Below are 113,097 nucleotides of genomic sequence, written 5' to 3'. Positions count from 1 at the left end.
TCGAGATCCAACGCCAGTAAACGATAGGCCATAACGACAGGCAACCTTTCGTAAGAGCGGAAATCCGCCCTATTGTATCCAAAAAACGAAAAAGCCTCCGGGAGGGGGCCGGGGGCTTTTTCGAGAGGGTCGCCATCATCTCGAGTCTTCTATTCAAGCGAATCGCATCCGGCGTGATCTGGTCACAGATCAGGGTGGCTTGCGAAAAACCGATTCCCTAAAGACGGTTGGCTAGTGGAGGGAAGGCTCAAGGGCGCTCTGCTGAATCACTGTCTCAGCAAGAGTGGGAGAAATTCTAGCAGAGAGTGCCTTGTAAAGCAAATCTTTGGCTTTTTTTGCTGAAACATGACTTTAGAAAGCAGGTCGCGATCTTTGCGTTCAAAAAACGCTCCAAATAAAAAACCTCTTCATCACTGCAACGTGACCAAGAGGGAGAATCTGTACGATTCGAGGAGAGAGAGAAGAGCGTGTGATTGTCGTGTGAAGTCTGTGATTTCTTCGACTGGGCGAATGAAATCTTGTACAGGCATAAAAACAACAAATTGCGCGATGAGAACCGTTTGTGAAGTTTTTAAATATAAAAAAATAATAAACTCCGTGGACTTGACCCCCAGAGCGTTGGTTTTGCGTATAATCGGGCTCTGATGACATTGCCTGAGATTGACAGTGACGCCGTTCTGCGGACGTTTTTATCGCTGGCGCGCCTCGACAGTCCCAGCGGTGCGGAAGGGCCTGTCAGGGACTATCTGGCTCAGCGTCTCGACGCGCTCGGCGTTTGCCATCGTACGGACGCAACGGGCAACCTCATTGCGGAAATTCCGCCCAGTCGATGCCCGCACCCTGTTGTACTGGTGGTGTGCGCTCATATGGATGTAGTGCCTCCATGTCTGGGGGTTCAGCCTCAGGTGTGCGGCGAGGGAGATGCCCGCTGGATACAAAGCGACGGAACGACCGTGCTGGGGGCGGACGATAAAGCGGCTTTGGCGCCGATTCTGGAGGCGCTGGAGTGCTCTCTTGCTTGCGCAGCGCCGCGTCCGGCGGTTCGCCTGATATTTACCGTGGAAGAAGAAACCCATCTGAAAGGCGCGCGCCAACTGGATGACGATGCCCTGCGCGCCGGGTTTGCAATCACGTTCGATCACACGGGCCCGCCGGGGACGCTGATTCAGCGGGCGCCGTTTTTAACCACGTTTGAAATTACGGTGCGAGGACGCGCCGCCCATGCGGGAATCGCCCCTGAAGAAGGCCTCAATGCTATTGTGCTGGCGGCGCGGGTCGTTACGCGCCTGCGTCAAGGCCGCCTGGAAGGCGAAACCACCGCCAATATCGGGCGAATTGAGGGCGGCAAGGCTACTAATATTGTGCCGGACTGTGTGCTGATTAGTGGGGAGATTCGCAGTTATCGTCCCGAGGCGATTCAAGACGAACTTGATTGTATCGAGCGCGTCTTGCGCGAAGAGACCGCCTCGATGCCGGGGACTTCGTTTCTGCTGACGCGTGAGCGCGCTTTTGACGGCTATGCCCATGCGCCTGACTCTCCGGCTATACAGCGGCTTACCCATATTATCGAGTCTCAAGGACTAACGCCTGCCGTGATTGCCAGCCATGGCGGCAGCGATAACAACGTCTTTATGACGCGCGGACTGGCCGGGGTGGTTCTGTCGGCGGCCATGGAAGCGCCACATACGGTAAACGAGCGCGCGCATCTGACGGATATGATGCAAACGGCTCGCCTGTTATTGGCCATTTGGGAGGATTTTGCCCGTGAACCCTTCTGAGTTGCGACAGATAGCCATTCGACCCCATTCGATGGCGGACGTTCGCAAGCTGTTAGAGCAAGGACCGACGGAAACGCGCGTTTCTTCCACCGTTCGTTGTCGGGGGCGGGTCGTGACCATGCGTGAAGATCAGGCGCGCTTGCCCGATGGCGCTATTCGCCCGCGCGATGTGCTGGAACATCCCGGCGGGATGGTGATGCTGCCGATTCTCGACGACGGTTGCGTCGTGATGATTCGCCAGTTTCGTTACGCCTTGGGTCACGCGCTAATCGAATTGCCCGCTGGCAAACTGGATCCGGGAGAGACGCCCCTGGAAGGCGCATATCGCGAATTGGCGGAAGAAACCGGCTATTGCGCCGAAAAAATGGATGAAATCACGTTTATCTATACGTCTCCCGGCTTCTGTAACGAGCGCCTGTGGCTATTTCGTGCGACCGGTCTTAAACCGCTCGATCACGTTGCAACCGGCGACGATGAAGAATACCTCCGCCCTCTGATTCTCACGCCAGCACAGGTCCGCGAGGCCATTGACCAGCGCCTGATCGTGGACGCTAAATCGATTTGCCTGTTGAGCCTGGGCTTATGAGTCGATGGCCGTCGACCAACGGCCTAGACGCGTAAAAGGCTTTTTGGATAAGATACCGGTATTCGGCACATTTACGCGAAGGAGGCCCGATGGCCACGATTGCCGCCCCGTCTGATGTTCGCGACGCTTACATGCGTCGTTCGGGCAGCGCATTAGCTGCTATTTATGACAAGGTTCTGCACGGCGAGCGTCTCACCGGAGAAGACGGCATGCGCGTCTACGATGACGCCGATTTGATTGCCATTGGTATTCTGGCCGATACCGCCCGGGCGCTGCGAACCCCGGAAAACACCCGCGATTACGTCTACTGGGCCCATAACTTCCATATCAACCCAACCAATATTTGCGAGGCGCACTGTCGCTTCTGCTCCTTCAAAAAAGGGCCGGGTTCGCCGCATGCCTATGTCCTCAGCGTCGATGACATCGTGGCCTCTGTCGAGGCCTATCCTGAACGCGAGCATCTGGCGGAGTTTCATATTGTGTCCGGCCTTTACGAGAAACAAGGTCTGGATTACTACGTGTCGCTGTTTCGCGCATTGTCACAGCGTTTTCCGCATGTTCATATCAAGGGGCTGACGGCCGTTGAAATTCATTACCTGTCGCAACTGGCGGGCGTGTCGCATGAAACGGCGCTACGCGAGTTGCAGGCGGTTGGTTTAAAGTCGATGCCCGGCGGCGGCGCGGAAGTGTTCGCCGAGCGCGTGCGCAAAGACGTATGCGCCGATAAAATCACGGCGGAGGAATGGTTGTCAGTACACGAAACCGCTCATGGGCTGGGAATTCGCACCAATGCAACGCTTTTGGCGGGACTGGGTGAAACGCCCCAGGAGCGGGTTGAGCACATGCTCAGTATTCGCGCTCAGCAGGATCGCTCCGGCGGGTTTATGTCCTTTATCCCGCTCAACTGCTATTACGACAATAACCAGATTGACCCGCGCCATGCGCTTACCGGGGTCGAAAATCTCAAAAACTTCGCCGTGAGCCGTCTGCTGTTGGATAACGTCCCGCATATCAAGTCGTTCTGGATTCATATCGGCGAAAAGCTCTCACAAGTGAGTTTGAGTTTTGGGGTGGATGATTTGGACGGCACCGTCTCGCAAGAGAAAATTGCCCACGCCGCCGGTTCCGATGCGCCCCAGGCCCTGACGCGCGAAGCCCTGATGACGCTGATCTGGCGCGCTGGCAAGATTCCCGTTGAGCGCGACAGTCTTTACGGCGTTAAACAGGTTTTTCCTGCCCCTGAACCGGCGCTCCCTTAAGGCTTTATAACGCTTCTGCTTTTGCGGCGCTATGAACCGGCTCTATCACGACGGCGGCTAAATCGTCCGGGCCAATATCCAATGAAGCCCCCATATGCGCCTGCGCTGCGCGGACCAACGCCATGGCGTCGAGGCCGTAGGCGGCCATTAAGTAGGATTTGGATCCCCCATGGGCGAACGTATCGCGTAATCCAAGCCGCGTCAATTTACGAGATAATCCGGCTTCCGCCAGCGTTTCTGCGATTCTTGATCCCAGGCCGCCGACGATGCTGTGATTTTCCAGGCTGATTACGCCTAAACGCGCGCGCGCGGCCAGCTCTAAAATAGGTTGCGATGGAAAAGGCTTCAGCGTACTGACGTGCGCATGAATCAGGCTGACGCCGCTGCGGCGCAACGCGGGCGCGGCGCGCAGGGCTTCTTCCACGCATGCTCCGCTGGAGACAATCAGCAGATCTGCCTGCGTATCTTCGCAAGATAGGCGACATTCGCCTAAGCGCATGGGGGTCGAGAACAATCGCGGCAGCTCTCCGCGCAGCATTCGAATATAGACGGGGCCATCCACGCTATCGGCGGCATCGAGCGCAGATTCCACGTCGCTGGCGTCAGCGCATTCCAGAATGGTCATATTGGGGAGGGCAGACAGAATTGCAACATCCTCAATCGCCTGATGCGTCGCTCCGCCCGGCGTGGTGATGCCAGGAAGGAAGCCAAATAGCTTTACGTTGAGATGCGGATACGCGATCGACATCGCGAGCTGGTCGTAAGCCCGCCGATACAGAAACACGGCAAACGTGTGAACGAGCGGCGTAAATCCTTCCCGCGCAAGCCCGCCTGCAAAGCTCATCATGTTCTGTTCGGCGACGCCGAAGGAGAGAAAACGATCGGGATAGGCCTGTGCGAAGGCGTCGGCTTCGCAAGAACTGGTGAGATCGGCGGACAAAACAAGGGCGTCCGGCCTGTTTTCAGCCCATGCGACCAAATTACGCGCATGAACGCGCGACAGGCGCTCGGTCATGACGCCGCCTCCCATTGCGCCAGAATCTGTGCGTAGCGCTGACGTTCAGCGTCATCTGAGAAGCGAATGTAATGCAGCTTCGGCGCGCGCGCTTCCAGTAAAGGCAAATCACGCGTGGGATCCGTCCGCGCAACAATCACCAACGGCTTTCCGTCGCAGGGAGACAGAGCGGCTTCAGCCAATGCGTCGAGATCATGGCCGTCGACTTCGGCCACTTGCGCGCCAAATGCGCTGAGACGCTCGGCAAGAGGCTCGATTGGCATAACCGTTTGCACTCGTCCGTCACACTGCTGGCCATTGGCGTCAATAATCACCCGCATGGCGTCCAGCTTTAAAAATGCCATGGTCTGAAGCGCTTCCCATGTCTGGCCGCATTGCAGTTCACCGTCAGACAATAGCGTCCAGACGCGCCCTGTTTCGCCTTTTCGCTGGCGAGCGAAGGCGACGCCTGCCGCCTGACTCAACCCTTGACCCAGCGAGCCGGTCATCGCTTCCATTCCCGGAGAATGCTCCGCCCCGATCATTTCCACAGTGGCGCCGTCCTGATTAAATTGCGCCAGTCCCTGTGGGTCCATGCGTTCGGCCTCGACCAGCGCCGCGTATAGAATCAGGGCGTATTGGGCAGGCGACATGAAAAACCGATCGCGATCCGGCCCGCGTTCGCCATGGAAGACGGCTCCGCTCGCATGGTTTGCCGTCTGCTGGGGAACCCCTGTAAACGCCGGTGGCATCAAGGGGCTATTGAGGGGCCCTAAATGCAGTAAGCGGCTGTAAAGCGCCGCGAAAATCTCTGCGCTGGAGCATGCCTGACTCAGATAACCGCCATTGTGGGCAATCACATGAGCGAGTACCCGACGGCGAATGCCTGCGGCCATCGTGCGCGCGCGCGGTCGCCAATCATCCGCGTCTGAGGCTGGGCAATGGGCAGATTGCTGGTAAGAAGGCGAATGCATAGAAGCGCTTCCTCGTCCGGGGCGCAGGCGGCGACCCTTCTCATATTCTACCGCTATTGCCTGCTCGCTGAAAACACGCGCCGCTGGCTCTTCTCAGGATTGCGTCATAAAATGGACCTTGATGATGACCCTTCGACTCCCTGCTTTTTTACAATCGCCCCCGCAACGCTTTCTGTGGATTATGCTGGCTTCGGCGCTGGTCTATGGCGCGATGCTTTGCTTTTATGGGGCGGATGCGCATCATCAGACGCGTTTGGCGCGCGAGTTGTTTATCTGGCCCGTCATTATTGCCTTGCTGGGGCTGTATGTTGCGGGCTATCAGGCCCTCAAGGCGTCGGGGCGCTTCCAGACGCATTTTCTCGTCATCAGCGTCGCTCTGGTGGCCTTGGCGGCGACGGCTATTCAGCCCTTTCATTCGACGGATCTCTACGGCTACGTGAATCGCGGCTGGCAACAGGTTGCTTATCACGCCAATCCGTATGTCTGGACGGTCGATCAGATTGCGGGTTGGACGCGCGACCCGATGTTCACCAATCACTGGGTGAACAACCCGTGTCCTTATGGCTTTCTTTTCGCTCTGACGGCCAAAGCGTTGTGTTACGCTGGCGCAGGTCATTTAAATATCACAACGACGCTGTTTAAGAGCGCTAATTTACTGGCGCATCTGGCGATTGGCCTGCTGATATGGCTTTCGGCGCGACGTCTGGGCGATGCGGCTCCTGAACGCGCCTCCTATTTATATCTCGCAAACCCGCTGATCTTGCTGCATCATCTGGCCAACGGTCATAACGATATTTTGATGGCGTTTTTCCTGACGCTGGCCGCTTTTACGCTGGTTCGTGGCTGGCGGCTTTTGACGCTTCCGTGTCTGGTGGCGGCGACGCTCATCAAATACTCGGCCATTCTGGCGATTCCCTTTGCCTTGATGGTCATCATTCGCCATGGCGGTTGGCGCGAGGCTTTAAAAGGCGTCCTGCTGGGATTTCTGCTTGCATTGGCCATCGCGTCGCCGTATGTGATCGATCTGCCTCGCTTCCCTTGGGGAGAAATGGGCGTCAACGCCTCTATCAGCCATAATTCGCTGCATTCTGTAATTTTTACCCTGTATAAAGTCTTAGCCGGCTGGATTCCCGCATGGCAAGACGCCCGCGAAATGGTGAAAGCGAGCCTGAAAGCTGTTCTCGTCCTCGCGTTTGCCGGATTTTACGGTTGGCGTCTCTCGCTTGCCTGGAAAGACCTTCGAGGCGCGGAAACGCTTCAGGCGGCCCGTCGTTTCGCGATGGAATCGTTATTGACGATGCTCGTGGCGGTTGGCTTGGCAAGCGCCAAGTTCTATGCGTGGTATTTGGGAATGTTTCTTCCCTTGGCGTTCTTTCTGTCGCCGCGTGATGAATTGCGTCGTTTGACGCTGACGCTCGCGGGTGCCCAGCTATTTGGCCTGACGTTTCTGGGGCAGGCCCATGTGCTGAATTTCCTGCTCTTGAGCGCCGCGCCCGTTTTTCCGTTCGTCTGGCGCCGTTTGCGGCCTGCGACGTCCCCTGCGCTCGAGACGCAGGCGAGTTAAGCGAACGTTTTGAACGTGCTTTCGATATTTTTGCCGATGACCTTGCGAACGGCGTCAATTTCGGTCATTACCGATTCGCGCTGGGTGTCGACGCGCCGAAGTTGCAGCTCTAAGGCCTTGTCCATCGATTGAAGCGAAGCGATTCGCGCCTGAAGTTGCATAGATTGCGGCGAATCAGGCTCCAGATTGGCGGTAATGGCGAACAGACGCCCGGTAATATTGGCCAGCTGCATCCGCGCCTGATTAATCTGCTGGCCCGTCAGTTCGAGATCGCTCTTGCGGGCGGTCAGCATCAAATAGCGCGCCTGGCTGGCGGCAAAACCCATGGGGAAGCCCCCTCGTAAGCTGGGAACGGACGCGCCTGAAAGGGTCAGGCCCGCATACTTCTCATCGACCCCTGTCCTCAAAACTTTAAGCCGTCAGGACGGCGATGAACGCTCTTCTCAGCGCCTGTCAGGGGCCGTGCTAGAATCGTAATCACATTGGTCAAAAGATCCATTGCGTAAGCGCCTGCGCCTGCGCGTCATTTGGAGAAACGCGAAGCTATGTCCTTGCCGCCGCGTCTGGGCGCGATTGGCTTTGTAAACGCCTTGCCTGTGATGATGGGCTTTGAGTGGCCGCGCTCGCTCGTTGGCGGGCAACTGGTCATGGCGGCTCCGTCGGTCTTGAATCGCGCGCTGCTCAGCGGCGAACTTGACGCGTCGCCTGTCTCCAGCGCCTGTTACTTACGTCATCAGACGGATTTGCTGCTGATTCCCGGGTTGTCGGTCAGTTCGCCTGGCGCGGTTGAAAGCGTTCTGTTTATCTCGCGCCATCCCATTGAGGCAGGGACGTCTTTGCCTCATGTGATACCGGTTCCCGATGATTCTGAGACCTCTATTGCGCTGCTGCGTCAATTACTTCGGGAACGCGCAGGGTGCGATCTGGACGCGCGTATGCGGGTCTATCCGGCGGCAGACTATGCCGAGGTTCTTCAGGAATTCGGATGCGCCTTGATTATCGGTGATCGCGCCTTGTCGGCGAGCGAAACGTCTTTCGCTCAAGCGCCCTGGCATGTGTGCGATTTGTCGAGCTGGTGGAAACGCCGAACCGGCTTGCCGTTTGTATTCGCCGTCTGGGCGGCTCGACGTGATTTTGCCCGACAGCAGCCGCAGGCGTGCGAGGCGATTGCCCAAGCGCTGCGCACATCGCGGGACGCGTTTTTCCGTGATGAAGCCCTTTTCGAGCAAGGCGTCGCCCTTGCTTCTAAGCGTATTGGACTTCCTCCTACGCGCATTCGTCATTATTACCGACGCTCGCTCACTTACGATCTCATGGATGCGCATTATCAGGCCTTAACCCGCTTTGCCGACTGGATAGGGGCTGAAACGGGTCCCTTCTTGACCCTGACTGACGCCTGCGCGCGTTGTTACGATGCCGCCGGAGTCTAATCACCTTCCCGATGCTCCGGTGGGGCGCGTGATCGCCTCGCATTCGGATCGCCATACCGTCGAATACGACGGACGCCGCTATGAATGCGCCTTGCGCGGTCTCCTGCGAAAAACTGGCGTCGAAGCGCTTTGCGGCGATTGGGTGGCGCTCGATCGACTGGACGACATCAACGGCGCTGCGCGGATTGTGGAAATCCTGCCGCGTCGCGTCGAGCTGGCCCGTCCTCGAGTCGCCAATATCGATCAGGTTCTGATCGTTCACTCGGTTCTGGACCCGGCGTTTAATGACGAAGCGGTGGAGCGGTTGCTGATTCGCGCCGCGCTCTGCGGAATTGACGCGCTCTTGTGCCTCAGCAAGCAGGATCTGGCGCCGCGTGACGCAATCGACGCGATCGCCCATCGCTATGAGGATCACCTCAACACCCCTGCGATAAAGGCTTCGATACGCGATCCTGACACCCTAACCGCGCTGGTCGAAGCGTTAACCGGCAAAGTGACAGCGCTGGCGGGCCCCAGCGGGGTGGGCAAATCGTCTTTGTTAAACGCGCTCAATCCCGCCTTGCGATTGCGAGTGGCTGACGTCTCTGGAAAGATAGGTCGCGGACGTCATACCACGCGCCATGCCGCGCTGCTGGAGGTTCGCCCCCACGCGTGGGTCGCCGACACGCCCGGATTCAGCAATCTGAAGTTTACCGACACGCTGCCCCCTGCGCTGGAGCGCGCTTTTCATGAGTTTGCCGCCTGGCGCCCAGACTGCGCCTTCGCCAATTGTCTGCATCTGGATGAGATCGATTGCGCCGTACGAGCCCAATCCGGCGGAGAGCTTGATAGGGCCCGATACGAGCGCTATTGCGTGTTTCAAGCGGAAGCGCGTGAATGCGCCGAAAGGCTCAAACGCGAAAGCGCTAAAAGCGAGTATGGCCTGAAACGGCTGGACGCCGTCGGACGCGGTAGAACGCGGGAAGAATTCCGCTTGAAAGGCAAAAACCGTGAAGCCTCCCGACGGGTTCATCGTCAGCGCGCCGTGCGGGATTCTCAGACGGAAACAGCCCACGGGGAGGCTTTTCTCGAGGACGTCGAATGACTTCCCTGTGGCAGCAAAAGCGAGGCTTTGGACCGGAGAGGGGCGCGCGAACGAAGCCTGAGGATTATCGCGCCTTCAGAACTCAGTAAAAACGCCTTAAGGCGCCGGAAAAGGCGGATGGTCGGTTTCTGCTTTAGCAGCGTGGATTTTCAGGTTTTTAAGACTGATATTCATCCGCGAGAGGATGTCTTCGGTAATGGTTTGCACGGGACGATCGCCGTTGATTTCTTCCAGCAGCCCTTTTTCGCGGAAACAGGCGATAATCGGCGCGGTATCGTCATGAAAGAGCTGTAAGCGCGACTTAATCACATCCTCATGGTCGTCATCGCGCTGAAAATAATCGTGCGTATCGCTTTCCGTGACGCTGCGGCTGACTACTGGGCAGTAGTGCGACTTCATCCCCTCGATGCGCAAGTTGAACGACTGCTTGCAATACAGGCAAAAAACCCGACCCGCGGCGCGCTCGACGATAATGGAATCGGGGACGTTCAGGTAGAAAGCACGGGCGATTTCTGCGCCTTCGCGTTCGCAGACGGATTCCAGTCGCTCCACCTGTTCGGCGTTGCGTGGAAACCCATCCAGAATATAGCCCATTACCTTGGGGTTGCGTTTGACGATGCGATGCAATTCCCCTTGCAGGGTCTGCATGACGATATCGCTGTCCACCAGACTGCCCTGTTTCAGACGTTCGCGAATGCGCGGGCCCAGAGGGTTGGCGGGATCTGTGACGGCTTCCCGTAAGAGAGCGCCCATATCAATGCGTTCCAGCAGCTTGGGGAAGGCCTTGAGCAAGGCATGCGTTTGGGTGCCTTTGCCGCCATTGGGTGGCGCGATGAATGGAAAAAAGCGTTTACCCCGAAGTTCCAGATGATCTGCCTTCATAGCGGCTGCTCTCCTGCCTATTGCGATGATGCGAACTGCGCGTGTGGCTCAAAGCGCTTGTGAGTAATCCAATCGACTCGACGTGCGCAAACTTTAACGGAATCCATTAACCCTACTTCAAAAACCCTTCATACTGGCGGGCCATCAAATGGACGCGAATTTGATTGAGCGTATCCAGCGCCACGCCCACCAGAATCAGCAGCGATGTGGCTCCCAAACCTGCCAACGTGCTAATGCCTAGAATTTTAGGAGCGGCGCTCGCCACCAGCGTGATAATCGCCAACGCTGCCGCGCCCACCCAGATAATGCGTCCGAGAATCTCTTCCAGTTTTTCCGCCGTTGGCCGTCCAGGTTTTACGCCGGGGATGCTGCTGCCGTATTTTTTGAGATTCTCAGCAATGTCGCGCGGCTGCATACCGGGAGCGATAGAGGCGTAGAAGAACGTGAAAAACACGACCAGCGTGAACATGACCAGCGCGAAAAACCAGCCGCTATAGCCCAAATAGGTTTCATAAAACAGCTTGGCATCGTACAACCAGGTATGGGGCTGCGGGCTGGTCATTTGAAACAACGTCGAGGGGAAAGCAATCACGGCAAACGCGAAGATAATCGGCATCACGCCCGCCGGATTGATTTTGAAGGGAATATGGGTATTCTGGCCGCCGTAAATTTTGTTGCCCACCTGTCGCTTGGCGCTTGAAATCGGCACGCGTCGTTCGGCCAGCTGCAAGACGATAATCAGGGCAATCAGCGCCAGAAAGACGCCCATCAAGAGCAACAGCATGAACGATTTACCGGGATCGCCCGATACCAGCGTATACGTCTGACTAAAATAAATCGGCAGCCCGGCCAGAATCCCTGCAAAAATCAGGATGGATCCGCCGTTGCCGATGCCGCGATCGGTAATGAGTTCCGCCAGCCACAAGGCGAACATAGAGCCCGCTGTGAGAGAAAGCACCGTGGATACGGTGAAGAAAGCCACGTTAACGCCGGGCAGCAAATAGGGCCACATCAGCCGGGCAATAAAAAACCCTTGGAACACGGCCAGAAATACCGACAAATATCGCGTAAACTGCGCAATTTTTTTGCGGCCAATTTCCCCTTCTTCTTTTTGCATTTCTTCCAGACGCGGAATGGCGACCGTCATCAACTGCAAAATGATCGACGCCGTAATATAGGGACCAATCCCCAGCGCCATGACAGACAGCTTGCTCAACGCGCCGCCGGAAAACAAGTCCAGAAATCCGGCCAGGCCCTGACGGACCAAATGCCCCATTGCGTGAGGCGTCACGCCCCACACTGGAATCTGAACGCCTAAGCGAAACAGGGCGATCGCAATGCCGGTAAACAGCAGCTTCTCTTTCAGGCCAGAAGCCTGAAACATGGCGGCAAAATCCCCGAGCTTGGGGATCTGCGAGCGCGGATTGCGTTTAAGAGAGGTAGGTCGGCTCACCGGATTTCAGGCCTAAAAACAGACTCGCCCAAGGGCGTTAACAGCGTCGGTAGAGAGTTAGGGGGCTTTGGCCAGCTCGATGGCGCCGCCTGCGGCTTCAATTTTTTCGCGTGCGCCCGCCGTAACATGGTGCGCATGCACCGTTACCTTACGGTCGCATTCGCCCTTGCCCAGTAGACGCAGACCTTCCATTCCCGGGCGCAAAAAGCCGCGCTCGCGAAGGACTTCATACGTCAACGCCGTTTCGCCGACCGCCAGTACGCGCGGCAAGTCGCCCACGTTCAGTTCAAGCCATTTGCTGACGCGCGGTTGAAAAAACTTGCCGATTTTGGGCATCTTGCGGTATTGCGGCATTTGACCGCCCTCAAAACCCCGCTTGCGCGATTGTCCAGAGCGCTGGCCTTCGCCGTTATGCCCGCGGTTACAGGTTTTGCCCGCCCCGGAGGCGCGACCGCGACCGACGCGCAGGCGATTTTTAACGGCTCCCTTTGCGGGGCGCACGTTGCTGAGATTAAGAGCTTCTGCGGATTGCGCAGGCGCGGAAGAAGACATCGTTAAGCGACCTCCACCGTAATCAGGTGCGAAATTTTGTTGACCATCCCACGGATAGTGGGCGAATCGTCGTGCGACACGAGATCGTTGGACTTTCTCAAGCCGAGCGCGATGGCGATTTTCTTTTGCGTCATCGGGCGTCCGATCAGGCTGCGCGTCAGGCGGATATTCAATTTTTTGCCGGATTTTGGCATGACAGGTTCCTTTTCGCGCGTTAGACCAACATTTCTTTTACGGAAGAGAAGCCGCGGTTACGGGCAATCTCTTCAAACGTCCGCAGCTCTTCCAGCCCCTTGATGGCGGCGCGCGCCACGTTCAGGGGCGAATTTGATCCGAGCGACTTGGACAGAATGTTTTCCACGCCCGCTAATTCAAATACAGCGCGCGCGGCGCCGCCGGCAATGACGCCGGTGCCTTCCGATGCGGGGCGCATCACCATCAAACTGCCGCCGGCTTTCGATTTCACCATATGCGGAATGGTTTTCTTGTGAATCCGTACGGAAACCAAGTGTTTGCGGGCTTCCGCGACGCCTTTCTGGATGGCGCCGATGACTTCATTGGACTTGCCAATGCCGAGGCCGACCAGGCCTTTGCCGTTGCCGACAATGACGACGGCCCGGAAGCTCAGTTTTTTGCCGCCTTTAACGACTTTGGTCACGCGGCGAATCTGAATGACCTTTTCTTGCCATTCGCTATCAGCGCCAGCCGCGCCCGGGGCGCCCTGACTCGGATTTGGGTTTTGTCTGGCCGAAGGTTCCATTCGTTCTTCAAATCCTTATGCATTAAGTATAGAGAGGGACGGGTGAAAAACAGGCCGGGCGAGGGCGTTTTAAGAACTCTGGACACGCGCTTGCGCCTAGCGAACCGTCACTGTAACACAAGGGATTTTTCGCGACAAGACGACTTAAGGCCAAATGTCCCGGGGCATTGGCGGGACACAACCGCAAGCGCTATCCGCCTTGAGGCGGCGCAGCCGTCGGATTGGCCTCGATGGCGGCATGAGCCGTCGCCGTTTGAGACAGAATCCAGTCAACGGCCTCGACGATAGAGTCGCAGATTCGCTCCGGCGGATGAATCATCTGCTGGTACTGCCCAGCCAAGGCGCGCGCGCCGTAGCCTGTTTTAAGCATCACCGAGCGGCAACCCGCATTGACGGCGAAAGAGACGTCGCTCGGTTTGTCGCCCACCACAAACGAGCGTGCGCGGTCGATCGCAGGAAAGGCCTCACAGGCGCGATCAATCATGCCGGTGGCGGGTTTTCGCAGCGGGCTGTCCTGACGATAGGCTTCAACGACGCCCCGCTCATGGAAAGGGCAATAGTAATAGGCGTCGAGTCGGGCGCCGGCTTGCGCCTCCAGCAACTGGGCGAGTCGGGCGTGCAGCGCCAGAATATGCGCCTCGTCGTAGAATCCGCGCGCTACCCCAGATTGATTGGTCGTCAACACGCTCAGCAATCCGGCGTCATTCAGTCGACGAACCGCCTGCGCCGCGCCGGGAATCAGCGTCAGCTTGTCTATCTCGCGGATATAGCCGGCTTCCTGATTCAGCGTGCCGTCCCGGTCCAAAAATACAGCGATGGTCATAAAGGCGCAAAGGCTCCCAATCGTGGCGCAACGGCAAGGATTGTAGCATAGGCGCGTCGATGTTTGCCTGTCATGGCCTCCCCAAAACAAACGACCCGCCCGTAAAGGCAGGTCGTTGCGTGGGTTCAATAAGCGCTCGACTACTTTTTGGAGACGAGTTCCTTGAACTTTTTGCCAGCGGAGAAAGCGGGCACCACTTTGGCAGGAATCTTCAGCTCCTTGCCCGTTTGCGGGTTGCGGCCCGTACGAGCGGCGCGTTTGCGAGGTTCAAACGTCCCAAAGCCAACCAGAGTGACTTTTTTACCTTTGGCGACCGACTTCTGTACGGTTTCCAAGGTTTGACTCAGAATCTCAGCGACCTGCTTTTGCGAATATTTGGTCTTTTTGGCGACCTCTTGTACCAATTCTTCTTTATTCATCTGTATCACCTCCTTTCTGTAAACCGTTAAAGCGATTATAACGTCTGTTCACAGAAATGCAAGGGCTGTTCCCCTCAAACCAGATAATTTTCAGGATTTTGCAGAAGGCGATCAGATGCCATAAAAGCGTAAACGCCTTTCAGCAAGCCGATTTTTCTTTGGCAGGGCTCTTGGAGGGAACACCAAAAATCCCTCAGATGGGTGAGGGGGGCTTCTTCGCTATTACAATTATAGAAATCCACGTTATGACGGAGTTTAGCTGTACGCGCTTCCCTATATATAGGAAAGGTCGCTTCAGAAGCGCTACAATAGCGCCAGTGACGTCTTCCGTTGTCTGGTCACTCTCTATTGAATCGCTCTCTATATCTCTATAAAAGAAGAAAGGCCTTGTTTCCATGATATCGGCGATCGAACATAAGCAGGCGATGATTCAAGAAATTCGCGCCCTCAAGCGCGAACGCAATGCCGTCATTCTGGCGCATCTTTATGAGCGCGTCGACGTGCAGGATGTGGCCGATCACCATGGCGACTCCCTGGGCCTGTCCCAAATCGCCGCCCAAACGGACGCCGAGGTTATTGTGTTTTGTGGCGTTCACTTTATGGCGGAAACCGCCAAACTGCTCTCGCCGCAAAAAACCGTGTACCTGGCCAATCCGCACGCGGGTTGCCCGATGGCCGACATGATTACCGAAGGAGATCTCAAGGCCTTTCAGGAGGCGCATCCGGGGCTGCCGACCATTGCGTATGTCAACACTTCTGCCGCCGTCAAAGCGCTATCCGATTATTGCTGCACCAGCGCCAACGCCTCTGACGTAGTGCGTTTTGCGGCCCAGGAGCGCGGAGTTGACGAGGTCCTGTTTGTCCCCGATCGCAATTTGGCCCGATACGCCCAGACTCAGGTCCCCGAGGTTCGCGTGACGTATTTTGACGGGTTCTGCCCCACCCATATGCGAATGGAGCCGGAAGACGTTCTCAAGCTCAAGCGCGAGTATCCGCAAGCCGTCATTCTGGCGCACCCGGAATGCGACGACCCAATTAAAGACATGGCCGATTTTATTGGCAGTACGACCGCCATTGTTCAGGCTGCCAAAGCCAGCGACCGCCATGTGTTTATCGTCTGTACGGAAGACGGCGTCAGCCAGCGTCTGGCGGCAGACTGCCCGGACAAACTGTTTTTTACCCCGACCCGCGCCTCGGCGATTTGTCCTAACATGAAGCTGACGCGTTTGGAGAACGTTTTGAAAACCCTGCGCGGCGACAACACGCCCATCGAAATTGCGCCCGCACTTTTTACGGCTGCGCGCGCGTGTATCGATTCCATGCTGCGGATTCCGCGCGGAGAATCTTTAAGGCTGGCAGGCGCGGCGTCTTCCTGAGAGTTTGATTTTCTGCGCCCGTCGCGCGTCGGTTAGAGATCGTCGCTGCGATCCTGAACACTTTTTCGTCGATTTTTGCGCTGGATGCGAGACAATGGCAACGATTCGCTGCACCTGGTAAGAAAGCCTGAAAGGATGGCTCCCCATGACCGATTCCCCTTCTCCCGCTCCTGCTTCGGATGTTTCGCGCGAGGCCGTGCTGGCGGCGCTGGCTACTGTGAACGATCCCGACATCCGACGCCCGTTGACCGAACTGGGGATGATCGACAACCTGACCGTCTGCGGTGGGAACGTGCGCTTTGAGATTAAGCTGACGACAACGGCCTGTCCCCTGAAGCAGAAGATTCGCGAGGATGCGGAGGCCGCCGTCCGCGTTGTTCCTGGCGTGAGCGCCGTTCACGCTGAATTTTCCAGTAAAACCGTCACGCTGGGCGCAAAGCCCCCGGCGCAGGCCCCGATCGAAGGAATTCGCAATATTATCGCGGTTTCCAGCGGCAAGGGCGGCGTGGGCAAAACCACCGTCGCTGTGAATCTGGCTTGCGCCATGGCCGCTGAAGGCGCTCGCGTCGGCATTCTCGACGCTGATATTTACGGGCCTAACGTCCCCTTGATGATGGGACTGGGCGGCGCCAAACTGGCGCAGGATTTGCCAACTGGCAAGCTCCTGCCGCCGGAAAGCCACGGCGTCAAGGTCATCAGTATGGCCTTTCTGGTGAAGGACAATCAACCGGTGGTCTGGCGCGGGCCGATGCTGGATAAGGTCATTCGTCAGTTTTTGACTGATGTCGCCTGGGGAGAGCTGGATTATCTGATTATCGATCTTCCGCCCGGCACTGGCGATGCGCAACTGACGATTATTCAGGCCACCCCGGTGGTAGGCGCCGTCATCGTCACCACGCCGCAGCCGGTTGCGATTCTCGATAGCCGTAAAGGTCTGGCGATGTTTGCCAACGCCAATGTGCCGATTTTCGGCATTGTTGAGAACATGAGCTACTATCCTTTGCCTGACGGCAGCCGCGATTATCTGTTCGGTTCAGGCGGCGGGGAAGCTGCAGCGCGCGAACTCGATGTACCGTTTTTGGGCGCGTTGCCCCTGCATTCTCGCCTTCGTTCGGAAGCAGACGAGGGCCGCCCTATTGTCGTGTCCGATCCCGAATCTGACTCCGCGTCCATCCTGCGAGGAGTTGCGCATCAAGTGGTCGCGCAAATCTGCGCTCGCGGTCTGTCAGACGCGTCCGCGCCTGCCGCCTTGCAGCCCTGTGCGGAACCCTCGACATGCGGGGTAACCCATTAAACGGACCGTCTCTGCGTAACCCTTTGTTATGCCAAGGCCTCAATAATAGGGCCGCCCATGACGTAATGCTGGGATCCCAGCGGGATTTCTCGTGCCAGATAGTTAAATCCTGCTGTGAGCATGGCCATTAAATCCGCCGCTCCTCCCCGAACCCCGCCCGGGAAATAAGGATCGGCATGATGACCCATCGAAAGCTCAAAGGGAGACGTCGGGAACGGCGTCGGGAAGCGGCCGTCCGATTGCGAACCCCATCCCATAAACGGGCCATAGCCGTCAGGCGTTCCATTGGCCGTAAAGTTCGGGCCGTAACCATAGCCTGTAAATCCATATCCCCCGCCATATCCGGTAGAGGCTCCGAGTGATCCGCCCAGACCGGGCGCTTGCGCTCCAAACGTGTAATCCCATGCGGAATACCCGCTGCCGGGCATATAGTTGGGGAGGAGTCCCGCCAGATTGCCATACCCGCCGCCCGTCAGTTGAGGTCCCAGGTAGTTATTAATTAATGAGTTAATCGGGCCAGGCGTCACGTTCCCGCCGAACGACGCCGCAAGCCCGCGGCCATAAGCGGCGTTAAAAACGCCTTGGCTTGCGACCATTGCTGCGCCATAAGCCGGGCTGATTCCTGCAATACTACCCATCATGTGACGAAACCTCCCCAAATCCATCCGCGCCCAACTTCCGGCGTTCACGACGCGAAGCCAGGAATGGCGCTAAGTTTTCCCCTCGTGACCCCTTATAAATTTATAAAAACAATATTATGGATTTTTGTGCTATGATATCGCCGACTCCCGAAACATTTAGACATAAAGGACGTCTGCCTCTGATGATGATCATGATGAAACGATGGCTTTTATCCGCGTTCGCGCTGACGTTGTTCATGAGCTTTATGCTGGGCGGCGCTTCAACGTTTGCTCAGGCGGCTCCTTCGGCGCAGTACGAAGGGCGCGTGGAGACGCAGGTTTCGGTCAGTGCCGCCGCAGAGCAGGCGCAAGCAGAAGCGTTGCTGCAGCGCATCCTTTCGGCCAATGGCTTGTCTGCTCAAAAAGTTGCTGGCATTCGTCTGACTCCAGATAAAACCCTGAACGCCGCTACTGACGGACGGCAAATCGTTTTTACCCAGGAACTCTGGCGCGTCCTGAAAACTGATGATCAGCGCGCCTTCGTGATTAGTCACGAGCTTTCCCATATTACCCAGCAACACGTCCCCAAGACGCAATTACGCCGTTTGGGTCTACTGGCGTTTGGACGTTGGGCCCAGAGCCGCTTTTCGCGGGATGGCGCTTTGACCGGCCCACTGCTTAATACGGCAACGCAAGCGGGTTTGGCATTGACTGAACTGACGTTTTCGCGTCAGCAGGAGTACGGCGCGGATGAAATGGGCATTCAGTATTTGACGCGGGCAGGTTTCAAGCCGCAGGCGGCTATTGAAACCCTGGAAGTCCTGGACCGCGCTTCGCCAACCCGTACGCCTCAGTTTATGCTGAGCCATCCGCTCAGTAAGAACCGCATTCGTGAGCTATCGAGACGCTACCAGACGCAAGCCCCGCGCTAGCGAGCGCAGATCTGCCCGTCGCAATATTGCAATAAGCCTTGCGATTAAACGCTGAGCGCTTGTCCGCTGCGTTGCGTGGGCTCCGGGCAATAGCCGAGGTCCGCAAGGACGGCCTTTAACGCATCCAGCGTCATGCGGATGTCGCGTTCGCTCTGAAAACCCAGATGACCGATCCGGAAGATCTTGCCTTTGAGATCTTTCTGGCCATTGGCGACGATAATTCCGAAGCGCTTTTTAAGGGCGGCGCGGATATCGTCTACTGAGACGCCTTGCGGCGGCAAAATCGCCGTGACGGCGGCGCTGGCCAGTGCGTCATCTGCCACCAGCAGTTGAAGCCCCAAGGCGCGGGCGCCGTTGCGAATGGCGTCGCGATGCGCCAAATGACGCGCATGACAAGCCTCCAGGCCTTCTTCCAGCATCATTTGCAAGGCCACATCCAGCGCCAGAATAAGGTGCGTGGCCGGCGTATAGGGTGTGGTGAAATCGTCTTGAGCCTTTTTATATTTTTTAAAATTGAAATACAGACCCGGGCGCTCGCAGCGCTGAAACGCTTCCCACGCGCGCGGGCTTACGGATAAAAACGAAAGCCCCGGGGGAATCATCAGACCCTTTTGACTGCCGCTGGCGACCAAATCAAGTTCCCATTCGTCCACCGGCAAAGGCGACGCCGTCAGACTGGTAACGGCATCCACGATCGACAACGCCCCATGGGCGCGAATCAGCGCCGCCATTTCTTTTAATGGGTTTTGAATCGAGGTGGACGTTTCGCTGTGGGTAATCACCACGGCTTTAAAGGTTTTATCGCGATCTTCGTTCAACGCCTGACGCAGGCTTTCGACCGAATTGGCCTGTCCGTAAGGAACCGTCTGGCGCGTCACGCGCACGCCCAGTAATTCGGCTGTTTCTGCCCAGCGTTCGCTGAAGACGCCGCACGAGAGAACCAGAATCGAGTCGCCCGCATTAAGAGTGTTCATCATGGCGGCTTCCATCGCGGCCGTACCGCTGGCGGTGATCAGAAACACGTCATTCTGGGTTTGAAATACCCACTGAAGCGCCGGAAACACCCGCTCCAATACCTTTTTGAACTCGCCGCCCCGGTGCCCAATCGCAGGGCGCGCCATGGCCTCGCGTACCGCGTCAGGCAAGGGGGTCGGGCCGGGAATCATGAGTTGTTCGGGCGTTTTCATGGGCATTCCCTTCATCAGTAGGTTTGGGCTCGCAATTCGGGTTGTCATCCCGTTTTATCTAGAACGACCGCCGTCCCCGGGATTGATCTGGTCTGGCCAAATTTGGATCAATCTCGCCGATGTTTTTAAACGCAAGGCGACGGACTTGCCCATTCTAAAACAAGGGCGCCCCCAGCCGCTATGACTCAAGGCGTTATGACCCAAGTCGCCATGCAATCGCTCGCCCCGACGATCTTTTCGCGGGGAGGTATGTCGTCGAGGCGCCCGGCTAGATCCGCCCCCTTGCGATTCGGGCAAGAAACGTCGCCAGCTCAAACGCCGAATCGTCGCGATCCGCAGCGCGCTTTGCTGAGACATGCGCCTTACGCGCATGGATCGTCTGAAACGCTGCGCCGTGCAGGAATTTCTGATGCAACGGCCCGACTTTTGCTGAGTAATGCGTATGATCAGGCGCGTCGCTCGCTGGCATTGCCAAATGCCAAGCCCGGCTATGCTTTTGGCGCGTCTGCGCTGGGAGAGCTTTCATCACAAAGTGATGTCGGCGCCTTGCAAACGTTTATCGTCAGCGATCGCAATCTCCCCAATCGACGTGACAATTTCTTTTGCGCGGAGCGAGCCGTTCTCAAGCAGGCAGAAAATCAAGGCATCGCGGAAGACGGCGAGTTCAGACCCGCCAGAATTCGAGCCATGGCCTTGGTGAATGCAGATTTTAAAGCCCCGGATTTATTAAACGCCTCTCCTTGTTTCTACTGTCTGGAGGCCTTTCAAAGCAGTCAGGGCGTCATGTCGCAAGACACGGTCCTGCTAACGTTAGGACGCGATGCAAACGGCGATTTAAAGACCTATGCCCGAACATTGCGGGAATTTCTGCCGATGATGGGCCGTCAACCGCCGTCGTGGACGTCGGCGTCTTTGGACACGCTACCCATAGTCTATTCTGATACGGCGCGCCAGATCCTGTCGCGACGACACTCGGAGCTTACCGATCGAGAGATTCGTCGGACGCTGAATGCGGCAAAGCAATCATATGAAGACGCTTTGCGTTATCGACGCAGCGCGTATCACGATCAAACGGTGGGCGCTGCGCTGCTGATCGAGAAACCCCAGCAAGGTTATCGATTAGCCTCAGGCAGTAGTCTGCATGCCAAGAACGCTTACTTTACGGCGGCCGAAATGGATGCGGCTTCCCAGGCGTTGAGTCCGTTCCCCTTGCCGCATTGGCGTCGCCGTTTATCAACGTTGACGCAGGGACTTAAGACGGCTGCGCAAACCTTTGCCCGCACGCCCTTCTTACGGAAATGGCCCGCTTTTTTGGCTATGTTTGAACGTGTCCAGAGTTCTTTAGACGCATTGGCCCAGGTATTGACGCCGCCGATTGATTCTGACGCGCTTAAACCACTAAAAGGGCTTGCGCTGGCAGCCTATTTTAGCCACGTCGTCGAGGGTCAGCCTCGCCCTGAGAGCTTTGGCGCGCTGGCTCAATTATCAGGAAATCCTGACATCCTTGCCGCTGTTATTGAACCGGATGAAAAGGGCTCCCCGCGTATTCAAATCCGGGGATTTTCGGATTACTTGCCTATTTTGTATCTCAAGCGTCATCATTTTGAATCGCAGGAACAGTCGCCTATAAAAGGGACGTCGGAAAATAATGGGCGATCAATGCCGGACTCACTACAATGAGAGTGGGACCCGAAGGTCACGAAGATACGCATAACGAAACCAGAAAGGTTGGATCGATGCCCTGCGTTTCGCGCTTTCGATCGACGATTCTAGCCGGAGCGGCTTTGTCAGTGATGCTCTGGCTTTTGCAGGCGGACGGCGGAGAGGCCGAACGCGTGATAGAACCTCAGTTTTCCACACACAGCATTTCCTTGTTAAGAGAGGGCTTCTACGGGGCTCATCGGCGACGGCTGATTCCCAACAGCGTTCGTGATGCGCTTTACCGTCAGCGTCGGCAATATTTGGGGCGAACGTTTGAGATTGCGGCGGGCGAAACCATTCCTGCCGGGCTTCTTTTGGCGCTCGTGCCAATTCCGGTTGACGCTTATCGCCGTCTGGGGTTTGGAGATCTCCCCGATGGCGCGCGCGTGGGCGTTCTGGGTCGTCATGTGGTTTTATGGGATGCGCAGACCCGAAAGGTTTACGACGTATTGCCTAACTTTATGGTCCGCTAGCTTGGGACAAGCCCAGGTTTGCTCTGGCCGGGCTTATAATAAGAGACGATGAAATTAACCAGCGCCTTGAGCGCTCTTCTGCCACGGTATGGAACGTTTAGAAACCCAGTTGGATGCGCGCAGCGAGCGTTTTGAAGAAAACGCCCGCCAGATGCGGGAACTCGTCAACGATTTTAAAACCCGGATGGCGACCGCCCGCTTGGGTGGAGGCGAAGCGCTGATTGAGCGGCATCGCGCGCGTGGGAAACTTACTGCGCGCGATCGCATTGAGCAGTTGCTGGATCCCGGGGCCCCGTTTCTTGAGCTGAGCCCGTTGGCCGCCGCAGGCCTGTATAACGATGAAGCCCCCGGCGCAGGTCTGGTAACGGGGATAGGCCGTATTCAAAACCGCCCGTGTATGATCGTCGCCAATGACGCGACGGTGAAGGGCGGGGCGTATTTCCCCCTGACGGTCAAAAAGCATTTGCGCGCGCAGGAAGTCGCAGAGGCCTGCCACCTGCCCTGCGTGTATCTGGTAGATTCTGGCGGGGCTTTTCTGCCGCTTCAGGCTGAGGTTTTCCCTGATCGTGACCATTTTGGGCGAATTTTCTACCATCAGGCGCGGATGTCTGCCAAAGGGATCCCGCAGATTTCTGTGGTGATGGGCTCTTGTACGGCTGGCGGTGCGTATGTGCCTGCCATGAGCGACGAAACGGTGATTGTCCGCGAACAGGGCACTATATTCCTGGGCGGTCCGCCGCTGGTGAAGGCGGCGACAGGCGAGACGGTGACGGCTGAAGAATTGGGCGGGGCGGACGTCCACTGCCGAACCTCCGGCGTGGCGGATTATTACGCCCACGATGATGCGGAAGCCCTCGCCATGGCGCGTCATATTGTTGAGACCCTCGCGCCTCCCGCCGACCTGGCCTCCGTGCTGATGGACGCAGATCCTGAACCCCCGGCGTATGATCCGGGCGACCTGTATGGCGTGATTCCGGCGGATCCGCGCCAGGCGTTTGACGTGCGCGAGGTGATTGCTCGCCTTGTCGACGGCAGTCGTTTTCAGGAATTCAAGGCCTTGTATGGCCAGACCCTGGTATGCGGGTTTGCGCGCCTGTGGGGCATGCCGGTTGGAATTCTGGCGAATAATGGCGTTCTGTTCTCGCAAAGCGCTCTTAAAGGCGCGCATTTCATCGAGTTGTGCGCGCAGCGGCAAACGCCATTGATATTTTTGCAAAATATTACAGGTTTTATGGTCGGTCGCGCCGCCGAAACCGCCGGTATCGCCAAAGACGGCGCCAAGCTCGTGATGGCGGTCGCCAATGCTGATGTGCCAAAATTCACGGTGATTATCGGGGGGTCGTACGGCGCTGGAAATTACGGCATGTGCGGCCGGGCCTACGATCCCAATCTGTTGCTGATGTGGCCCAACGCGCGAATTTCCGTGATGGGCGGCGAGCAGGCCGCAAACGTGTTACTCACCGTTAAGCGCGAGCAGCGCGCCGCTGGCGGCGAAGCGCCCATGTCGCCGGAAGAGGAAGCCGCTATTCTCGAACCCATTCTGGAGAAATACGCGCGAGAAAGCCATGCGCTCTACAGCACAGCGCGTCTGTGGGACGATGGCGTGATTGATCCCGTCGATACGCGAATGGCGCTGGCGCTCGGCCTGGCCGCCGCCCGCTGCGCGCCCCCTCAACCCACTCGTTTTGGCGTATTCCGGATGTAAGTCAGAGGTCAAATGATGTGAAATGCCTCAGGATTCAACTCAAAAATGCTCACGCTCCGCAATGCGCGCGGCGGCCACAAGAGGCTGTTGTCAGGGTGTCGCGTCAAGCGCCCGTGTCGTTGAATAGCCCGGGAGGAACCCCACCCAATGAAGAACGCTGACTTTCAGCAATTCGCCGCGCCGACGACGCAATCGATTCGCGTGTATGTCTGTACCAATCACTATGAGTTGGAGGGCAACATTTACTTAGCGCGATCCATGAAAGAAAATCGTCGTCTCACTAATTTGTTGAATTCCGATCGGCGATTTATTGCGCTCACCGAAGTCGTCGTAAAAGATCGTCAGAGCGGTTCGCTGGATGAAACCGTCTATCCCTACATGCATGTGAATTTATCGGCGATCGAACTGATTAAGCCGTTGGTCGAAGAAGACCCGGAAACCAATGAAGCTTTCTTCAAAGATTAATCCTGCTTTTTACCCAAGAGGCGTTTGAACGTGAAGTTGCGCGGTAAGCTTGATGGCGCGGCGTTTCGCCTGCGTAATCGGCTGCGCATGGGACGCAATGGCTATCAGGAAGTCGCGCAACCCAAAGACGAGCTCTATTCGGATCGGCAAAACGAAGATGCTCTGATGGCGGCTGAGAATCGCCTTCTGACTCGCTATCCGCTCCTTGTGGAAGCGCGGGCTCGAAGCCGTCGCGCCCGCTATCTCGAAATTCTCAGCGTGGCGGACTACATCGAACGCTTGTGGGGCGATAGGGCGTTTCCCTCTGCGCGTCCGCTTCGATGGCTGGATGTGGGCGCAAAAAACTGGGCGTACGTTGATGCCTTGGCGGCGTTTGTGTCTGCGCATACGCTAGATTATCAACTCGATGGCGTCGAAATCGATCCGTGGCGACTTTATCGCGATCTGTATACGCGTCGGGCCTATGCGATGGCGTATATCCAACCGTATCCCCAGGCGCGCTATCTGGAAGGGGATGTCTTGGATTGCGAAGGGACGTATGACGTCGTGACGCTTTTGCTGCCCTTTGTGCTGCCGTCTCCTCATGCGGCGTGGGGGCTTCCCCTGGAGGGTTTTAGACCGCAAGCCCTGCTGGATCATATCGTCGAGCGTTTGCTGACGCCGACCGGCTCGATCCTGATTCTGAATCAGGGATGCCTGGAAGCCGAGGCGCAACGCGCGTTATTGCAGCCTCACCTGGAGCAAGGGCGTCTGGAGGCGCACTGTCTCGGAGAGCTTCCGCCAACGTTCCTTTCTTACCGCTATCCCCGTTTTGGGTGGCGGTGTCAGGGAATCGCGCGCGACGGCGATGCCCGTTAAGCGGGCGTCAGCGTCTTGATTAGCGGAAAGCCCAGCGCTTCGCGTTGCTGGACATAGAGCGCCGCAATTTTCTCAGCGAGTTGACGAATCCGCAAAATGTATTGAACGCGCTCGTCTTTGCTGATGGCCCCGCGCGCATCAAGCAGATTAAACAGGTGCGAGCATTTCAATGCGCAATCGTACGCGGGCAGCGCCAATTCGCGCTCAATGGCCGATTCGGCTTCTTCGCGGTACAGATCAAAAATCTGACTCAGCCGATCGGCGCTGGAGGCTTCAAAGTTGTAGGTCGATTGCTGAATCTCGTTCTGCAAGTACAGATCGCCATAGGTGAGCGCATCATTCCAACGCACATCAAAGACGCTCTCGACATTCTGGAGATACATGCACAGCCGTTCGACGCCGTAAGTAATTTCGACGCTGATGGGCTTTAAATCCAGACCGCCCGCCTGCTGGAAGTAGGTAAACTGGGTCACTTCCATCCCGTCGAGCCAGACTTCCCATCCCACGCCCCAAGCGCCTAAGGTGGGCGATTCCCAGTTGTCCTCGACAAAGCGGATATCGTGATCGGCTGCGATGATGCCTAAGTCCGTCAGACTTTCCAGATACAGTTCCTGAATATTGTCCGGAGAAGGCTTCATAATTACTTGATACTGGAAGTAATGCTGAAGCCGATTCGGATTCTGTCCATAACGACCATCCGTGGGACGACGGCAAGGCTCGACATTAGCGACGTTCCACGGTTCAGGACCCAGTACCCGCAGAAATGTCGCGGGATTCATTGTACTGGCGCCTTTTTCCGTGTCATACGGATACTGGACGACGCAGCCTTGCCGCGCCCAGAATTGATTGAGCCGTTCGACGGCATTTTGAAACGTCAGAGTCATTGCCCGATTACTCTATCACAGACCGGTCGCGCGGACGATCCGAAGGCGTGCGGGGCGCGCTGGTTGTATTACGATGACGCGTATGAAAACCCTTCTCGTGACACGCCCGCGCGCTCAAGCGCAAGCGTTTATCGACGCGCTCGACGCCCCAGACTGGGCCGTGGCCTGCGTGCAGATGATTGAAATTACGCCGTTGGCGCCATCCCGTTGCCATCCGCCGTTGGCGTCGGACCCTTTTCAATGGGTGTTGTTTACGAGCGCGCAAGCCGTTTATGCGCTGTTGGGCGATGACGCTTCAACATCAGAAACTTTTTTATCTGCCATCGGTACGGCGAAATTTGCAGCCGTGGGCCCAGCCACAGCGGAAGCGTTGAGTGCGCGTCAGCGAACGGTTGCGTTTATGCCGCGTTCTTATTCGGCATTGGATGCGGCGCGGGAATTTTCGGCGGCGTACCCGGCCCCGCCAGCGCTTCGTTTGCTGTGGCCTTGCAGTGCGCTGTCATCGACTGACGAAATTCGCCAGGAGATGGCGCTTGCAGGCCATACCCTACTTCCGTGGCCGGTCTATGAAACGCGCACGCGGACTGGCTTTGAGGATGCAGATCTGACGATCCTGAACAGTCCCATGCATCTAATCGCCTTCACGAGCCCTTCTTGCGTCGATGCGCTATCGCAAGCCGTGCCGTTATCGCCGCAAGCGATTCTCGCAGCCATCGGGCCTGCGACGGCGCGACGCGTCTTGCAGCGATACGAACGCTGTGACATTGTCGCGAAAACCCATACGCTCAAAGGGTTGGCCGAAGCGGTCTCGGCTTGGCTTACGCGCTTGGCTTCGGGGCCGCCGTAAGACGTTTCCAAAGCAGGCGAACCACAAAACCACGCCATCCGCCGAAAACCAGCATCATTTTCCAGAGGCTGTCAGCGCTGTCCAGACCTTGAACTACGCGTTGTAACCCCTTATTGGCCTGAGCCACCATATGGGGGACCCGCAAGCGCAGAGAGGCGGCCTTTATGCGGGCTCCCCGAACCTTGGCGCGAGCGCGCCACAAGGCGGCAATCGCCAGCGCTTCAAGGGTGATAACGGCAAGCGCAATTCCGCTGACGCATACAATTGCCAGCCAGATGGGCCCATACGCCGCATGCACCGCCCAGAGCGAAAATCCAACAAGGGCGAGGGCCAAAACCACCCAAAAAACGATGTTGTTCATCGGGCTTTCTCCTTTATGAGCGCTTGTTCGGCATTCATAGGCGGTAGCGGATCTGGAATCTCAATGGTAGCGCGCTTGAGGTACTCGTATTCTTTTTCGCGGAAGCGATCGCCGCAGCGCTTATACTTGCCTTTCAGAAAAGAAATTCGGGGGCGAAAGAAAAAATGGACCAGTCCCTTATGTTGATTCAGCGCGACAACCTTCTGACGAATCGGATCGCATTCGCGCGCCATATGATCGGCGGCAGGAGGAACGGCCTTTGTGGATGGCTGGGTTTGCGCCAGAAGGCGGCGCGCCTTATCAAACGGCTGCCAGGCGAGCGCCGAAGACGTCGACGCAAGAATGGTCATTGAGAGAACAATCCCGGCCAATGCGCTATAAAACGCGCGTCGTAAAAGCGGTTTCATCAAGACGATGCTGACTCCTGTCGGGGGTGCGGACGCTTACATGCGTTTATTCTACCCGAAAGGGGGTGTTCACGTCCGGCGCAATGGCGCGTATTCGGCGTTGTGACTCATGCAGATCTGGGCCCTGAAAACAAGCGCACAAAAAAAGGCGCGTCGGTGATTTCCGGCGCGCCTTTCATTGAAAACGGTTGGCGAATGCTAATGAAATCTATACGCGAAGGGTGCGACGAGACGTCGCGCCACGACCGGAGCCGGGCGTTTGGTCGTCGCCGCTGTCGCGGCTGCGAATGGGGATATTTGCGACCAGCGCAATGGTATTGGATTCGCTCTCCAGATTCAGTTCCAGCGCCTGTTTGTCGATCTCGACGTAACGGGAAATTACCTCGACGAGTTCATCGCGCATTTTTTCCAGCGTGCCGGGTGAAAGGCGTGTCCTGTCGTGCATCAGTACCAGCTTGAGACGGTTACAGGCGTCGTGCTTGGAAGCTGCGCCGCTCGGCGTTGGGCTGCCGGCGCGGCGGGCCTCGTCCGTCGCAAGTTCGAGGTTAAACAGTTTGCTCAACCATCCCACAGTAGCAATCTCCTTGTCTGCGTCTGTTAGAGGAACGCCCGGAGGCGGCGATTAGGCGGTTTTCGCCTTTCTAAAGAACCCTTTTAAGCGGTCCATCAATGAAGTCGGCGCATCTAAATCCAGAAACGGCACGTCTTCGCCACTGATGCGTCGGGCGATGTTGCGATAAGCCTGCCCCGCCAACGACTCTTCTACCAGTGCGATAGGTTCGCCTTTGTTGGTACTGATGATGATATCAGCGTCTTCAGGCACCACGCCCAGCAGACGGATGGAGAGAATCTCCAGCACGTCGTCGATATCCATCATATCGTTAGAACGAATCATGCCCGGACGTACGCGATTGATCACCAGTTTGTAGTTGGTAATTTCTTCGCGGGTTTCCAGAAGGCCGATAATACGGTCAGCGTCGCGCACCGAGGACATTTCTGGCGTACAGACGACAATCGCTTCGCGGGCGGCGACCACCGCGTTCTGGAAGCCTTGCTCAATGCCGGCGGGACTGTCGATCAGGATAAAATCGACTTCGCGTTTGAGTTGTTCGCAGACTTCGAGCATTTGAGGCTCGGTCAACGCCGACTTGTCGCGCGTCTGAGCGGCGGGAAGCAAAGAAAGATTGGGCAGGCGTTTGTCTTTTACCAATGCCTGATTCAGTTTGCATCGGCCTTCTACTACGTCAATTAAGTTGTAGACGATGCGATTTTCAAGCCCCATCAAAATATCGAGGTTGCGCAGGCCGATATCGGTGTCAATCAGGGCGACTTTATAGCCCATTTTCGCCAGTCCGGCGCCGACGTTGGCGGACGCGGTGGTCTTGCCGACGCCACCTTTGCCGGAAGTGACGACGATGACGCGTCCTTCTTTCGCAGGGGAAGTGGATTGATTCGTCATGGGCGTGGGGAACCTCATTTTCCAACCACATCAAGGAAAATCTGGATTTCTCCGTCGGAAACGGCGGCGCGCTCCGGCGTGACCGTCCCCGCTTCTGTGGGACGCGGCTTGTGATAGTACATTCGATCCGGGCGACGCGCAATCACATCGGCAATGCGCAACTGAATGGCTGAAATCCTCAAAGCGCGGATCTCGCAGCCGCGATCGCCAGCGGCACCCGCATGGGCGATGCCGCGCAGCTCGCCCCAAACGACGATGCTGCCGTCTGCGACGACTTCGCTGCCGCTATGAACGTCTCCGAGAATAATCACATTGCCCGGATAATGAACCGTCTGGCCAGAACGTAATGAGCCCGCGCGATAGAGCGTTGCGCCCATATCAGCGACGCGTCGGGGTTTTGCGGCAGCGGAAGGACGCGCGGAAACCGATGAGACTTCTGAAACCTGCGGCGCTGGTAATTCCATTACCTCCGGCGCGGCAGACGCGTCCGACTTCCTGGCGCTTTTGCGCGCAGCCTTGGCGGAAGACGGCGCGAGCCCGATGGCTTCTTGCAATGTTGTCTCAGCGATGGGGTCTGTCTCTGTTGAGACGGCTGTTTCCGTGGCCTCGCCGGCTCGTCGCGGTCGGCCGCTGGGGCGAGATTCCGATGGGCGCGCAGGCGGCTTTTCTCGTACAAAATAGCCGAGTCCCAGCGCCGATTGCTGCGTTTGCGGAAGTTCTGCGTAAATGGTTTCAAGGCGGGCGTTTCGCGCATGAATCAAATCGCTCATTTTGCCCAATGCGCGAGTCGACAGGAGCAGATCGCCAATTTGAAGTTCTACGCGCGCGGCTTCGCCCTCGGCTGAGAAAGCTTCATTTTCGAGCGCCGATTCCAGCAAGCGTAACGCTTGCGGAGAAGTTGCCGCAGCGGAAATGTCCAGCAACTGGATGGAGCGCTCTCTATCCTTGGTGCGAACCATGAACGGTAAACTCCTCCCGGCGTTGTCGCCATTCGTGTGGGCTTCTCTCTAGAATGAGCCCAATGAGCTGTCTATCGGTAAACGTTGGGTGTTGAGTGGCGAATAGGCCTGGAATTGGCGGATTCTCTCCATCCATCTCGCCGGATGCGCTTATTCGGCGTTACGGCCGTCTCTCGCGTAAAATCTCCCTGTCAGCGAAAAAGTTTTGGGGGGTGAAAAGATGCTGAAAAAACGGCCCGGAGCCGACCGTCCTGCCTCTTGGGTTCGCCGAGATTCTACCCCGTCCTTGCGCCTTGCCGCTATAATCGTTACGCGATTTAAAGGTTAAATCTTGTAAATCCTCTGGCGGGCTTGAGATAAAACAAGCTGTGGGCTTGGTTTTTAGCTGCCTGTCTTCTGGATAAAAGTTAATGGCGGCGTTCAGGTCTTATCCATACAAAAATAGGGCGCATACGCGCGTTGACGCCTCCAATTTGAAGCGCTTGGACGGCGCAGGTAGCTTTGATGACCCATCGACGGTAAAATGCGAGTTCATGTCCCCATTGCGCCAAGAGGGTGATTCTTTAATATGACGCCAGCCGATTCCCGTCCGCCGCTGCCTGAAAACCATGTGCACATTTTTGACACGACCCTGCGTGACGGCGAACAGTCCGCCGGAGCGGCGCTCAAGCACGCCGAGAAGCTGCAAATCGCACGGCAACTGGCGAAAATTAAAGTCGATGTGATTGAAGCGGGCTTCCCCTTCAGCAGTCCCGGCGATTTTGACTCCGTGCGACAAATCGCCGCCGAGATAGAAGGGCCTTCTGTGGCGGCGTTGGCCCGCGCGATGCCCGGCGATATCGAAGCCGCCTGGGATGCGGTGAAAGTCGCCAGAAAGCCGCGAATTCATACGTTCATCGCTACCAGTGATATTCATATTCAGGCGAAATTCCGTAAAACGCGCGAAGAAGTCCTGAATATTGCCGTCGACATGGTAAAACTCGCTGTTTCCAAATGCCCAGAAGTCGAATTTTCCGCCGAGGATGCCGGTCGCACGGATCATTACTTTCTGTACAAGGTCATTGAAAGCGTGATCGACGCAGGCGCCAAAGTCGTCAATATTCCCGACACGGTGGGGTATACGATTCCCGACGAGTTTGGCCGCCTCATCAAGGGCATTATGACCAACGTGCCGAATATCGATCAGGCGATTGTCTCGGTTCATTGCCATAACGACTTAGGGCTGGCGGTCGCCAACAGCGTGGCTGGCGTCCAGAATGGCGCCCGTCAGGTGGAATGCACGATTAACGGTATCGGTGAACGCGCCGGAAACGCAGCGCTCGAAGAAGTCGTCATGATTATGAAAGTTCGCCCCGCTTATTTTGAAGGCCTGTACAGCAACGTCGAAACCCAATACCTCTTTGAAACCAGCCAGATGGTATCGGATTTAACCAGCATGGCCGTGCAACCCAACAAGGCTGTGGTCGGGGGCAATGCCTTCGCCCACGAGTCGGGCATCCACCAGGATGGTTTTCTGAAGGGGCGCGATACCTATGAAATCATGTGCCCGGAGTGGATTGGGCTGAGCGGTTCCAAATTGCCGCTGGGTCCGCGGTCGGGTCGCGCTGCTGTCAAAACGCGTCTGCGCGGTATTGGGATTCAGCCCGATGATGACCAGATGATCGCCTTGTTTGAGGCCTTCAAGCATCTGGCGGACGAGAAAAAGCGGGTCGAGGACGACGATCTGCGCCTGCTCTTTGAACAAGTGCAGGCCAAAACCGCCTGAATTCCGTCGGGGAGCGTCCCATGCGGTCGTTTGCGCAAAGAGAGTTGGAGCAGGCCCAGCCCTGGTTGGCGTATATAACGCCGCCCGAAAAAGTCAGGCGACCTTTTTGGCGTTTGGACAGGATCGTCCTTCTCCTGGCGTCGGCTTTTTTGATCGCGTTGCTTGGCTTTCTGATGATGCCGCTCTCCGGCGGACGCGTTGCGTGGGGATTACCGCCGCAATCGTGGCAAACGCTGTCGAATCGCGCGTTCGTTCTCCCTGCCGCGACGATAGCTCCTGCGCCGCCCCCACAGGTCACAGATGTATCGCCACTGGCAACAGTCGCCTCAAGAGAAGGCGTCGACTTTTCTTCAGACGTTACCGTAGCGTCTTCTGGCGCGCTGTCCACTGTTCGCGCTGCTGAACGCTCCGTGCCGCTCCGGCGCCGCGCGCATCGTCCGGCGGGCCCTGAAAAAACGCTCCGCCCGCTGCCCCTCAATCGTTGTACGCTGGCTCAATTGCAAACCCTGCCCGGTGTCGGGCCCAAACTCGCCCAGCGGATTCTCGTGTATCGGCAATCGCATCGCGCGTTTCAAACGATCGACGAACTTCTGAACGTTGAAGGTATTGGCGCTAAAAAGCTTGCCAAAATCCGTCCGTGGGTATTTCTGTAGGCGGCGCTAGCGCGACGAGATGTCAGGAAGAAACGGGGGGGCGTGCTATCAGGCGTAGGGCGCTGTCGAGCCGTAGCAATACTTTTTCGCGCCCCAACAGGTACAGCGTTTTCCCTAAATCCGCGCCATGAACCCGACCGGTGAGGGCCGCGCGAATCGGCCACAGAATCGCCTTGGCCTTTAGCGGCTTCAGAGACTGGATCAGCTCCTTGAGCCCATCGGAGAGCGCTTGCGGCGAGATGAAACTCACGTTTTCTCGAAACTGCAAAGCAAATGCTCCCAGGACGGTGGAGGCTTCATCACTCATTAACGTTTCGCCGACCACCTGAGCATCCAGCGTGACGCCGGCGCCAAAGAAATACGACGTGGCCGCTTTGACGTCGGCCAGCGTGGTCAGAGGTTCTCGAACCGCGTCGAGCATCAGGAGCAGGTGTTCGTGAGAGTACTCGCTCAGGTCATAATCCTGTAAATAAGGCTGTGCGAGCCTGGCAAAATCTTCGATGGGCAATTCGCGTATGTAGTGTTTGTTAAGCCAGTTGAGTTTGTCCATCTCAAAGACGGCGGGGCTGTGAGCGATGCGAGTCAAGTCGAAATGTTCGGCAAAACGCGTCAAGCTGGCGATTTCTTCTCCATCCGGGGGCGACCACCCTAGGAGCGAGAGGAAATTGCAGAAGGCTTCTGGCAAATAGCCTTGCTGAATATAATCCGATACCGCTGTTGCGCCATGGCGCTTGGACAGCTTGGAGCGATCAGGGGCCAATATCATCCCGACATGGGCAAAAACCGGCAGCTCGGCAGACGTAAGCCCGAGTCTTGCGAACGCTTCATAGAGAAGGGCTTGACGCGGCGTGTTGGAGAGATGATCTTCCCCGCGAATGATGTGCGTGATCTTCATCAGCGCGTCATCCACCACCACCGCAAAGTTATACGTCGGCGACCCGGTGGATTTCATCAAGACGAAGTCGCCAATCAACGAGGAATCAAATGATACATCGCCTCGAATAGCGTCCTTTACGATGATATTTCCGCGATTCTCAGGAACAGCGAGTCTTAAGGTCTTGGTGCGCGAAGCGTCCGCCTGTTGAGCCGCCAGAACTTCCGCTGAGGGGCGGCGGTAAGCATAGGGCTTTCCGTTGGCTTTGGCGGCGTCGCGCTGGGCTTCCAATTCGGCTTCGGTTTCATAGCTGTAATAGGCTTCGCCCGCAGCCAGCAGCTTTTGCGCAAACTCTTGATAGAGGCTGAGGCGTTCCATCTGCGTATAGGGCGCAAATGGGCCGCCAACGTCGGGCCCTTCGTTCCAGTCGATGCCGAGTGCGCGTAAGCTGTCGAAGATATTCTGGGTGTAGCGTTCTTCTGATCGTTGCAGGTCGGTGTCTTCTACCCTCAGAATAAACGTTCCCCCGTGCCGCTTGGCGAAAAGCCAGTTAAACAGCGCCGTTCGGGCGGTTCCTACGTGAAGGTTTCCAGTCGGACTAGGGGCGATTCGCACGCGGACTTCACTCATCACGAGGCTCCAGATTGAGGATGACGTCCCCCAGTATAACGAGAATGATTCGGAGGGTGAATCCAGGTTTTTGCGCTAAGAGAATAAGACGGCTCCGGGCGCCTGGGCGTGATATCCTCCGAGGATAAGAATGACGGCCGGTGGAGCGCCTCAACGCAGCGTCCCAAGCTGTACTCGGGTTATTGTCAACAAGCGTATCTTTTTAAGCGCTTTTCAGATCAGGAGCGCAATTTTAACACTTTATTTGTTTTTATTAAAATAAGATTATCACTCCCGTATCGGGGAGCCGTTATTGGATCGTTGCGTTTACAGTTCGAGCAGAGAGCAATCAATATAGGATTTTTTAGCAACCGCTGTCCGTTTCGGCGCGTGTTGCCCCAGCTTCAACAGAGAGAGACAGAGATGTTGTGATGTCCCCTGCAAAGGGGATTTTTTTTAGGGGGATTTTCTAATCAGGGAGAAGCGTAATAGGCTTTCTTCCCATAAATCCTTCGTCGGGACCATGGAACGACAGAACGCCGTCTTCGCCCAGACGCCAGCAAAGTAAATACACCGAGCCGTCCTGGGCCCGATACGGAAAATCCACCAACCCGCGACCGATATCGCGCAGCAGGATATGCCGTTCCGCGAAGTAGGCATTCCACCGGTTAAACGCCGCCTCATAAAGCGTCCATTTTTCTTGTAGCACGTCCAGTTCGTCGCCGTTGGTGCCAAGCGGCTCGCGTCGTTTGGCCAGATGAATGCGCTTATAAAGGATGACGTCGTCTTGCAGGCGGCTCAACTCGTCATGCGCCTGTTCAAAAACCCCTGACAATTCACGCGCCAGCAGGGCCGCTTCTTCCAGTGTGAAGAAATAGGCATACGAGTCGCCGTCCTCGTCATTGTCCGACGAAAACGAGAATGCGTTAGCGGCCTCAAAAGAGGGATCGGGGGAATCAGAGTCAGGCATTGGCGGCGTGGCGCGGGATCTTTCTCAATGTCTCATTTTCTCAGTGCTTATTTCATACCATAAAAAAAGCCCTTGTTCCGACTAACCGGAACAAGGGCGACAGCATAATGGGATGAGAGGGTTTTAGAAATTAACGCATCGGCGAAGCGACGTAAAAAAAGCGATTCCTGTCTGAATGGTTTGCAGAAATTCCTCTTCGGTCGCAGGGCCTTTCGGCGCCCGCCATGATACAGGGAGTCGCTCATAGACGACTCGCGCGACATCAGAGACGTCGGCGCTTTCCATCGCGTCCGCAATGAGTTTGATAAGTTGCAGCGCAACGGCGATAGAGGGCCCATAAGTGAGCTTAGTGAGTAGATTCAGCATGAAAAAATTCATAATTATTTCCCCCTTTTGTAACGAACCTCCTTGCGTTGGATTCCTGATTAACCGCGCCAACGCGCGCGATAGGGCCGGATATCGAGATGGGTATAGGTTTTGTATTGTCCCATTCCGCCCGACCAGTTCATTAAAATTAGTTGTAAGTCGCGAGGCATTAATCCCGGAACAACAATGTCGACAGCCGTACCCGACAGGTGTTGGCTATTCTGGACGCCCCCCACTTCCTGATTATGAGCAATCGTACGATAACCGGAATTAATCCGGATAGGTCGTCCCAAGAGATCCCGCAACAGTTGGAGCCGGTTGGCCAGGCGATAGAGATTGTCCAGGACGTACGGCGCCGGTACGGGGTCTTGGGGGCGAAGGAATTCAGCCAGATTAAAATCGGGAGTCAATTGAATATTGCGAGGTTTTACCGCCAGCGGCGTTGGGATTACTTCAATGATTTTTGAAGTTTCAGATGTTGAGGCCGATTCAAACGCTTCCATCAGAACACGCCTCCTTGTTTCTTGTGCTTGTTATTTGTTTTTTGTCTTACTCTGTTTGATGTTTTTCGATTAATTTCATGAGTTCGCTCAAGGCTTGGTCATGACGATAATGGCTTAACTCCAATTCTGTCTCCAAAACATTCAAGAGGCGTTCGGTCGCTTTTTCAAAACGTCTTAAAAAGACAAAGCAAAAAAATAAACTCAGAATCAGGCCTCCCAAAGGTCCTAAAAATTGTTCAAATTGGCAGGAAAATTCCATGAGGGGCTCTCCTAAGGCAGTTTCGCCAGAATCGTTTGGCGTAGGGTTTCAACCCCAACCGGGAGCGCGCTTAAACCCAGGAGCAAGGCGCGGGCGGCGGGGGCGTCGTCGGCGTTCAATGCGCTCTCAATTGCGGAAAAATAGGTGTAAAAAGCTGCCCGGTTGGCGACGTTCGCTTGTTTGATGACGTTGATCAGAGTTTGATTCAAGCTTGGAATTGCTTCCTGTTGCGCATTGGCGGGTAAAGGCGCTTCGATTATTTCATAAATCGAGGCGTCAAACTGGCCGCTGAAATCGCAGAATCCTGCCATCTTAATTGTCAGGGGTGAATCTTTTCGTCTGACATAGCGAAACGGGATGCTCATTTTAGAGGACCTCCGTCACGATAAAGCCGCTAACGTCCAGGCATAATAAGCCAGCTCCGGCGTTCCGTTTGTATTCTACTTGCTGGCTGCCATTCACGGCGATTCGCCTGATTTGATCAGAAGGCCAGCCTAAATGAAGCGCCGCGCCATTTGACGATGAGCTTCCCGGCCGTATCGAAAAATAACCGGCCGTGGCGCTGGTAGTCTGGTTGAGGCAGTGAAACAACGCAGCCCTTGAAACAGGCGGAATATAACTGGCCCCGGAGACGCTTGTCCATGCAGTGGCGACACCCGCATTGAGGATGTTGGTTTCCCCCATGGTAAAACCGCTGCCCGTCTGGTAAGTTTCGCCTAAGTCATAATAAATGACAGGACGTTGCGGCCAACCTTCTCCGATGGAAAATTTCAATAAATTGCTTGCGCTATCATTCCGGATCGCTAGAGGTAAAAGCCGTTTCCGATCATAGCCAGAAGGCATGGTAGGGCTTGTATTAGAGGCGGAGAGAATGCCGGCAGGAGCGTTCGTATTGCTGCTGTCGGCGATAGCCCAAACGTAGTACCAGGTATCTTGCGCTTCAGAACCGCTGTCCAGACCATTTACCCCGGTCGTGGTTATGGAAAGGATTCTGTCGCTGTCAAATACAACATCCTGAGAATCGTCTGCATCTCGGCACAAAAATCCTGCAGGAATTTTAACGGACGAGGCTGAAACCCACTCGATAACGGGCCCTCGAATGGCCCCTTTGGGCGTTCCGGCAGCGTCTCCGGTCAATAAAACAGAGCGTGTAACGCCGTTACGACGCGCTTTTAGTTTCGATTCGGCGCGATTGTACCAGATTTGTCCGTTTGAAGGCGTTGCCGGATCGCATAAAACAGCATGCGCCCCAGAACCGACGGTTGTGATGTCGATCACATTCTGTGCATTTTGAGCGTCCGCCTGCGTCAGATGCACGGTGAAATTGACGCTGCTGATGACGCGCGCATAATAGGTTGTCCCGACCGATAGCGGCGAAGGCAGCGTATTATCTGTAATAAACTGAATGGCTGCGCCGCTGACAAGCCCGTGAGAAACGGTGGTAATTACCTCGTTAGAGGCGGTATTAATGGAGGCGACGGCTGTACGGGCGGCGATTTCAATAGACCCGCCTTTAAGCGTCACCGCCTCTAATGTGAGTCCGGCGTTAGGCGTGCGCGCATCAATTTTATCCAGCTTGGGCGCTTTCAGGAATGTTTTTACCCCGTCAATTGATAAGTTGCCGGATTCTAATGCGATGAGTCGCGTGTCTTGCGTGTTGGATTCATTAATCAGTTGATTGAGTTCGACATCGATATCATCGGCATTAATTAAGTTGCCGTTCGAAATTTCGGCGTCTTTAAGTCGTGATATTTGAGACATGGTTTGTCATCGCCTCCTGCTTGCGAAGATTTCAAAACAGTCTAAAATTTTCATCGGAATCCGCCATAAAGCGCTGTAATTGTCCAGCCCTGTAAATCAATGGGTTGATTGACTCCTGCGCCTGAGAATTCGAGTTGTAGCGTTCTGCCAGAACCGTCTGGAGTAATGCGCGCCGTCGATGCGCCGCTGGTTCCATAGGCGTCTGCTCCATAAATGGCGGCGTGATACACGGCGCTGGCCTCATCAGGAGATAGCGCGCGCACCCGTTTTTGTCGGGCGCTGGCGCTTCTGCGTAAATCCCATGCGACGTTCACGGTTAAATTAATAGATGAAATCTGTTTAACAGAGATCTCAATGTCTTTGATTCGCTTGCGAAGGCGAGGAGAGCCCAGGGTGTAAAACGGCGTGCGGTAACGCCATTCAATGGGCGCGCCATGATAACTGTTGCCGGTGAGTTGTTGATACAAATATCCGGTATAATCGCCTGTATAAAATCGATCGTTAAATAGAGCGCCGCAAGCGGCTATAATTCCGCTTCGCCGACTCCAGACATTGCCCATGCCGTAGTTGTAAACTAGAACCCGTTGATTGCGCGTCGAGCCGCCTTCAGGCGCCATCCACCAGACTTCCTGTCGATTACGCAAGTGAATTGCAAAACCGTCTTTAAGCTTCTCTTTGTTGAGAAGATTCATTTGCGGTTGAATTGACTGCGATAAGAACTGTGTCGTCAGGTTGCCCTGAAGGGTTGCCGTATTTAAGCTGGTGACGCCTTCTCGCGTCATAAATATCAGTTCATTTCCGACGTCGACCACGCTGCGGGGTCCTACGGCGCCGAACTCACCGGATATTTTTTGAACAGCGAAGCTATCGGCGTCGTCTCCTGTTAATAAATAAGTGGAACGGTCTTTAAAAACGACGAGCGCTTGCGTTCCAGACAGTGGGAGATATAAGGTTTTTAGGGCGGTGATCCGTTGTCCATCTCCGGGGCTGACTTGAATTGCGCCTGCTGAAGCGGCTCCCGTTTCTGGCGTGAATGTTTGTGGATCTTCAAGCGCTGACAGATACAACATGGAAGGATTTGCCGGATCCCCTGCTAATACAAGTCGATTGGCATAAACTTCCGCAAAAGCCGGCGCGCCGGGCGATATGTTGACAATCGCAGGCGGCCACCCCTCCAATGGCGTCATAAGGCCCCCTCCATCCCACTTAAGGGGTGAATTGACGCCGTTACAGGCAATAAGCAGACCCTGGAACGTTGTAAAATTAACCGGCGCTCCCGCGCTCAAACCGCTGGCGATAACGACGCCGGCGCCGTTTCCCACGCTCACGTCATAGAGAGCGTTGCCTGCCGCTGCAACAAGTCGCGCGCCTCCCTGGAGCGGATGAAAAGCTGTCATGGAGGTAATCGCCGCCCCGCTTGCCAGAGGCGTTGCGTTTAATCGCGCATAGCCAGCTCCCTGCGTTGTCCAACTGCCACTGGAAGAGGCATGTAAATTAAGAATCTCTTCCGCCTCGTTTTCGCCTAAAGTTAATTCATTAAACCGTAAGTTCAGTCCACCTGTATTCTGGTAATAGCGAAATGTTTGAGACGTCATAATGGAATTCCTTTTGTACTTGAGAGCTTTCGCTTAGCTTCGGCCTCCCCGGTAATAGCCTCGAATGCGATAAAAAGGCTTGAGAGGCGAACGGGCGCGGAGTTGCGCCAATCCGTCACGGTATACGACATAGGATTCTTGATACCCGCTTTCCCCCAGAAATTTCTCCAGAAGCGAGAGCGCCCCTTGTACTAAAACGGGTTCGTATTCGGGAGGTAGAGATAAAAGTTGAATGTCGGTGATTAATTTTTGAGGTGAGATTAAATAATGATATTGAATAGAATAGGCTGCATCCGGTATGGGGTAGAAATAAATACGGTCGTCCTGTCGCCAGAAATATTGCGGCCGGCCAGTGATATTTACGCCATAGCGTAGAGGATATCCATAATCCACTTCGTTGAGAACGCTGCTATCGGCGATATTCATGACGGAATCGCCCGCGAGCGAAGTGATAGAGGCATCTGCGGGCATTGCATACGACTGAATGCCTGCTTGTGTACTAAACATCGTTTTCTTCAAAAGCCGATGCGTTTTTAAGAGTTGAAGCATTTCAAAATAAATCTGATTCAGACATGCCAGCGTCTGAACGGCTGGCGTTTCTGCTCCGACTAGGGTGGTGACGGGTTGTTGGCCTGCCCGTCTCAAGATCTCATTGACAAGTTCAAGCGTCGTACTCATGCCACACCCCCTCTGGCGATAAAAATGTGAGTTCATATTCGTGGGGATACTGCTTTAAAATTTGCGCCAATGCGCCGCCAATGATATCGGTTTGTCCTGTTTTATTCTGACGACATTGCCATTGGGCGCATGAGTCGTAAATATTATAGAAAATTTTATTTCGCATCGTCGCCTAATCTCCGTTTAAAAAAGAAGTGGGCAGTTGACGTCCCGAATCAACTGCCCGGGAAGGTGCAAAATCCAGGAACCAGGATGAGTAGATAGGAGATAAAAATGAATAGCAATAAAGGCGGAGGGGGGCGATATCGCCCCCTGGCAGCCTGCAACAGGTCTTCCCCGCCTCATTGCCTTACGGAGCGGCTTTCAGTACGACGCCCGCCGTCGGTAGAAAGACCTTAGAGCCATATAAATAGAGGCCTTTTACGGCGTCGGCGAACATATTGTAAGGCCGTACGTGCTCAATTTTCGACACCTGGCTGGCGAACGAAATATAGTCGCGCGTAAAGCCCATTATATTAATCGCCCCGTTTACGGGCATGAGATTGGTGGAAACATGCACCGAGAATCCGGCGACGTTCCCGATATAGCCATTTTGAATGATATTGTCGCCCAAGCTGGTTGCGCGCGTAAATTCGTCTGATTTAAGTAACAATGTCTTGATTTTAGGCGTAATAACCAGATTGCGTCCTTCTGCTGGAACGTTGGCGGCATCGAGTAATTCTGCCATATCAGCAATATAGCTGTAGACATTCGACGTTGTCAGCGTGATGGGCGAAGCGTCCGTTCCAATAACGTTGCCTGCGGAGACGTCTGCATAATGTCCTAACAGGCGGGCGTCCACTACATTGCGAATGGCAATAGCCGCGCGCGCGCTATAGCCTTCCAGAATGTCCATATTGGATTGCGCTTTATCGAGGTCGTCAACTTTAAACGCAAAATATTTTTGTTGATCAATGGTGAGTTCCTGCATTGGATCCGTCAGGCTCTGAAACGAGATCGTCATGTCCCGAGTGTAGGTATTAATGGTCACGTTCCCAAAGGTGCGAACTTTAACGACGTCGCCGGCGGACTCAATATCACCTTCAAAATCGGTATTAACCAGTTTGGACATAACCGCGTTGGCATCAAAAATTTTGAGCAATTTCTTGCTCCAGATTTCAGGCATAAAATTGGCAAGCGCCATGATTCATGTTCCTCCTTCTTATCGAATACGTCTGTGCTTGAGCGCATCTTCAATTGCAGATTCATTTTTTAGAAAATCCGCCAGAGACATCCGCGCAATTTCGTTGCGCGTAAAACTTGGCGGCTCTGTCGGGGCTTCGCGATTGCTTCGTCCCTCTACGAAGGCAGCGGGTGCTGAGTTCGCGCTGGCCGTATCGCTCGCCAAGGCCGGCGTTTCTCGAATGGTTTCCTGGAATTTTTTCTGGAATGCCCGGTACCCTTGTTCAAGTAGTTCGTGCCAAGGGGCAATTACGCCGTCATTATCGGCATTCATAATGGCAAGCGTTTCTTGAATCACATACGGCGCAAACCGGGCAAATTCTGCATGTTGGCGACCCATGGCCCGCAGCGCCCCGTTGAATTCCGCTTCGTCCCGGAGGTCAGCTAAATGATTTGAAGCGGCATTTTCGATCAATGTTTGGATAAATAACACAGGATTTTCTTGAAGCGCCTCCAACGCTTCCGCTGGCGTCAGGTTCTCAGGGGTTGACGGTTGTTGCCTGGGATCCTCGAATGCGCTTTGCCCCAACGCTTTAAGCGCATCAAGCTCCTGTCTTAGTGCATTGCAACCCGCGCATGGCGTTGCGGGCTCAGTCGAAAGAGATTCATCGGATGTCATGGGATTTCTTCACTCTCCTCGGTTAAATTGGGTAACGGAAACGAATAAACGTCCTGCGATTCGCCGCAAGTTTGGCGAGATCGTCTTGCCTGGCGAATAATTTGTTCTGGTAACGATAAAACCTCTTGAATGGCCTGAAGTCGGATGGCTTCATACAGAAATGCTTCTCGACTGTCGGTATCTTGTATGCGCGCGCGTAACTCGGGCGTCATTATCTGGACGAGAAACCGCCAGCCGGGCTCCTGAATTAATTGCGCCATCAGTGTCGCGCGCTCCAGGAGGGGGAGTCTGCGAAGCGGCTGCTGCGGGGGGAGCTCAGGCGGCAGGCGCATCATCGTTCTCCTGCGTTGAGATAAATACCTGTTCCTCGTCCTTGAATCCCAGGCGTCGGTAGATTTTTCGTAAGAGTGGCAACAAATTGAGTCGTTCGCGAATTTGAGGCAGATCTTGCGTCAGACGCGCAAACAGCATCATGGCTTCAATCTCTTGTCCTCGCGTGACGGCGGCCTGTGCGCCATCAATCCGGAAATCGCATTGGGCGCGCTGAAGCAATTCCGGCAAAATTCGACGAAATTCCAGCGAGCCGTCATTGCGGGTAATCCGTAATGTTTCGCTATCGACTAAAAATTGCTTCGCGTTCTCAAACGCCATGCGCAAAAAAGGTTCTAGCGTCGTATTCTCCAGATGCGAGACAAACGTATTGAATTTCTGCGCGCCGCCGCTCACCAGCGCCGATACTTCCGTTGCCGTGCGCGGATTAAGGGACGCGTCTCCTCCTGTAAAGAATTTGAGCGCGCCAGTTGCTTCCTGAATCTCGTTTCTTAAGTCGGCGATCTCGTTAAAGGCGACGGTAAAGTTATTTAGATATGTGAGAGGACGAAGCGTTTCATGGCTTTTCACTGGAATTAGCGCGCCAGGGCGCGTGACAATGGTGTCTGGATCAAAGACGTCATCGTTAATAAGATACGTAAACGGGTTATTAATGGAGATGTTAATGACGTCTAATTTTTGATTGGTCAGCGTATTGACCGCATGCTGAAGCCCCAGACTTTTTTCGATCGCGCCGATGCCATAGGCCTCATTGGGCGTCGGAATAAAATTGGTGAAAATAAAGGGCTTGAGTCCATGATCGTAGGGATTTGGCTCAAAGCGAATCACCCGATCGCCGTTGGCGATCACGCATACATGGTTTTCAAACAGGCGATCGCCTGCTCGAAAGTCACCCCAGGCTTCTAACAGCGTTACTTTATTTTGTCTGTGGCTCGATTGTCTCAGCGCGGCGGGTTGAATCCCAAAAGCCGTGCGTCTTGCTGATTTATCGCTGTCGTCCTCCTCCTGTGGATGAGACTCCAGCCCCTCCAGATTGCAATACGCCGGGTTGCGCCGTAGCGCGTCCAGTGAGCGCTCAATGCGGCGAATGACAGTTGCTTTCTCAAAATCCGGCTCATCGGGGTCGATGAGAAAATCCATCATATCCAGCGTTTCAAAGTCCGGGCCGTTGTAAATCAGTTGCGTTTCCAGCGTTTTCTCCATACCGACGCTGACGCCGAATAACTCGACAGGTCGATACGTTTTACGCTGACGGCTTTCTCGTCGCCAGGGCGCTGCGGCGGCTGAACTGCCGATAATAATGGCTTGCTTCAAAAACATGGCGAATTTTTCGGAGAAACCCATCGATTGCAGTTTTTGAAGCAGAAACGCTTCAATAATCTGCGCGTTACGGTGGTCGCCTTCTGTTTTTCCGACGACGCTGAAAAAGCGTTCGTCAGACGGAAACATGGCGTTCATCAGGTTCGCCTGAATGGCCTCGACGGCTTCATACAGTAATGGCCGTACAATTCGGCTGCGGTCGGCGTTGCGATCTTCGCTCTCTGTCGTCAACGACTGCGCATTACACAGGTAAGCCTGCCAGCATTCGCGCCACCGCGCCTCTAATGGGCTTCGGGCCGCTTTCCAGGCGGTAAAGTCTGAAACAATTGTCGACGCGAGTTGCGCCAATAGGGCTTGCGATACGGGCCCTCCCGCAACGCACGGAAATAAACGATCGGACATAAACGACTCCTTTCGAAGCGTCTTCACGCGCGCGAATTAAAATTCCCCACAAGACAATCGTCGCCCGTTTACCCTGAAAAAAGGCAAAGGTCGTCCGCTATGTCTTTTGCGACCCCTCGCGCAGGTTTCTCATGGCCGACGCAATCTGAGTCGCAGAAACGTCTTTTGAGCACCGTGCAATACTGCGTTTGTGCAAGATCCGTTTCTTACTATTAGTATTTCATATTTATATCTAAAAGCATAGAGATCAATCTTTACGATTTGCACGAATTTTGAGAAATTTTGGACGTCGTTGAACGACCCTGATCCCTCTTAAACCAGCGCCCCTCGGACAACCGGGGGGCGCTGGAAACAGGAATCGCTTGCTGCAGACTGTTTCTACTGGCAGGCTTCACACTCTGGGTTGTCAATGGCGCAGGCTTGCGGCTGCGACATCCCGCTTGTCATTGAGGCCACGTTGTCGCGCTTATGCGTCTTGCCGTATTTGGCCGTATCAATTGTGGATTTCTCCACCTGACTGGCTCCTAACGAGCGCAGGTAATACGTTGTCTTGAGGCCAACGCGCCAAGCCAGCGTATACAGTTCGTTTAGATGCTTACCGCTCGTGTTGGCGACAAACAGGTTGAGCGATTGCGCCTGATCAATCCACTTGCCGCGCATCGCTGCGGCGCGAATCAGCCAGGCCATGTCCATTTGGAAGATGTCCGGGTATTTTTCGCGCAATCGATCCGGGATTGATGCAATCCGCGTGAGATCGCCGTCTACCGCCTTGAGTTGTTCGGCAATATCGGCGTTCCACATGCCGATCGCTTCAAGATCCGCGACCAGATGCTGGTTGATCACCGTAAATTCGCCTGACAAGTTCGAGGTGACGTATAGATTTCTGAAATTAGGCTCGATGCAAGGCGATACGCCGACGATATTGGAAATCGTCGCGGTGGGCGCGATGGCCATCAGATTCGAGTTTCGCATGCCGCACTTGCGTACCCGCTCGCGCAGCGTGGCCCAATCGAGACGGCTTTCGCGGTTGCACTCAATCTCAACGCCGCGTTCGCGCTCCAGAAGGTCGATGGTGTCTAGTGGGAGAATCCCCCGGTTCCATTTGGATCCCGGATAGGTTTCATAGGCCCCGCGCTCCTGAGCCAGATCGCACGACGCGGAAATCGCCTCGTAGCTGATACGCTCATACAGCCTGTCGGCAAAATCGAGATGCTGCTGGCTGGCAAAAGGAATATCCAGGGCATAGAGCATGTCCTGGTACCCCATGACGCCCAGACCAATCGCCCGATGGCGACGGTTGGCGGCTTCGGCTTCCGGGGTGGGATAAAAGTTGACGTCAATCACGTCGTCCAGTATCCGTACCGCCGCATGGACCGTTTCCGCCAGCTTGGCTTCGTCGAGCTGGCCGTCGCGAATGTGCGCCGCCAGATTGATCGAGCCCAGATTGCAGACCGCCGTCTCTTCTTTAGAGGTGTTGAGGGTGATCTCCGTGCAGAGGTTAGAGCTATGCACTACGCCCATATGGTCTTGCGGCGAACGCAGGTTGCACGGATCCTTAAACGTCATCCACGGATGCCCCGTTTCAAAGAGCATCGTCAACATTTTGCGCCAGAGGGTTTTGGCTTCCATGCGCTTGCCTTGAATCTCGCCCGCCTCGACTTGACGCTCGCGCGCCTCGTACGCGACTTCGAACTCGCGGCCGTATAAATCGTGCAATTCGGGCGCATCGCTTGGCGAAAGCAGCGTCCAGGGTCCGTCCATCTGAACCCGCTTCATAAAGAGGTCAGGAATCCAGTTGGCGGTATTGATGTCGTGGGTGCGGCGGCGCTCGTCACCCACGTTTTTGCGCAATTCTACGAAATCCTCAATGTCGAGGTGCCAGGTTTCCAGATAGGCGCAGTGGGCGCCCTTGCGCTTGCCACCCTGATTGACGGCGACGGCCACGTCGTTATCGATTTTCAGCCATGGAATCACGCCCTGACTTTGTCCATTGGTGCCGATAATGGAGGCGCCGGTAGCGCGAACAGGCGTCCAGTCCGTGCCAAGGCCGCCCGCCCATTTAGAAAGGCGCGCATTGTCGGTAAAAATTTTAAAAATGCCTTCAAGACTATCTTCCGCCGTGTTCAGATAGCATGAAGACAGCTGCGGATGCGTGGTCCCCGCGCTAAAAAGGGTAGGCGTGCTGGGAATATAGTCAAAATTCTTGATCGTGCGATAAAAGCGAATCACCTGGGCTTCGCGATCGCCGCTTTCCGCCAGCGCTACGCCCATCGCGACGCGCATCCACATCCATTGCGGCAATTCAATCACCTCGCGGCGTCGATTGCGAATGAGGTAACGATCTTTCAGGATTTGCACGCCCTGATACTGAAACCCTTCGTCCGCCCCCGGATCCAGCGCCTGGGCCAAGCGAGGCAGGTCATAATCCAGCAGACGCGGATCCAGCATGCCCGAATCAACGCCTTTCTGGAGATAATCGGCGAACCGCTCGCGGTACAGCGTGTCGAGAGAGCCTTTACGCGCATCCGTTGCGCCAAAAACGTGTTGATACAGCACGTACAGCACCAGCCGCGCGGCGACGTGCGCATATTGAGGATGCTGTTCAATCAGGCTGCGGGCCGACAGAATCGCCGACTCGTCGATTTCTTCCGTCGAAATGCCGTTATACCAAGCGACCTGGCAGCCCACGGCGACGTCTGACCAACTGACGTTGGAGAGCCCCTCGCAGGCCTTTTTAATGACCGCATTGATTTTCTCTTCCTGAATCGGTTCTACCGAGCCGTCACGACGGCGGACCATCATCGCCATAGGGCGTTCCTCTCTCTACTCGCATGCACTCTATACAGTTTTGCGCATCTTCGCGCCCCTATTATAGGACCAGCCCGCGTTGCGAAGGGTAAATTTTCCTAAAGGGAGCCGGCTTGGGAAATATCGGCCCATGGAGAGCGTGTCTTCAGACCTCAGTCTTCAATTTTAATGGCCCTTTTTCCATAACATACCCGGATGGCCTTTTCCAAATGGGGAGGGACGCTCACTCGAACTATCTGCGCTTTCTCGAATTGATCCGGCAGTATCTCAAGAAGGTGAACCCATGGGTTACTCTTGAATGGCTCTAAAGCGCGCATCTGGAATAAAATGAATCGTTTCAAGAAGGCAAGATGTTGGGGCTTCAGCAAATAGATTTTATATTTGCAGGAAACTCGCTCCGTCGAAGGGGGAATGCACTCTGTCCTGCGAAAATTCTGACTTTTCAAAGGCGTCGAGCCGGAAAATGTGGGTGGACTCAAATACATAAGAGTTTCCCCTAAAACGCATGATAAAGGGCAGATGTGGCCCTTTATCATAAGCGTTAAGCGGGTAAAAATCTAGAAATCATCCCATTCCAGAGCGCCGCCGGTCTGGTATTCGGTAATGCGCGTCTCAAAGAAATTTTTTGACTTGGTGAGATCAACTTGCTCACTCATCCAAGGGAACGGGTTCTTCACGCCGAATTTGACGTTCAGGCCGATGGCCTGCATGCGCCGATCCGCGATATAGCGCGTGTAATCCTCGAAGCTCTCGGCGTTGAGACCCAGAATACCGCGCGGCATGAGCTCGTCGGCGTAGGCTTTTTCCAGCTCGGCGGCTTCGGCAATCTTGTTACGAATACGCTGCTGGAATGTATCGGTCCAGAGTTCCGGCTGGTCCTGCTTGATCTGGTTAATCATATCGATGCCAAAGTTCATGTGCATCGACTCATCGCGCATAATGTACTGGAACTGCTCCGCCGTTCCGGGCAACAGGTTGCGCCGACGGAAAGACAACATGGCTGCAAACGACGAGTAGAAGAAAACGCCTTCCATCACGACATAGAAGTCAATGAGGTTCTCCAGAAACTTCTGGTCGTTGGTGAACGTGCCGGTTTTAAACGAGGGATCCAGCACGTCCGGCAAGAGATCCTGAACAAAGTTGTCCTTATCGTAGATAGCGGCGACGCGCTGATACATCGTAAAGATTTCGGCCTCGTTCAGCCCGAGGCTTTCCACGATGTACTGGTAGGAATGCGTGTGAATGGCTTCTTCGTAAGCTTGCCGCAGCAGATACATGCGGCATTCCGGCGACGAAATATGCTTGTAAACCGCCAGGACCAGATTATTGGCGACGATGCTGTCAGCAGTCGTGAAAAAGCCCAAGGCCAGCTTCACGACCCGGCGTTCGTCTTCGGTCAGGACCGAGGTAGAGCGCCATTGCTCGATGTCTTTTTGCATCGAGATTTCCGTCGGTAGCCAGTGATTGGCGTTGGCGGCGATATAGGCGTCCCATGCGAATTTGTGAATAATCGGGTACAGCTGAACCACGTCATCCGTGCCGTTAATCACCCGGCGCGCGTTGACGTGCTGGGCGTAGGCGGTTTCGTCGACAGCCGTATTCATGGCGGAATGCGCAGCGCTCATTTTAGAGGAACTCCTTCTCTATCCGTATCATGCTCTACCCAAATGGGCCTGACCACACGTCAACGAGACGACGCAATGCTCAGCGCCGAATTGTTCCGGTCTGTGGGATGGCCACCCATCGTGATTTCCACGTCGAGATCCATTCTCCTTTTGAGGCGCCCGAATAAATTTTTCTGTTCGGGCCGATGTCCAGACCTGGAATCTATAGCTCTCTGGGATCTTCTGGATGTACTCTATCTTTTGCGTGGAATTCGTTAGATATGCCCCCGATAGCCGCCCTTTAACGTCAGCGGCCCCGAAAGGGGACTCTATTGGTTGTACAACATTTTCAGGAATGCTACAACGGCGAATAATCCACGTTTTGTTGCCTCTTCCTGACGTACGACACCCCTTCGCCGCACCGCCTCTCAAAACCGGATGCTGAGAAACGGGTTTACAAACATGATCATTTTTTTGCGTCGTCCGCTGATTTACAATCAGGCCATGCCCCCCGCTCTTATTGCGCTTTCCGGCAAGCAGTACGCCGGAAAAGATCACGTCGCCGACTGGTTGTTGGCGCGTCTTCCCGGATATTGCAAGCGCCCCATTGCCCAGGCCATCAAAGAGGTTTACGCCGAGCGTCACGGCCTGACGCTGGAAGAACTGGAAGCGAATAAGGCCGAGCACCGCCCCGCCTTGATCATACTAGGCGACTGGGGTCGTTCTCAACGCCCGGATTACTGGCTGGAGCAAGCGCTTGCGTTTAAGGGCCCTAAAATCATCCCTGATCTGCGCTTGCAGCGCGAATATGCGTTGTTACGCGAGCGTGGCGCTTTTATCCTGCGCGTCGAGGCCGAGCGCCAAACGCGCGCCAGCCGGGGTCGTTTGGTGGCCGAAACCGATCGCACCGAATGCGATCTCGACGCCATGACCGATTGGGACGCCGTGATTCACAACAATGGCGATGAAGCAGAGCTGCAAGCGCGTCTGGAGTCGCTCCTGTCTCAACTCGAGGCGATTGGCGGCTAGGTCGCTTGTGTTGGGCCCCCGGCTTTCGTACAATCGGCTCCTGACAGCCGAATATTTTCTCTTCTTTCCGATTCTTCTTTAATACGAATTTAGTCTGTTTTTTCTAAAGCATCTGTTTTCTACGGAGATGACGCCTCAATGAAAATCCTGATAGTCGGCGGCGGGGGCCGCGAACACGCCTTGGCTTGGCATTTGGCGCAAAGCCCTGTCGCCCATGAACTCTATATGGCCCCCGGCAATCCCGGGATGGCGGCATTGGGGCAGACGTTGGATATCGCCGTTTCCGATTTGACAGGTCTGGCCATCTTTGCGGCGCGCGAAAAAATCGATTTAACGATCGTCGGCCCCGAAGGTCCCTTGGCCAGAGGCATTGTGGATCACTTCCAGCGCGCCGGGCTGACCATTTTTGGCCCGTCGCAGGCGGCAGCCCGGCTTGAGGCTGATAAAGCCTATGCCAAGAGCCTGATGGTTCAGGCCAACGTGCCGACCGCGCGCTATCGTTTCTGTAATCAGGAAGCGGATGCGGTGGCCGCATTAGCGGATTTCCATGCGCCTTACGTCATTAAAGAGAACGGTCTGGCGGCTGGCAAGGGCGTTACCATCGCCCAGAACGAAGACGAGGCGCGGGCTGCTATCCACAAAGCCTTCCATAAAGGCATGTCGGTCGTAATTGAAGATTTCCTGCGCGGACGCGAAGTGTCTGTTCTGGCAATTTGCGACGGTCTGTGCGCGATTCCGATGGTTGCCGCGCAAGACTTCAAAAAAGCCTATGATGGCGATGCGGGTCCCAATACGGGTGGAATGGGCTCCTACGCCCCGGTTCCGTTTGTGGATGACGCCCTGATGCAACGGATTCAGCGCGAAGTATTGGATCCCATGATTACGATTCTGCGCGAAGAAGAAGGCGTGCGCTATCGCGGCGTTCTCTATGCCGGGCTGATGATTCAGCACAATGGCGATCCGTGCGTCGTGGAATTTAACGCCCGCTTCGGCGATCCCGAAACCCAGGTGATTCTGCCTCTGCTGGAAAGCGACCTGGCCGATATGCTGCTCTGCTCCGCCACCGGCGATCTCAGTCCCTACGCGGATACGGGCTTCGATTTTTCCGGTTGCTCAGCCGTTTCTGTGGTGCTGGCCAGCGAAGGCTATCCGGGCGAAGTCACGCTGGGCGCGACGATTGACATCCCGGCTGCGTTGCCGCCGGAAACCCTGCTGTTTCACGCCGGAACCAAGCGTCTGCCCAATCGAACGATCGTCACCAGTGGAGGCCGCGCCTTGAATGCCGTGGGTCTGGGCTCCAATCTCCAGGAAGCGCGTGATCGCGCCTACCAACTGGCTGACGCCGTGAATTTCGCCGGCAAGCATGCCCGTCGGGATATCGCCGCCAACGTTGCGCCGGCTCCGCAGCCCGAACACGCTTATTAGACGACGCTACAGGCCGGTGACGATGAAGTTGCCGCTATTCCATTCGTATTGAATCACAGCGTACTTCTGGAAGGTGCCGCTGCACACAATACGTTGCGGCTGTACGTCGCACGGATGGCTCTGCGCATGAAAGCCCAGCGTCTGCGTGCTAATGGTTTTGTCATTGGGGATAGGGATGGTGGGCGACACAAACGCCTGAAAATCCTGAGGAATTTCGTGATGGCGGGCCGTATACATCGCAGAAGCGCTTTTAAGATTCTGTAGAAAATCCAGAATCACGGCGCGTTCGGCGATTTCTGGCGCGGTCACCAGACGGGAAGCGCCCGCCGCCGCTAAAATAGCGACCAGCGCGATAACCACCGCCAGCTCAACCAGCGTAAATCCAGATGCGTGTGCCGTAGTTCGTTTCATCATGCTGAGTGCCCCGGTCATGGGATCCCTGCAACAATACCCATGGGCTAAGGTCGGCTCGTCTCTTAAAAACAACAGAGGGTAAAATTACGGATATTTTTAACTGAATCCCGCCGCTGGCTTTGTCAGGGCGCCGCGCGCCCAGTCGTCGGCCGGGGTGGCCTTCTTCCCTGCGGGCTGAATCAAGGCGATCCCCAGAGGACCTTCGCCTGTGGCGATCCAGACCGTTCGGCCGCTAACGCCTACTATCGCGCCAGGGGCCATGCCCAGCCAATTGGGGACAAACTCTTCCGCTTGCGGCAGGCGGGTTTTCAAAATCTTGACCGACTGGCCGTTGAACGTCGTTACAGCGCCCGGCCATGGCTGAAGGCCGCGAATCCGGTTATGCAGCGTCTGAGCGGAAAGCGACCAGTCGATCGCGGCATCCGCCTTGTCGCACTTGGGCGCATGCGTGGCCTGTTCATGGTTTTGGGGGACGGGAGAAATGCTGCCGTCGGCGACGCCGCGCAGGGTGTCAAGCAACAAGGGGCCCGCCATTGAAGAAAGTCGGTCATGGACCTCTTGAGCGGTTTCTTCCGGGCCGATGACCGTTTCGGCGCGTCGCAGCATCGCTCCGGTATCGACGCCTGCATCGGTGAGCATGGTCGTTAATCCCGTAACCGGGTCGCCAGCCATTACGGCGCGCTGAATGGGATTGGCCCCGCGATATGCCGGCAAGAGCGAGGCATGAACATTAACGACGCCCAAACGCGGAATTTCCAGCGTTTCTTGCGACAAAATCTGACCAAAGGCGATGGTCACAAAGAAGTCCGGCGACTGCGAACGTATCCAGTTCAACACGTCGGCGTCTTTGCGAAGCGATTTTGGCTGTAAGACAGGCAGCCCAGCGGCTTGCGCCATTATTTTTACCGGAGACGGCATCAGTTGCTGGCCGCGGCCTGCGGGGCGATCCGGCTGCGTCACCACCCCTGCGACTGTCATATCCGGCGCATCAAGCAGCGCTTGCAGGCAGGGCGTGGAAAAGGCGGGAGTTCCTAAAAATACCAAGCGTAGGGTCATGATGATCATCATTATAGAGGACAATCCCCCCTGCGCGGAGTGTCAATTCATCCAGCGCGATCGCAGCAGGATACTTTCAATCCCGACGCTAATCCTTATCTGGAAATCCGCTCTCACGCGACGCTGACGCGCAGCCTCGCGCGGCCTATAATAAGAGAAAGCTCTCACGCTCAGGAGGATTCGTCGCGTGACCGAACAGGAACTATACGCTCTGGCTGATAATACCAACCTGTTTGAAGTGTTGGACGTTAAAACCCTTGCGCTGGATATTGTTCGCGAGATGAGCGAGGACGAGCTGCTAGCGCTGCTGCTGCAGAAGCTCCCCGCGATGACCGGCGATCAGGTGCGCGAGTACTTTTACATGCGCCGCGTTTAAGGGCGTTTGTCAGACGCGCGTAACGACGCTAAAATGGGGCGATATCGTTTCCGATTGAGGAGTTCTCGCCCTTGACGCAGCCTGCCGCCTCTTCCGCGCACCGTCCCGCCGGTAAAAAATGGGCGATCCCGCTTGTTGCCCTGGCGGTTCTGGCGATTGCCGCCGTGGGATTCTGGCTCTGGCCGCGCCATACAGGACCGGGATTGTTCGTCTATTACCCCGAAAACACCGCCTTTTTTGCTGAAATCGAAACCTCTCAGCGCGAAGCGCAAGGCATCCTCACGCTGGTCGAGCGCGAACAGGCCAAGGCTCGGGCCTTGTTGCAGCAACATCAGTCGGCGCCGTCGCCTCCGCCGTCTTTTTTGGGCGAACGTCTGACGCAGGATTTCGTCGAGACCTTCAAGCCCCAGTTCAGTATCGGGGCGTGGCCCGCCGCCGGGAACGTGGACAGTCGAGACGCCAAGTCTGTGCGCTATCTGATCGTCCTGCCCCTGAAGTCGGATAAGACGACCGGCGAAGCGCTCATGGCCAGGATTGGCGTTCATCGCTACACGCGCCATCGTTTTCGTAATATCGACTACTGGGTGGAAAAACCCGGCGCTTCCGCGTCAGAAGCGCCCATGACGCTGAGCGTCGTCAATCACGCCCTGATGATGACCGGCGCGCCGCAGGCGATGGAAGCCTCTATTGCCCAAGCCCTCGATCGAAAGCGTAACGTGTTCGACAATGCTGCTCTAAAGGCGGGCCTTGCCAAGCTGCCTGCGCCGCGTCAAGGCACCTTGATCACGCATAGCGCCGTTTTTGCCCCGGATCGCGATCCGCGCGTACGGCAGTTTAATCTGGCAATGCCGGCGATTTTCGGCGCATTTCGCACCCAAATGGATAGCGAGATCGAAAAAGACGCCCTGCAAACCCGTCTGACGCTGGATTTCTTCGCCCCGCTGAAACTGGCGCAAGTCCAGAGCGAATCGCTTCAAAAGCAGATGCGTCAGTTTCTGGCCGCCCCAAAAAATCCTTTCCGCGCCGCGCGGTTTTTCCCCGCGCAAACCCAGGTCATGGCGTCTGTGGGGCGTCTGGACGCCCTGTCCAATATTATTATCGATCATGGGCTGAGCCTTCAGCAAAAACAGAATCTCATGGGAGCGCAGTTCGTCTTAAGTATGGCTGAGATCGACTTGCGCAAAGACCTGATTGGCCTGCTGGGCGGAGAAGCTGCGGTAGGCGGATCGTTCCTGGGCGAACAGGCGGGCCAGCCTCCTTCGGCAATGGCGCTTCTGTCTAAAACGCCTGAGAAGGCCCAGACGGTCCAGAAGCTCCTCAAGCTTGCCTCCAGCGGTATTGCGCCTTTACATCGGCAAACGGAGCAACTCGGCGACGTCACGGCCGATCTGTTTACCCTGCCCAATCAGTCGGGCGCGGTTGGTCTGGCCACGCTTCAGGATTCCATGATCGCCATTGCTCCTGCCGCGCAACTCGCTGAAGCCGCAGGCGTCTCTGCCAGCAAAGAGAAGTCCATGGCGGATGCGCCGTTATATCGCGAATTAACCGATAACCTGCCCAAAAGCGGCATTGCGCTGATATTTGCGGACATGCGTAATATGCCTGATCGCGGCGATTCTCCGGTGACCGGCTTTGCGGGCGTCGTGGATTCCGAGGGCGAGTCGGCGGCGGTCGGGCGCGTCAACCTCAATTTGTCCCTGCCTGCGCCTGAAACGCCTTAAGCGAAAAACCCTCTGATGCATTACCGCGCTTGTCTGGCCGCTTCTATGGACGGAAAAATCAATCCGCCCGGTGAGGCCCGCGCCATCTCACTCGGTTCCGCTTTGGATATCGCGCATCTTAAGGCTTTGCGAGATAGCGCCGACGCGCTTGTCTTTGGCGGTAAGACCTTTCGCAGTTATCCCAAACGGCATCAGGCGCAGCGTGCGGATCATCGGCCTCTGCATCTGATTCTGACCCGTGGCGATGCGATTGCGCGACAAATCCCCCCAGATTCGCCTTTTTTCACGGGCGCGCCAGACGACGCGCCGCCTGCTTTAATCATGAGCGCTCAGGCCATTGCTGCCGCCGATCGCGCGCTGTACCCCGACTGGGTGGCGTGGGAACAGGCCAGCGGCGATGCCGTCTCGCAAACGGCTGCCATCACTCAGGCGTTGACGGCGCGGGGCTGTCAGGCTCCCCTCGTGGAAGGCGGCGGCGAAATAGTGGGGTTGTTTATCGCGGCGCGCGCGTTGTCGCGGCTGTATCTGACGCTGTGCCCGCTTGTGCTGGGAGGCGGAGCAGCGGCGCCTTCGTTTTTATCCGGCGTCAGTTTTTCGCGCGAGACCGCTCCGCGCCTTCATCTGGTCGAGACGCTGCAACGCGGCGACGAGCTGTTTTTGACGCTCGATATTACCTATGCGCAGGCGCCCGCTTCACTCCCCTGCCCCTGATGATGCCATTGCCGGCGCGTTAAAAAGGCGGGAGCCCAAGGGACTCCCGCCTGTGCGTGTTCTGGGATTCGAACCCAGGACAGCTCCCTTAAAAGGGGAGTGCTCTACCAGGCTGAGCTAAACACGCGGATGTCGTCAGCGCCGGGCGCGACGTTGCATCAATTTAGCAACTACAACCCGCCGAATCAAGGGGCGCTTGCCGCGCGACCGGCGCCGAAGACGGCCCACAAGTACTTGCGCCAGTAGCAATCCACGTCACGTAAGCCTGCCGCCTCCAGCCAGTCCAGATGAGAGACGAGCGGTTCAAAGTGATCAAAATTCTGTTCATGCGCCAGCCACAGGTCGACTTCCGTTTGGGAAGCGCCTTGCGCGAGTGCGGCTGAGGTCCAATGTCGCGTATGAAGTTCATAAATGGCGTGCGGAACGCCCAAGCAGCCGTCTGCGCACCGAAACAGGCCGCCCGGACGAAGCCAGCGGGCAATCGCAGCATAGAGCGCCTTCTTCTGTTCGGGCTTTGGAATATGATGCAGCGCAAAGCTACTGACAATTAAATCTTGAGACGCTTCCGGCAACGACAGCCGGGTGAAGTCCTCATGAATCAGCGTCAAGCGCGCCTGCGGGTTGTCCTGTTGAAGCTTGCGGGCGGTCGCCTCCAGCATCTCGGGCGAGAGATCCACCAGCGTAAAGCTGGCGCGCGGAAACGTCTGCGCGAGCAGGCGTGACAGGTTGCCTGTCCCGCAGCCCAGATCGACAATCTGTAGCGGCGCGTCGGCGGCAAAGGGCAGCGTATCGAGCAGCGTCTGGAGAATGTCGCGATAAGGCGCAATGGCCCGTAAAATCGCCGCGTCATAATCCCCGCTGATGCGAGAAAAGAACGCATCGACCGTCTCGGTTTCAGACGGCGTCATGAGAGTGCGGCTTGCTGGGACTGCGTCAACAATTCCTGCAAGTTTCGGACCGAAAGAGGATGATCGCGCAGCGAGCGCACGGCCTGGGCGAAGGCCATCGCGCCGGCCATGGTGGTGGCCATAGGCACATGGCGCTCGACGGCGGCTTTTCGGATATAGGAATCGTCGTAAAGGGCTTCTTCGCCAATGGGCGTGTTAATCACCAGATGCACAAGGCCCTGGTGGATAAGCGCTTCGGGGTTGCGCGGGCCTTCGTGCTTCTTCTGAACCTCATCCACCACGAGGCCGTTGGCGCGCAAAAAGGCCGCCGTGCCGCTGGTGGCGACAAAACGAAAGCCCATCTCGGCGAATTGGCGCGCGACTGACAGCGCGTCCTCTTTGTCGGAATCCTTGACGCTGACAAAAATGGAGCCTTCCAGCGGAATCGTCGCCCCGGCGCCCATCATTGCCTTGGCGTAGGCGGCCGGGAAGTTGTCGTCAACGCCCATGACTTCACCCGTGCTGCGCATCTCCGGCCCCAGCACGGGATCGGATCCGCGAAACTTGATGAAGGGAAAAACCGGGGCTTTGACGGTCACATGCGTCAGCGCGTCATTCTGCGGCGGACGCTCATCGGCGATGACGTCCGCGAGCGACTCGCCCAGCATCACGCGAACGGCCATACGAATCAGGGGCGCGCCGGTGGACTTGCAAACGAACGGCGCCGTGCGACTGGCGCGCGGATTCACTTCCAGCACGTATAAATCGTCGTCCTTCACCGCAAACTGGATATTGAGGAGGCCCTTGACCTGTAACTCCTGCGCCAGAAGGCGGGTCGCTTCCTTTACCTGCTCGCTAAGCCGCGCCGATAGCGTTTGGGTCGGAAAAGCGCATACGCTGTCGCCGCTATGAACGCCCGCATGCTCCACATGCTCGAGAATGGCCCCGATGTAAACGTCCTGCCCGTCGCTGACGGCGTCGACGTCCAATTCCTTGGCCGCCTCCAGAAACCGCTCAATCAGCACCGGATGATCGGGCTCGACTTGCACGACATGCTCAAGATACGCCGCCAGACTCTGCTCGCTATAGAAAATCCGCATCGATTGGCCGCCCAGCACGTAGCTGGGGCGCGCAATCAACGGGAATCCAATGCGACGAGAGGCGTCCAGGGCTTCCTGCGCGGTGCGGGCGATATCGGATTCCGGCGCGCGCAGGCCCAATCGCGCCAGGGCCTGACTAAAGCGATCGCGGTCTTCTGCCAGATCGATGCTGTCGGCGGATGTCCCCAGCAGCCGTACGCCGGGCTCATCGCGCAGGGCTTGCGCCAGTTTAAGCGGGGTTTGTCCGCCCAGTTGCGCAATCACGCCGTCAGGCTTTTCCTGGCGGATGACGTTCAGAACGTCTTCCGGCGTCAGTGGCTCGAAATACAATCGATCGCTGATATCGTAGTCGGTCGAAACGGTCTCCGGGTTAGAGTTCACCATAATGGCGTTATAGCCAAGCTTGTTCAACGCGAAAGCGGCATGAACGCAGCAATAGTCAAACTCGATGCCCTGTCCGATCCGGTTGGGGCCGCCGCCGAGAATCATCACCCGAGGGCGTTCGGCTTTTGGATAGGCCAGCGTCGCCTCATTCTCATCGCCTTGATACGTGCCGTAAAAGTAGGGCGTATAGGCTTCAAATTCGCCTGCACACGTATCAACGGCTTTATAAACGGGCATCACGCCCTGGTCTGACCGCGCGCGCGCAACGTCTCGGCGACTGACATCGCCCTCGCACGCGTCGTTCCAGATGCGAGCGATTTGCTCGTCTCCAAACCCCTGACGCTTAGCGGTTTGCATCAACTCGGCAGAAATCGCCGGTAAAGAAGAGCCTGCGGGACGACCATTTTCGCCGCGCGCCTGAGCCTGAATTGCCTTCACTGTATCGACAATTTCGCTGAAATTCTCGATAAACCACGGATCCAGCGCCGTCAAATCGTAGAGGGTCTGCACGGGAACCTCATCGTAGAGGGCTTGATACACCCAGCGCATGCGATTAGCCGTCGGCTCTTTCAAACGTTCGAGCAGGTCGGCGTGCGACAGCTCGGCGCGCGGAAAATAAAAGCCGCTCAGGCCAATCTCCAGTCCGCGAAGCGCTTTCTGGAAAGATTCCTGAAACGTCAGGCCAATGGCCATCACTTCGCCGACCGATTTCATCTGAGGCGATAGCGCGGTGGCGGCGCCGGGAAATTTCTCAAACGAGAAGCGCGGGATTTTCGTGACGACGTAATCAATCGTCGGCTCGAAACAGGCGGGCGTGTTGCGGGTAATGTCGTTCTGGATTTCATCCAGCGTCATGCCGACGGCCAGTTTTGCGGAAATCTTGGCGATGGGCACGCCGGTCGCCTTGCTGACCAGCGCGGAGCTGCGCGAAACGCGCGGATTCATTTCAATCACCACAAAGCGCCCGGACTTGGGGTGAACGGCGAATTGAATATTACAGCCGCCAGCGGCGACGCCCACTTTGCGGATAATCGCCAGCGAAGCGTTCCGCAACAGGTGGTACTCTTTGTCGGTGAGCGTCTGAGCGGGCGCAACGGTGATGCTGTCGCCGGTGTGGACGCCCATCGGGTCGACGTTTTCAACACTACAGACGATAACAACGTTATCGCAGGCGTCGCGCATGACTTCGTATTCGTATTCTTTCCAGCCTAGCGCGCTTTCTTCAATCAGGGTCTGACCAATGGGAGAAAGCGACAGGGCGTCTTCGACGGCGCGCTTGAGGTTTTCCGGCGTATAGACGACAGAACCGCCTGAGCCGCCTAACGTAAAGGCAGGCCGAATAATCAGAGGAAATCCGAGAGATTCGGCGGCGCTATCGGCCTCTTCTACCGAGTGGACCGTTTCTGAGCGAAGTGACTCCAGCCCGATTTGCTCAACAATTCGTTTAAAAGCCTCGCGATCTTCAGCGGCATGAATCGCATCGAAGTTTGCGCCGATTAATTCGACGTTGTAGCGCTGTAATACGCCTTGCTGGTGAAGCGCATGGGCAATATTCAGCGCCGTTTGGCCGCCCATTGTGGGTAAAATCGCATCCGGGCGTTCGCGCTCGATAATAGCGGCGACGACATCCGGCGTCAGCGGCTCAACGTAAGTACGAGTGGCGAGGTGAGGATCCGTCATAATCGTGGCCGGATTCGAGTTGACCAGAATGACTTCGTATCCTTCCGCCATCAGCGCGCGGCACGCCTGAGACCCGGAGTAGTCAAACTCGCACGCCTGGCCGATAACAATCGGGCCTGCGCCGATAATAAGAATGCGTCGAATGTCGGTTCGTTTCATCAGAAAGGCTGGCTTGCGGTTGGGGAGGCATCGGGTTGGGAGAGCCGATGGACCTCACATAGGAGGGACATTGCAACAGGTTGTATCAATCCTATCGCAAACGCGCTCGCGAAGCGGTCGCCCCTGTGTTAAGTTTTACCTATCGACATAACCGGTCCCGCTCTGCGAAAGCGCTTGCCATGCCTGCCCCTTCTTTCATTCCCGCCCGCCTGACGCTTGAAGACGGCAGCGTCTTTGAGGGCGCGGCTATTGGCGCGCCCGGAACGACCTTCGGCGAGATTGTCTTCAACACCTGCACCACGGGTTATCAGGAGATTCTCACCGACCCGAGCTACCAGGGGCAAATTGTGCTGATGACCTACCCGGAAATCGGCAATTATGGCGTCAACGCCGAAGATTTTGAGTCCGGCCGCATCCAGATTTCCGGTCTGGTTGTGCGTCGCCTGAGCCCCACCACCAGTTCGTGGCGCGCCAACAGCTCGCTACAGGATTTTCTGCTTAAAAACGGCGTGAGCGGCATTCAGGGCGTTGATACCCGCTCCGTGACCCGGAAAATTCGTACAGCAGGGGCGATGCGCGCAGGCGTGACGACCGGGACCATTTCTCATGAGGCGTTTCTTGAGCAGATACGCTCTCATCCGCCGCTGGGCGAACAGGATCTTGTCATGCGCGTGACGGCTCCCAAGCCTTACGTCTTGCGTCAGACCCCCGTAACGCCCTTGCTGGCGCGTCTGGCCGTGGTCGATTACGGCATTAAAAAGAGCATCCTGACGTATCTCCAGGAATTGGTCGCGGAAATCACCGTGGTTCCGGCCAATGCGACGCTCTCAGAGATTCTGGCGCTGCGTCCGCAAGGCGTGCTGCTCTCCAACGGTCCCGGCGACCCGGCGATTCTCACCGACGGGATTCAGTTGGCGCGCGACTTGATCGCTTCCGGTACGCCGACGTTTGGCATCTGCCTGGGGCATCAGATTCTGGCCCTGGCCTGCGGCGCGCGTGTCGGCAAGATGCGCTTCGGTCACCATGGCGGCAATCACCCGGTCAAAGACCTCGAAAGCGGTCGGATCAACATCACCAGCCAGAACCATGGCTACGCGATCCTCTATGACGAATTCCCGCACGAGACGCTGGCGGTCACGCACGTCAATCTTAACGATCAAACCATCGCGGGCATTCGCCACAAGCAGAAGCCCGTCGCCAGCGTGCAATTTCACCCGGAAGCGAGTCCCGGTCCGCACGACGGCCAGTATTTATTCGAGCAATTCATGCGTGAGATCCTCGAGCATCATCAGATGCGCGATCAGGCCCTCGAACGCTCGGGCAGTTGACCGGGCCGACTCAGAGAGCTTGTTGCGATCCGGGCTTTTGTGTTACATAGTAGAGCTTCAACCAATCGTGGAGACTGCATTCAAATGGTGAAAATCCGCCTGACGCGCCTTGGCCGCAAAAAACGCCCCTTCTACCGCATCGTGGTGACGGATATCCGCAACCGTCGCGAAGGCGCTGCGCTGGCCGAGCTGGGCTATTACAATCCCCTGAGCAAAGAGCTGAAGCTCAATAAGGCGCTCGCGCTCGAATGGATTTCTAAAGGGGCCATCCCCACCCAGACCACCCAACGCCTGATCGACAAAGCCCCCGAAGATGGCGCGCTGGTCGTCCTCGAAAAAGCTCAGAAAGAGCGCCTGTCCAAAAAAGCGCAAGCCAAAAAACAGGCCGAAGCTGAAAAAACCGCTGAAGAATCCGCCGCCTGACCGGGGATTCCGCTTCTTTTTAACCCTGCTGCGTCGATCGTCCCCGATTCGCAGCAGGGTTATTTACTGAATAACGAAACGGTTGGGGCCAGTAACACCCCCGCCATTCCAACCAGAGGCAAGGCCAGGGCTACGCTGAGCGGTTCAAACGCGCCGCCTGCCTGGAGCGCGTTTACATAGGCCAGCCAGGCGAAACCCAGTTGCGAGGCCAGCGTGAGAGGCAGGAAGGTCATCCCGTCTCGCCCGATGCCGAAGCGATCCGCCATCTCGCGGCTGACCGCTCCGCCCACAAAGACGCTCACGGACAACAGCGCCGCCGGGGTCCAGAACGGATGCATAAGCGCATCGCCCGCAAACGCGTGATATGCGCCGCTCAGGGCCAGATACGTCAACACGGGGCAGGCCAGAAAACAGACGCCCCATCCGCAGAGCCAGATAACTGTTTGTAGCAGGACCATCACGACTCTTTCGCAAGTTGCTTGTCGCTGACGACGCCTTTTATGTCAGATTTTTGACGTCGACAGCTTCCCCAGCGCGCGCCCTGTCATTCCCGCGCCGGAACGCGGGTGAACGGGGCATGCGTATTATGCCCCGTTCACCCGCGCGCTAATCGCAATCGCGCGCTGCGATCAAAAACCCCCTCAAAAAAAAAGCCCATGCGACACAGATGTGTTGCATAAGGCACAAAGGATAGAGAGTTAGAGTTAGTCTCGATTGTACAGATATTCAGGGGTTTTGTCGCCGCTTTTAAGGGCGTGTTTTATAAAATGTTACAACTGTCGATAATTGTAACAAATTATGTCTATTTTGCCCGCGCGCGCGATCGCTGAACGCGGGTGAATTGCCTTGCCCTGATGCCGTGTCAGGCGCCGCTCACCGCTTGCGCCAGTCTCTATCCAGTGAAATTTGCCCGAGGCCGGACTTGAACCGGCACAGTCTTTTGAACCGAGCGATTTTAAGTCGCTTGCGTCTACCATTCCGCCACTCGGGCAGGGGCGTAACAAATTGAAACTCGGCCAACGGCGCGATTCCGCTAGAATAGCATAACCTTCCGCGAGACAGGATCCCTTCTCATGAATCTTGAAGCCCTGCAACGCGCCCTGTGGCGCAGCCTGCCCGATCCGCCGCCGGAAACGGCCCAGCAAGCGCTTGCCTGCGTTTCTCAAACGCTGGTGGAGGCCATTCGCGCATTCGAGGCCGACCACCTGCCGCAGACACAAGTATGTCTTGAAGAAACCTTCGCCCGCCTGTTAATTGCCATGAAGCGCCTCGATATTAACGCGGAGATGGCCATGGAACGGGTTCTGCTGCGTTTTGCGCAAGCGGCGTCCCAGCCCCGGCGCTTTCTGTTTTTCGGCGATCGTGTTGAGATCCGCGTCGGCGACGAGGTTCGCGGCGGATGGCCCATTTTCGGGCAACAGGATTATGAGGCCGCCGTGGCGCTTGCGCGGACTTTCGGCTGTGATGTCGCCCATGCCGACAGCCGTCAATTGTCGCTGTTTGCGGCTCAGGAAGAATTCCCGGCTCTGGCGCCGACCGCGACCCGTCGCCGCCTGCCGGTTTTGCGCCGTCGCGCGACGTCCTCGTGCGGCGAAAAGCCCTCTCTTCGCCTGATTCGCGGCCGTCAGCAGCCTGTGCGCTAATGCCCGCTGATCGGAAGATACCCGGTTCTCAAGCCCCTGCGATTCGTCTCAACAAATGGCTGGCCGATACCGGCGTCTGCTCTCGTCGCGAGGCCGATGCGTGGATCTCCGCCGGGCGCGTTCGCGTCAATGACGGACTTCCGGCCGCTCTGGGCGATAAAATCCATCCGGCCGTGGATCGCGTTTTTGTAGATGGCGCGTTGCTGGCGACGGACGCCGCTTCGGCCGTCGCGCGGACGTACTGGGCTTTCCATAAGCCGCTGGGCGTAGTAACGACGCGACGTGACGAACGAGACCGCCGGACTATCTACGATTGCCTGCCGCCCGAGTGCCAGGACTGCGATCCTGCCGGCCGACTCGATCGCCAAAGCAGCGGCCTGCTGATTTTAAGCAACGACGGCGATTTCATTTACCGGCTGACGCATCCGCGCTTTCACGTCGAAAAACAGTATCGCGTGACCTTCGATCGCGCGGTTCCCTCCGACTTGGCCGTCTTGTTTCGCCAGGGCGTCCCGCTGGCCCCTGAAGGCCGGCTGGCGCGGGCTGAGCGGGCGGAACGTCTGGGTCCTGACACGCTCGCTTTAACGCTGGTGACTGGCTACAACCGCCAGATTCGGCGTATGGCGCAGGCCTTGGGCTATAACGTCGCCGCGCTGAAGCGGGTGGCCGTCGGTCCCGTTAAATTGGGCGCGCTTGCGACGGGCGACGTTCGCGCACTTTCCCGGCAAGAGGTGCAGAGGCTGCAAAAGGCTTTTCAGGCGGTTCAAAAGCCTTCTCAAGCCTGAAAGCCGTCTTTTTAGGGCTGAACGCCCGCCGCATTAAGGGGTTCTTGCACGACGACGCCTTCGCCGCCGAGTACGTCAAGCTGCTTGCCTTCAATATCCACAAACACAGGAACGCGCTTCTCCACGCCCAGAATCGTTTGCTGAAGCTGCTTCATGCGCTGCTGCATGCTGCTTGAACCGCCGCCTGCGGTAAATTGTTGTGACAGATTCACCCGGTAGCGTCCCTGACTCTGCCGAACCGATAACAGGCGCGTTCCTTTCGGGATCTCGCTGAAATAACCGTCCGCTGTTTCTTGCGTTTCAGGCCCTTTGAGCAGTTGGGAGAGGGCGAACGTCAGCGGTTGCGCTTTTTCAGCGGGTGGAATGGCGCGTACGACGCCTTCCAGCGCAACAGAGGCCCCCTGGCTCTTATTAAAGTAAATAACCGCCTTATTAAGAGGGCGTTCAGCTGAGGGCGGACCGTCGGGCGCGTCACCGCCGGGCGGCGGCGTATCCGGGCCCGCGTTGGGATGCCCGCCAAACATCGCCCATAAACCCCAGGCCGCCAGGATGGCCAACGCCATCGTGACCACCGTTTGAATAATCGTCCGCCGGTTTGCGGCAGGAGAAAGACCCTGTTTCATAAGCGCGCCAACTCTCAAAGGCTAAACTTTTTCTGATTTTAACAGAATTCGCCCAATCTGTCGGATTTGCGCGTGTTACGGCGCGTAAAACAGGCGCCAGCCACGCGAAAGACGTAACAAAACGTAACCCTTGCCCGCTAAAAGGCAATTAATTACACATGATTGTTTTTATTTCTGTGTGTAATGTCTGAACTCGTCTGAAGTCAGGGTTTGTGTGGAGAATTAAAAAGCCTTTTGCCGCTACCGGCGTGGCGCAACGGATTGGGAGGATACGCGCAATGGTTTCGCAGCCTTTTCAAAATGGCGCAAACGGATTATTCGGCCAGCCGCCGTATGGGATTTATACGGGAGGGGCTGCGCCCGGCAGTTATTTTAGCGTCAGCCAGAATATCGTCAATCAGCAAAATACCTACGCTGCGCCGTCGCCTCCCGTGATGCTTCCGCCCGCGCCGCCGCCTTGCATGATGGCGCCGCCGATTCAGCAGCAGCCTTGCATGACGCAGCCAGCCCCCGCGCCGCAAATCTGGATGCAATCGCCGCAACAGGTGATTATTCAGTCGCCATACCAACAACAGCCGATGATGAGTCAACCGGTTTTTCAGCAGCCGCTGGCCATGTCGACGCCGATTTCGAGTTACCAGCCGTATGCGCCCTGCTGTCCGCAGCCGATGTACCAGAATTCCGGCGGACTGGCCCCGCTGGTCGGCATGATTATGCAGATGATGACCCGCATGATGAGTATGTTCTCTTCCGGCGGCGCAAGCGGCTTGCCCAACACGGCTTATACCGATCCGCTGACAGGGCAGCAGGTTCCGTCATCTCTCAACGCGGGCGCTCTCGACGACTTAAACGGTTCTGGCCGGATTTGGGGCGACCCTCACTTTGTGGACCCGGACGGCGGTAAATTCGACGTGATGGGCGAAGTCGGTAAAACCTATAATATTCTCAGCGACAAGGGCCTGCAATTTAACGCGGAATTTGGCGTCTGGAAAAACTTTGACGGCAAGGACGGCCGCGAATTAAAAACCATTATTTCCAGAGCCGGACTCACGGCCGGAGACTCTCAAGTCGCCTTTGACGTGAATAAGAAACTCACCATTAACGGCAAGCAGGTCAGCGACGGCGATTACGATCTCGGCGGCGGCGCGCGCGCCTCGCTCAAGGACGGCAAGCTGAATCTCTCGACGTCAGAATATGACGTCACGCTGTCCAGCAATGGCGAATATCTTGACCACGATATTAAAGCCACAAATGCGGGCGCAGACGGCGTTGCGCCTCATGGCCTCTGGGGTCAGCTTGTCGATGGCGACGGCAAGGCCCGTAACGGCGACGAGGGCGGCGGGGCTCAGGGCGGCGGCGCAATCGACACGGCCCAGCGCGATCCCAATACCGGTAAATTTGTTCGTAGCGAAAAAGGCGATAAAGAAACCTATAAACAATACGAAACCAATGGGCTTTTCGATACGGCCTTTGCCAGTCCGTTTAATCGTTTCCAGAGCGCTCGCTAGCGTTTCGTCTGAAGCCCGGATAAATAATTCAATACGCAAAAGCCGACGTTTTAAGGCGTCGGCTTTTTCAATTAATCGCTAAAAAGTCGGAGCGTCTTATTTTTTAACGGCGGACAGTTTCAGGCTTTTTTCGAGCAGGGGTTCGACTTTTTTCGTCATTTCTTCAATCTGCTCTTTAGAAAGCGCCTTGCGCGCCAGCGGGAATAAATCCTGCTCTTCTTCCTCGATATGGTGCTCAACGGCCAGATGGAGCATTTCCAGTTTTACTTTATACGCCATCTCTTCCATATCGTCGTCGTCCGTTAAGGCGTCCATATAGGTTTGGGCTTCATCGTGTTCGAGTTCGCCCTCTTCACTTTTATCTTCAGTCGATTTAATTTTTTTCAGAGGCGGATAAACGAATTTTTCTTCCGCTTCCATATGCAATTTCCAGCCCTTGCACAGATCTTTGACGGCTTTGCGATCAATAGGATCCTGCTCCAGCAGGACTTTGAATTTTTCTTTGGTTTGGTCGTGATCGGTTTTCAATAATTTAAAAGCGTCCATAAAATCCGTATCTCCTCTCAACGCAATCAAAACGCAGACGGTTTTATTATGGGGCGGCGCGAGGAGATTGTCAAAATTTATCGCATTAAAATTTAACAGGAAACACAAAAGCCCGCCCCTTAAGAGCGCGCTCTGGTCAAAATAAGCAACCCCCCGGATTTTGGCGTGACCGACAGTTTATTGCTCCTGTTTTTCAACAGGGGGGTGTCCTCCGTGACGAGCGCCGTTTCCAGCTACGCATTCGGCTGGTATACTTTGTCGCCAGATTCGAGTCGGACTCCCAGAGGCGTTCATGTAGAGAATAAATGGATCGGTCACATCCGGGGGATTTGCTCAATGGAAATTATGCCTGATGTTTTTGAATTTATCAAGGCATTCGCGTCCAGAACCTCTGGGCGACCGATTTTTGATCGCAGGTCGCTCAGGCTCGGGCGCGGCTGGTCGGCTCGCCCGTGGGACTGATATTGTCGGTGAACCAGCGGCCGCGACGCGTGCGCTTGAGAAAATCGGGCCGCGCGCCGCGCGCCTCAGCGTAAGACCCATGCACTTCGATGGGATCCCACAACGGCCTGGATAACTTTTCTACCTGCCAGGCCGTCAGCGGATTACACGACACAATGCGTTTGGCGCCCGCCCAAATCCCCTTGAGCGGACCGTATTCGCCGATGGCGAGCTTGGTATATTCCGAACAGCTGAACATGCCGTTTTTACGGTATAGGCACAGGTCAAAGCCGCGATTGCCCATCCAGCGGTAGATCGTGTTTTGCGTGATCCACTGATACGCGTTAATCGGCGCGAGAAAAGCCCGGCGGATCAGCGATGGCTTCTGACGCTCGGGCGCTAGGCGGGTCGCCGCTCCCGCAAACGAATCCCCTTCGGTTTGGGAGGCGGGGGAACTCGCATACGCCGTCCTCACGGGCGCGGCTGCCCCCCCGAATGTCGGGGTGATTGCCGGTGAGGATGCGATTAGACTCATGAAGGCTGACCTCTCTGTCCCGCTCTCTCCCGCAGGCGTTATTGAGTCGAAGCGGGTTTTGCGCAACCACAGCCCGTGCCGCAAAAATGGGGTTTTGCGCCGGAAACGCTGGAAGGCCTTGAGATGACGGGTCTTAAGGAGGTAATCGAATGCATCATCGTAAGCGTCCTTTAATTTGCTCCGGGTGATTTTCCCGGACTAGGCTTTTCGGCCCATCTTCCACATAGCCCAACTCACCCCGCCTGCGATGAGGGCGATGGGAATGGCGCAGCACCCGCAGCAACCGGCAATGATTTCGCCAATGCCGCCGCCCAGGCAGCCAAAGCGGGGTTGTCCTGCGCGAGGGGGCGCATCACCGGCGCCAAAGCGCGTAGAATCCAGTCCAGCCGTGCCGGACGGATAAGACCCGGCTCCAGTAGGATAAAACTGCGCGGGCGCTTGATTAGAGGGAAAAGACGGGGACGTGGACGGGTATCCCGTCATGGGGGGTGGCATCATTCCCATAAAGGCGAATCTCCTGAGAAGAGGGGCTGAATGAGAGGATAATCTCTGTGTCAGTGGGATAAAACCTTCTCAAGGATTTTTGTGCTAGCAGGATTTTTGCGCCACGTCAGGAATCCAGGCAAACGCAGCCCGACTCTGGAGCAGGTCTTGGGAGTGAAGCCCCCCTAATCAGGACAGGGTTCCTGCGCGCTCTCCTGAATACAGGCAAACCCGACAGGGGTTAAAGCGGGTCCTGAGGGTGAAATCCTCAAGCAAGAACAGGGTGGGGGCCCGGGGGCGGGAACGGCCCCCGAGAGGCGGACCCAATAACCCGATCCGCCCCATCCCTACCCCCCAGCAACGCCCTCAAGCGGCAAGCCGGGTCCTGAGGGTGAAACCCTCAAATTAAGATAGGGTGGGGGTTCGGGGGCGGGAACGGCCCCCGAGGGGCGGACCCAATGAGCGGATCCTGCCAAAATCCCCTTTAAAGGCCGCGCTTCTGAGCCGCAATCAGAATCGCGGGCGTGACGGCCCGCCCCCAACGCGTCGGCGCATGCAGATACGGCCCCCCAGCCGGCAGGAGATAGCGCAAGATGCCATGCCAGCGCAATACGTCAAAATGCAACCTCAACGCCGTCAGCCAAAACGCCCGGCTGCACTTGTGAACGTGCGTCGGATCGCGATCCAGCCAATGCACCAGAGGCCCCAGAGGGCCATCGTAGACGGGAACAACCGCAATAAAAAGGCCACCCGGCGACAGAAGCGCATCAATGGCTTGCAACGCCTCATCCAGCGATTCAATATGCTCCAGACAGTCCAGCGCCGTGAGCACATCGACCGTCTCACCGCCGACCGCCGCTTGCGGACCGCCAACCACCCAGCGACGGCGGGCGTCGTCCTGGCCCAGTCGAGTGCGAGCCCGATCAATGGCGGCCGCATTGACGTCCGCGCCGATAATCCGCTCCGGGGAAGCTTGATCGAGGACGTATTCCAGGAAACGCCCATCCGCACAGCCTATATCGCCAATCGAGCCAAAAACGGGCCGAAAGCGCCGGATTTCCGCCAGATAGTGGGCGTACTTATAGGGCGGGTTCTGACGATCGTAGCTGGGATAAACCGTTTCATAATACTCCGGCGCAAGGACCAGCCCCGCGCCAGCAGCGTCGTCCGCGCCAGCAGCGCGCGAAGCGGCAGAAATTTCACCGGGCGTCGTCGGGACGGTCATCGCCTTTTCTCTCGCCTTATCTACCAGAGCTCCCATCAACTCAGACGGACCTCAGGCCCATCGTATTCAGACTATCACGACAGCGGTGATGCGCCTATTGCGAGCCGCCCCGGTTTGGGCGACGATAAGGCCATGCCCACCGAACGCCGCCAAGAGCTGATTCACCGCGTCAGCGCCGCCCGACAGCGCGGCGTCGTCGTCATTGAAGACGTCCATGACCCGCATAACGCCGCCGCCGTCTTTAGAAGCTGCGAGGCATTCGGGTTTCAGGACGTCCGGCTGATTTTTGATCAAGAGAAACCCTTTACTCCACGCAAATTGGGCCGGGCGACCTCAGCATCAGCCAATAAGTGGCTGACCTTTAAGACATTTACCTCGACGCAAGCCTGTCTTGACGAGCTTCATACCGACGGATATGAAGTCATCGCCACGGCCCTGGACGATCGCGCCGAATCCTTCTTTGAGGCATCCTTCCTTTCGCCCCGCCTCGCGCTGATGTTCGGCAATGAGCATCGCGGCCTCTCAGCGCAGGCCCTCGCAATGGCCGACCGCATCGTGTGTCTGCCTATGGCCGGCGTCATCCAGAGCCTGAATCTATCCGTTACCGCAGGCATCACGCTATTCGAGACCACCCGCCAGCGCCGGGCCGCCGGACTGGAGCCTTACTTACTGCCTGCATCTGAGCGTCTGGCGCTGGCGCAAGACCTGCTCGCCCGCTAGACCCGCTGGCGTTTGGAGTCTTCAGCAGAGAGAATGGTCGCGCAAGCGTGTTTGCCTTATCATGAAGGCAAGATTCTGTTGAGAATAGGAGAGACCGGCATGTCAGAAGTATCCAGAACATCAGGGTTCAGGGGTCCCACCCGCGCGCGTCATTCCGGCGCCCTTGCCGCCGGCCTGGTCGTCGTCGGCGTCATTCTGGCCGTATTGCTCATGCTGGGCATGTGGCTGGGCGGCGCTTATAACGGGATGGTCACGGCCAATACGCTCGTCGAGCAAAGCGGCGGCAATCTGGATTCCCAAATCAAGCGCCGGGCGGACCTGGTGCCCAATCTGGTCGCCACAGTGAAAGGCTACGCCACGCATGAGCGCGCTGTCTTTGCCGATATCGCCAACGCCCGCGCCAGTTTGCTCTCGGCAGACGTGGCCAAAAAGCCCGCCGAAGCCGCTGCGGCCAATAGCGCTTTCAACGGCGCCCTGGGCCGCCTGCTCGCCATCGCAGAGAATTATCCGCAGCTCAAGGCTGATCGCGGCTTTATCCAGCTCCAGGACGAGCTGGCCGGAACCGAGAACCGGATCAATTACGCCCGCATCCAGTTCAACGAGGCTGTGAAAGACTACAATCTTAAAATCCTGACCATGCCCAACGCCCTCTTCGCCGGGATGATGGGCTTCACCAAGCGCGCCTCGTTTGAAGCCACCCCGCAAGAAAAAGTCGCGCCCAAGGTCGAGTTTTAAGCATGACCGCCAGCGCAATCAAGAGAGCAGCGCGATTTTGTTAGTCTCATGGTTTCGTTTCCCTGTCAGAAGGCCGGTTACGGCGTTTCTGATGACTGCTATTGTCTGCGCGCTCGCCTTCTCAGGGTGCGCGCAGACCCTCAGCCACGCAGAATCCATCAATTCGATTCCCGCCAAGCCGCAAGGCCTGGACATCTACGTCACGGATCTGGGCGGACTGCTGGATGATGGGGATCGTCAGGCCGTACGCGAGCGCCTGCAACGACTGGATCAGGACGGCTACGCCCAAATCGCCGTCCTGACGTTTCCAGCGACTGATCGTGAGCTGTCGCTCTTCTCCCACGAGATTTTCAACGCCTGGGGCATTGGCCATGGGGACAAAAACGACGGCATCCTCATTGCGGTTAACGCCGAGCGGGTCCGTAAGGGCAGCTCCGGCAACCGTATCTACGTCGCCGTCGGCTACGGTCTCGAAGGCATTCTCCCCGACGGCGCGGTCGGCCGGATTCTGGATTCCGAGGCCATGCCGGCCTTTAACCAGAACGCCTATTCCACAGGCGTCGCCAATACGGCCATTGCACTGGCCGATATGATCGAACGCCTTCAGTCAGGCGAGAATGTCCCCCTGGCCCAGCAGCCCCGCGGCCGTGATGGCGGCTTTCCCGTATTCGCCTTCTTCATTATCATTCTCCTGCTGAGTCTCCTCCCGCGCGCCAAGAGGCGTTCGGGCTGGAGCGGCGGGTATTTCGGCGGATTAGGCGGCTTTGGCGGAGGCGACTTCGGAGGCGGCGGCTTTGGCGGCGGATTCGGAGGGGGATCCAGCGGCGGCGGCGGGGCCGGGCGTTAAACGGCGTTCAGAGTCGCGGCGTTCAAGGTCTCAGGATAGCGCTGATCCCGTACGGCATCCAGAGCGCGATTGATCAGCTCCTCGTAATGGCGGCATCCCGCATAGAGCGCGCCTGCCACCCAGACATCAGTGGCAATCCGCTCCTCGCCGAGCGAGATTTCGCAGCCCTCAAAGCGCTGGCGCATTCGTCGGGCGACGGTTTTGGCGCCCTCGGGCCCGGTGTCAGGCAGGGCAATCAGATAGCCGTCTTCCAGATACTCGCCCACGATATCGCCGCCACGGCAGCAGGCGAGCAGATCGGCGGCCACGCGCCTGTCGCGCGCCTCGCGCCATGAGGCAGGCGAGCAGGAAAGCGCCCCCTTGGCAAAGAACTGCGCCGACAGCAGGCTCAACGGCGCGCCGGTTTCGTTGGCCAGCGCGGTCTGACGCTTTAAGGCGCGGACCATGTACTCGCTGGTAAAGACGTTGGAATCGGCGCCAATGGCCCCCAACTCGATCAGGGCTTGATTCCGCTGGGTGAGCTGGGCCTGAGCGCGCCGCCCTTCAAGGGCTGTCAGCGCGCGGGCAATGAGATACACCGTCGGCACCGGCTTTACGAGAAAATCTCGGGCCCCGGCGTCAAAGCAATTCAGAAAGACTTCCTCGTCAAATGATTCGGCCAGAAAGATAACGGGGACGCCGCGTTCGAGCTGACTCATCACGCTGAAGGCCTGATTATAATGGCCTTGTGGATCAAGGATCACCAGATCGGGGGGTATTTCGCTCATCAGGGCCGGGGCCTGCTCCAGTAGATCAGCGAGGGAATAGCACTTGACGCGATCGAAGCCGCGCAAACTCACGGCCTGTCGTATCGCTTCCGCCTGATCGACGTTCTGGCCCGCGATATACACGCAATCTACCGATGGAGAGGACATCGCGCGATTCCTTTTTACTGCTGGTCACTGCTGGCAAGCTCTCTGGGGGCAGTGTAGCCCGAGGCGCGTCCTCCCCGCACGCCCCGGACGGGGGATTTTTGAGCCCTTCGCCCCGTCCCCCCGATGGCCGATTTGCCGACCCCCAAGCGTCGCTGGAGGCAAAAGCCCCCTATAATAGGAGTATCAAGCGCGCGTCTTGCGCTTGGGCAGGGCTGCCAAGCCGATATCAAGCCCGATTGAAAGACTCTCGACTCAAAGCCCTCACGCGCGAGCGCTGTTCTGAAAGCCATCCCGACCCACGCCCCTTGGAGAACCCGACGCCATGACGGATCACGGCCCCCTCCCCCCCGACGACGCCGATTCGTACGGGCTCAGCGAAACCCAGCGCATGATTCGCGACTGGGCGCGAGAGTTTGCTCTGGCGAGTCTGGAGCCGCGCGCGGCGGAAATCGACCGCTACAGCCGCTTTCCTGCCGAGACGTTTCGCGAGATGGCTGAAGTCGGCCTGCTCGGCCTGCCAGTGCCCGAAGCTTACGGCGGCGGCGGCGCGGATTACCTCAGCTATGCGCTGGCAATTGAACAACTGGCGCGCTCTTGCGCGTCGACAGCGCTGAGTCTGGCGGCTCACACGTCTTTGGTCTGTCTGCCTATCCTGAATTATGGCAGCGACGGACAAAAATCCCGCTATCTGCATGAGTTGGCCTCGGGTCGCAAGCTGGGCTCGTTCGCCCTCACCGAACCCAATGCAGGCAGCGACGCCGGCGGCACAGAAACCACCGCAATCCGGGACGGCGAAGATTACATCCTCAACGGGGGGAAAATTTTCACCACCAACGCCAACGTGGCGGATGTCTTCGTCGTAACCGCCGTCACCGACCGTCAACGCGGCCCGTCAGGGGGTATCAGCGCCTTTATCCTTGAGAAAGGCATGGCAGGGCTCACGCTGGGGGCCAAGGACGAGAAGCTCGGCATGCGCGGCTCGGATTGGGGCACGCTGCAATTCGACAATCTGCGCGTCTCGCGCGAGCAGTTACTGGGCGAAGAAGGGGCCGGATTCCGGCACTTTCTGGCCTCGCTGGACAGCGGCCGCATCTCGATTGCCGCTCTCGCCGTAGGGATTGGGCAGGCGGCGCTAGACAAGACGCAGGCATATGCCCGTCAACGACGGCAATTCGGACAGCCCATCGCGGAATTTCAGGCCGTACAGTTTATGCTGGCCGACATGGCGACCGAAATCGAAGCCGCCCGCCTGTTGACCTACAACGCGGCCCGACTTCGCGCGGCGGGGGCGCCGTTCTCGCAGCAAGCGGCGATGGCGAAACTCTACGCCTCAGAGGCCGCCACGCGCGCGGCCAACAAAGCCGTCCAGATTCACGGCGGATATGGCTATACCAAGGACTTCCCGGTCGAGCGCTACCTGCGAGACGCCAAGCTGTGCGAAATTGGCGAGGGAACGTCTGAAATCCAGCGGATGGTCATTGCCCGGCGCTTGTTACAATCGCCTTAAGCCCCCCCCTGCGTAAGCGCGGCGCACGCTCATAAAAATCCCGCCGACCCCTGCCTCGTGGCAGAAACCGGCGGGATAAAGCGGGCCTTGCGGCCCTGATAGGAGGGGGAAACCCAGGCGAATAACAAGTACTGTGGGACTAGACGACTTTAGGAATCGCCTTGCGAATCGTCTCTGCCAGCGCAGGCACGAATTTTTCCAGGTGTTTGATGAGTTTCTCGGCGGTTTTGGCAAGCGCGCCCATGCCCTTGCCTTCTCTTATATTCTGGATCATTGCGCTGGCCTGCTTTTGGGCCTTGCCGGCGGCCTTCTTAACGGTTTCCGCCGCAGCCATGATCTGGGAGCGATCGGCGTGTTTCTCCGCGTCGTAGACGGCGGTTTTGGCACGCTTCTTCAGTTCGTTGCCTTTTTTGAAGGCCGTTGACCGCAAGACCTCTTTGCGACTGTTGTTGCCTTTGATTTTCTTGACCTTGCCGTTTTTGCCGATCGTAAGGAGCTTGGCGCTCTTGTCGATGGCGGCGTCGCCTTCGGTCACGTGCAGCAGAATAGGCCCTTTGGTATGCTTTTTCAGCGCCTCACGGTCCTTCTTGGACAGAGACTTAAAGGCGTCTTCAGCCGATTGGGCAAGCTTGGGCTTCTTCCCTGCGGCGGTACGCGCAGAAACCGTGTCGCCGTAAGCGTTGGCCAGCGCCTTGCGCGCGCCGGCAAGCTCATCTTTCTTCTTAGCTTTAAGATCTTTTACCGTACGGGCGGTTACGGAAAAGCCAAGGGGCGTTATATCCGACATGGGGAATCATCTCCTATCAACGAAGCGCGGGGGCCGCGCGGGAAACTGGGTGCGATGTGGTGATAAAGATCGCTCAAGGGATTCTTGTGCTAGCGGGAGCGCCCAGAGGTTTACAGTTATTCACAATCGGCAGAAGACAGCAGCGCCGTCAGCGCCAGCGGGGCGATACCCATCGCGACCCACAGGAGGACCTCTCCCGGCGAGCCGGTTCGATCGAAGCAGCGCGCCCAAGCGGGCAGCGTCAAAACGGCGCCCGGCAGCCAGAGCAGGGCAATCAGCGCGTGATGCCACGCCCAGCGTCGGCGAAAAACCTCGTAAAAGCCAGGATTTCGCCAGCGCGTCAGCCAGAAAGCCAACGCAATGCCCGCCCACAGCAGCGTCGCGCCTGCGTGCGCGTAAAGCGCCAGCAGCAATCCCACATGCCAGGCGGCGGCGGCTTCGGCCCGGCGGGTTTGTAGCCAGCGGACCCAGTAATACAGGGCCATCGCCCCAAACAGCGCCGACAGCGGCGCTGGCGACAAACGAAACGCCGCGCCGCTCAGCGTCAAGGCTAACAGCATCGCAAGACCCAGCGCCCAACCCGCCCACCGACGATACAGCGAGCCTAAGCGCCATAGCCACGCGCATAACGCCGCCGACACGCCCGCCATCGCAAGGCGAGCCCCATCCGCGCTGACGCCCAGCGCATGCAGGGCCGACAACGCTTCGCCCAGCAAAGGCGATTGACAGGCGCCAGCAGCCATTGCCTCTATCTGCGCCGTCAGGGGGGCCGAAGCCGCCATCCAGTGAGTGCGCTCTTCAGGGGTCAGCGGCAGCTCGCGCGCCGTCAAGACCCAGACAAGGGCCACAATAGCGCCGAATATCCCAATCACTTGTCGCAGGGCGGAATTCACGCGAAAGATTCTCCTTGAAAGCGCCCGCAGCCTTACACGCCCAATAACGACGCCGCCGCCAGCGCATTATTGAGCAGATGACCCGCCACGCCCGGCCAGATGGAGCCCGTACGGGCGCGCAGCCATCCAAACCACAGGCCCAGCGCCAGCGCGCTCATCCAGGCGAAGGGGGCGTCAGCGTAGAGCGTATGGCTCAGGGCGAAGACAACGGCGCTTAGCGTAATGGCTGCGCCTGTCGACGCGTGGCGGGCAATGGCAGGCTGAAGAAAGCCGCGAAACGTAAGTTCTTCCAGCAAGGGGGCCAGCAGCAATCCGGCCAGAATGGTCGCTTCCACCGCAGGGCGGGAGAAATCCTCGTAGGGATTGGCGAGCGATTCGCCGCTGGCCCAGAACGACAGGCCATTGATGGCCGCCACTATCGCCAGAACCCCGCCTGCGGCCAACGCCGTAAAACGCAGGAGAGACCCGCGCGTGAGGCTTCCGTCTCGCAGGCCCAATTGGCGGATCAGCGCCTGACGTCCCTCGCGGCGCGCCAGATAGGCAAAACAGAGCAGCCAGACGAGCGCTGGCGTCGCGTGCTGCGCGAAAAATCCGACCCACGGGGGAGAGGCAGGCCATGCGAGGGCCAACACGGCTTCTGCGGTCAGCGGCGCGGCCAGATAGGCCAGCAGAAAAAACCGAAGCGCCTCGCTCAGCGTCCACGGCGGCAAGGCGGGCAACTCGGGCGCGCCTGAAGAAGCCGGATTCCCGGTCATTTCAAGAGATGAAAGCGTCAAAACAGCCTCCCCAAAATAGAGCCAGCGGATAGGGCCGCATCGGGTCGCGGGATCGAATCGCCGGACAGGCGCGATTCCAGCGCGCGTATCGTGTATCCTAATGAGAGTATGGACCGAAGATTTGTCGCTGCAAAGCGCTTATTGCGCTGGCCAGGCCTGTTGTCAGACCTGCTCCTGTGGAGCTGCCTTCTGGCGCTGATCGGCTGGGGGGCGTGGAGCTGGGTGCGCTATAAAGAAGCGCATCGACCGACCCAGACAATTACCCTGACCTTCAAGGACGCCAACGAAATCCGCCGGGGCTCGAACGTGCGGATGATGGGCGTGGAAGTCGGCTACGTTGACGGCATCCAGATTGTGGGCGATCGCGTTCGCGTGACGCTTAGCCCTGAGCGCGATATGCCCGTCATCCCGGATGGGTCGCTTGCCACGATTGAGTTTACCGGGCTGGTGGGCTCCAAAAGCATCGAAATTGCGCCGCCTATGGGCAAAACCCAGGCGCTGGCGCGGGGGCGTCAACCGAGCGTGGAAGTACAGGAGCCCATTCGAATTCGCGACGCTATTTCGTCCAACGTGGAGATTGCCAACGCCCTTAAGGACGGCGCTCAGAGCTTCTCGGACATGTTCGGGCGTCAAGAGCAAGTCGAGGCGCTGGTGCGCAATATCGGCAAAGCCAAACGCGGCAGCGGCATTGCGGCAGAACGATTACACAACGGAATTCGACGCTTGAACGAGCTGGACGGGACGTATCGCCGCTCGCGCGATGACGTGCTGCGGGCTCATCACAACATGGTGAGCGTCAGCGAGGATCTTGCGCGCATTCTGGATCGCGAGACCTTTGTCGCCTCAGTGCATCCGGTCTTAACGTATATGGCGGCCTTCTTTGAAGAGTCTGCTATGCGGATGGAGCGTCTGTCAGGCGTAGACCGGCTCTATCCCACCGCTCAGAAGCGCATTGAGCGGGTTCACAAACGTATTCCGCTCCCCGAAACGCTGGCCTTCACCGAGAAAGTCACCCAAACCTCGATTACCTGGGAGGAGCGCCTCGCCCGCGCCAGCCAACAGCTCGACCGGGCGGAATCGACCGTGCGGCGCAGCCTGCTGCCCGGCCCCATTGAAGCCTTCCGGCAAGGCGTTCAGGCCTTTGGCCGGATGATGGCGCAGTGGGCGCAGCGATAGGCCGCCAGCTTAATTGCTGCCGCCGAGATACTCGCGATTGGTCGCAATCAGGCCGATGCGCTGGGCGCCGCCGAAGCTGCATCCAAGGCTCGCCTGAATGCGGGCAATGAAGTCGGCATTGGCGCACAGCGGGCGCGGACCGAATTCTTCCAGCAAGGCGGCCTCGACGGCAGATTGTCGCAGGGCGTTGGCATACGGCTCAAAGCTATCCAGAAAACGGGCCTTAACGGCGTCATACTCAGGCAGGGATTCAACCTGAAACGCGCTCAGGGTTTGATCAAACATCACGACGCTGATAACCTCATCACCAAAGATATCGAATACGCATGGGGAAAATCGGGAAGTCGCCTGCGCCTGCCGAAGCAGCGGCAGCCGCGAGGGGGATATTCATATTAATCGCGCAGAGGGCGGTTTGATGCTAGGGGAGGCGGCCCCGGCGGGCAACTTGTTACAATCCGAAACCTTAGAGCGCGCCGCCCGCCGACTCAAACGCCCCAATGGCGCGGTACTTGCGGTAGCGATCCTCGATGAGTTGCTCAGGCGTCATGGCGCCCAGCTCTTCGAGCGCGGCTTGAATGGTGGTGGCAAGGCGCTCAGCCATCGCATCCGGGTTGTGATGCGCGCCGCCCAAGGGTTCGGGAATCACGCCATCGACAATACCGAAGCCCTGAAGGTCGTGGGCGCAGATTTTCAGCGCGGTGGCGGCTTGCGCGGCATAGTCGGCGCTGCGCCAGAGAATCGACGCGCAGCCTTCGGGAGAAATAACCGTGTAGAGGGCATGCTCTAACATATAGATGCGATTAGCCACGCCCATGCCCAGCGCGCCGCCCGAGCTGGCCTCGCCGGTGACGATGGAGACGATTGGCGTCCGCAGGCGCGCCATCTCGCGAATATTGAAGGCGATGGCCTGACCAATGCCCCGCTGTTCGCCTTCCATGCCGGGATAGGCGCCGGGGGTGTCAATGAGCGTCACCACAGGCATATTGAACTTCTCAGCATGCTGGAACAGGCGAAGGGCCTTACGATAGCCTTCCGGGTTGCTCATGCCGAAGTTATGGGCGAGGCTTTCTTTCATGCCGCGGCCTTTTTGCGCGCCCAGGAGCATTACCGGGCGGCCAGACAGTTCGATAATGCCGCCGAGGCAGGCGCGGTCGTCTTTTCCGGCGCGGTCGCCGCGCATTTCAATCCAGACGTCGGGAGACAACCTGCGCGCCAGCTCCAGAAAGTTCGGCCGTTGCGGATGCCGCGCGATTTGCAGGCGATTGACCGGCGTGAGATTGCTATAGAGCCGCATTTTGACTTCCTGGGCCTGATGGCGCAGCCGCTCGACTTCATCAGAAAAATCGACGCCCATTTGCTCGCTGCTGGAGAGAAGTTCAGCGATTTTATCTTCGATCGCCATCAGCGGGCGCTCAAATTCCAGGGGTTGCAGGGGGGGAGGAGAAGGGGCCATATCACGCAAGGCCTTTCATAGGCTGAATTGTGAAATATAAGAGTGACACCAGAAAACAGAGAGAGTAAAAGAAAAGAGAAATATAGAGATATCGATATAGAAAGAAAGCAGGGGAAAAGGCGCGCTCACAAGCCGGACGAAACCCCGACCGGCCGGCCCGTATCGCGGGCCCACGCCAGATCAGGAGACAGACTGACCCGGTGCAGGCGAATCAGCCGAATCAGCAGGTCGCGCATCTCGGCGCGGGAGACGACTTGATCCACCTGGCCGAACTTCAGCAGGTAGTCGGCCGTCTGGAAGTCGGCAGGCAGCTTCTGGCGGATGGTCTGCTCAATGACGCGACGACCGGCAAAGCCGATGCGCGAATCCTTCTCGGCGAGGACAAAATCGCCCAGCGTGCCGAAACTGGCCGTCACGCCGCCAAAAGTCGGCTCCGTCAGGATCGAGACGTAGAGAAGCCGGGATTCGTGCAGACGGGCCAGCGCGGCGCCGGTCTTCACCATCTGCATCAGCGAGAACGTGCCTTCCTGCATGCGCGCCCCGCCGGAGGCGCAGAAGACGATCATGCCCACGCGTTCGCGCAGCGCGGCTTCCGCCAGCCGGGTAATCTTTTCGCCCACGACGCTGCCCATGCTGCCGCCCATATAGGCGAAATCCATAATGCCAATCGCCATTCGCTCGCCATCGAGGACGGCCATGCCAGTGACCACCGCGTCATTCAGCTCGGATTGCGTCTGAGCCTCTTTCTGGCGGTCGCGATAGGCGCGGGTGTCCTCGAATCCAAGGGGATCGCCGGGCCGAAGATCGGCGTCCATCTCCTCAAACGAGTCGCCTTCGCCGACGGTGAGTTGAGCAATGCGCTCGCGCGCGCCAATGCGAAAGTGATAGTCGCAATGCGGGCAGACCATCCGGTTGGCGACCCACTCCTTGCGCGGAATGCTGGCCGAGCAGGAAAAACAGTTGACCCAGAGGCGGGTCAGCTCTTCGTCAGACAATTTGCTATTGACAGCCTTGGCGTCAAGGCGACCTTGCTTGCGTTTGGCGGCGAACCAGTCGGTCAGGGGCATGGCGGGATTTTCCTGTCGGGGCGAAGGGGTTCTAACTATACCTTTAAAACAAAGGCATGAGAAGGCATGCCCGCCGCGCGCCGACGGCCCGTATCAGGCCCGAGTCTCGCGCATATCAAGCGCCCGCCGGAACCCCTCGGCAAGCGTTTCGTTGGTCCGGGACAGGAATTCCACGTGGGCTTGCCCTTCGAGGGCGCGTCGCAGATCCGGGTTTGCCCCGCAGACCAGCGCTGTTGCAGGCGTGTTCTCCCATTGCGGGCGCTCAAGCGCAGGCAGATCGTTGAGGTTGTCTCCTGCAGAAATCACCCGTTGGGGAGAAGTCGTGTGGCGCCTGAGAAAATAATCGAGGATCGTCCCCTTATTGACGCCCTCAGGCGCCAGTTTACAGACGATGGCCCAGGGGCTGTTCGTCATTACAGACCACGCCGCATGAGGCCCCTCTTCCCGTAACGTTTTTGCAAGGGATTCTACAATCGTTTTTCCCATACGCTGCATTGCTTGCAAGAGAGCAGGAGAGGCGTCGCTCTCAGCCGACCTCAAGACAAAACCCGGCGTCTGCCGGATCGGCAGCACGCTCAATGGATACGACTTGCCTGAGAGAGGATCGCGATACGACAACGCTTGATTATATTCGCCGATTGCCAATTGAGACGACGTTAATTCATTGAGACGACTGCGAAGCGCGCGCGTCGCAAGGGCTTCATCCCATTTCGTACGATCGCGGATGACTTGCTCCCAGTCAGGATCGGCCTGTTCTGGCGTCAAAGAGGAAATCCACTCACGGGTCGGGAGATTCCGGGTATTCAGGTAGCATTGGGAGCCTTCAGAGGTGAACAGCGCATTCAGGCGTCCCATCTGGCCAAGCTCCGGCAGGATTTCTTTCACGCAGTGCAGCTCTCTGCCTGTATTCACGATCACGGCGATCTTTTTCGGGTGGCCTTCCACGACCCGACTTACCTGTAAAACCTCGGGTTGCAGCGTGCCGTCATAGTCGAACGACGCGACGAGCGGGGCTTGCAGAGACGATTGTTTGGCATCCCAGTCGGTAAAGCGGCCAAAACGCGTGGCGGAAGCGGTGAGCATCGGGCGTATTCCGTTGGCTGTGGGGGAGGGAAGCGCCTGGTTTTGGGCGACGGCACAGTTTTTTATCTGGACAGACTCTACTCATTTATACACGACAAAAACTTCGGCTGTAGTAGTTTGTTCCGAGCGCATTAGTCTCGTACATCCCGAAAAGCCATCGCGATGCCACGCCGGGCCATCAGACAAACTGGCCCAAGCGCTCCAGACGTCCACAATCGACGGTAATAATCCGCTCTCATGCAGTACAAAGCGCTGATGCAAGAGCAACTGGACAAGACTCAGAACCCCACTCACAGCCAAAGGCCCGGATTGCGAACGAGCCCGGGCCTTTGAGATGAATAGAGCAAGAATGAAAAGAGCGAAATGGTTGCGGGGACAGGATTTGAACCTGCGACCTTTGGGTTATGAGCCCAACGAGCTACCGGACTGCTCCACCCCGCGATAACGGCGCGCTGAACCAGCGACTGCATTCAGAATGCCGCAAAGGGCGAGGGTTTTCAAGGAGATCTTTTGGGCGGCTTTAACGCCCGCGCCTGACTGAAAAAGTCATGCAGCGCCGCCCGACAGGCTTCGGCGCGGACCCCGCCCATCACATCCACGTCAGCGGCGTCCGACCCCTGCCCCAGCAGACGGTAGCGCGAGCCGCACGCGCCAGCCAGCGGATCATCGGCGCCAAAGACGACGCGGGACACGCGGGCTTGCGCAATGGCGGCGGCGCACATGGCGCAAGGCTCCAGCGTCACAATGAGCGCGCAACCGCTCAGACGCCAGGCGTTTAGCCGCCGGGCGCCTTCGATTAAGACCAGCATCTCGGCGTGGGCGATGGGGTTCTGGTCGCGCTCGCGCCGATTGGCGGCCTGGGCAATGAGCCGCCAGCCCTTGCCCTCGGGAGCCAGCAGCGCCGCACCCACGGGCACATCGTCGGGCAGCGCCTCGCGGGCGACTTCCAGACAACGATCCATCCATCGCGACCAGATTTGTAAATCAGAGGCGGCAGGCATCGCGATGGGTTTCCTCGGTCAGGCGGACGATTTTTAGGGCCAAACACCCCGTTTGGCGGCGCGTTTCGTTGCGTTTCCCATTAAGATGAGTACGATGACAATACCACGACGCATTCAGTCGTGGCGCGACCTTCAGGCGGCTTTGCCCGGCGGGTCGCCAGAGGGTCGGGAAACGAGGAGCTTAGCGCCGTTTATGACGAGCCGTCGCACGCCATTTGTATCCACCGCCAAAACTGTTTCCGCTGCCGCAGAGTCGGCGATTGACTGGCCGTTTCTGGAAGAGGCCCGCCCCAAGAGCGGCCTGTGGGAGCGACTCAAAAGCGCCCTCGAAGAGATGGTCTTTGAAGATGACGATCGCCCGATCGGCATGACCCAATTGGCCCGCAATACGTTTGCGCCCGCCGAAGCCAATCAAACCAGTGTGTTTTTCAGAAACGCCCCCACGTTTTCAGATTACGGATTTATCAAGCGCTATCAGGAGAATCCCGCTCATGGAGCATTCCAACGGTCTGCCGCAAACGCGCGCTCAAGCCGGTGACGTCAACAACGACGGACGTCTGGACCTTAACGATCTGACGCTGTTACGGCAACTGCTTGCCAATCCCGATTTGTATCTGGCCCTGACGCACGAACAGCGCGAATTGCTGGACGTCAACAACGACGGCATGCTCAGCTACAACGACGTCGCGCGCCTGATTGAACTGATGGCCGTCAGCCTGCCGGTTGATGCGCCGGGAGAGTCGGTCCAAGCCATGCGCCACTCAGTCGATGCGCTGCGTCAACGGCTGCGAGAACGTCAGAACTAGCGAAAACGCTATCGCTTCCAGCCAAACCGTTACGGCTTTACAGACGGCGCACTCGCCGGAAGGGGCTTCTGCGGCGCGTTATCGTCGGGCTTCTGGCTGGTGACGGACTCGGCGGCGTTGCTGGTCGCGGCGCCATCCACAGGCGAGCTTTTAGTCATTTTAGAGGCCAATTCGGCCTGAATCGCACTTATCTGAGCGAGGGTGGTTTCGTGCGAATCCCATGACGTCTCGCTGAGAGCGGATTCGAGCTGGCCGCTTGGCAAAGACGCAAACAGGGCGTTGATCTCGCTATTGTAAGCGCGGCCCCATCGCAGCGTTTCCTGACTCAGAATGGCCGATTTCTGGTGGATCGCGACCAACTCTTCATCGCGGAAAAAGCGCGGTAAGATGGTTTCGTACCAGCGGAGCCGGTATCCCTCCAGCTCGGCAAGCTGCTGAAGAATCTGCCGCAGTGCTGATAAGCGGGCCGGCGGCGCAGTGGCGTTCAGCGAGGCCTGAAAGGCCTGAAGTTCGCGAGCGTAATCGTGTAAAATCGGCAAGGTCGCGCGGCGTTGGGCCAGATTGCGAACCGAAAGCTCCGCAGGGTTAGACAGTACGGCGTTTAAACGCGTCATCGTCCTTAGTTGGCGTAACTCGAAGTCGTGATCCAGCGCCAGAATCCGCACCAACCAAGCGTATTCTCCTGGAGACATGGGTTGGGCGATCGCAGGTTTTTCGATCGGGAGCTGCAAGCGATCGATCCAGACGTTCAGGCGCTGGGCAGGCAGCAACAAGGCGTTATCCGCCGCCAAGGCGCGCTGATAATACGCGATAGCGGATTCCGTACGCCCCTGGCGCTCGGAGGCGCGTCCCTGCTGGGCCAGCGCGGCTGCATTGTCAGGGTCCAGCGCCAGCGCCTGATTCAGGCGGCGTTGAGCCTCCTCCAGACCGGTATCATTGGGAAGATCCAAAGCCAGCGTCGCCAGCAGGCGATAGGGCTCAGGATTCATCGGGTCGGCCTGAAGCGCCGCCTCGGCCAGCGTTTGGGCTTGTGCGGGCGCGCGCGTCAACAGGCGTTCGGCCAGAATAAGACGTAGAATCTGGCGTTGCAGCGGATCGTTTCCCGCGCCGACAGCGCGATCCAAGCCCTGACGCAACGCCGTGATGGCCTGAGTGGGCTTGCCAACGCGGTCGAAGCCTTTAGCCAAGTCTATCGCGCGGCGCGAATCGCCGGGATCGGCGGCGACGGCGGCTTGCAACGAGGAGACCGCCGCATCGAAGCGTCCCTGCCGCGTCTGCCATAAGGCCAACAGAGCGTACGCGTTGGCGCGATCGAGACCACTCGCGAACGCTGAGGGCGTCACATGTGAAATCAGCGGCGCCAGCGCCTGCCAGTGTCCGTCGGCGGCATGCGTCATCGCATAATAGAGTCGGGCGCGCGCAGAGGCGGGCTGAAATACCTGCGCATTGCCGAACGACGTGCGCGCTTCCTCTACCTGCCCCTGACGCAACAGGGCCTGGCCCAGCGCAATCCAGGCATCGGCATCTTTGGGCGCACGGGCCAGGCGATCGCGGGCTTGCGCGATTTGCCGCGCCGTGTCCAGTTCAGGTGTCAGACGAGTCAGGAAGTCCGTCTCTGAACGACGGGCCAGCGTCGCGGCTTTGGCAAAACGCAGCGACGCCTCTCGATAGCGCTTTTGACTTAACGACGCCTGAGCAAGTCCCGCCCAGCCGCGCGGATCGTCCGGCTTCAGGGAGACGTAGCGCTGAAAACGCTCAAGCGCCATTTCCGGCTGGGCCTGCGTCAAGGCAAGGCGTCCCAAGGCCAGTAACGGCGAATCGAAACCGGGATGGCGGCGCATTAATGCATCCAGTGTCGCAATGGCGTCGCGGGTTAGAAGGGCCTCAGAAGAAGCGGATGAGGATGGGGCATCGCCGCTGATACGACTGAGGGCAATGGCATAAGCTGTTTCGTCAGACGCGCCCAGCGGCTCCGTCGGGAAATCGGCGCGGATGCGTTGAGCGAAGAGCATGGCAAGGGAAGGATCGCCCTGAGCGGCGCTTCGCACCGCCTGTTGCGCCAGCGAATAAAAGCCCAGCGTCGCCAACGTTTGCGACAAACGATAGGCGGCCAATGGAGCGGACGCGTCATGAACGGCCGCCGTCAGACTTTGACGCGCCGCGTCGCCGTCGCCTTTAGCCAGGGCGTCCAGCGCGCGGGTCACGCGGCCTTCTGGCTCTTTCGGGGCGATGCGATGCGGATCGGGCGTGGCTTCATAGACGGGAATCTGCTGACGCGTAAGACGCTGAAGATCGATCTGCGTCAGATCGATTGAGGGAATGGCGCGCGCCTGAGTCTGCGCCCGGCCGCTCAGGCTCACCACCGCCGCGCCGGGAGCCTGCGCCCGCGTCACTTCAAAGCGAAGCCCCGGCAAGCGATTCAAAACGCTTTCGGTAAAAGGGGATTCTTCATGTGGGAAAAGCGCATACGCGCTATCGGCCAGTTTCAGGTGCGAGGCGTCCAGGCGGATTTGCGCGCGCATGGGATCAAAGCCCGTCCACTCGCTGACAAACGCTTCCGCCCAGACGTGATAGGCAAAGCCGGAAGCGTCTGCGGTCAGTGCGCCGCTGCCTTCTCCAAGCGGGCGATACGTTGCCCCGGCGGCAATACGCGCGGGAATGCCAACGGCGCGACACAAGGCGGCCATCAACAGGGATTTTTCAAGCGCGGAGCCCTTTGCGGTTTGAAGCGTGGCGCTGGCCTGCTTGACAGACAGGCCGGCCGGCGCGGTCTGAATATGCGCGGCGACCCACTGGTGAATCGCCTGGGCGGCAGCATAAGCGTAAGGCGTATGCGCGGTCAGCGAACGCGCAAGGGTTATCAGGCGCGGATCGTCGGAGTCGATTAAAGCCGAGGGCTCGCGATAGGCAACGTCTTGCGCCTCCAGCGGAAAAGCATGCAAGGGATTCCGAGGCGCCACGACGCGCAGGAGCACGCGGGCGGCGCACGGCGAGGCGTCGGCGTCGATCGACGCCTGTTGACGCGCATCGCTGGGAATTCGGCCCAGCCAGTCGCAGTCATCTGTGAGCGACGGGCGCACGAGCAGATCCATTTCTTCAACCAGAATCGGTAACAGCACCTGAGACGGGCTCTGAACTACAGGCTCAGGCGCTGTTTGCGTTCGGGTCAGACGATCCTGCAGCGCGGGGGCCTGCGAAAAAGCGCGCGGCGCGTCCGCAAGCGCCAGGCCCAGCAAGCTCAACGCAATCGCCGCACGACAGACGATTCTCGGCGTCGCGGGAGAGAAGGGCGGCGTTACGCGCCCCAAAATCGAAAAAGGCGTCATGCTTCTATTGTAGGCGAGCCATCGCGCGCAGGGATACCCGCAGATCAGGGGAGTTTTGAAAAGCCCGTGCGTCAGGTCGCCTTGCGGTTCAGGCGGTGAATTTTATGATTCAATAGAGAGGGCGGCCGGTCGCCCTTTACCAGACAGGGCGCGCGCGCCCGCCAGAAGGATGACGCTATGCCTGTTGATGGCTCCACGCCCCTGCGCCACGATCCGGTCATGCTCGCCGAAACGCTGGACCTGCTCGCGCCTGCGCCCGGACGCGCTTATGCAGACGCAACCGGCGGCGGCGGCGGCCATAGCGCGGCGATCTGGCCGCTGATTCAGCCGGAGGGCAGGCTGGTTATTATTGACCAGGACGCCGCAGCGCTCGCCATCGCCCGCAAGCGCGAAGCGCTGGCGTCTGCCGACGGGACGATTGTCTGGGCCCACGCCAATTTCTCTGTGTTGCCGGATGTCCTGAAACAGGCGAACATCGCGCGACTCGACGGCGGCCTGTTGGCGGATCTGGGCGTGTCGTCCTTCCAGTTTGACGACGGCCCGCGCGGCTTCAGCTTTTCGAAAGACGCGCCCCTGGATATGCGCATGAATTCCGATGGAACTGGCGTCACGGCGGCGACGCTGTTAGAAGAAGCCTCTGAAGAAGAACTGGTGCAAATCTTATCGGAATACGGCGAGGAGCGATTGTCAAAATCGATTGCGCGCGAACTGGTCGCCAAGCGCCGCCAGTGGCCATTGCGTACGACGGCGGAACTCGCCGCGCTGATTGAGAATGTGTATCACCGCACGCTGGGGCGTCCGCGCGGGCGCATTCATCCTGCGACGCAGACGTTTCAGGCGTTACGCATTGCCGTGAACGACGAATTGGGAAGCCTGCGTCAATTACTGGGCGCTTTACCTGCCTGTCTGGCGCCGGGCGCGCGGGCGGTGATCATCAGTTTCCATTCGCTGGAAGATCGCCTTGTCAAGCGCGCTTTTCGAGACGGCTCGCGTCCGGGGCCTCACGGGGAAGCAACCCACTGGCGTTTGTTAACGCCCAAACCCTTGCGCCCCTCGAAAGCTGAAGTCGCCGCCAATCCACGGGCCCGCAGCGCCCGTTTGCGCGCCGTCGAAGCGATTTAGGCGCTTCCTGACGGGGAGCGAGTAATCGCTTGATCCTATTATTCAGTCCGCCCCTCGGGGGCCGTTCCCGCCCCCGGGCCCCCACCCTGTTTTTGCTTGAGGGTTTCACCCTCAGGACCCGGCTTGCCGCTTGCGGGCGTTGCTGGGGGGGAGGGATGGGGCGGATCGGGTTATTGGGTCCGCCCCTCGGGGGCCGTTCCCGCCCCCGGGCCCCCACCCTGTTTTTGCTTGAGGGTTTCACCCTCAGGACCCGGCTTGCCGCTTGCGGGCGTTGCTGGGGGGTAGGGATGGGGCGGATCGGGTTATTGGGTCCGCCTCTCGGGGGCCGTTCCCGCCCCCGGGCTCCCACCCTGTTTTTGCTTGAGGGTTTCACCCTCAGGATCCGGCTTGCCGCTTGCGGGCGTTGCTGGGGGGGCAGGGATGGCGCGGATCGGGTTGTTTCGTCCGCCCCTCGGGGCCGTTCCTGCCCCCGGGCTCCCACCCTGTTTTTGCTTGAGGGTTTCACCCTCAGGACCCGGCTTGGCGGCTGCTGCAGGGGGAAAGGCGTTTTCGGTATGCGCCAATAGGGGCGCGCTTAGCGTCCCGACGGGAAAACAGAAGAGACCCGGCCCGGCTTTACGGCGGATGACGGGCGTCCTGGGTCTTGCGTTGAGGCGCGTTTATCTCAAAATCGAGTCGCAATTGCTGGCAAAGACGGCGATCGCGCTCGCTGATTCCGCCTGCGGCCTTGCCCGGCAAAAGCGGGGGCGCGCTGCTTTCTCCCGTCGCAAGCGTCGGCTCGGCTAATGGTTGGGATGCCCCCTGCGCACAGCGCGTGAGAGACGTTAAAAGCGTCGGCGTCGGGCGCGGCTGCAAGGCGCGCGCGATATCGTCAAGGCGCTCGGGGGCGATATCCGCGTCACGCCACCAGCCGGGGTAGTTGGGACGGCCCCAGGCGGGATTGCTCAACAGGATGCGCTGACGGCGCAGCAGCTCAATCAGACGCAGGCGCGGAAAACTGGGGCATCGCTCGCGGCGGGCGCGCGGGTTGGACGACGCCGCGTCTTCAAACGCATCGAAACCCGATAGGTGAGAAGGCAAGCAATCCGCGTCAAGCTCGTCCTGCTTGCCCGGCGTGCGTTCAGCCTCAGGCCGTAAGGCGGATTGGCGCGCGTCAGCGGGTTCCTCCAGCATGCTGAGCAGGCGATCGACCAGATCCAGCGCGCTGGAGGCGGACGATTGTTCTGGCGTTTGGGCGGCGCCCTGACGCATGAGACGGCCCATCAGCGTCGGAAACCGGTATTTATTGAAATAACTTGCCCAGGCGCGGACTTTCGCATGGGAATCGGCGTAAAGCGCGTCCATCAGGGTGCTGAAAAGCCCCAGATTGCTGAGGAGCGCCATTAGAAACGGCGCATACCGGTTGGAAGGCGAACGCGCCCACATGATAGTGAGATTCCCCCTTTTAAATTAAAATGGAAACGAATGAATCTGATATAAAAATTATATCTTATAGAAACAAACATGTCTAGTGTTTTTAAGACATGTTAAGCGTCTCCGGGCGCGTCACGGCGAAGAAATGGACGCATGAGAAAGCGTCAGCGGCCAGCGGCGGCGTCATTGAAGGCTCCGCGCCCTTGATGCTAGAATGCGACCCATGGCACGGCGCGCCCCCCGGACGACGCCCCTTAGACGCTCTCTGAGACTGTCTCTGATACCGATTATTCCGCCAAGGCAAGGGATTTTGCTCAATGAATCAATCCGCTGCGAATGCCTCCGATACGCCTGTCGCCGCTCGCGCTGCGCTCGACGCCATGGGGCAGGAGGCGCAACAGGCGTTGCAGGCCGCCACGACGCTTCAGGCTGTCGAAGACGTGCGGCTGGAATACCTTGGGCGCAAGGGCCGCTTGAACGACGTCAAGCGCAGTCTCAAAGACGCCCCACCCGAGGAGCGTCCCGCACTGGGCGCGCACGCCAACGCCGTAAGCGATCGCTTGCAGGCGGCGATTGACGCCAAACGCGACGCTCTGGCTGCCGAAGAGCTGAGCGCGCGGCTGGCGGGAGAGTCTATTGACGTGACCATGCCCGGCGTTTATGTGCCGATGGGCAAGCCGCATCCGTTGACGCGCGTCACGGAGGAGCTGTGCGATATTTTTCGGGCGCTGGGCTTTGACGTGGTGGATGATACGCTCTGCCCCGAGGTTGAAACGGAATACTATAACTTCGATGCGCTGAATTTTCCGCCCGACCACCCGGCGCGCGATATGCAGGATACCTTTTACGCCGACGTCGCGCCGGATGCGCTCCTGCGCAGCCAGACGTCCAACGCGCAGATTCGCTATATGGAAGCCCATGGGGTTCCCGTGCGCATCGTTGCGCCGGGGCGGGTGTACCGCAACGAGGACGTGAGTAGCAAAAAGAACGTGCTGTTTCATCAAATCGAAGGCCTGTTGGTGGAAGAAGGCGTGAGTATCGCGCATTTGAAAGGCACGCTCTCGCATTTTATCCGGCAGTTTTTTGGTGATGCGCGCGCGACGCGCTTTCGCACCAGTTATTTTCCGTTTACGGAGCCCAGTATGGAGATGGACGTGCTGTTTCGCCGCGAGGTTAACGGCGTGATCAAAGAAGACTGGCTCGAAATTCTGGGCTGCGGGATGGTCGATCCCAACGTGCTGACCAACGTCGGCGTGGATCCCGAGCGCTACAGCGGCTTTGCGTTTGGCATGGGCATCGAGCGTCTGGCGATGCTGAAATACGGCATCGTCAATATCCGCGATTTTTACGCCAACGATTTACGCTTTCTCGGGGCGTTTTAGGGCGTGTCGTCGCACGAGACGCCCGCCGCTGACAGCCCGCCGCGCGAGTCGGCGCCGTTTCCGGTTTACCGGGCCGTCCTGTCTGATAGCATCGCGCGCGTCCCGTCGGATATTATCGCCCGCGCGCGGCGTATTCGCCTGATGGCGATGGACATCGACGGCGTGTTAACCGATGGGCGCATCGTGTACGCTGATAACGGGGCGGAGTTCAAGGCCTTTAACGTTAAGGACGGTCAGGGGCTGGCTTTGCTCAAGCGCGCAGGCGTTCGCAGCGCTTTCATCACCGCGCGAAGCTCGTCTGTCAATGCGCGTCGCGCCGAGGAATTGGGTATTGACGTGCTGGGACAGGATATCAAGCGCAAATGGCCGTATCTGCAAACCCTGCTCGCGCAATGGGGCCTAAGCGCTGAAGAAGTGGCCTATCTGGGCGACGATTGGCCGGATGCCGACTGCTTGCGCCGCGTTGGGCTTGCCTGCTGCCCGGCGGACGCGGCGTCAGAAATTCAGGGGATGTGTCACGTCATTTGCGCCAAACCCGGCGGCGGCGGCGCGGCGCGGGAAATCACGGATTTAATTCTACGCGCCCAGGGGGCTTTTCCGGCGGTTTAGTCGTGGGGTGATGTCACTTATGCCTGCTAGCGAGCGTAGGCACAGCCTTAAACGGGTCTGGCGTGTGAAACCCGCCATGAAGGCACTCTTATGCCTGCTAGCAAACGTAGGCAGAGCCTCAAACGGGTCTTACGGGTGAAACCCGCCATGAAGGCACTCTTATGCCTGCTGGCGAGCGTAGGCAGAGCCTCAAACGGGTCTGGCGTGTGAAACCTGCCATGAAGGCACTCTTATGCCTGCTGGCGAGCGTAGGCACAGCCTTAAACGGGCATGGCGTGTGAAACCCGCCATGAAGGCACTCTTATGCCTGCTAGCAAGCGTAGGCACAGCCTTAAACGGGTCTTACGGGTGAAACCCGCCATCATGAAGGCACTCTTATGCCTGCTGGCGAGCGTAGGCACAGCCTTAAACGGGTCTGGCAGGTGAAACCCGCCATGAAAAAAGAGAAACACGCGTCTCTCATGCCCGCTGGCAAGCGTAGGAAGAATCTCAAGCGGGTCTGGAGGGTGAAACCCTCCAATGAAAACAGGGTGGGGGCTCGGGGGCGGGAACGGCCCCCGAGGGGCAGACTTCATGAGGAAAGCTAGTCGTCAAAATCCGCGTCGTCGCGCACGGTGGGCTGATACTCGCGGTAAAGGTCCGCTTTCAGGAAGCCGATTAAATAGGCGCGCTCTTCCTTGGCCAGCGAGTGGCCTTTGAGTATATCGGTATACAGACTCTCGGCGAGCGTTTCGAGCTGGCGGTTCCAGCGAACGGCTTTGACGAGCGCCTGGCGCACGTCGTCGTCGCGCATGGCCTTCTGGTAGAAATCCTCGAATCGCGCGGTTTCGCGCTTGAGGCCTTCTTCGGCCTGTTTGCCGGTTTTTTGCAGATCTTTTACATACTTCTCCTTCTCTTTGATCTGCTTCTGGAGCTGAGTGCGCTGCTTTTTGAGCTCTTCCACGCGAGTCCGGCCCGCGTCGCTGCCGGCGTTAGGGGCGTTTTCGGCTTGCGCCAGCGCCGCTTGCGCCTGGGCTAAATTGGATTGGAAGTATGCAAGCCATTGTTTTGCATTACCGAGGTCCGTGTTGTCGTCCTTCGATTTGGGGGATTTAGGTTTGTTTTTGACAGAGGGGGCGTCCTTTTGCAATTCCGTCATGTTTCGGCGCGACCCAATGAGGCGATTGATCAGACCGTTTCCGTTGGGCGGGCCGAGATACGGGGCGAACTCATCGAATTTGGCCTGTCCTTCTTTTTTAAGCCAGGCTTCAATCGTCGCGTCGCTGACGTTTTTCTGATTGTATTCAAAATAGGGGGCCATGACGGCGCGCAGCTTTTCGCGGCCATGGGCGACGTCCTGCCGCGTGAGCGGCGAGCCGAATTCGGTCAGTTTGACGGTTTTGCCGCGATCGCTCAACTCGGCTAAATTCTGGAGGAGGCCGAAAAAGATGCCTTGTTTTGATAGATGCCGTTCTTCACTATGCAATAATTTTCGGCTTTGCTGGTCAATGTCCTGAGGATTGATGTAGTACTGATCTGAAATAAATCTGTATCGAATGTGGGCAATTTCTTCTGGCTTTAGTTTGAGGTTGGGCTTTAATAACGGTTGAATATGGCGGTCCACTTTTTTGAAAAGCTCTGGGACTAATTCATTAATTTTCTTGTTTAATTTTTCTTTTTGGTTGCCGCTGTCGCCTTTACCGGCGGCTTCGCGTCGGAGTTGACTCTCCTTGGCCATTACTAATAGAAAATCGCGGACGATGCCATGGAGCGCTTGGTTGACGCGCGGGGCGAGCAGCGCCATGCGGCCGTAGTCGAAAATTGCGCCGGGGGCCTTGAGATTGCCGCCTTGCGGATCAAGAAATCGCTCGGGCCACAGAAAGAAGCTTTTAACCAGCGCCGGGCCCAGCGTCTGCATGACTTCGGCGGCCTTGGCGCGGTCGCTCTGGGCGAGGCGGCTCAGGTTCTCGCCTTCGGCGAATTCCTCGACAAATCCGCTCGGGCTGACGCTCAGGACCTGCGGGATTTTGATGGGCAGTTTTTCGCGCTGGATGCGGGCCTTGAGGCGGCGCGCGTGGAGCTGTTCGCGCTCGGGGCTGACTTCTTCCTTGAAGACGTCCATTAGCAGCTGGGCCTGTTTGGCGGCCCAGGCGCGCTTGTCGCCGCCCATCAGAAACAGCAGCGCAAATTGCGTGAAGCGGTGATACTCGTCAAAGTGCGTTTTGGAGGCCTCCGGGCGAAATACCTTGACGATGAGCCGCTTGCCGCTTTGGGTGCGGGCGCCGTGGACCTGGGCCATCGAGCCGGCGCCCAGCGTCTGGCGATCGACGTGGACGATGGGGTCGGCGCCATGGGCGCGATTGAAATCGGCGACGGTTTCATCGAGTGCGGGCTTGATGTCGTCGTAGTCGGCGGGCGGAACGGCGTCGAGCAGCGGCATCAGCGCGGTTTTGAGAGGCACGAAGCGCTGGAGGGCCATGAGTTGGGTGTCGCGCGCCTCGATGTCCTCTTTGAGCTCCTGGGCGCGTTTCTGATTGTCTTCGAGTTCCTGCCGGGTGGTCCCCCTGGGGGCGTCCTGCGCGTTGACGGGGAGCCATTTCAGCTCGGCGTTGAGGTCTTTGAGTTCGCGCTCGAGCGTGCGCATGTGACGGTGGGCGCGCGTATCCGATAGATTGGCGGCTTCTTGCGCCTGGGTCTGGCAATATTTCACCACGGGCGGGCCCAGCAGGGTGATGAAATTACGCATCACGGCGTCGGGGCCTTGCGAAGACGAGAGCAGATCGGCAGTAAACTGAGGGGAAATGAGATATTTGGCCAGCCGCTCGCGCGAAACCGCCGGGAGATACGTCATCGCGCCGCGCATGAATTCGGGCGTCAGTTGCGCGCGCAGGGTCGTCTGCTTGTCGGCGATTTGCGCCATCGTGCGGTTGTATTCGGCCCAGCCCAGCGGGTTATTGAGCGCATAGCCGAAGGGCCGCGGGATGTTATGGCGCTCGTCGCTCAGCGCGCGCGTCTGCTTGCCGTAATCGCGCAGGGTGAGTGTGGGGGGCGCGTCTATCTTGAGGGGGGGCTCGGCGGGATTTTTCGGGTCGTTTTTTTTCGAGCCCGGCATGGCTGCGCGTCCAAAACGCGGACCTGTGACGCTGGGCGGCAGTTGAAACGACACGGGCGACTCCTAAAAGGGGCAAAATCAAGGCGTGAATCCGTCGGGAATCCGGGGGGCGGGCGTTGGAGGCGCGCCCATCACGCTTCTATTTTTCCTTAAGGCGCCTCAAGGGGATCTTGTGCCAAGGGCGCGCCGCCAAGGTTACAATAAGTTTACGCTGCGGGCTCCCCGTAAGTGGAATCGCGTCTACGCTTAACATGACGTAATCCCCGCAATGCCTGTCGTGCGCGTGTGTTTTCCCCCAGCAACGATAAGCGTCGTAAGATTAATATATCAATTTGTCAATTCTGTATATCAGGGAGGTTTTTTCATGGGTATCCCGTCGCGAGGCGATGCTGTCGCCATGTGATAGTTGTCGAGCAACCCTGTGAAGGCCTGCATGACCCCTTCTTCGCCGATTTTTCCGCCCGCTGTCCCGTTGGAGTCGTTTGATATCAGCGCCTTCCAGAATGCGGGCGACTTAATTCGCCGTATCCTGTTTGAGATCGAGCGTCCCGGGCAACGCTTTATCGCCTATCTCAACGTGCATGTGGCCAACATGGCCGAGCAGGACGCCCGTCTCGCCGACACGCTTCGCCAGGCCGATTGCCTTTTCTGCGACGGCGCGGGGATTCAACTGGGCGCCTGGATGATGGGCGGCAGCCTTCCCAAGCGATTTCCGGCGGCGGACTGGGTGTTTGATCTGCTGGCGTCGCTGGCGGAATCCGGGCGGACGGTTTATTTTCTGGGCGGCAAGCCGGGCGTGTTCGAGCGCATGCGCGACGTCATTGCCGGGAGAATCCCGAACCATACGGTTATTGGCGGGCATCACGGCTATTTTCTTACTGATGAGGCGCAGGAGCGCGCCGTCATCGATGACATTAACGCCCTTCGCCCCGATCTGCTGATTGTGGGTTTCGGCACGCCCTTGCAGGAACGCTGGATCGCGGCGCATCGCGAGCAACTGCGCGTCTCGGCCCTGCTGCCGCTCGGCGCGGTGATGGATTACTTCACCGGCGCGTTTCCGCGCTGCCCGCAGTGGATGGGCGATCTGGGCATGGAATGGCTGTTTCGCCTCAGCGTCGAGCCTCGGCGGCTGTTTGCCCGCTATGTTGTGGGCAATCCACAATTTTTAACCCGTATGGCCAAGTGTGCGCTGCAATCGCGCCTTCTGGCGCGGCGTCAACGACCCGCCCCCGTCAATTAACCGGATTTTAGCGGACGTTGCCCTGAATGCCAGCCAGCGCTTCGGCCATCGGCGACATCACGCACCAGCGCAACTGGTTGAGGCTGTTGGCGAATGAGCGGATCGTGCGGTAATCGTCGACGGTTTGGGAGCAGCGCAGCTGATCTTCCAGAAAATACCGGGAATTGCGGTAGCGGCGCGCCGTGACGGCCTGCGGCTCAAGCGGCGAATACGGCGATTGTTCGCATGACTGGTTCATTGAATACCCCTTTATCACATCGTCTCTAAAATAACGGGCGTCCAAGGAATAGGCGATGCTCCCCGCACAGTGGGCGCACGTGCGCTTTAATGCCGGGTCGCTGACAGGTGTCGACTCTCGCTTAAGTTTCTCGATATCGCGCCATGATTGCTATCGTTAGGACTTCGTTCGGCTCTTCCCCTGACGAATCGTTCCAAAGGCATAAACGTCATGATCCTCACATTTTGTGCGCAAAAATGACGTTATATTTCCAATTGTTTCAATAGGCGAACAGAGATTTGAACCGTTTCCATCGCAATCCAGAGTGGAATCATACCAGTCGAACCCTTGTTTGGCAAGGATTTTTACAGGTCTGAATTGCGCAATGCCCCTCTCTGCTTAGCGTGTGTTTTACACAAAGTTCTATTTGTCTGGGTTTGAGACGTTTTCGCGATGATTTACTGAAAACGTGCATCGACGCGCCTGCGTCTTGCGCCGCGCCCCTTAAGCCGGGCGTGAAACGCCAAACGCCATCGGATTGCGCGCGCGGGGTTTTTATGGCCCAATGGGCCTTACGGCGCGGGTCTTCAGAGGCGCGCCGCAAGGGATAATACGCCGATGCAAGCCGCCCCTGCGCCGCCGACAAATCTTCCCCGAAAGCGCCTGATGATCGCCATCGCCTCGCTGCTGGCGATTCTGGCGCTGGCCGCGTGGCTGCGGTTTTCGCTGATTGGCTACGGCCTGCCGCTGTTGCTGTGGGAAGACGAGCCGATTTACCTGCGCCGCGCGCTCAATCTGGGCTTTGGCGACTGGAATCCGCATTATTTCAAGAAACCCGGCTTTTTTCTGTATTTTTACTATGGCTGGTACTGGCTGGCGTATCAGGCGGGGGACTGGGCGAACTGGCAGGCGTATGTCGACGCGTTTCGGGCCGATCCCGGGGCGGTGACGCTGCTGGGTCGGGCGGTGACGGCGACGATGGGCGTGGCGACCGTGGCGATGACGTTTGCGCTTGCCAGACGAATCGGCGCGAGCCTCTGGGCGTCGCTGGCCGCCGCCGCGCTGATGGCCATTTACTCGCCGCATGTCAAATATTCGGCGATTGTCGCTTCAGACGCGCCTGCTCTGCTGTGTCTAATGGCCTGCGCCTGCTCCGCCGTCGGCTACTATCAAACCGGCCGCTGGCGCGACGTCCTGCTCTGCGGGGCGATGGCGGGGCTGGCGGTTGCTTTCAAATATAATTTTTTCACGCTGGCCTTGCCCTTGAGCGCCCATGGTCTGCGCTGGCTGGCTCCGCCTGCGGCCTCCGGCTTGCAGGCGCAGGCGGACAAAATCGCGTCGCCCAGGCGCTTTGCCCGGCTCTTCGATGCCAGGATACTCGCCTGCCTGGCGGCTGCCGTCGTGACGTTTCTGGCGCTATGCCCGTATACGGTTCTGGACTTTGGCGCCTTCTGGCGCGATTTTGATCTGGAGCGCCGTCATGTGCTGCTGCGGCAAGCGCATGACGCGACGCGGCGCTTCTTGCCGATGGCGGGCTTTGGCAAAACGTTTTTTCATATTCTGCCCAAGGCGCTGGGCTGGCCTTTGTGGGCGGCGGGGCTGCTGTCGTTGGGGCTGGCGGGCGTTCGGCTGTGGCGCGAGCGGCTGGCGAGCCCCTCGTGGCTGATTCCGCTCGCGTTTATGGCGATATTTCTGCTGGCGGCTTCTCAATTCCGGCTGGTCAACGCCAAGTATCTGCTCCCGGCGGCCCCGTTCTGGATGCTGCTGATTGCGCTGGGTCTTGATTCTCTGCGAGTTGCGACGATCACGCGCGGGCGATGGCCCGCCAGTCTGGCCTCGCTGGCAATGAGTCTAATGCTGGCGCTGCTGGCGTGGCCCATGGCGGCGGACGCCGCTTACTTCGCGCGCGTCCATGCCAAACCCGATACCCGCACGCTCATGAATGCCCGTCTGTTGGCGCGCGTCGCCCCGCGCGAAACCGTCATGGTCGAGCCGGAAGCCCTGCCGCTGGGCGCGCCCGCCTTTCTGCGAACGCCTTTTCTGCCCGCGATGCGGGGGAAGGCCTCGTTTCTGCCTGCGCCCGACGCGTATACGGTTCGCATCCATGCGCTGGCGCGATCGTCCTGGCTGGTGATGCGCCTGAAGCCTCGCAAGACGCCGGACAAGCGTCTGACGCTGCCGTGGTCGCCCGCGTATTACGCCCAAATCGCCCGGGAATTCGAGCTGGTCGACGCGCTAACGCCGTTTGTCTCCACCCGGGCCGATCGCCGCGCCTTGCGTCAGGCGGCGACCTCGAATCAAGCGCTTGATCAGGCCTTATTGGGGCAATATCAGACGTGGGAGCGTCGCAAGACGCCTGACGAGCGCTCGGGGCCCATCCTGTTGCTGTGGCGACGGCGTTAAGGGGCCCGACCTTCAGGTAATCTCCGCGAAACGCTTGCGGGACGGCGCTTACGATTACGCGCGCGTCGAAACCCCCAGCGCGAGGCGGCAAAATTGTTACGTTACGAATCGCAGGATTCCCTTGTCCAGTCGCAGGGCGGATTTTATACTGGCGCTGACCCCTCCCGTGTTGACGCATCGCATGAGGCCTGTTCCGTGCAAAAAGCCTTACTGAAATTCATCGCGTTCGATTTAATGGAGCGTCTCTCGCGCCTCGGCGCGCTGGCCCGCGAATCTGCCGCCTGTTGTGAGCCTGCCTCGACGCCGTTGCTCGAAGGCCTGAGCCGCCGGGTCGACGCTCTCAGCGAGCGCACGCTGTCGCATCGCGGGTTTTTCCTGCGTCTGTTTGACGATGCCGGGCTCAAAGATCAAGGCCTGTTGGTGAATCTGCCCGAGAAGCTCGAAGTCGCTCTGTATGAGCCTTATACCGAGCTGTGCGCGTTGAGTCGCTGGTTGTGCCGAACGTATCGCCATGGGCTGCGCCCGGAAGTCGCGCTACTGCTTAAAGAAGTCATGCCGGATGCTGATTGCGCCGGAATTGGTCGGCGCGCCGTGGCGTTTCGCCCGGAATGCGCGGATCTTGACAGTCGTTTTGAAGAAGAAACCTTGGGCTGGCGCGCCTTTGAGGGCGTCTTCGTTGAGTCACTGTCGATTCTCAATCGCGATAACCCGCTGGGCTGGCTGGGTCTGGTCGGCGCCTACGCCCGTGAGGTCAGCGAAACGCATTCGGGGCTGACCGGCCTGTGGCAGAATGGCTCGCAGTCGCACAACGCGGGCGGCCGCGATTCGCGGGCGTATCACCTGACGCGCCATGTTGTGGCGTTGCGACTGGTGGGGCCTGCTTATTATTTTCAGTCGTTGGCGCAGGCGCTGCTGCAACGTGACTGGTTTTTCCTCGAAGCGCTGGAACCGGCGCTGTTCACCGGGCTGAACTATCTAGGATTTGTGGATAAAAGTCTGGTGCTGATGCACGAGGCCGCCGAGCGGGGTCGCCTGCTGCTGGACCTGCATCGCGCCGCGCCGCCCGCCGTTTCGCCTGAACTGTCGCCGCTGGAGTCGTTTTTACCGATTCTCGACGCGGTGGAGAAGGCTGTGACGCAGCGCCAGTCGTTCACGGAGCGTCAATTCCAGCGCGCCCTCGACTTGCAGCCGCGCCTGGATGAGAATCTGCTCATCAGCGCCCATACGCTTTATCCGGCCGCCGATCTCGGCGAGCGCTTGGGCGATGGGGCCGCCGAGCAAACGCCGGTCTACGATCTGCTCAATCTGGTGCGCGAGAGCCCCAACACGCCGCGCGAAATCATTACCGCCGGATGGCTCAACAAGCTCGAGCAAGCCCCCCTGTGGCTTTACGACTGCCTCAACGCGCCTGAGGGCGAAGGTCTCCAGACGCTGAGCCGTCAGCTCGAAGCGCGCGATCATCTTTTGCTTAAATCCATCGAAACCTCCGAAATCCACCGGATTCTGCTGACGCCCGCGTAAGCCGTTTCCCCGCGCAAGCCCTGAAGAAGGACCCCGCAGCCCATGATCCTCAACGAAACCCTGATTCTGGCCCGTATGGCGGATCCCGATCCTGAGCGCCGCATCATTATTACGCCGCTCATCAATCCTGAAGAGCAGTTCGGCCCCACGTCGGTAGATTTGCGACTGGGCACGGATTTTCAGGTGATGCGCCGCTCGAACCTGACGCACATGGATCTGGTGAATAAGACGCCGGAAGCCTTGCGGCGAGACGCGGCGCAATCGATGCAGGCCGTTAAAATCCCGCCAACCGAGCCATTTGTGTTGCATCCGGGCGAATTTGCGCTGGCCTCAACGCTGGAATTCGTGCGAATTCCGCTCGATCTGGCTGCGCGGCTTGAAGGTCGCAGTACGTGGGGTCGGTTGGGGCTGCAAATTCACGCCACGGCGGGCTTTGTGGATCCGGGCTTTTGCGGCGCACTGACCTTTGAGCTGTCCAACGTCAGCACGGTGCCGTTGCAGTTGTATCCGGGCGTGCGCATCTCGCAGATTTGCTTCTTTGTCTCGCAGCGTACCCAGTTGCCTTACGCGCGCAAGCGTTTTACGAAATACAGCGGCAAATCGTCCACGGCGGCGTCGGAATTCTACCGTGATCCGGAATACGATCGTATCCGCCGCGCCCGTCGAGAAGCCGCCGCCAGCGGGGTCTAGCGGCTGCGCGGCCTTCCGGCAAGCCATCGAGCCTGATGCCTGGCGACTGTGCCTCTATCACAGCGACAGAACAGGGGTGAAGGGCTCCGCCCTTCGTGAATTCCGGGAGGGGAGCGCGAGGGGAAGGAGCGGCCCCTCGTTTCGCGAAGGCAGCCTTGTCATGCAGAGCGCCCGGCCCTTGAGTCCCCTGCGGAAGCTGGGGTGAAGGGCTCCGCCCTTCGTGAATTCCGGGAGGGGAGCGCGAGGGGAAGGAACGGCCCCTCGCTTCGCGAAGGCAGCCTTGTCATGCAGAGCGCCCGGCCCTTGAGTCCCCTGCGGAAGCTGGGGTGAAGGGCTCCGCCCTTCGTGAATTCCGGGAGGGGAGCGCGAGGGGAAGGAACGGCCCCTCGTTTCGCGAAGGCTGTCTTGTTATGCAGAGCGCCCGGCCCTTGAGTCCCCTTCGGGAAGCTTGGGTGAAGGGCTCCGCCCTTCGTGAATTCCGGGAGGGGAGCGCGAGGGGAAGGAACGGCCCCTCGCTTCACTAAGGCCGACTGCCAATCATGAAAGCGCCTCAGAAAACGACCCGCCAAAGAAAAAGCCGTCACGGAAAGTCCATGGCGGCGTTAGAGAACGAATAGTCTAGTGGGGATAGGGGGTTAGAGTGATGGGTAAATCTGTGCGCCGCTGGCGGCGATGCGCGTCACGGGCGTGACGTCTGCGCGTGTAAAAAGCCTATACAATGGGGGGAGAGAGGTCGGATAAAGTGAACGGGGATGTTCGTAATTTAATTCTATGTATTAATAAACAAAAATCTCTAAAAGAAATTGATCGAATATCTGAAAGATATACTTTTGCGAAGCGCCCTGATGCCGGATTCCCCTTGTCCCGCCTGAAAAATGACGAATCATGGCGAGCGAAAGTCGTCTTTACAGTCGGACATAGAAGGCGCGCGAATCGCATCGCAGGGCCGTTGTTCGCCCCTGAGCGAGCTGTTATCCGGTAAAGCCATGTCCGCCAGGGCTTATTGCGGGCGGGTTGAGACGCAGATAGGGAGCCAGACGCCTTACGGTTTCTTCCGCCGTGCGGTTGGCAATGAGTTGCAGCGCCGCCCCGCCGACCTCTTCGGTTACCCCGGTCATGGGCGTTTGCGCCGGGTAGGCCGAAACGGCCTGATGCGTGAGCGTCGCCAGCAGCGGGCCGAAGGCTTCAGGGCGATTCAGCTTGCGGTAAAGCCCCGCCAGATAGATTTGCGTCAGCGGGTGAGGATGCGTATTAAAGGCGCTGGCCGCCGGATAGAGATCCCCTATGTTGGGGACCCCGACGTCTGCCAGACAATTGGCGACATAGAGGGTTTCCAGCAGCGCAGGTAAAGGCGGATTGGCGAAGCGCGCCAGCATCATCAGGCTGCGCGACAGCAGGGGCGTGGTCTGCGCGCCGCCTTGGGTAAGACGCTGAACCAGCGGCTCGTTAAAGCGCACGAGCCCGTCGGTGGAAAGCGTGACGCCTTGTCCGAGTTGCGCCGCCAGCGCGGGCAACGCCGTATCGGTTCCGCTCGGGGCGAGCAGCGCAGAGGGGGGCGCCGCGAAATAAGGGCCTGAAACGTTCACCGTGAGAAATCGCCCTCCCGGGCCAGCCTAAAACGCGCGGCGGACATGATGGGCCATCGCCTGCGCGATTTTTCGGTGGTTAAAAAGCAGGAACGTCGAGTGGAACGCAATACTCAGCGCCAGCGCGACCGGCTTCATGCCGGGGAGGCGGTGACACCACTCGGTGAGCGTGTTGGCGATGCGCGAATACAGCTTGGCCTGATATTGCGACTTGACGGTGAGCGCGGCATCCAGTGTGGCGCCGAGTTTGGAGCGCGGATGCAGCGTGAGGCCTCGCCGTAAACGATCGGCGACGCTGCGCGACGAGGTTTTCATGACGTCGCCCAGCGAACGCGGCGGGGCGCCTGCTGCGCGCGGCTCCGGCGCATCGCCGAAGATGTCTTTAATCAGGCGGTTATAGTGCTGGCGGAAGGTTCCGGCGGATTCAGGGGTGGTGTTGTACCAGATGTCGTTCATTTTAGCCAGACGATCCAGCGGACGCCCTTTGCTGAGGCCGCGCGCGTCGATCTCCTCGAAGGCTCTGGCAGTGAGTTTTTCGCCGTACCAGTTGCCGGCAATCGTCAGCGGAGTCGCCACAATGGCCAGCAGCCAGCCGACAGGACCCGCCAGGAGGCTGAGTCCTAACAGGGCGGGCAGGCCCAACTGCAAGCCAAAGCCGGTGAGCAGCAGCCGATTGGTGCGATCTTTGAGCGCGCCGCTCAGCGCGCGGAATCCTTCGCGGGTCGAGCCGAAAACGCCGCGTCGGGCAGAAGGCTTGGCGTTGCCGCTGTTTGCGCCGGGGGTAAACGCGTCATCGGGGGTGGGGGCGGCGTTGGCGCGCGGGGCCGAGCCGAATCGCGCCGGGCAGGAGACGCGGCCAAAGAGAGAGCTTGCGGATGAGGAAGAAATAGAAACGCTCATGAAATCGAAACGCCCATAAAGAGAAGGGCCTCACCAGGGGCTGACGCTTGCGTTAAAACGCCTCAACGGGCTTTTGTGTCAACGACGCGGCGCAAGAACGCCTGGCAATAATCTCCCAGAAAAATCTGATGAGAAAAGCGGCCCGCAAATGCTGACGGGAGCATGGCCCGTAACACGCTGGGAACACGCGTCTTTGCCCTGATAAAAACCCGTCGGATTGTATATTTTTGAAACAATTCCGCCCGCAGAGCATGATCCCCTCTTCAGGATCCCGGCCGCTTCCCGATACCCATAACACAGGGATTCAACGCCATTGACGGAGCGATATCAGACCGACGACGGAGCGGATGCGCTTGGCGAGACGGGCGATGGCGCCCATGCAGAAGGAACGCAGGCTATGGTAAATGGACGCATTGTCAATTGCGCGCGGTGTAATCGCGTGTTTAAAAAGGCGCTCAACGACAAGTGTCCTGAGTGTGTGGAGGCCGAATACCAGCAATTCCAGATGATGTTTCGGCTCTTGCAGTCCAGCGCCGAGCATGGGGGAATGTTTATCGACGATCTGGCCGAAAAAGTCGGTCTGTCGGTGGATTATATCGAGCAATTCTATCTGGATGCCAAGCTGGGGACGGCGGGCCTGTTTCTCAAGTTCAAATGTCGCGGCTGCGGCGAGCTGATCGCAGAAATCAACCGCAAGGGGCGCTACTGCGTTAATTGCAGCGAGACCATCTCCACGCGCGCGGGCGTCGAGGTGAAGTCGCGCAGCCAGTTGACGCGCGAAAGCGAAGAGGTCAAGCTGGCGACGGTCTGCGATATCGCCACGCGCGGGCAATCGGCGCCAGAAGCCGTAAACGACAGCGCCGCCAGCAACCGCAACGGCTTTCTACGCAATCGCTGAGGCCAGCAGGCCTACTCTGCGCGCCGTCTCATCAGGCCGAGACCGGAATAGCGACCTCGCGGAAGGCGTACAGTTGCGCGGGGCGGTGATAGCCTTCCATCTTGGTTTCGCCGGTATCGCGCAGAATGCCGGAGGCGAGCATTTTTTTGCGGAAATTGCGCTTGTCCAGCGTGCGGGCCTGCACCAGCTCGAACACGCGCTGGAGTTCTGTCAGGGTAAATTTTTCTGGCAGGAGCTGAAAGGCGATCGAGGAGTTTTCGAGGCGTTCTTTCACGGCGGCCAGCGCTTCGCCCACGATGAGGGCGTGATCAAAGGCCAGCTCCGGCAGTTCCGTGACGCAGAACCAGCGCACGTCTTCGGCGTTGGCGTCCGCCTTCAGATGTAGCTTTTTGCTGCTGACCAGCGCAAAATAGGCGACTGTAATGACGCGCGCGCGCGGGTCGCGGCCCGGTTTGCCGAAGGCGCGCAATTGCTCGAGATAAATATTTTCGACGCTGGTTTCTTCTTGCAACTGGCGGGCTGCGGCGGCCTCCAGGCTTTCGCCGCCGTGAATAAACCCGCCGGGGATGGCCCACATGTGCATGTGCGGCTCGCTCTTGCGCCGAATCAGTAAGACCTTGAGGCGTCCCTGCTGCACGGTAAACAGCACGATGTCCACGGTTACCAGCGGCAATTCGTAGCGCGTCAGTTGAGAGGATTCGTCGTGAGACTGCTTTTTCTGCTGGACGATATCCAGAAAACTTCCATTCGACATGGCAGAATCGGATTCCTGAAGACAGAGCCGGGGGACAGGGGCGCAGAACGCGCTGAGGCAAAACGCGAGATAAAATCGAAGTCAGAGAATAAAACCAGGAAACAGGCGGGTTTTGGGGACAAGAGACGGTCTGGAGGCGAGCGCGCAAGCCTATCGCTCCAGAGGAAATACGACTGGCATATCTCAGATGCGAAAACCCTTGGGCTGCGCGGCTTCCGCCCATCATACTGAAACATCACTCGCAAAGGCAATAGCGCAATCGGGTATAGGCCTTTGGCTAATGGGCGTTTTATGCAGGCGCTCGCGTTGCCGCGTATTGTTGAAAATCCACGCGCGTTGCCTTACACTGTCTACTCTGCCTTGAAGCGCTCTGTCGAGCACTCTCTTTTTTTGAAGCGTTGAGAAAGGGGACAGGCCATGCGCAATGAATCCAACCGTCATGAGGAATCGGCGGGCGATGACGTCTTTGCTTTTTCGCTGGGGCTGCTGGTCGGCGGCCTGTTTGGCTCTGCGCTGGCCCTGCTGCTGGCGCCGATGAGCGGCCGTGAGATGCGGCATCGCGTTCGGATTTTTGTCGAAAGTCTGCCCGAGCGCGTGGAAGATGAGATGGATCCCGCCAGCCCGACGCGTCAATTTATTGATCGCACGCGCGTTAAGATTGAAAATCGCGTGGAAAAGGCGCAACATGATCGCTACGCCCGGCGCGTGGCCGACGCCAAGCAGCGCGAAGAGTCGGCGTCGGGCGCGCACTAGTTGGCGCCGCCCCCTGTTGAATGTCCTGACTGTATTTTCCCCGTCACCGTCACTAGCAGAGTTGTTAACCGGCAAGGTCCGCCCTCTGGGCGTTGCCAGAAAACGAGGCTTTCTCTATGGATTTGATGACTTCCACAGGCGCCGCTGACGCGTTGGCCCATCAGTTGAAAATTCTGACCACGGTCGGCTGGATTGCCTTGATCCCCATTTCAATCCTGCTGATTCCCTTGCTGGCGCTGCTGGCGATTATTCTGGGTCAGGTGGCGATGCTGCTGTGGGGCGTGCTGGAATTTCTGCCGCTGGCGCGCTATGAGATTTACCCGATCCTCAAAAATGCGCGTCAAATCAGCGCGCGGGCTGAAGCCCTCAGCGAGAAGACTATGAGCGGCGTCGAAGGCATTGGCCGCGGCTATCAAAAAAGCGTTGAAACCGCCGGACGCGGCGTCAACAAGCTGCGCAGCGCGACGCGTCATCTGGGGTCGGCTCCTGCGGCGCTGGGCGGCGCAGCCGGGATGCTGGGCGCCGTGGGCAAAGGCTTGTGGCGCGCGTTTAAGCCGGGCCCCAAAACCTGTTAAGGCGCCGTTTCTTTCTATCTGCTATTTTTATCGACTCGAAGATTCCCCGAAGACTCACCTTCCGACCCCATAACAGTGGAGACCTCCCCTCATGTCCAGCTCATCGAATTCCAATTTTGTCGCGGGCGCGTTGTTCGGCGCTTTAGTCGGCGCTGTGGCGGCCCTCTTGATGGCCCCTCGCAGCGGCGCGGAAACCCGTCAAATTATTGCCGATGAAACCGCCCGTCGTCGCGGTGAATTAGAAGACAAGGCCGGCCGCTTAAAAGAAAAAGCCAGCGAATTGAAAGGCATCGCGCAAGAGAAAGCCTGCGAACTCAAAGGCATTGCGCAGGAAAAGGCCCAACACCTGAGCGTCGGCGTGCGCGACTCCGCTGAGATGCTGCGTGAAAAAGCGCGCCAAATCTCTTCGGATCTCGAAACGACCGGTCGCGAAACCTGGGCCCGCCTGACGGATAAAGCCAGCGACGTGGCGCAACAAAATTCTCAGCACGATTCGGAGCACTCGCACGCGTCCGTATGACCCGTCTCTACGTTTCTGCCGATTTAGAAGGCGTTTGCGGCGTTAATTCGCCTCATCAGTGCGCAGCATCCCCTGCGCGCCGTGAGGCCTATGACGCCGCAGTCGCTCAATTGGCGCTCGAAGTCGCCACCGTGTGCAAGGCGGCGCTGGCTGCCGGGGCGCGCGAGATTCTGGTCAACGACGCGCACATGACGATGACCAATCTGGCGCTGGCGCATTTGCCGGGTCCTGATAGCCGGATTCGCCTGCTGTCGGGTAAACCCAAGCCTGCGGCCATGCTCGCCGGGCTGGATCTGAGCATTGATGGGGTCGTCTTGCTGGGCTATCACGCCAAAGCCGGCTCCTCTCCCGCCGTGCTGCCGCATACGTTTCACGACAAGCTCGCCGACGTGCGCGTCAATGGGCTGTCGCTGGGCGAAGGCGGCTTTAACGCGTATTACGCCAGTCTGGCGCATCAGGCCCCGGTCATTCTGGCCAGTGGCGATCAGGCGCTGTGCCGCGAAATAACGGCGTTGATTCCCGCCGTTCGCACCGTTGAAACCAAGACTGCGCTGGGTTACGCCGCTGCCCTGCATCGATCCGCCGCCGATGTTCTGACCGCCTATCGCGAGACTGTTACGCAGTTAATGGCCGACTGCGACCGCTGGCGCGACAATCTGCTGGAGATGCCGGGCCCGTACACGCTCGAAGTCACCGTCGTCTCGCCGCTGTACGCCGATCTGATTATGGTGTCGCCTGACTGGATTCGCCTCGACGGCGTGCGCGTTCGTCGTGAGCTGTCAGATTTTTCCAGTGCGTATCTCGCCTTGCAGTCGGCTTATGCGACGTTTGCCTATGAGCAGACGCTCTAGCCGCCTGCGTGTCTAGCCGCGTGTCCAGCCATGTATAAGGCCAAGCTCGCCTCGCCTGTCGCGCAGGCGCGTTTAAAGCGCGCTGTCCTGGGCGTGTCGCATTTCGAGTGGCGCGAGCAGGCTGAGCAGTACTGCGCCTTTCGGCTCGACGGCGCGCGGCGCGGCGCCGGAAAAGCCCTCTGGGTGCGCGTCAAACAGTACGCAAATGGGACGCTCCTGATCGACGCCGCCACGCCCGACCTGCTGCAAGACCTCCTGAGCGCTGTCCAATCTGCGCTCCCGGCGGGCTCGGTTTCCGTAAATGCTGCCGGCGCGGGGCCTGCGAGCGGCGCAAAACCATTGAAGGCATCCGGTCAACTGGACGTTGCGGGCGCGTATATCGGCACCGATGAATCGGGAAAAGGCGACTACTTCGGCCCGCTGGTGATTGCCGGCGCCTGCGTCGACGATGCGGCCTTGCCGCAATTGGCCGCCTTGGGGGTGATGGACAGTAAAAAGCTGTCGGACGACGCCATTAGCCGCATTGCCGCAGGCATCCGACAGGCCTTGGGGCCTGATCGCGTGCTGGCGCTGGAGCTGGCCCCGGCGCGCTATAACGAGGTCTACGCAGATTTTCGCGCGCGCGGGCGTAACCTGAATCATCTGCTGGCCTGGGGCCATGCGTCGGTCATTGAGCGCCTGCTGGCGAAGAATCCGCAGTGCGCTCAGGCGATTGCCGATCAGTTCGGCGGCGAGCATTACATCCGCAACGAATTGCAGGAAAAAGGCCGCGCGATTACGCTGTTTCAAACCCCTCGGGCCGAAGCCAATCCCGGCGTGGCGGCGGCGAGTATCCTGGCGCGCGATTGTTTTGTGCGTAAGCTGCGCGCATTGGGCGAGACCTTTGATCTGGCGCTGCCCCCCGGCGCGGGATCGCCCGTAAAGACCTGCGCCAAGGCCTTCGTACGGCAGTTCGGCAAGGCGCGGCTCAGCGAAGTCGCCAAGCTGCATTTTAAAACCACCCAGGAGCTATAAATACGAGCCATCATGCCTGCGTCGCTCTCAAATTGCGCGCCATAAAGAGAGCGGCCAGCGGCCCGAGGCGCATCCCCCCGGCCCTTACGTCGCCTCTGGAGGCGGGCCTGGCGCTTTGCGAAGCGTTTGAAGCGTTTCCGTAACATGAGGGCTGGCGGAGGCAATTTTGTTTAATTATTTGTTTTTATATATTGTGAGAATCTTAACGAGCGAGCCAAAGCCCCCCGGGGCTTCCGTCCTCATGAACGCGCAATTCGCAATGAGCCTTGTAACCGAAGTCGTGGAACAGAGAAAATAAGAAGACAGAGAAGTAGCGACTATACAATTTAAAACAGAAGATGCAGAGTTAGAATCGCGTCTGGCCCGCTTGCGCAAGCGAGCGGCAACCCCGGAGGCTGCGCCATCGCGTTGCGACGGAGGAGCGCCTGAGTAGTGCCTGTCGGATAAAATATCCGGAAAAATCCAGGAACGAAAAATCCAGGGTAGAGAAGAAAATCACCGGCGCGAGGAGCAGAATACGCGTCGGCGTCCGTGTCATGTTGCGCCCGCAGATCGCGAATCCGGTCTGCGGGCGCGAGCTTTGGGCGACGGCCGTTTGACGCGCGGCTTGCCTTGGGCGCGTCTTGATGCTTCAATACGGCTTCAGGTTTTTGCCTCGTTTTTTAGAGTCTTTCCCCTTCCATCCCCGATCAATCCATAGGGACGACGTCCATGGCTGTTTGCGAACTGTGCGACAAAAAGCGCAATAAATCCAACAAAGTCAGCTTTTCCAACAAGCACAACCGGTTTTTTCAGGAGCCGAACCTTCAGCGCTGCCTGATTACGCTGCCCAACGGCACGCATAAAACCATGCGCGTGTGCACCGGCTGCATCCGTAAAAATAAAATCCGTCGCGCCGTTTAGCCCTTACAGTGGCTTCGTTTCGCTTTCTGACGGCGGGAGAATCCCACGGGCCCGGCCTGACTGTCATTGTGGACGGCGTCCCCGCCGGTCTTCGCGTGACGCAAGACGCCCTCAACCGCCAGTTGGCGCGCCGCCAGCTTGGTTACGGGCGCGGCGGCCGGATGATCATCGAGACCGATCAGGCGACCATTCTCGGCGGCGTGCGCTTTGAGAAAACCACCGGCGCCCCGATCGCCCTGCTGATTGAGAATCGCGACTGGAAGAACTGGGAATCCGCGATGGCCAGCGGCGGCGAGTGGGGAGAAGCCGCTGAACAGAAGAAATTCATGCGCCCGCGTCCCGGTCATGCGGACCTGGCCGCCTATTACAAGTACGGCCTGAGCGATTTGCGCGATGCGCTGGAACGCGCCAGCGCCCGCGAAACGGCGGCGCGCACGGCAGCCGGGGCCATCGCCCGCGAAATTCTGGCGCAGATTGCGGGCATTGAGGTATATAGCCACGTCACCCGTCTGGGCGGCGTGGACGTGGATCGTCCGGCGCTTGACGCCGAATTCGGCGACGACTGGCAGTCGCTGGCCGCGCGCGCCGAAGCCAACGACTTGCGCTGTGCGGGATCCGACGCCATTTTGAGCGCCATGCGCGCCCGCATTGACCAGGCCCGCCGCGACGGCGTGACGCTGGGCGGCGAAGTCGAAATCATTGCTGTTGGCGCGCCGCCGGGATTGGGCTCGTACGCGCAATGGGATCGCCGTCTGGATGGCCGTCTGGCCCAGGCCGTCATGAGCGTGCAGGCTGTGAAAAGCGTCACAATCGGCGCGGGCGACGACGGCGCGACGCGCGCGGGCGATGTTTTTCACGATGAGATTGTGCCGGGCGGGTTGTCGTCGACGCAGACGATGACGCTGCAACGGCCGACCAACCGCGCGGGCGGGCTGGAGGCGGGCGTCAGTAACGGTCGTCCTGTCATTGTTCGGGCTGTGATGAAGCCGATCGCGACGATGCGAAAGGCGCTTGCCAGCGTGAATCTGGAAACCGGCGAAAGCGAAGCCGCGCACTTCGAGCGATCCGACGTCACGGCGGTGGCGGCCTGCGGCGTGGTCTGCGAGGCGATGACGGCCTTTACGCTGGCGCAAGCCCTGCTGGAAAAATTCGGTGAGGACACCGTGGAAGACGCCTCGCAAGCCTTGCTGCGCTACCGCGAGCGCTTGCGACCGCCGCCCGCGCCATAAATGTTTCATTACAATCGGCGTCCGGCGTTTGGCGGCGGCGCGCGGTTTTCGGTACAATGAGGGCAGAGCCCGGCAGGCTCGCGGAAGGCCTTTTCAGAGCGAGAGACCCAGGTAGGATAGAGGCTTCCGGTTATTAGCGCTCTCTTTCAGGGATTTATGGGGAGTCCGGCAGCGTGGCGTGGTTTTTTCAACTGGATACATGGCTGATTCTGGTTGGCGCGATCCTGCTGATTCGCCAATTGTTTGTGATTTTCGCTGCGGAGCAGGGGCGTAAAGCCGATCTGGTCAAGAAGCGCTATCGCAGCATCACCGATCAAAACGTGACGGCGCTGGTTACCTGGCAGGATCCCGGCTCGGGTCCTGCGCTGAAGCGGCTTTTAGAAGCCATTGAAGCCCAGGAGTATCCGTCATCGCGCGTGTCGGTGTATCTGGGGCTTTCGCCTGAGCTTCAGGCGGAGTTATCGCTTTCCGAGTTATCGCCGAATGTGCGGGTGTGCGTCTGTCCCGACGCGCGTCCCACCCAGGGCCAGCTCACCGCGTGGCTCATTGAACGCTGTCTGGCGGCGGGAGACTGTGGCGTCATTACGTTCTTTCGTTCAGATGACGTCATTAAGCCCGATTACTTCCTCAATGTCGTGGCGGCCAGCTTTGATTTTCCTGTTATGCAGGGGATGGTCGCTATGCGTCGGCGTCAGGCGTCCCTGCTGGGGCAGGTGGCGGCCTTGTCGCGGCGTTTACGCAACCGCATTGCCAATGCGGGGCGTTTTCATCTGGGGTTGAGCTGTCGTCTGCAAGATTCCGGCTGGGCCGTGAAGCAGGACATTCTGGAGATGATTCCCTATCGTCGCGGCCATGATCTCGATAATCTGGAATACGCCTTGCGCCTGAAGCTGGGCAATATTCGCGTGGGCTGGGCCCCGGCGATGGTGACGTATAGCGATCGGCCTTACCGGCTGTTTCCGGTGACCATGGAATGCGCGCTGTCGGCCTTGAATCGTCTGCGGCTGGCGGCGGTTTATAGCGCCCCGCTGCTGGTTCGCGCCGTGATTCGCGGCGACCTGACCGCGCTGGAAGAATTTTTAACCGTCCTGAAACCGCCGGATTTCATCACCGGCGCTATTTTTCTGGCGTTTGCGCTGGTCGCCTGGCAGACGCCGCTGTGGAATTCGGGGCATCCCGCCGTGTGGACGGGCCTGTTTATCAGCGTGGTGACGCTCCATCTGCTCAGTATGGCTGTTGCGCGCTGTAAACCGGCGGATTACCTCACCGGCTTCATCTGGACGCCCGTGGTCTACCTGCTCGGCGGGCTGATGCTGCCAGCGGCGCTGGCCTATCTGGCGCTGGGACGTTTTTCGCGCGATTCGGCAGGGGCGGACGGGCGTTCTTATAAGAGCCAAAGCCGCACGCGCTTTAACGAGACCATCGACCCCGAGCTGTCGCTCTTTGATACGGCGCATCGCCACGAGTCGGGCATCCGCGATTTGCTGGTGACCAACGCGCCGCTCGACTTTGATGATCTGGAAAAAGCCCCGCTTCGCCGGGTTTCGCCCAGCGAGCAGGCGCAATTGGCGCAGAATCTGACATCGGCTGGGGTCGCGGCGGCGGCAGAGCCGGTTCGGCAAGACCGGGTGGTGGAAAAATCCATTCCCATATCGAATGGTCAGCGTCAGGTGGACTGCGTGCTGCAGACGCACACGCGCTATAACGAGCAGGGGTCCGAAATTTACCAGATGGCGCTGTATTACAAGACGGTCTCGTTCTCTACGCAGAGCTACCGGATACTCGATCAGGCCTTCTATGAGCTGGAAACCAAGCTCCTGAAGCACGGCTTGACCATGGTGACCTGTGGAAGCTGCGGGTATTTTTATAATCCGGTCGCCGATGTGCCTGATGCGGTGAAAAGTAGCGGCGTCTGTCTCTTTGGCAAGAAGGGCCGCGACGTGAATCTGTCCACCGACGCGGTGACGGTCATTAGTCAGGCCTGTCCCTACCATTCGCCGCTGGATTTGCGCGAGACCATTGTGCGCGAATGGCGCGACAGTCTGTCTGCGGCCAATATGTAAGCGGCCATGACCCAGTTTGATCCTCATGGCGACGAGACGACGCCCCCCTCGCGTCTCTTTCCTGCCGCCTTGCGACGGGGCGACTGCGTGGCGGTCATTTCCCCGGCGGCGCCCACGCCCGTGGCGTCCGATGGCTCAGGCGACGCTTTTGATCGCGGCGTCGCATTGTTGCAGACGCGCGGCTTTCAGCCAAAATTAATGCCGAACGCCCGTTCGCAGCGGTATTATCTGGCGGGCGACGACGCGCAGCGTCTGGACGATTTACATGCGGCGTTTGCCGATCCGGAGGTTCGGGCCATTCTGTGCGCGCGGGGCGGTTACGGCTGTACGCGCCTTCTGTCGCAAATCGACTACGACCTGATCCGCGCCAATCCCCGGATTCTCATTGGCTTTAGCGACGTGACGGCGCTGCATCTGGCGAATTATCAGCGCACGGGGCTGATTGGCTTTTATGGGCCGATGCTGACCTCCAATCTCATTGACGAAGACCCCTTTAACGAGGACGCGCTCTGGCCGCTGGTGATGGGCGAGGCCCCGACGCCTTATCCCGTGCCGTCGCAGGCGGCGTATCATCCCATTAGCGGCGGCGTCGCCGAAGGGCCGCTGACGGGCGGTAATCTCTCATTGCTGGCGGCGCTGTGCGGCACGCCTTTTCAGCCGCAGACGCGCGGGCATCTGCTGTTTATCGAAGACTGGCGCGAATCGTATTACAGTCTGGATCGGCAATTTCAGCAATTGCGCATGGCCGGGCTTTTTGCCGACATTCGCGGGCTGATCTTATGTGATTTCTCTGAAATGGACGATCCCTTGCAGGCGACGTATCCTCTGGAACGCTTCTTCGCCGATGTGCTAGGCGATTTTGGCGTTCCTGCGGGGTTTGGCCTGAGCGTCGGACATGGCGCGCTTACGGCGACGCTGCCTATCGGCGTTCGGGCGCGCTTTGACGCCGACGCCGGACGCCTTACGCTGCTCGAATCGCCCGTGAAATAATCGCGCCCGTGCGATATCGTATAACTGTTTTCGGTTGTTTACCGCCCTGACAGGAGTGTTTGCCCATGTCTGTCCCCATGTCCACACTTGAAGACCTTTCCAATCCCGCGCGTTATCCCCAGACGCTGGCCGAGTGGGACGCCATGCTGCCTCCGCCGCCACAGCCGGTGGGGAGCTATGTGCCGATTGTTCAGGCCGGGGCCTTGCTCTATACTTCCGGCGTCTTGCCCATGCGTGACGGGCAGCTCCTGTCTCCCGGCGCGGTGGGTTCGTTTACCGTCACGCTGGAGCAGGGACAGGAGGCCGCGCGTCAGTGCGCCTTGAACGCCCTGAGCCTGGTGAAGGCGCATCTGGGGTCGCTGTCGCGGGTCGAGCGC

At 58.1% G+C, this 113,097-nt stretch carries 113 protein-coding genes and 3 tRNA genes (2 of these 116 running past the window's edge); 52 read left to right on the top strand and 64 right to left on the bottom strand.

Annotation, left to right across the window (positions count from 1 at the left end; translation table 11 throughout):
• Positions 1–32: the beginning of an HAD family phosphatase gene (locus IPK79_11770; GenBank protein MBK8191114.1), read on the bottom strand. It extends 820 nt beyond the left edge of the window; 32 of the gene's 852 nt are visible here — the first part of the coding sequence; the start codon lies at positions 30–32; its stop codon lies off the left edge, out of view.
• Between the two features lie 612 nt (positions 33–644).
• On the opposite strand from IPK79_11770, the gene IPK79_11765 reads away from it, so the two are divergent.
• The 3 genes from IPK79_11765 (at position 645) to IPK79_11755 (ending at position 3,623) form a co-directional block, all read left to right on the top strand.
• Positions 645–1,778 carry a M20/M25/M40 family metallo-hydrolase gene (locus IPK79_11765; protein MBK8191113.1) on the top strand — a complete coding sequence of 378 codons (1,134 nt, stop codon included), beginning with the start codon at positions 645–647 and terminating at the stop codon, positions 1,776–1,778.
• The gene (locus IPK79_11760; GenBank protein MBK8191112.1) at positions 1,765–2,364 is read left to right on the top strand and encodes an NUDIX hydrolase; all 600 of its coding nucleotides are present in this window, start codon (positions 1,765–1,767) and stop codon (positions 2,362–2,364) included. Before IPK79_11765 ends, IPK79_11760 begins: the two co-directional genes overlap by 14 nt.
• A gap of 131 nt (positions 2,365–2,495) precedes the next feature.
• Entirely contained in the window at positions 2,496–3,623 is a 1,128-nt protein-coding gene (locus IPK79_11755; protein MBK8191111.1) for a CofH family radical SAM protein, read from the top strand.
• A gap of 4 nt (positions 3,624–3,627) precedes the next feature.
• Here the strand turns inward: IPK79_11755 and IPK79_11750 are convergent, their stop codons facing one another.
• Both IPK79_11750 and IPK79_11745 read right to left on the bottom strand, forming a co-directional pair.
• Positions 3,628–4,638 carry a transketolase gene (locus IPK79_11750; protein MBK8191110.1) on the bottom strand — a complete coding sequence of 337 codons (1,011 nt, stop codon included), beginning with the start codon at positions 4,636–4,638 and terminating at the stop codon, positions 3,628–3,630.
• Positions 4,635–5,591, bottom strand: coding sequence for a transketolase (locus IPK79_11745; GenBank protein ID MBK8191109.1), 957 nt, complete (start codon positions 5,589–5,591; stop codon positions 4,635–4,637). The genes IPK79_11750 and IPK79_11745 overlap by 4 nt, the downstream gene beginning before the upstream one ends.
• Before the next feature lie 121 nt (positions 5,592–5,712).
• Here IPK79_11745 and IPK79_11740 point away from each other — a divergent pair, with 121 nt between their 5' ends.
• Complete coding sequence (locus tag IPK79_11740; GenBank protein ID MBK8191108.1) at positions 5,713–7,155, top strand: hypothetical protein; 1,443 nt, start codon at positions 5,713–5,715, stop codon at positions 7,153–7,155.
• Here the strand turns inward: IPK79_11740 and IPK79_11735 are convergent.
• Complete coding sequence (locus IPK79_11735) at positions 7,152–7,481, bottom strand: hypothetical protein (GenBank protein MBK8191107.1); 330 nt, start codon at positions 7,479–7,481, stop codon at positions 7,152–7,154. The genes IPK79_11740 and IPK79_11735 overlap by 4 nt on opposite strands.
• A 219-nt stretch (positions 7,482–7,700) precedes the next feature.
• Between IPK79_11735 and IPK79_11730 the strand changes: the two genes are divergently transcribed.
• Positions 7,701–8,585: a menaquinone biosynthesis protein gene (locus IPK79_11730; protein ID MBK8191106.1), complete on the top strand. Its 885-nt coding sequence runs from the start codon at positions 7,701–7,703 to the stop codon at positions 8,583–8,585.
• On the top strand, positions 8,569–9,669 hold the full coding sequence (gene rsgA, locus IPK79_11725) for a ribosome small subunit-dependent GTPase A (GenBank protein MBK8191105.1): 1,101 nt from the start codon (positions 8,569–8,571) through the stop codon (positions 9,667–9,669). The genes IPK79_11730 and rsgA overlap by 17 nt, the downstream gene beginning before the upstream one ends.
• Before the next feature lie 96 nt (positions 9,670–9,765).
• Here the strand turns inward: rsgA and IPK79_11720 are convergent, their stop codons facing one another.
• The 7 genes from IPK79_11720 to IPK79_11690 all read right to left on the bottom strand — a co-directional run bounded on the left by IPK79_11720 (position 9,766) and on the right by IPK79_11690 (position 14,558).
• Complete coding sequence (locus tag IPK79_11720; GenBank protein ID MBK8191104.1) at positions 9,766–10,551, bottom strand: nucleoside monophosphate kinase; 786 nt, start codon at positions 10,549–10,551, stop codon at positions 9,766–9,768.
• 112 nt (positions 10,552–10,663) lie between these two features.
• Positions 10,664–12,004 carry a preprotein translocase subunit SecY gene (gene secY, locus IPK79_11715; protein ID MBK8191103.1) on the bottom strand — a complete coding sequence of 447 codons (1,341 nt, stop codon included), beginning with the start codon at positions 12,002–12,004 and terminating at the stop codon, positions 10,664–10,666.
• 57 nt (positions 12,005–12,061) lie between these two features.
• On the bottom strand, positions 12,062–12,556 hold the full coding sequence (gene rplO / locus IPK79_11710; GenBank protein MBK8191102.1) for a 50S ribosomal protein L15: 495 nt from the start codon (positions 12,554–12,556) through the stop codon (positions 12,062–12,064).
• Positions 12,557–12,558: 2 nt separating this feature from the next.
• Positions 12,559–12,750 (bottom strand): 50S ribosomal protein L30, encoded by a 192-nt coding sequence (rpmD, locus tag IPK79_11705; protein MBK8191101.1) that lies wholly within the window; start codon positions 12,748–12,750, stop codon positions 12,559–12,561.
• Between the two features lie 20 nt (positions 12,751–12,770).
• Positions 12,771–13,316, bottom strand: a complete 546-nt coding sequence (gene rpsE, locus IPK79_11700) for a 30S ribosomal protein S5 (GenBank protein MBK8191100.1) — start codon at positions 13,314–13,316, stop codon at positions 12,771–12,773.
• Between the two features lie 190 nt (positions 13,317–13,506).
• Positions 13,507–14,139, bottom strand: a complete 633-nt coding sequence (locus IPK79_11695; GenBank protein ID MBK8191099.1) for an HAD family hydrolase — start codon at positions 14,137–14,139, stop codon at positions 13,507–13,509.
• A gap of 140 nt (positions 14,140–14,279) precedes the next feature.
• On the bottom strand, positions 14,280–14,558 hold the full coding sequence (locus IPK79_11690; protein ID MBK8191098.1) for an HU family DNA-binding protein: 279 nt from the start codon (positions 14,556–14,558) through the stop codon (positions 14,280–14,282).
• Positions 14,559–14,953: 395 nt separating this feature from the next.
• Here IPK79_11690 and nadA point away from each other — a divergent pair, with 395 nt between their 5' ends.
• Positions 14,954–15,934, top strand: coding sequence for a quinolinate synthase NadA (gene nadA / locus IPK79_11685; GenBank protein ID MBK8191097.1), 981 nt, complete (start codon positions 14,954–14,956; stop codon positions 15,932–15,934).
• A 145-nt stretch (positions 15,935–16,079) separates the two neighbouring features.
• On the top strand, positions 16,080–17,228 hold the full coding sequence (locus IPK79_11680) for an Mrp/NBP35 family ATP-binding protein (GenBank protein MBK8191096.1): 1,149 nt from the start codon (positions 16,080–16,082) through the stop codon (positions 17,226–17,228).
• A 26-nt stretch (positions 17,229–17,254) separates the two neighbouring features.
• On the opposite strand, the gene IPK79_11675 is transcribed toward IPK79_11680, so the two are convergent.
• Positions 17,255–17,869, bottom strand: coding sequence for a hypothetical protein (locus tag IPK79_11675; GenBank protein MBK8191095.1), 615 nt, complete (start codon positions 17,867–17,869; stop codon positions 17,255–17,257).
• Between the two features lie 182 nt (positions 17,870–18,051).
• Here IPK79_11675 and IPK79_11670 point away from each other — a divergent pair, with 182 nt between their 5' ends.
• Positions 18,052–18,780, top strand: a complete 729-nt coding sequence (locus IPK79_11670) for a M48 family metallopeptidase (protein MBK8191094.1) — start codon at positions 18,052–18,054, stop codon at positions 18,778–18,780.
• Positions 18,781–18,824: 44 nt separating this feature from the next.
• Here the strand turns inward: IPK79_11670 and IPK79_11665 are convergent, their stop codons facing one another.
• On the bottom strand, positions 18,825–19,967 hold the full coding sequence (locus IPK79_11665; protein MBK8191093.1) for an alanine--glyoxylate aminotransferase family protein: 1,143 nt from the start codon (positions 19,965–19,967) through the stop codon (positions 18,825–18,827).
• Between the two features lie 282 nt (positions 19,968–20,249).
• Here IPK79_11665 and IPK79_11660 point away from each other — a divergent pair, with 282 nt between their 5' ends.
• The 5 genes from IPK79_11660 to IPK79_11640 all read left to right on the top strand — a co-directional run bounded on the left by IPK79_11660 (position 20,250) and on the right by IPK79_11640 (position 25,169).
• On the top strand, positions 20,250–21,647 hold the full coding sequence (locus tag IPK79_11660) for a hypothetical protein (protein MBK8191092.1): 1,398 nt from the start codon (positions 20,250–20,252) through the stop codon (positions 21,645–21,647).
• Between the two features lie 56 nt (positions 21,648–21,703).
• A complete protein-coding gene (locus IPK79_11655; protein MBK8191091.1) occupies positions 21,704–22,141 on the top strand; it encodes a hypothetical protein in 438 nt (145 codons plus the stop codon).
• 88 nt (positions 22,142–22,229) lie between these two features.
• Positions 22,230–23,846, top strand: a complete 1,617-nt coding sequence (locus IPK79_11650) for a methylcrotonoyl-CoA carboxylase (protein ID MBK8191090.1) — start codon at positions 22,230–22,232, stop codon at positions 23,844–23,846.
• Positions 23,847–23,993: 147 nt separating this feature from the next.
• Positions 23,994–24,311 (top strand): hypothetical protein, encoded by a 318-nt coding sequence (locus tag IPK79_11645; protein MBK8191089.1) that lies wholly within the window; start codon positions 23,994–23,996, stop codon positions 24,309–24,311.
• 30 nt (positions 24,312–24,341) lie between these two features.
• Entirely contained in the window at positions 24,342–25,169 is an 828-nt protein-coding gene (locus tag IPK79_11640; protein ID MBK8191088.1) for a hypothetical protein, read from the top strand.
• Here the strand turns inward: IPK79_11640 and glyQ are convergent.
• Entirely contained in the window at positions 25,166–26,053 is an 888-nt protein-coding gene (glyQ, locus tag IPK79_11635; protein ID MBK8191087.1) for a glycine--tRNA ligase subunit alpha, read from the bottom strand. The genes IPK79_11640 and glyQ overlap by 4 nt on opposite strands.
• Positions 26,054–26,135: 82 nt before the next feature.
• Between glyQ and IPK79_11630 the strand changes: the two genes are divergently transcribed.
• On the top strand, positions 26,136–26,900 hold the full coding sequence (locus IPK79_11630; GenBank protein MBK8191086.1) for a uroporphyrinogen-III synthase: 765 nt from the start codon (positions 26,136–26,138) through the stop codon (positions 26,898–26,900).
• Here IPK79_11630 and IPK79_11625 read toward each other — a convergent pair.
• From IPK79_11625 to IPK79_11605, 5 genes are all read right to left on the bottom strand, one after another.
• Positions 26,872–27,261: a hypothetical protein gene (locus tag IPK79_11625; GenBank protein MBK8191085.1), complete on the bottom strand. Its 390-nt coding sequence runs from the start codon at positions 27,259–27,261 to the stop codon at positions 26,872–26,874. The genes IPK79_11630 and IPK79_11625 overlap by 29 nt on opposite strands.
• Positions 27,258–27,671, bottom strand: coding sequence for a hypothetical protein (locus tag IPK79_11620; protein ID MBK8191084.1), 414 nt, complete (start codon positions 27,669–27,671; stop codon positions 27,258–27,260). Before IPK79_11620 ends, IPK79_11625 begins: the two co-directional genes overlap by 4 nt.
• Positions 27,672–27,876: 205 nt before the next feature.
• Positions 27,877–28,113, bottom strand: coding sequence for a cell division topological specificity factor MinE (gene minE, locus IPK79_11615; protein ID MBK8191083.1), 237 nt, complete (start codon positions 28,111–28,113; stop codon positions 27,877–27,879).
• A 177-nt stretch (positions 28,114–28,290) separates the two neighbouring features.
• The gene (minD, locus tag IPK79_11610; GenBank protein ID MBK8191082.1) at positions 28,291–29,127 is read right to left on the bottom strand and encodes a septum site-determining protein MinD; all 837 of its coding nucleotides are present in this window, start codon (positions 29,125–29,127) and stop codon (positions 28,291–28,293) included.
• Positions 29,128–29,141: 14 nt separating this feature from the next.
• Positions 29,142–29,897 carry a hypothetical protein gene (locus IPK79_11605; GenBank protein ID MBK8191081.1) on the bottom strand — a complete coding sequence of 252 codons (756 nt, stop codon included), beginning with the start codon at positions 29,895–29,897 and terminating at the stop codon, positions 29,142–29,144.
• Between the two features lie 757 nt (positions 29,898–30,654).
• Between IPK79_11605 and IPK79_11600 the strand changes: the two genes are divergently transcribed.
• Together IPK79_11600 and IPK79_11595 are read left to right on the top strand one after the other, a co-directional pair.
• Positions 30,655–31,851 (top strand): 2-isopropylmalate synthase, encoded by a 1,197-nt coding sequence (locus IPK79_11600; protein MBK8191080.1) that lies wholly within the window; start codon positions 30,655–30,657, stop codon positions 31,849–31,851.
• Between the two features lie 20 nt (positions 31,852–31,871).
• A complete protein-coding gene (locus tag IPK79_11595; protein MBK8191079.1) occupies positions 31,872–32,504 on the top strand; it encodes a helix-hairpin-helix domain-containing protein in 633 nt (210 codons plus the stop codon).
• Between the two features lie 22 nt (positions 32,505–32,526).
• Here IPK79_11595 and IPK79_11590 read toward each other — a convergent pair whose 3' ends face one another.
• From IPK79_11590 to IPK79_11515, 16 genes are all read right to left on the bottom strand, one after another.
• Positions 32,527–34,008, bottom strand: coding sequence for a glutamate--tRNA ligase (locus IPK79_11590; GenBank protein MBK8191078.1), 1,482 nt, complete (start codon positions 34,006–34,008; stop codon positions 32,527–32,529).
• Between the two features lie 448 nt (positions 34,009–34,456).
• Positions 34,457–34,957 carry a DUF2203 family protein gene (locus tag IPK79_11585; protein MBK8191077.1) on the bottom strand — a complete coding sequence of 167 codons (501 nt, stop codon included), beginning with the start codon at positions 34,955–34,957 and terminating at the stop codon, positions 34,457–34,459.
• A gap of 123 nt (positions 34,958–35,080) precedes the next feature.
• Positions 35,081–35,335 (bottom strand): hypothetical protein, encoded by a 255-nt coding sequence (locus tag IPK79_11580; protein ID MBK8191076.1) that lies wholly within the window; start codon positions 35,333–35,335, stop codon positions 35,081–35,083.
• Between the two features lie 47 nt (positions 35,336–35,382).
• Positions 35,383–35,826 (bottom strand): DUF882 domain-containing protein, encoded by a 444-nt coding sequence (locus IPK79_11575; GenBank protein MBK8191075.1) that lies wholly within the window; start codon positions 35,824–35,826, stop codon positions 35,383–35,385.
• A gap of 46 nt (positions 35,827–35,872) precedes the next feature.
• Complete coding sequence (locus IPK79_11570; GenBank protein ID MBK8191074.1) at positions 35,873–36,085, bottom strand: hypothetical protein; 213 nt, start codon at positions 36,083–36,085, stop codon at positions 35,873–35,875.
• Positions 36,086–36,096: 11 nt separating this feature from the next.
• Positions 36,097–36,450, bottom strand: a complete 354-nt coding sequence (locus IPK79_11565) for a hypothetical protein (protein MBK8191073.1) — start codon at positions 36,448–36,450, stop codon at positions 36,097–36,099.
• 1 nt (position 36,451) lies between these two features.
• Complete coding sequence (locus tag IPK79_11560; protein MBK8191072.1) at positions 36,452–37,846, bottom strand: hypothetical protein; 1,395 nt, start codon at positions 37,844–37,846, stop codon at positions 36,452–36,454.
• A 50-nt stretch (positions 37,847–37,896) separates the two neighbouring features.
• Complete coding sequence (locus IPK79_11555) at positions 37,897–39,441, bottom strand: hypothetical protein (protein MBK8191071.1); 1,545 nt, start codon at positions 39,439–39,441, stop codon at positions 37,897–37,899.
• 33 nt (positions 39,442–39,474) lie between these two features.
• Complete coding sequence (locus tag IPK79_11550) at positions 39,475–40,119, bottom strand: hypothetical protein (GenBank protein ID MBK8191070.1); 645 nt, start codon at positions 40,117–40,119, stop codon at positions 39,475–39,477.
• The gene (locus IPK79_11545; GenBank protein MBK8191069.1) at positions 40,103–40,285 is read right to left on the bottom strand and encodes a hypothetical protein; all 183 of its coding nucleotides are present in this window, start codon (positions 40,283–40,285) and stop codon (positions 40,103–40,105) included. Before IPK79_11545 ends, IPK79_11550 begins: the two co-directional genes overlap by 17 nt.
• Before the next feature lie 183 nt (positions 40,286–40,468).
• Positions 40,469–41,302, bottom strand: a complete 834-nt coding sequence (locus IPK79_11540) for a P22 coat protein - protein 5 domain protein (protein MBK8191068.1) — start codon at positions 41,300–41,302, stop codon at positions 40,469–40,471.
• Between the two features lie 18 nt (positions 41,303–41,320).
• Complete coding sequence (locus tag IPK79_11535; protein ID MBK8191067.1) at positions 41,321–41,959, bottom strand: hypothetical protein; 639 nt, start codon at positions 41,957–41,959, stop codon at positions 41,321–41,323.
• On the bottom strand, positions 41,956–42,219 hold the full coding sequence (locus tag IPK79_11530) for a hypothetical protein (GenBank protein ID MBK8191066.1): 264 nt from the start codon (positions 42,217–42,219) through the stop codon (positions 41,956–41,958). The genes IPK79_11535 and IPK79_11530 overlap by 4 nt, the downstream gene beginning before the upstream one ends.
• A 55-nt stretch (positions 42,220–42,274) precedes the next feature.
• Positions 42,275–44,011 (bottom strand): hypothetical protein, encoded by a 1,737-nt coding sequence (locus tag IPK79_11525; GenBank protein ID MBK8191065.1) that lies wholly within the window; start codon positions 44,009–44,011, stop codon positions 42,275–42,277.
• 378 nt (positions 44,012–44,389) lie between these two features.
• A complete protein-coding gene (locus IPK79_11520) occupies positions 44,390–46,819 on the bottom strand; it encodes a ribonucleoside-diphosphate reductase subunit alpha (protein ID MBK8191064.1) in 2,430 nt (809 codons plus the stop codon).
• 557 nt (positions 46,820–47,376) lie between these two features.
• Complete coding sequence (locus IPK79_11515; protein ID MBK8191063.1) at positions 47,377–48,444, bottom strand: ribonucleotide-diphosphate reductase subunit beta; 1,068 nt, start codon at positions 48,442–48,444, stop codon at positions 47,377–47,379.
• Positions 48,445–48,885: 441 nt separating this feature from the next.
• On the opposite strand from IPK79_11515, the gene IPK79_11510 reads away from it, so the two are divergent.
• Positions 48,886–49,452, top strand: a complete 567-nt coding sequence (locus tag IPK79_11510) for a hypothetical protein (GenBank protein ID MBK8191062.1) — start codon at positions 48,886–48,888, stop codon at positions 49,450–49,452.
• Positions 49,453–49,590: 138 nt separating this feature from the next.
• Positions 49,591–50,877, top strand: a complete 1,287-nt coding sequence (gene purD, locus IPK79_11505; GenBank protein MBK8191061.1) for a phosphoribosylamine--glycine ligase — start codon at positions 49,591–49,593, stop codon at positions 50,875–50,877.
• 6 nt (positions 50,878–50,883) lie between these two features.
• Here the strand turns inward: purD and IPK79_11500 are convergent, their stop codons facing one another.
• Both IPK79_11500 and IPK79_11495 read right to left on the bottom strand, forming a co-directional pair.
• A complete protein-coding gene (locus IPK79_11500; GenBank protein MBK8191060.1) occupies positions 50,884–51,291 on the bottom strand; it encodes a prepilin-type N-terminal cleavage/methylation domain-containing protein in 408 nt (135 codons plus the stop codon).
• A 96-nt stretch (positions 51,292–51,387) separates the two neighbouring features.
• A complete protein-coding gene (locus IPK79_11495; GenBank protein ID MBK8191059.1) occupies positions 51,388–52,347 on the bottom strand; it encodes a methionyl-tRNA formyltransferase in 960 nt (319 codons plus the stop codon).
• 187 nt (positions 52,348–52,534) lie between these two features.
• Between IPK79_11495 and IPK79_11490 the strand changes: the two genes are divergently transcribed.
• The 3 genes from IPK79_11490 to IPK79_11480 all read left to right on the top strand — a co-directional run bounded on the left by IPK79_11490 (position 52,535) and on the right by IPK79_11480 (position 55,155).
• The gene (locus tag IPK79_11490; protein ID MBK8191058.1) at positions 52,535–52,723 is read left to right on the top strand and encodes a hypothetical protein; all 189 of its coding nucleotides are present in this window, start codon (positions 52,535–52,537) and stop codon (positions 52,721–52,723) included.
• A 71-nt stretch (positions 52,724–52,794) separates the two neighbouring features.
• Positions 52,795–54,444, top strand: a complete 1,650-nt coding sequence (locus IPK79_11485) for a hypothetical protein (protein MBK8191057.1) — start codon at positions 52,795–52,797, stop codon at positions 54,442–54,444.
• A gap of 15 nt (positions 54,445–54,459) precedes the next feature.
• Positions 54,460–55,155, top strand: coding sequence for a dihydrofolate reductase family protein (locus IPK79_11480; GenBank protein ID MBK8191056.1), 696 nt, complete (start codon positions 54,460–54,462; stop codon positions 55,153–55,155).
• Between the two features lie 53 nt (positions 55,156–55,208).
• On the opposite strand, the gene IPK79_11475 is transcribed toward IPK79_11480, so the two are convergent.
• The 3 genes from IPK79_11475 to carB form a co-directional block, all read right to left on the bottom strand.
• A tRNA-Lys gene (locus tag IPK79_11475) sits at positions 55,209–55,282 on the bottom strand.
• A gap of 58 nt (positions 55,283–55,340) precedes the next feature.
• Positions 55,341–56,063, bottom strand: a complete 723-nt coding sequence (locus tag IPK79_11470) for a class I SAM-dependent methyltransferase (protein MBK8191055.1) — start codon at positions 56,061–56,063, stop codon at positions 55,341–55,343.
• Entirely contained in the window at positions 56,060–59,368 is a 3,309-nt protein-coding gene (gene carB, locus IPK79_11465) for a carbamoyl-phosphate synthase large subunit (GenBank protein MBK8191054.1), read from the bottom strand. The genes IPK79_11470 and carB overlap by 4 nt, the downstream gene beginning before the upstream one ends.
• 194 nt (positions 59,369–59,562) lie before the next feature.
• Between carB and carA the strand changes: the two genes are divergently transcribed.
• Both carA and rpsP read left to right on the top strand, forming a co-directional pair.
• On the top strand, positions 59,563–60,693 hold the full coding sequence (carA, locus tag IPK79_11460) for a glutamine-hydrolyzing carbamoyl-phosphate synthase small subunit (protein MBK8191053.1): 1,131 nt from the start codon (positions 59,563–59,565) through the stop codon (positions 60,691–60,693).
• Between the two features lie 84 nt (positions 60,694–60,777).
• The gene (gene rpsP, locus IPK79_11455; GenBank protein MBK8191052.1) at positions 60,778–61,116 is read left to right on the top strand and encodes a 30S ribosomal protein S16; all 339 of its coding nucleotides are present in this window, start codon (positions 60,778–60,780) and stop codon (positions 61,114–61,116) included.
• A gap of 59 nt (positions 61,117–61,175) precedes the next feature.
• Here rpsP and IPK79_11450 read toward each other — a convergent pair whose 3' ends face one another.
• Positions 61,176–61,574: a hypothetical protein gene (locus tag IPK79_11450; protein ID MBK8191051.1), complete on the bottom strand. Its 399-nt coding sequence runs from the start codon at positions 61,572–61,574 to the stop codon at positions 61,176–61,178.
• Between the two features lie 449 nt (positions 61,575–62,023).
• A tRNA-Leu gene (locus IPK79_11445) sits at positions 62,024–62,107 on the bottom strand.
• 82 nt (positions 62,108–62,189) lie between these two features.
• On the opposite strand from IPK79_11445, the gene IPK79_11440 reads away from it, so the two are divergent.
• On the top strand, positions 62,190–62,759 hold the full coding sequence (locus tag IPK79_11440; protein ID MBK8191050.1) for a hypothetical protein: 570 nt from the start codon (positions 62,190–62,192) through the stop codon (positions 62,757–62,759).
• Positions 62,759–63,544, top strand: coding sequence for an rRNA pseudouridine synthase (locus IPK79_11435; GenBank protein ID MBK8191049.1), 786 nt, complete (start codon positions 62,759–62,761; stop codon positions 63,542–63,544). The genes IPK79_11440 and IPK79_11435 overlap by 1 nt, the downstream gene beginning before the upstream one ends.
• An 11-nt stretch (positions 63,545–63,555) precedes the next feature.
• Here IPK79_11435 and IPK79_11430 read toward each other — a convergent pair whose 3' ends face one another.
• On the bottom strand, positions 63,556–64,167 hold the full coding sequence (locus tag IPK79_11430; protein ID MBK8191048.1) for a GerMN domain-containing protein: 612 nt from the start codon (positions 64,165–64,167) through the stop codon (positions 63,556–63,558).
• Between the two features lie 278 nt (positions 64,168–64,445).
• Between IPK79_11430 and IPK79_11425 the strand changes: the two genes are divergently transcribed.
• Positions 64,446–65,675: a hypothetical protein gene (locus tag IPK79_11425; protein ID MBK8191047.1), complete on the top strand. Its 1,230-nt coding sequence runs from the start codon at positions 64,446–64,448 to the stop codon at positions 65,673–65,675.
• 96 nt (positions 65,676–65,771) lie between these two features.
• On the opposite strand, the gene IPK79_11420 is transcribed toward IPK79_11425, so the two are convergent.
• The 4 genes from IPK79_11420 to IPK79_11405 form a co-directional block, all read right to left on the bottom strand.
• On the bottom strand, positions 65,772–66,221 hold the full coding sequence (locus tag IPK79_11420; protein ID MBK8191046.1) for a hemerythrin domain-containing protein: 450 nt from the start codon (positions 66,219–66,221) through the stop codon (positions 65,772–65,774).
• 421 nt (positions 66,222–66,642) lie between these two features.
• On the bottom strand, positions 66,643–67,197 hold the full coding sequence (locus IPK79_11415) for a membrane protein insertion efficiency factor YidD (GenBank protein MBK8191045.1): 555 nt from the start codon (positions 67,195–67,197) through the stop codon (positions 66,643–66,645).
• Between the two features lie 198 nt (positions 67,198–67,395).
• Positions 67,396–67,701, bottom strand: a complete 306-nt coding sequence (locus tag IPK79_11410; protein MBK8191044.1) for a hypothetical protein — start codon at positions 67,699–67,701, stop codon at positions 67,396–67,398.
• Positions 67,702–68,164: 463 nt separating this feature from the next.
• A complete protein-coding gene (locus tag IPK79_11405; protein MBK8191043.1) occupies positions 68,165–68,905 on the bottom strand; it encodes a class I SAM-dependent methyltransferase in 741 nt (246 codons plus the stop codon).
• A 132-nt stretch (positions 68,906–69,037) separates the two neighbouring features.
• On the opposite strand from IPK79_11405, the gene IPK79_11400 reads away from it, so the two are divergent.
• The 3 genes from IPK79_11400 (at position 69,038) to IPK79_11390 (ending at position 71,207) form a co-directional block, all read left to right on the top strand.
• Entirely contained in the window at positions 69,038–69,625 is a 588-nt protein-coding gene (locus IPK79_11400) for an RNA methyltransferase (GenBank protein ID MBK8191042.1), read from the top strand.
• 99 nt (positions 69,626–69,724) lie between these two features.
• Positions 69,725–70,360, top strand: coding sequence for a LemA family protein (locus IPK79_11395; GenBank protein ID MBK8191041.1), 636 nt, complete (start codon positions 69,725–69,727; stop codon positions 70,358–70,360).
• A gap of 91 nt (positions 70,361–70,451) precedes the next feature.
• Positions 70,452–71,207, top strand: coding sequence for a TPM domain-containing protein (locus IPK79_11390; GenBank protein MBK8191040.1), 756 nt, complete (start codon positions 70,452–70,454; stop codon positions 71,205–71,207).
• Here the strand turns inward: IPK79_11390 and IPK79_11385 are convergent.
• Positions 71,204–72,121: a hypothetical protein gene (locus IPK79_11385; protein ID MBK8191039.1), complete on the bottom strand. Its 918-nt coding sequence runs from the start codon at positions 72,119–72,121 to the stop codon at positions 71,204–71,206. The two genes, IPK79_11390 and IPK79_11385, sit on opposite strands and share 4 nt — an antisense overlap.
• A 322-nt stretch (positions 72,122–72,443) precedes the next feature.
• Here IPK79_11385 and IPK79_11380 point away from each other — a divergent pair, with 322 nt between their 5' ends.
• On the top strand, positions 72,444–73,628 hold the full coding sequence (locus IPK79_11380) for an acyl-CoA dehydrogenase (protein MBK8191038.1): 1,185 nt from the start codon (positions 72,444–72,446) through the stop codon (positions 73,626–73,628).
• A gap of 139 nt (positions 73,629–73,767) precedes the next feature.
• Here the strand turns inward: IPK79_11380 and IPK79_11375 are convergent, their stop codons facing one another.
• From IPK79_11375 to IPK79_11365, 3 genes are all read right to left on the bottom strand, one after another.
• Complete coding sequence (locus IPK79_11375) at positions 73,768–74,415, bottom strand: hypothetical protein (protein MBK8191037.1); 648 nt, start codon at positions 74,413–74,415, stop codon at positions 73,768–73,770.
• A gap of 116 nt (positions 74,416–74,531) precedes the next feature.
• The gene (locus IPK79_11370) at positions 74,532–75,308 is read right to left on the bottom strand and encodes a hypothetical protein (GenBank protein MBK8191036.1); all 777 of its coding nucleotides are present in this window, start codon (positions 75,306–75,308) and stop codon (positions 74,532–74,534) included.
• A gap of 32 nt (positions 75,309–75,340) precedes the next feature.
• Positions 75,341–76,084, bottom strand: coding sequence for a CPBP family intramembrane metalloprotease (locus tag IPK79_11365; protein MBK8191035.1), 744 nt, complete (start codon positions 76,082–76,084; stop codon positions 75,341–75,343).
• A gap of 108 nt (positions 76,085–76,192) precedes the next feature.
• On the opposite strand from IPK79_11365, the gene IPK79_11360 reads away from it, so the two are divergent.
• Complete coding sequence (locus IPK79_11360) at positions 76,193–77,260, top strand: MCE family protein (GenBank protein MBK8191034.1); 1,068 nt, start codon at positions 76,193–76,195, stop codon at positions 77,258–77,260.
• A gap of 9 nt (positions 77,261–77,269) precedes the next feature.
• Here the strand turns inward: IPK79_11360 and IPK79_11355 are convergent, their stop codons facing one another.
• From IPK79_11355 to IPK79_11330, 6 genes are all read right to left on the bottom strand, one after another.
• Positions 77,270–77,545 (bottom strand): hypothetical protein, encoded by a 276-nt coding sequence (locus IPK79_11355; protein MBK8191033.1) that lies wholly within the window; start codon positions 77,543–77,545, stop codon positions 77,270–77,272.
• A gap of 178 nt (positions 77,546–77,723) precedes the next feature.
• Complete coding sequence (locus IPK79_11350; GenBank protein MBK8191032.1) at positions 77,724–78,713, bottom strand: acetyl-CoA carboxylase carboxyltransferase subunit alpha; 990 nt, start codon at positions 78,711–78,713, stop codon at positions 77,724–77,726.
• A 125-nt stretch (positions 78,714–78,838) separates the two neighbouring features.
• The gene (locus tag IPK79_11345; protein ID MBK8191031.1) at positions 78,839–79,780 is read right to left on the bottom strand and encodes an acetyl-CoA carboxylase carboxyltransferase subunit beta; all 942 of its coding nucleotides are present in this window, start codon (positions 79,778–79,780) and stop codon (positions 78,839–78,841) included.
• Positions 79,781–79,873: 93 nt separating this feature from the next.
• The gene (locus IPK79_11340; protein ID MBK8191030.1) at positions 79,874–80,863 is read right to left on the bottom strand and encodes an HAD hydrolase family protein; all 990 of its coding nucleotides are present in this window, start codon (positions 80,861–80,863) and stop codon (positions 79,874–79,876) included.
• A 364-nt stretch (positions 80,864–81,227) separates the two neighbouring features.
• A tRNA-Met gene (locus IPK79_11335) sits at positions 81,228–81,304 on the bottom strand.
• 56 nt (positions 81,305–81,360) lie between these two features.
• On the bottom strand, positions 81,361–81,825 hold the full coding sequence (locus IPK79_11330) for a nucleoside deaminase (GenBank protein MBK8191029.1): 465 nt from the start codon (positions 81,823–81,825) through the stop codon (positions 81,361–81,363).
• A gap of 232 nt (positions 81,826–82,057) precedes the next feature.
• Here IPK79_11330 and IPK79_11325 point away from each other — a divergent pair, with 232 nt between their 5' ends.
• Positions 82,058–82,402: a hypothetical protein gene (locus IPK79_11325; protein ID MBK8191028.1), complete on the top strand. Its 345-nt coding sequence runs from the start codon at positions 82,058–82,060 to the stop codon at positions 82,400–82,402.
• Positions 82,356–82,670, top strand: a complete 315-nt coding sequence (locus IPK79_11320; GenBank protein ID MBK8191027.1) for a dockerin type I repeat-containing protein — start codon at positions 82,356–82,358, stop codon at positions 82,668–82,670. Before IPK79_11325 ends, IPK79_11320 begins: the two co-directional genes overlap by 47 nt.
• Positions 82,671–82,699: 29 nt before the next feature.
• Here IPK79_11320 and IPK79_11315 read toward each other — a convergent pair whose 3' ends face one another.
• Positions 82,700–85,996: a tetratricopeptide repeat protein gene (locus IPK79_11315; protein ID MBK8191026.1), complete on the bottom strand. Its 3,297-nt coding sequence runs from the start codon at positions 85,994–85,996 to the stop codon at positions 82,700–82,702.
• 177 nt (positions 85,997–86,173) lie between these two features.
• Between IPK79_11315 and rsmH the strand changes: the two genes are divergently transcribed.
• Positions 86,174–87,118, top strand: coding sequence for a 16S rRNA (cytosine(1402)-N(4))-methyltransferase RsmH (gene rsmH / locus IPK79_11310; protein MBK8191025.1), 945 nt, complete (start codon positions 86,174–86,176; stop codon positions 87,116–87,118).
• A 615-nt stretch (positions 87,119–87,733) separates the two neighbouring features.
• Here the strand turns inward: rsmH and IPK79_11305 are convergent.
• Positions 87,734–88,543 carry a hypothetical protein gene (locus tag IPK79_11305; GenBank protein MBK8191024.1) on the bottom strand — a complete coding sequence of 270 codons (810 nt, stop codon included), beginning with the start codon at positions 88,541–88,543 and terminating at the stop codon, positions 87,734–87,736.
• 305 nt (positions 88,544–88,848) lie between these two features.
• On the opposite strand from IPK79_11305, the gene pheS reads away from it, so the two are divergent.
• Together pheS and IPK79_11295 are read left to right on the top strand one after the other, a co-directional pair.
• A complete protein-coding gene (gene pheS / locus IPK79_11300) occupies positions 88,849–89,913 on the top strand; it encodes a phenylalanine--tRNA ligase subunit alpha (protein MBK8191023.1) in 1,065 nt (354 codons plus the stop codon).
• A gap of 141 nt (positions 89,914–90,054) precedes the next feature.
• Positions 90,055–90,522, top strand: coding sequence for an HAD-IIIA family hydrolase (locus tag IPK79_11295; GenBank protein ID MBK8191022.1), 468 nt, complete (start codon positions 90,055–90,057; stop codon positions 90,520–90,522).
• Positions 90,523–91,105: 583 nt separating this feature from the next.
• On the opposite strand, the gene IPK79_11290 is transcribed toward IPK79_11295, so the two are convergent.
• Positions 91,106–93,667, bottom strand: coding sequence for a hypothetical protein (locus IPK79_11290; protein ID MBK8191021.1), 2,562 nt, complete (start codon positions 93,665–93,667; stop codon positions 91,106–91,108).
• 379 nt (positions 93,668–94,046) lie between these two features.
• Here IPK79_11290 and IPK79_11285 point away from each other — a divergent pair, with 379 nt between their 5' ends.
• Positions 94,047–94,853, top strand: a complete 807-nt coding sequence (locus tag IPK79_11285; protein MBK8191020.1) for a WecB/TagA/CpsF family glycosyltransferase — start codon at positions 94,047–94,049, stop codon at positions 94,851–94,853.
• Between the two features lie 7 nt (positions 94,854–94,860).
• On the opposite strand, the gene IPK79_11280 is transcribed toward IPK79_11285, so the two are convergent.
• Entirely contained in the window at positions 94,861–95,091 is a 231-nt protein-coding gene (locus IPK79_11280; protein MBK8191019.1) for a hypothetical protein, read from the bottom strand.
• 597 nt (positions 95,092–95,688) lie between these two features.
• Here IPK79_11280 and IPK79_11275 point away from each other — a divergent pair.
• The 3 genes from IPK79_11275 (at position 95,689) to IPK79_11265 (ending at position 99,684) form a co-directional block, all read left to right on the top strand.
• Complete coding sequence (locus tag IPK79_11275) at positions 95,689–97,473, top strand: glycosyltransferase family 39 protein (protein MBK8191018.1); 1,785 nt, start codon at positions 95,689–95,691, stop codon at positions 97,471–97,473.
• A 195-nt stretch (positions 97,474–97,668) separates the two neighbouring features.
• Positions 97,669–98,994 (top strand): hypothetical protein, encoded by a 1,326-nt coding sequence (locus IPK79_11270; GenBank protein ID MBK8191017.1) that lies wholly within the window; start codon positions 97,669–97,671, stop codon positions 98,992–98,994.
• A 42-nt stretch (positions 98,995–99,036) separates the two neighbouring features.
• Positions 99,037–99,684 (top strand): dCTP deaminase, encoded by a 648-nt coding sequence (locus IPK79_11265; GenBank protein MBK8191016.1) that lies wholly within the window; start codon positions 99,037–99,039, stop codon positions 99,682–99,684.
• A gap of 971 nt (positions 99,685–100,655) precedes the next feature.
• Here the strand turns inward: IPK79_11265 and IPK79_11260 are convergent.
• Complete coding sequence (locus IPK79_11260) at positions 100,656–101,270, bottom strand: hypothetical protein (protein ID MBK8191015.1); 615 nt, start codon at positions 101,268–101,270, stop codon at positions 100,656–100,658.
• A gap of 27 nt (positions 101,271–101,297) precedes the next feature.
• Positions 101,298–102,170: a hypothetical protein gene (locus IPK79_11255; protein MBK8191014.1), complete on the bottom strand. Its 873-nt coding sequence runs from the start codon at positions 102,168–102,170 to the stop codon at positions 101,298–101,300.
• Positions 102,171–102,567: 397 nt separating this feature from the next.
• On the opposite strand from IPK79_11255, the gene IPK79_11250 reads away from it, so the two are divergent.
• Positions 102,568–103,068, top strand: coding sequence for a hypothetical protein (locus IPK79_11250; GenBank protein ID MBK8191013.1), 501 nt, complete (start codon positions 102,568–102,570; stop codon positions 103,066–103,068).
• Positions 103,069–103,099: 31 nt separating this feature from the next.
• Here IPK79_11250 and IPK79_11245 read toward each other — a convergent pair whose 3' ends face one another.
• Positions 103,100–103,822, bottom strand: a complete 723-nt coding sequence (locus IPK79_11245; GenBank protein MBK8191012.1) for an NUDIX hydrolase — start codon at positions 103,820–103,822, stop codon at positions 103,100–103,102.
• A gap of 417 nt (positions 103,823–104,239) precedes the next feature.
• Between IPK79_11245 and IPK79_11240 the strand changes: the two genes are divergently transcribed.
• From IPK79_11240 to IPK79_11195, 10 genes are all read left to right on the top strand, one after another.
• The gene (locus IPK79_11240; GenBank protein MBK8191011.1) at positions 104,240–104,575 is read left to right on the top strand and encodes a YtxH domain-containing protein; all 336 of its coding nucleotides are present in this window, start codon (positions 104,240–104,242) and stop codon (positions 104,573–104,575) included.
• Between the two features lie 116 nt (positions 104,576–104,691).
• A complete protein-coding gene (locus IPK79_11235; protein MBK8191010.1) occupies positions 104,692–105,150 on the top strand; it encodes a hypothetical protein in 459 nt (152 codons plus the stop codon).
• A 91-nt stretch (positions 105,151–105,241) separates the two neighbouring features.
• Complete coding sequence (locus tag IPK79_11230) at positions 105,242–105,670, top strand: YtxH domain-containing protein (protein ID MBK8191009.1); 429 nt, start codon at positions 105,242–105,244, stop codon at positions 105,668–105,670.
• Entirely contained in the window at positions 105,667–106,521 is an 855-nt protein-coding gene (locus IPK79_11225) for a M55 family metallopeptidase (protein MBK8191008.1), read from the top strand. The genes IPK79_11230 and IPK79_11225 overlap by 4 nt, the downstream gene beginning before the upstream one ends.
• Positions 106,522–106,551: 30 nt before the next feature.
• Entirely contained in the window at positions 106,552–107,535 is a 984-nt protein-coding gene (gene rnhC / locus IPK79_11220; GenBank protein MBK8191007.1) for a ribonuclease HIII, read from the top strand.
• Positions 107,536–108,246: 711 nt separating this feature from the next.
• Complete coding sequence (locus IPK79_11215) at positions 108,247–108,438, top strand: 50S ribosomal protein L28 (protein ID MBK8191006.1); 192 nt, start codon at positions 108,247–108,249, stop codon at positions 108,436–108,438.
• Positions 108,439–108,446: 8 nt separating this feature from the next.
• Complete coding sequence (gene aroC / locus IPK79_11210) at positions 108,447–109,667, top strand: chorismate synthase (protein MBK8191005.1); 1,221 nt, start codon at positions 108,447–108,449, stop codon at positions 109,665–109,667.
• A gap of 173 nt (positions 109,668–109,840) precedes the next feature.
• Positions 109,841–111,730 (top strand): glycosyltransferase, encoded by a 1,890-nt coding sequence (locus tag IPK79_11205; protein ID MBK8191004.1) that lies wholly within the window; start codon positions 109,841–109,843, stop codon positions 111,728–111,730.
• Between the two features lie 6 nt (positions 111,731–111,736).
• The gene (locus IPK79_11200) at positions 111,737–112,720 is read left to right on the top strand and encodes an LD-carboxypeptidase (GenBank protein ID MBK8191003.1); all 984 of its coding nucleotides are present in this window, start codon (positions 111,737–111,739) and stop codon (positions 112,718–112,720) included.
• A 77-nt stretch (positions 112,721–112,797) separates the two neighbouring features.
• Positions 112,798–113,097: the 5' portion of a RidA family protein gene (locus IPK79_11195; protein ID MBK8191002.1), read on the top strand. The gene runs 198 nt beyond the window's last position; only the first 300 of its 498 coding nucleotides appear in the window; its start codon is at positions 112,798–112,800; its stop codon lies beyond the right edge, outside the window.

This window comes from Vampirovibrionales bacterium (assembly GCA_016712355.1).
Taxonomy (GTDB): domain Bacteria; phylum Cyanobacteriota; class Vampirovibrionia; order Vampirovibrionales; family Vampirovibrionaceae; genus JADJRF01.
This window is presented reverse-complemented; position numbering and strand designations above follow the sequence as displayed.

Coding starts and splice junctions, on each gene's coding strand:
- rsgA (MBK8191105.1), top strand. CDS start 8,569: ATGCCGCCGGAGTCTAATCACCTTCCCGATGCTCCGGTGGGGCGCGTG.
- IPK79_11665 (MBK8191093.1), bottom strand. CDS start 19,967: ATGAAAACGCCCGAACAACTCATGATTCCCGGCCCGACCCCCTTGCCT.
- IPK79_11585 (MBK8191077.1), bottom strand. CDS start 34,957: ATGCCTGACTCTGATTCCCCCGATCCCTCTTTTGAGGCCGCTAACGCA.
- IPK79_11280 (MBK8191019.1), bottom strand. CDS start 95,091: ATGAACCAGTCATGCGAACAATCGCCGTATTCGCCGCTTGAGCCGCAG.
- rpsP (MBK8191052.1), top strand. CDS start 60,778: ATGGTGAAAATCCGCCTGACGCGCCTTGGCCGCAAAAAACGCCCCTTC.
- IPK79_11535 (MBK8191067.1), bottom strand. CDS start 41,959: ATGACATCCGATGAATCTCTTTCGACTGAGCCCGCAACGCCATGCGCG.
- IPK79_11235 (MBK8191010.1), top strand. CDS start 104,692: ATGGATTTGATGACTTCCACAGGCGCCGCTGACGCGTTGGCCCATCAG.
- IPK79_11265 (MBK8191016.1), top strand. CDS start 99,037: ATGATCCTCAACGAAACCCTGATTCTGGCCCGTATGGCGGATCCCGAT.
- IPK79_11540 (MBK8191068.1), bottom strand. CDS start 41,302: ATGGCGCTTGCCAATTTTATGCCTGAAATCTGGAGCAAGAAATTGCTC.
- IPK79_11650 (MBK8191090.1), top strand. CDS start 22,230: ATGGAACGTTTAGAAACCCAGTTGGATGCGCGCAGCGAGCGTTTTGAA.
- IPK79_11600 (MBK8191080.1), top strand. CDS start 30,655: ATGACGCCAGCCGATTCCCGTCCGCCGCTGCCTGAAAACCATGTGCAC.
- IPK79_11345 (MBK8191031.1), bottom strand. CDS start 79,780: ATGCCCCTGACCGACTGGTTCGCCGCCAAACGCAAGCAAGGTCGCCTT.
- IPK79_11570 (MBK8191074.1), bottom strand. CDS start 36,085: ATGGAATTTTCCTGCCAATTTGAACAATTTTTAGGACCTTTGGGAGGC.
- IPK79_11500 (MBK8191060.1), bottom strand. CDS start 51,291: ATGATGAAACGAACTACGGCACACGCATCTGGATTTACGCTGGTTGAG.
- IPK79_11255 (MBK8191014.1), bottom strand. CDS start 102,170: ATGAGCGTTTCTATTTCTTCCTCATCCGCAAGCTCTCTCTTTGGCCGC.
- IPK79_11325 (MBK8191028.1), top strand. CDS start 82,058: ATGACGAGCCGTCGCACGCCATTTGTATCCACCGCCAAAACTGTTTCC.
- IPK79_11735 (MBK8191107.1), bottom strand. CDS start 7,481: ATGGGTTTTGCCGCCAGCCAGGCGCGCTATTTGATGCTGACCGCCCGC.
- IPK79_11545 (MBK8191069.1), bottom strand. CDS start 40,285: ATGCGAAATAAAATTTTCTATAATATTTACGACTCATGCGCCCAATGG.
- IPK79_11470 (MBK8191055.1), bottom strand. CDS start 56,063: ATGACGCCGTCTGAAACCGAGACGGTCGATGCGTTCTTTTCTCGCATC.
- IPK79_11450 (MBK8191051.1), bottom strand. CDS start 61,574: ATGGTCCTGCTACAAACAGTTATCTGGCTCTGCGGATGGGGCGTCTGT.
- nadA (MBK8191097.1), top strand. CDS start 14,954: ATGATATCGGCGATCGAACATAAGCAGGCGATGATTCAAGAAATTCGC.
- minD (MBK8191082.1), bottom strand. CDS start 29,127: ATGACGAATCAATCCACTTCCCCTGCGAAAGAAGGACGCGTCATCGTC.
- IPK79_11645 (MBK8191089.1), top strand. CDS start 23,994: ATGAAGAACGCTGACTTTCAGCAATTCGCCGCGCCGACGACGCAATCG.
- rpsE (MBK8191100.1), bottom strand. CDS start 13,316: ATGGAACCTTCGGCCAGACAAAACCCAAATCCGAGTCAGGGCGCCCCG.
- IPK79_11305 (MBK8191024.1), bottom strand. CDS start 88,543: ATGTGGGCGCGTTCGCCTTCCAACCGGTATGCGCCGTTTCTAATGGCG.
- IPK79_11755 (MBK8191111.1), top strand. CDS start 2,496: ATGCGTCGTTCGGGCAGCGCATTAGCTGCTATTTATGACAAGGTTCTG.
- IPK79_11515 (MBK8191063.1), bottom strand. CDS start 48,444: ATGAGCGCTGCGCATTCCGCCATGAATACGGCTGTCGACGAAACCGCC.
- IPK79_11225 (MBK8191008.1), top strand. CDS start 105,667: ATGACCCGTCTCTACGTTTCTGCCGATTTAGAAGGCGTTTGCGGCGTT.
- IPK79_11560 (MBK8191072.1), bottom strand. CDS start 37,846: ATGTCTCAAATATCACGACTTAAAGACGCCGAAATTTCGAACGGCAAC.
- IPK79_11245 (MBK8191012.1), bottom strand. CDS start 103,822: ATGTCGAATGGAAGTTTTCTGGATATCGTCCAGCAGAAAAAGCAGTCT.
- IPK79_11550 (MBK8191070.1), bottom strand. CDS start 40,119: ATGAGTACGACGCTTGAACTTGTCAATGAGATCTTGAGACGGGCAGGC.
- glyQ (MBK8191087.1), bottom strand. CDS start 26,053: ATGACTCTGACGTTTCAAAATGCCGTCGAACGGCTCAATCAATTCTGG.
- IPK79_11590 (MBK8191078.1), bottom strand. CDS start 34,008: ATGAGTGAAGTCCGCGTGCGAATCGCCCCTAGTCCGACTGGAAACCTT.
- IPK79_11730 (MBK8191106.1), top strand. CDS start 7,701: ATGTCCTTGCCGCCGCGTCTGGGCGCGATTGGCTTTGTAAACGCCTTG.
- IPK79_11575 (MBK8191075.1), bottom strand. CDS start 35,826: ATGGAAGCGTTTGAATCGGCCTCAACATCTGAAACTTCAAAAATCATT.
- IPK79_11230 (MBK8191009.1), top strand. CDS start 105,242: ATGTCCAGCTCATCGAATTCCAATTTTGTCGCGGGCGCGTTGTTCGGC.
- rplO (MBK8191102.1), bottom strand. CDS start 12,556: ATGTCTTCTTCCGCGCCTGCGCAATCCGCAGAAGCTCTTAATCTCAGC.
- IPK79_11740 (MBK8191108.1), top strand. CDS start 5,713: ATGATGACCCTTCGACTCCCTGCTTTTTTACAATCGCCCCCGCAACGC.
- IPK79_11440 (MBK8191050.1), top strand. CDS start 62,190: ATGAATCTTGAAGCCCTGCAACGCGCCCTGTGGCGCAGCCTGCCCGAT.
- IPK79_11695 (MBK8191099.1), bottom strand. CDS start 14,139: ATGACCATCGCTGTATTTTTGGACCGGGACGGCACGCTGAATCAGGAA.
- IPK79_11410 (MBK8191044.1), bottom strand. CDS start 67,701: ATGGGAATGATGCCACCCCCCATGACGGGATACCCGTCCACGTCCCCG.
- IPK79_11630 (MBK8191086.1), top strand. CDS start 26,136: ATGAAAACCCTTCTCGTGACACGCCCGCGCGCTCAAGCGCAAGCGTTT.
- IPK79_11625 (MBK8191085.1), bottom strand. CDS start 27,261: ATGAACAACATCGTTTTTTGGGTGGTTTTGGCCCTCGCCCTTGTTGGA.
- IPK79_11320 (MBK8191027.1), top strand. CDS start 82,356: ATGGAGCATTCCAACGGTCTGCCGCAAACGCGCGCTCAAGCCGGTGAC.
- IPK79_11420 (MBK8191046.1), bottom strand. CDS start 66,221: ATGGACGCTTTTAAATTATTGAAAACCGATCACGACCAAACCAAAGAA.
- IPK79_11690 (MBK8191098.1), bottom strand. CDS start 14,558: ATGAATAAAGAAGAATTGGTACAAGAGGTCGCCAAAAAGACCAAATAT.
- IPK79_11340 (MBK8191030.1), bottom strand. CDS start 80,863: ATGCTCACCGCTTCCGCCACGCGTTTTGGCCGCTTTACCGACTGGGAT.
- IPK79_11315 (MBK8191026.1), bottom strand. CDS start 85,996: ATGACGCCTTTTTCGATTTTGGGGCGCGTAACGCCGCCCTTCTCTCCC.
- rpmD (MBK8191101.1), bottom strand. CDS start 12,750: ATGCCAAAATCCGGCAAAAAATTGAATATCCGCCTGACGCGCAGCCTG.
- IPK79_11745 (MBK8191109.1), bottom strand. CDS start 5,591: ATGCATTCGCCTTCTTACCAGCAATCTGCCCATTGCCCAGCCTCAGAC.
- IPK79_11565 (MBK8191073.1), bottom strand. CDS start 36,450: ATGAGCATCCCGTTTCGCTATGTCAGACGAAAAGATTCACCCCTGACA.
- IPK79_11240 (MBK8191011.1), top strand. CDS start 104,240: ATGCGCAATGAATCCAACCGTCATGAGGAATCGGCGGGCGATGACGTC.
- IPK79_11655 (MBK8191091.1), top strand. CDS start 21,704: ATGCCCTGCGTTTCGCGCTTTCGATCGACGATTCTAGCCGGAGCGGCT.
- IPK79_11390 (MBK8191040.1), top strand. CDS start 70,452: ATGACTGCTATTGTCTGCGCGCTCGCCTTCTCAGGGTGCGCGCAGACC.
- IPK79_11495 (MBK8191059.1), bottom strand. CDS start 52,347: ATGACCCTACGCTTGGTATTTTTAGGAACTCCCGCCTTTTCCACGCCC.
- purD (MBK8191061.1), top strand. CDS start 49,591: ATGAAAATCCTGATAGTCGGCGGCGGGGGCCGCGAACACGCCTTGGCT.
- IPK79_11720 (MBK8191104.1), bottom strand. CDS start 10,551: ATGAAGGCAGATCATCTGGAACTTCGGGGTAAACGCTTTTTTCCATTC.
- IPK79_11350 (MBK8191032.1), bottom strand. CDS start 78,713: ATGGCCCCTTCTCCTCCCCCCCTGCAACCCCTGGAATTTGAGCGCCCG.
- IPK79_11435 (MBK8191049.1), top strand. CDS start 62,759: ATGCCCGCTGATCGGAAGATACCCGGTTCTCAAGCCCCTGCGATTCGT.
- IPK79_11385 (MBK8191039.1), bottom strand. CDS start 72,121: ATGTCCTCTCCATCGGTAGATTGCGTGTATATCGCGGGCCAGAACGTC.
- IPK79_11355 (MBK8191033.1), bottom strand. CDS start 77,545: ATGTTTGATCAAACCCTGAGCGCGTTTCAGGTTGAATCCCTGCCTGAG.
- IPK79_11285 (MBK8191020.1), top strand. CDS start 94,047: ATGACCCCTTCTTCGCCGATTTTTCCGCCCGCTGTCCCGTTGGAGTCG.
- IPK79_11555 (MBK8191071.1), bottom strand. CDS start 39,441: ATGACGTCTCAAACATTTCGCTATTACCAGAATACAGGTGGACTGAAC.
- IPK79_11380 (MBK8191038.1), top strand. CDS start 72,444: ATGACGGATCACGGCCCCCTCCCCCCCGACGACGCCGATTCGTACGGG.
- IPK79_11395 (MBK8191041.1), top strand. CDS start 69,725: ATGTCAGAAGTATCCAGAACATCAGGGTTCAGGGGTCCCACCCGCGCG.
- IPK79_11215 (MBK8191006.1), top strand. CDS start 108,247: ATGGCTGTTTGCGAACTGTGCGACAAAAAGCGCAATAAATCCAACAAA.
- IPK79_11530 (MBK8191066.1), bottom strand. CDS start 42,219: ATGGCGCAATTAATTCAGGAGCCCGGCTGGCGGTTTCTCGTCCAGATA.
- IPK79_11400 (MBK8191042.1), top strand. CDS start 69,038: ATGCCCACCGAACGCCGCCAAGAGCTGATTCACCGCGTCAGCGCCGCC.
- IPK79_11200 (MBK8191003.1), top strand. CDS start 111,737: ATGACCCAGTTTGATCCTCATGGCGACGAGACGACGCCCCCCTCGCGT.
- IPK79_11680 (MBK8191096.1), top strand. CDS start 16,080: ATGACCGATTCCCCTTCTCCCGCTCCTGCTTCGGATGTTTCGCGCGAG.
- IPK79_11765 (MBK8191113.1), top strand. CDS start 645: ATGACATTGCCTGAGATTGACAGTGACGCCGTTCTGCGGACGTTTTTA.
- IPK79_11295 (MBK8191022.1), top strand. CDS start 90,055: ATGGCGATGGACATCGACGGCGTGTTAACCGATGGGCGCATCGTGTAC.
- IPK79_11425 (MBK8191047.1), top strand. CDS start 64,446: ATGGTTTCGCAGCCTTTTCAAAATGGCGCAAACGGATTATTCGGCCAG.
- IPK79_11430 (MBK8191048.1), bottom strand. CDS start 64,167: ATGAAACAGGGTCTTTCTCCTGCCGCAAACCGGCGGACGATTATTCAA.
- IPK79_11250 (MBK8191013.1), top strand. CDS start 102,568: ATGGTAAATGGACGCATTGTCAATTGCGCGCGGTGTAATCGCGTGTTT.
- rsmH (MBK8191025.1), top strand. CDS start 86,174: ATGCCTGTTGATGGCTCCACGCCCCTGCGCCACGATCCGGTCATGCTC.
- IPK79_11415 (MBK8191045.1), bottom strand. CDS start 67,197: ATGAGTCTAATCGCATCCTCACCGGCAATCACCCCGACATTCGGGGGG.
- minE (MBK8191083.1), bottom strand. CDS start 28,113: ATGCACGACAGGACACGCCTTTCACCCGGCACGCTGGAAAAAATGCGC.
- IPK79_11375 (MBK8191037.1), bottom strand. CDS start 74,415: ATGTCGGATATAACGCCCCTTGGCTTTTCCGTAACCGCCCGTACGGTA.
- rnhC (MBK8191007.1), top strand. CDS start 106,552: ATGTATAAGGCCAAGCTCGCCTCGCCTGTCGCGCAGGCGCGTTTAAAG.
- IPK79_11510 (MBK8191062.1), top strand. CDS start 48,886: ATGATCATTTTTTTGCGTCGTCCGCTGATTTACAATCAGGCCATGCCC.
- IPK79_11520 (MBK8191064.1), bottom strand. CDS start 46,819: ATGGCGATGATGGTCCGCCGTCGTGACGGCTCGGTAGAACCGATTCAG.
- pheS (MBK8191023.1), top strand. CDS start 88,849: ATGAATCAATCCGCTGCGAATGCCTCCGATACGCCTGTCGCCGCTCGC.
- IPK79_11360 (MBK8191034.1), top strand. CDS start 76,193: ATGGACCGAAGATTTGTCGCTGCAAAGCGCTTATTGCGCTGGCCAGGC.
- IPK79_11675 (MBK8191095.1), bottom strand. CDS start 17,869: ATGATGGGTAGTATTGCAGGAATCAGCCCGGCTTATGGCGCAGCAATG.
- IPK79_11605 (MBK8191081.1), bottom strand. CDS start 29,897: ATGAGCGATTTGATTCATGCGCGAAACGCCCGCCTTGAAACCATTTAC.
- IPK79_11670 (MBK8191094.1), top strand. CDS start 18,052: ATGATGATCATGATGAAACGATGGCTTTTATCCGCGTTCGCGCTGACG.
- IPK79_11595 (MBK8191079.1), top strand. CDS start 31,872: ATGCGGTCGTTTGCGCAAAGAGAGTTGGAGCAGGCCCAGCCCTGGTTG.
- IPK79_11330 (MBK8191029.1), bottom strand. CDS start 81,825: ATGGATCGTTGTCTGGAAGTCGCCCGCGAGGCGCTGCCCGACGATGTG.
- IPK79_11580 (MBK8191076.1), bottom strand. CDS start 35,335: ATGAATTTTTTCATGCTGAATCTACTCACTAAGCTCACTTATGGGCCC.
- IPK79_11525 (MBK8191065.1), bottom strand. CDS start 44,011: ATGTCCGATCGTTTATTTCCGTGCGTTGCGGGAGGGCCCGTATCGCAA.
- IPK79_11480 (MBK8191056.1), top strand. CDS start 54,460: ATGCATTACCGCGCTTGTCTGGCCGCTTCTATGGACGGAAAAATCAAT.
- IPK79_11750 (MBK8191110.1), bottom strand. CDS start 4,638: ATGACCGAGCGCCTGTCGCGCGTTCATGCGCGTAATTTGGTCGCATGG.
- IPK79_11275 (MBK8191018.1), top strand. CDS start 95,689: ATGCAAGCCGCCCCTGCGCCGCCGACAAATCTTCCCCGAAAGCGCCTG.
- IPK79_11405 (MBK8191043.1), bottom strand. CDS start 68,905: ATGACCGTCCCGACGACGCCCGGTGAAATTTCTGCCGCTTCGCGCGCT.